This window comes from Pseudonocardia sp. GCM10023141 (assembly GCF_042653605.1).
Genome location: NZ_JBHSIR010000042.1, coordinates 1 through 94,898, shown reverse-complemented (window position 1 = coordinate 94,898; position 94,898 = coordinate 1). Strand labels below are relative to the sequence as shown.

Genomic DNA, 94,898 nt, shown 5'->3' with positions numbered 1-94,898 from the left:
CCCCGCACGAGCCAGGGTGGGGCCAGATCAGACCATCACAGTGGGGCCAGATGGGGTTGTCATTCTCACCGCGGCCACCGACGTCGCGGTGCACTCGCACAACATCGCGAACGGGACGTCCGCAGCGGCCACGGTGGGACGAGCACGTGCCGCTCCGATGCCGAACAGCGCAATCGCCATGACACGCACCTCCGGTGGACGTCAGTTCTGACGCGGTCACCAGGGTCTGGAGCAACAACCCCCACGGTAGCCCTCTTCAGCCTCCGGATGGGCCAGCAATCCCCAGTGTTCACCAGGCCGAACACTCCCGCTGAGGACGGTCCACACCCGGGGTCGGAAGCAGCCTGCCCGCTGTGCCACGGTTTGCGCCCGTGTCTGCGACGTCCTACGCTTCGGCACTCGAGCCTGTCGGGCTCGGCTGTATGCCCCAGACCCGGTGTATCGCGACACGATTCCCGGTGCCGGGGCATCCTTCCTGGTCATACGCAGTGTGTTCGTGCTGGCAGCCCACTTCAGCCGGGTCCAGCGTGGTGATGAGCGTGCACCTGTCCGGGACTACCGGAGAGGTGCACGCCCATGTCCGACGACGACCGCAGTACCGACAACCGCAGCGGCACCGAACCGCACGGAACGTCTCACGCCCAGCAGGCACCCGGTGGTGCCACCAGTCGTGGACCGGACTTCGGTGCCGTCGGCGTGCCACAGGTGCCCATCCCGCCCTATGACGAGCTGCGCGGCAAGTCGAGTGAGAACACCGCGGGCATGGCCTACGACGCCTCGAATGCACCCAAACCCGGCCCGAGACCACCGGTGGCGGAGGTGGAACGCAATGGCCTGTCGGGAGCTGAGATGAATCCCGAGCCGGCGCTGGGAGTGGGGAAGAGCACCAGCAAGAGCGCCGAGAACCTCGCTCCCGATCGTCCCGACACCGCAACCAAGGGCGCCGGTCGACCGGTCGGCAAGGTCGCCGGGGACGACCGGGACACTGAGCGCGGTCCAGCCGGTCCGCAGTAGCCAGCCCGACACGATCCCGCGGGTCCCGAGGTTGAACCTCCGCCGCGGCCATGTTCCGGGCCCGTGACCGCAGTCCGTCGGTCACGGGCCCGATGCCGGAGATTCCGACCCGGCACCCGACCTGGACGTCGAACGCCGATATGAGCGCCCGCCGTCGCTCAACGACACCACCCGCGCCGGCTCCACCGAAGCACCGCGGAAGAGCTCAACACGACCCGCCCGCGGTCCGAGACGTTCGCTCAGCGCCGCAGCTCCTGACCTCGCGCGAGGCCAGCACGGAGCTTCGCCTGCATCTGCCCCGCGGCAGCCCGCCGTCCAGCTGCCCTGTCATCTCACGGGCTGGGCGCGACGGAGCCGGATCTGCGGGCGCTGCGTCGGGCGGTCCAGCGTCGTCGGATCCGGCGTCGTCGAGTGTGGCTTCGTCGGGTTGGCTGATGTGCAGATCGGCCCGTCGGACGACGTGATCGCCGGCGCCGAGCAGCGAGCGCATCGCGGAGTTCGGCACCGCCAGCAGCACGACCGACCCACCCGGGTGTGAGCTTGACCCCTCAAACACCTTCACAGGTACGGGATGGTTCAACGCACTCGCCACGCCGAATCACTCCCGCGGGTCGGCTACTCCCTGACCGAGTTGGGTCGTTTCCGCCAGCTCCGCCGACGTCCTTGCCGAAGCCGAACGCGCCGCAGTCCTTCCGCCGTAGATCAAGGTTGTCCCAGCCGTGGCCGTGCAAGGCCTGGCCCTCGCCGCCTTGCTCCCCGACACCGTCGACGTAACCGACGAATATCAACCCCCGGAACGGTCGACCCCCGCGCACAACTGCTCGCCACGTATCGGGCCCTGTCCCCTAGCGCGACTCGGGCGCGGGCCTGCGCTCCGCCATCTCCAGGTCCGCGCCGAGGTGGTGGCGGGAGAGCAGCAGCGTCGCGCCCGCCCCGACCACCAGCAGCAGCGCGGCCAGCAAGAACGGCATCGCGTAGCTGCCGGTCCAGTCAACCAGGTAGCCCGTGGCGAGCGGCGCGAGCAGGCCGAGGGTGTTGCCGCCAACCGCAATCAGTGCGAACAGCCGGCCGACCGAGCGGCGGTCGGTGAGCAGCGTGTTGGCCAGCGCCCAGTTCAGCGCAATCGCCGACAGCGCGAAGGACAGCACCCACGCGACGATGATGATGATCAGCGCCGTCGAGCCGACCAGCGGCAGGAGGGCCAGCGGCAGCCCGAGCAGGACGGTGACCACGAGGCCCCGCCGCCGGGTCCGCAGCTCCGCCGCTGCGCCCTGGCGGCGCACCCAGCGGTCGGCGATCGCGACGGTGGCGAGGCTGAGCACGGTCGCCAGGCCGTAGGCACCGCCGGCCGCCCAGCCGGTGCTCAGATCCTTCAGGCCACGCACGTTGGCGAGGTAGACAGGTAGAAATGTCAGGAACAGGTACTGGCAGTACACCGCGCAGCCGTGGGTCACCAGCAGGCCCCACGTCGTCGAGCGGCGCAGGAACGAGCGGATCGTGATCGCCGCGCCCCTGCTGTCGGCCTCGGCGGTCTCCCGCGAAGCCAGGATGAACGCGCGTTCCGCGGGCCGCAGCCACCGCGCCTTCTCCGGGCGGGCGTAGACACCGAACCAGACGACGGCGAACACGATCCCGACAACGCCGAGCACCACGAACGACCCGCGCCACCCGAGCGACTGGATCAGGTAAGCGGCAACGACCGACCCGATCGCGGGGCCGACGAGCGATCCCGCGTTGAAGATGCCGCCGAAAAGGCCGCGCTCCTGGGCCGGGGACCACTCGCGCACGATGACGTTGCCCGCGGGGTTGATCGGGGACTCTCCGATGCCGAGCAGCAGCCGGGCCAGGATCAGCCCGACGACGCCCGTCACCAGGCCCGTCACCCCGACCCCGATCGACCAGATCACCATGAACGCCGGCAGCAGGACCTTCGACCCGACTCGGTCGGCCAGGATGCCCACCGGCAGCAGCATCAGCAGGTAGCTCCAGTTGAACGCCGACGACAGTAGCCCGTAGTCGCCGGTGCTCAGGTGGAAGTCCTGGATGATGTGCACGCCGGCGATCGAGAAGCTCACGCGGTCGATGTAGCCGAGCGTGAGCACGAGCATCAGCCCGACGGCGATCACGTACCGCCGCCGGTCTCTGACGCCCGCACCGGCCAGCGAGGGTCCTGTCATGGTCTCCCACCTCTTCGTCGAGATGCCCGCGCGGACGGCACGTCACGCCGGGTCGTGCGGGGTCGTGCGTGCTCAGGCCCCGGGGAGCCCGTCGAAGTCGGTCACCGCGGAGCCGAAGGCGACGACCGCGGCCCCGGCGCCGAGGAACTCCGCGGCGGTCGCGGGGGTGATCCCGCCGGTTGCGACGAAGGAGACCCCGGGGAACGGGCCGCCGCGCTGCGCCCGGATCCAGCCCGCGCCCAGCTGGGTGGCCGGGAACGCCTTGAGCCAGCGCAGGCCGTGGCGCAGCGCCGTGCCGATCTCGGTGGCCGTGGCGACACCGGGCAGGTGCGCGAGCCCCTCCCGCTCGGCGGCGACGGCGACGGCCGGGTCGAGCCCCGGGGCGACGGTGAACGTCGCGCCGGCCGCGGCCGCCGCCTGCACCTGCTCGGGCGTCAGGACGGTGCCCGCGCCGACCTCCCGGCCCCGCCCGCGCCCGTCGCGGACGGCCTCGCGCAGCGCCACGACCGCCTCCGGGGTCTGGATCGGGACCTCGACGACGTCGATCCCGGCGTCCCACGCCCGGTGGCAACCGGCCAGGGTGTCGGCCACGGACAGGCCCCGGAACAGCGCCATGTAGGGCCGGCCGGCGAAGACGGTGTCGAAAAGGGCGCCGGACCGGGAGGTCCGGGGGGACGGGGTTCGCACGTCGGCGTCGGTCATCTCAGTCTCCGTCGAGGGCGAGCCGGTGCGGCTCCACCCGGGTCGTCCAGCGTTCGGGCGGGATGCCCAGCAGGGCCCCCAACTCGTCCTCGGTGGGCACCGTGCCCTGGTCCCCCGCGCTGCGCAGCGCGGTCCCGGCCAGGTGGTGGCCGAGCCGCAGCTTCTCCCGCTCGTCGAGCCCGCGCAGCAGGCCGGAGAGCCAACCGGCGGCGAAGGCGTCGCCGGCGCCGACCGGTTCGACGACGTCGACCGGAGGCGAAGGCACCGCTGCCCGCCCGCCCGGGTGGAAGCAGACGGCCTCCCGGTCGGCGTCCTTGACCACCAGCCAGGTGGGACCGGTGACCAGCTCCGCCACCGCGTCCGCGGTGGCGGTGTCCCACAGGCGGTGGGCCTCGTCGAGGCCGACGAACACGACGTCGGCGGCGCGGGCGTAACCCAGCAGGACCGGGCCGGCGTCACCGGCCCACAGCGCCGGGCGGTGGTTGACGTCGAAGCTGAGCAGCGCGCCGGTGGGCCGGGCGACCAGGGCATCGGTCAGCTCGCGGCAGGCCGGGGACAGCGCCGGGGTGATCCCGGTGGTGTGCAGCACCGCTGGCGCCGGGTCGGTGACCGCGCGGAGGAACGGGACGTCCATCGTGGACGCGGCGGAGCCCGCGCGGTAGTAGGTCACGGCGGTACCGGCGGGCCCCGGGTCCTTGAACATGACGCCGGTCGGGGCGACCCCGACCCGCTCGACCGCGCTCGTGTCCACACCGGACGCACGCACGCCGTCGAGCACGATCGTGCCGAGCGCGTCCGTGCCGAGCCGGCTCACCCACCGCACCCGATGGCCCAGCCGGGCCAGGTACGTCGCCACGTTCGACTCGGCCCCGGCGGTGCCGAGGAGGCACTCGGCGCCTCCGCGCAGGGCCCGCCCGTCGCGGGGGGCGACGAGCAGCATCGTCTCGCCGAGACAGCACACCTCGACCGGACCGGCGCTCATCGGGCCAGCCACCCACCGTCGACGGGCAGGACGACGCCGGTGACGTACGCCGCCGCCGGGGAGCAGAGGAACCGGACCGCGCCGCCGACGTCGGCCGGACGCCCCCAGCGACCGGCCGGGATCCGTTCCAGGATCTGCCGGTGCCGGGTCGGGTCCGCCAGCAGTGCCTCGTTCAGCTCGGTGTCCAGGTAGCCGGGGGCCACGGCGTTGACGGTGACTCCGCGGCCCGCCCACTCGTTCGACAGCGCCTTGGTCAGCTGCGCGACCGCGCCCTTGCTCGCCGCATAGGCCGGCACCATGACCCCGCCCTGGAAGCTGAGCAGGGAGGCGACGGTGACGATTCGGCCCGCGCCGGCCCGCAGCATCGGCGCGCCGAGGAGCTGGCAGAGCCGGAAGACCGCCCGCAGGTTGACCGCCAGCACCTCGTCGAACCGGTCCGCGGGGAAGGTCTCGGCCGGGGCGCGGTACTGGGTGCCGGCGTTGTTGACCAGGATCTCGACCGCTCCCCCGGCCAGTACCGCCGACGCCGACGCCTCCACCTCCGCGGCATCGGCGAGGTCGGTGCGGTGATGCTCCAGCCGCCGGCCCAGGTCCGCGGCGAGCGCGACCAGGTCCTCGGCCGGTCCGGAGCGCTGCAGCACGGCGACGTCGGCACCGGCCCGCAGCAGCTCCCCGGCGACGGCGTGGCCGATCCCCCGGCTCGCGCCGGTCACGACGGCGCGCCGGCCGGCGAGGGAGAACGGATCGGCGCTCACGGGGTCACCACCACCTTCAGCGCGTCGGTCCCGGAGCGGGCCGCGTCGACCGCCGCGGCCGCGCGCCGAAGCGGCAGGACGGTGGTCGGGAGGCGGTCGAGCGGCAACGCCCCGGTGACGACCAGCCCGACCGCCCGCCGGAAGTCCTCGCTCGTGTACACGCGCACCCCGACCAGGCGCTGCTCGGCGAAGGTGAGCCGCTGCAGGTCGACCGCCGCCGGCTGCTTGTGCACCCCGACGACGACCAGGGTGGCGTGCACCCGGCCCACCGCGGCGAGCATGGCGGCGGCAGCGGGGTGCCCGGCCGCCTCGAACACGACGGCGGCCCCCTCCCCGCCGGTCGCCGCCGCGATCCGCACGGCGAAGGCGTCCGGATCGGTCTCGACCGCGAAACCGAGGTCCGCCACGACCGCGGCGCGGGCCGCGTTCGGCTCGTGGACCAGCACCGACCCGGCGCCCTCGTGCCGGGCGACGAGTGCGGTGAGCACCCCGATCGGCCCGCCGCCGAACACCGCGACGACGTCCCCGGGCGCCGGCGGCGCGGCCGCCACCGCGTGCACGGCGACGGCCAGCGGCTCCACCCACGCGGCCGTCGCGGGGGCGACGGTGTCCGCGACCGGGTGGAGCCGGTCTTCGGGGACGGCGACGAGCTCGGCGAGCGCGCCGGGCGCGTCGATGCCCAGGAGCCCGAGGTGCGCGCAGACGTGGGCCGCGCCGTGCCGACAGGCCCAGCACGCCCCGCATGTCAGCAGCGGTTCGACCACCACCGGCGTGCCCGCGGCGAACCGCCCGCCGGGGTGTGCGACGGCACCGGAGAACTCGTGACCCAGCACCAGCGGCGGCGCCGCGCGCGGATGCCACCCGCCCACGATCGCGAGGTCGGTGCCGCACAGCCCGACGTGGGACACCCGCACCAGGGTCCAGCCCTCGGCGACCTCGGGCACCGGCACGGTGGTGCACCGGAGGCCGGCGCCGTCCCAGACGGCGGCGCGCATCCGGGCGCTCATGCCGTCACCGCTCCAGGGTTCAGCAGGTCGTGTGGGGTGGCGCCGCGCAGGACGTCCACCACGTTCTGCAGCGCGCGCCGCTTGAGCCGGACGAACGACTCCTCGGAGTACCAGGCCGTGTGCGGGGTCAGCACCACCCGGTCGAACCGGGTCAGGGGATGGTCCGCGGACACCGGCTCGTCGTCGAGCACGTCGAGCCCCGCTCCCCCGAGCCGGCCGGCCTCCAGGGCCGCCACCAGCGCCGCGGTGTCGACGACCCCACCCCGGCTGGTGTTGACCAGGACCGCACCCGGCCGCATGTCGCCCAGCAGCCCCGCACCGACCAGACCGCGGGTGGCCGGGGTCAGCGGCACGTGCAGCGACACGACGTCCGAGCGGTCGGCCAGCTCGGCGAGGGGCACCCGCTCGATCCCCGCGCCGGCGGCCGGCGCGACGTCGTGGCCGAGCACCCGGAAGCCGAGGGCGGCCGCCTTGCGCGCGGCCGCGCGGCCGATCGCGCCCAGCCCGACGACGCCGAAGGTCAGCGAGGCGAGCTCGTGCACCGGGCGGACCAGGGCGTGCGACCCGCGCCGCAGCCCGCGGTCGAGCTGGGGGAGCCCGCGCACCAACGCCAGTGCGAGCGCGACGGCGTGCTCGGCCACCGCCTCGGTGCCGTAGTCGGTGACGTTGCAGACGGCGACCCCGCGCGCCGTAGCCGCGTCGACGTCCACGGTGTCGTACCCGACCCCGTAGCGCCCCACGGCCCGTACCCCGGGCAGCCGGTCGAGCACGTCGGCGGTGATCGGCGCGTACTGCATCAGGATCGCGTCGGCGCCGTGGGCGTTGCGGACCAGTTCGTCCGCGTCCGCGGAGGGCCGCACCGACAGCTCCACCCCGAGCTCGGCCGCGAGTCCCCGCTCGGGGACGAAGGAGTCGTGGTCGCAGTCGACGACGGTGATCCTCATCGGTCGCAGCCCGGTCGGAGGAACGCGAGCGCGGACGGGCTGGCCGACGCGAGCGACGAGACGGGCGTCAGGTCGCCGGTGGCGGCGTCGACGGCGAAGGTGACGATGTTGTCGCCCTGCTCGTTCGCGACCAGCAGGTGCTCGGCGTCGGGCGACAAGGTCATGAAGCGTGGCACCGCGCCGCCCGAGGGCGTCCAGCCGGTCACCGACATGGCCAGACCGTCGTCGCCGAGCGCGATCCGGGTGATCGAGTCGTCCCCCCGGTTGGACACGTACGCGACGCGGCCCGACCGCTCCACCACGATCTCCGCGGCGGTGCTCGGCGCGAAGGCGGTGTCGGGCAGGGCGGGCACCACGTGCCGCGGGGTCAGGGTGCCCCGCTCGGCGTCCCAGGCCAGCGAGGTCAGCGTCGAGTCGATCTCGCCGACGACGTACGCGCAGGGCAGGTGGGGGTGGAAGGTGACGTGCCGGGGACCCGAGCCGGCCCGGACCCGGGCCGCGGAGTGCACCGTCAGCGCACCGGTCGCGTCGTCGGGCCGCAGGACGAACACCAGGTCCAGTCCCTTGTCCGGGACCACGAGCCAGCGGCCCGACGGGTCGAACCGCGCGTCGTGCGGGTGGGATCCGGCCTGCTCGGTGCGGTGCGGGCCGGGTTCGCCCGGCAACTCGAGCACCGACTCCGCCGCCGAGAGGGTGCCGTCCCCGGCCACCGGGACGGTGCTGACCGAACCGCTCCCGTAGTTGGCGACGTGCAGGAACCGGCCGCCCGGGTGCTGCGCCACCGCGACGCCGTTGACCCCGCCCGACGGGACGCAGCTCAGCTCGCGGATGCGGCCGGAGCCCCGGTCGACGCTGTAGGAGGTGACGACGGTGCCGTCGCCATGGACCGCGTGCACGACGTCGCGGTGCACGTCGGCCAACACGTACGACGGGTTCTCCACGGTGAGGATCGACGACAGCGGCTCCGCGCCCGCCCCGGTGTGGGGCAGAACGCTGATCCCCTTGCCCCGAGCTTCGCGGGCGGCGCTGGTGAAGCTGCCGACCACGGCGAGCTCGGCACGGTCCGGGGTCCGGTCACGACTGGTCATCACGTCTTCCTGTCTCCTCGGGACGGGCGGAGCAGATCTAGAGCGCCTGGCGGGTGGCCTGGCGGCCGACGAGCCGCCAGCGCCCGTCCTCCAGCGCCCAGACCAGCGCCTCGTTGATCCGGATGGTGAGGGGGGTGCCTCCGGGCGGCAGCAGCGGCAGGTCGACCACGCCGATGGTCACCGCGCCGCTGCCGGCGATGTGCGTGCGGCCGCCCACCACCCGGGTCCGGCCGTACCGGTGCTGCCCGGAAGCCACCTTCCCCAGGTACTCGGCCTTGGTCTCCACCGCTCCGGTCGAGGCCACCCAGCGGTCGAGCCGGTCGGAGAGCAGCGCGTCCAGCTCCACGACGTCCGACGCCGCCTGGGCCGCGCGGAACCGCTCCTCCGTGGCCGCGACCGCCCCTGCCGGGTCGGGCAGCTCACCGGGCGGGACCGGTGCCGTCGTCGGGGTCCGCGTGGCGGCCGTGACCGGCGCGGCCGCCCCGGTCCGCGCGGTCGTCGCCTGGCGCAGCAGCAGCCGCCATCCGGCTGCTTCCCGCACCCAGACCAGCGTCTGCTCGAGGTGGAGCAGGGTGTCGCGGACGGAGTCGACCATCTCGACAGCCCCCGAGGTGTGCGCGAGGCCGCCGTGGACGGTGGTGCCGCCGTTCACCCGCACCACGGTCCCGTGCCGGAACAGGCCGCTCTCCTGGCCGATGAGGTTCTCGCGCTTGGTCTCCGCGACCGCCGAGGAGTGGACGTAGGTGGCGTCGTCGGACAGCACCCGTCCGAGCAGCGCGACGTCGGAGGTGCGCAGACCCTCGTAGAGCCGCTGCTCCTGCGCGTCGATCGCGGCGAGGTCCCTGTCGAGATCGGTGTCGGCTGTGCGGATCACGGTCTCTCCCGTCGGCTGCTCGTCACGCCACCGACGGCCGGGTCGGATCCACGGGCCGTCGGTGGCGGGTTCTGCGGGGGCGGACCGGCCGCCCCTGGCGAGGTCGATGCTGCCTCCCGCGAGCGGGATGGACAACAGCGGACGACCGCCCTTCATCATCTGGAATCCAGATGATGGTCGGCAGCCGTCGGTGTACCGTCGCCGTCGTGCAGACGGTGTGGGTCGAGGCGTTCCTGGCTGTGGTGGACCAGCGGGGGTTCGCCGCGGCGGCCGCGCGGCTCTACCGCTCCCAGGGGAGGGTCAGCGCGTACATCGCGGCGCTCGAGACCGAGCTGGGGGTGCGGCTGTTCGACCGCAACCAGCGGCCGGCGCAGCTCACCTCCGAGGGATCCGCCTTCCTGCCCTACGCGCGGGAGATGATGGGCGTGCTGGAGAGCGGGCGGCTCTCCGCGCTCGCCGTGCAGGGCCTGGCGAAGGGCGACGTGGCGGTGGCGGCCTACCCCAGCGCCAGCGCCGCGTTCATCCCGCTGGTCCTGCGGACCTTCTCCCACGAGTACCCCAACGTGACGGTCCGGCTGATCGACCGGCAGAACCGCGGGCTGGACCGGGTGCTCGACCAGGGCGAGGCGCACCTCGCCATCCGGCCGAGCATGCCGCCGCTGATCTCCCGGTCCCCGTCGAGCTACCAGCAGCTGTGGCGCGAGGACATCTGCGCCGTCCTGGAGGTCGGCCACCCTCTCGCCGAGAAGGACGAGATCACGATGGCGGACCTCGCCGACGAGCCGCTGGTCTTCGGCGGCCGCTCGGCCGAGGACGCCGAGGTGGCCCGGCTGATGGCCACCGCCCGGGTCACGCCGACCATCAAGTTCCTGTCCAACCAACCGCAGTCCGTCGTCGCCCTGACCCGGCACGGGCTCGCCACCGGGATCATCAACGTGCTGGCTCTGCAGAGCATCCGGCTCGACGGGGTGGCCGTCCGGCCGCTGGTCGGGGTCAGCCGTGAGGTCGGCGTCTTCTGGACGCCGGCGGCCGAGAGCTCGGCCGCCGCGGTCGCGCTGCTGCGCACGATCGTGGCCACCGAGCCCCCGGCACCGTCGACGGACCTGCGCGACGCCGCCGCACGCCAGTTCCCCGAGCTCTTCGCGTGACGGTCAGGTGACGGGCATCGTCGGCTCGCGTTCCGACCCGGCCACCAGGGTCGACGCCGCTCGCCCGCGGGCCACGATCAGGACGGCGAGCACCCCGAGCACCCCACAGGCCGCGATCAGCAGCAGACCCGGGTTGTAGCTGCCCGTGCTGTCCTTGAGCCAGCCGACGGCGAACGGCCCGACGAACCCGGCGAGGTTGCCGACCGAGTTGATGCCGGCGAAGGCGCTGGCGACCGCCGTCCCGGAGAGGAACATCGCCGGCAGGGTCCAGAACACCGGCTGCATCGAGTAGAGCCCTAGCATGATCGCGGTGATGCCGACCATCTTCGACGTCGAGTCGGGCAGGAACACCAGGGCGACGATGCCCAGCGTCGACAGACCGAGCGGGATCGCGGTGTGCATCCGGCGTTCGCCCTTGCGGTCCGAACGCCGCCCCCACCAGACCATGCCGACGGCCGCGACCAGATAGGGCAGTGCTGTGAGCAGGGTCACGACGAGGGTGCTGCCGACGCCGAAGCCCTGGATGATCTGCGGCAGGAAGATGCCGATGCCGGTGTTGATGGCGCAGATCGCGATGTCCACGACCACCAGCGCCAGGATCTTGCGGTTGGCCAGCGCCCTGAGCCAGTGCACCTCGCGGCCCTCGGTGGCCTGCGCCGCCTCCCGCTCGAGCGTCGAGGTCAGCCACGTCCGCTCGTCGTCGGCCAGCCAGCGGGCGTCACCGGGCCGGTCGGTGAGGAAGAACCAGGTGACGACACCGAGCACGACCGCCGGCAGCGCCTCGATCACGAACAGCCACTGCCACCCGGCCAGGCCCCACAGATCGATCTTCAGGACCAGCCCGGAGATCGGTGCGCCGATCACCACCGACAGCGGCACCGACACCATGAACAGGCTGACGATCCGACTGCGGTAGGCCGCGGGGAACCACAGCGTCAGGTAGAACAGCACGCCCGGGAAGAACCCCGCCTCGGCCACACCCAGCAGTGCCCGCACGACGTAGAACGAGATCTCCCCGCTGACCAGCGCCATGCACCCGGAGACGATGCCCCATGTGACCATGATGCGGGCGATCCACCTGCGGGCGCCGACCTTCGCCATCACGAGGTTGGAGGGCACCTCGAACACGAAGTAGGTCAGGAAGAACACCCCGGCGCCGAACCCGAAGGCGGTGGCGCTCAGCCCGATCGCGGGGTTCATCTGCAGTGCGGCGAAGCTGAGGTTGGTGCGGTCGATGTAGGCGATGAAGTAGGCCGCGATGAGGTACGGCACCAGCCTGCGCGTCAGCTTGCGCATCGTGCGCTTCTCGAGCGTGGCCTGATCGTCCTCGCCGTTCCCGGTGACCACTCGCCCTTGAGTAGTTGACATGGATGGTTACTCCCTCTTCGCTCTCGACACGAGAGCGGCCTCGGGCTGGATGCCGTCGGCGGCACCGACGGGGGACGGGATCGCGTAGAACCGCTGGGCGGTGTCGTGCAGGACCGCCGCCCGCTCGGCGGCGGTGAGGTCGGCGACGCAGAGCTTGTAGCTGTTCCACAGCTGCCGGTAGCCCACGAAGTAGCGAGTCATCGGGAAGTTGCTTTCGAACATGCAGCGGTCGGGGCCGAACAGCTCCAGGCAGGTCTCGACGATCGGGCGCGCCGCCGCAGCCAGGTCGGTCTCGTCGAACGCGCGGTCCTCGAACCCGAATCCGAAGGCGGGCATGAAGAACCCGCCGAGCTTGACGTGCACCTGCGGCAGCGCGGCGAGGCGTCCGAGCGCGCGTCGCCAGTCCGCGAACGCGGCCTCCCGACAGTCGGCGTAGGGGCCGGCGCCCAGCAGCCCGCCTGCGTGGTTGATCGCCACGGGCACGTCCGGCCGGCCGGCCGCGAGCGCGTGCAGCTCGTCGAGCTGCGGGTGGTAGAGCCACGCGTCGAAGGTCAGACCGTGCGCCGCGAGCCGGGCGTAGCCGTCACGGAACCGCGGATCGACGAGCGTGCCGGGCGGTGCGAGCTGCTTGGCGGCCGGGTCGTTCGCGGTGACGTGGCGGATCCCGACGACACGGCCGTTGCCCGCGGCGACGACCGCCTCCAGTGCGCGGTCGACCGCCGGGCCCCGCAGCAGGTCGGCATGGGCGACGATGGACGCCGCCACCCGCGCCGGCCCGTACTCCCCGCTGCGGCACAGGGCCGCGACGCCGTTGGCGAACTCGACCTCGCCCGCCGACTGCTCGGCCTCGGGCCGGCTCCGGTCGTAGAAGGAGCCGCACTCCACGTACACCGTCGACTCCACCCGGTGCCCCGAGTAGAGGTCGGCGAGCAGCTCGTCGAGCAGGTAGGCGCCCGAACCGCCGTGATGGCCGGCCCGGCCGTCCCAGAGATGGTGGTGGGGGTCGACGATCGGGGCGTCGGGATCGACGACGTCGGGTTCGGTCATCTGCGCTCCTCCCTGCCCCTACAGCGGCTGACGGGTGGCCTGGCGGGCGGTGAGGACCAGGCCCCGTTCGCCACGCCGCCACACCAGGACCTGGTGGAACCGCATGCTGAAGGGCCGTGCACCCGGCGGTCGGACCACCATGTCGACCAGGCCGGTGCTCACCGCGCCACCCTCGCCGAGCAGCGTCGCGCGCTGCACCGTCCAGATCCCGCCGTGGGCGTAGGCGCCGTCGGTGACCGCGGCGAGGTAGGCGTCCTTCCCGTCGAGGCGGCCGGTGGTGTGGGAGAACCACAGGTCCTCGGCGAAGAGGTCGCCGAGCGCGGCCACGTCCGACGCGGTCTGCGCGGCGTGGAACGCGTCCTCGCCGGCCCGGACCTCGTCGTCGGTTACGGGCGCGCCCGTGGTGTCGGACCGTCGGTCCTGCGGGTCGGGTCCGCCGTCCTGCGCCAGGGTCTGCTGGCGGTGGGCCAGCCGCCAGGCGTCACCACCGTCGCGGGTCCAGACCAGGGTCTGGTCGAACCGCAGGGTGCCCCGCCGCGCACTGGACCCGTCGACCACCTCCACCCGACCGGTGGTCACCGCGAGTGCGCCGAACACCTCGGTCCGTCCGCCGAGCCGACGGATGCCGGCCGGCCGGTGCACGCCCGTCGCGCAGCCGGTCAGGTACTCGGCCCGGGTCTCGGCGAAGCCGAGGAAGTGCACGTTCGTGAACCCCGGGGCCAGGATCTCGCCCGGCCGGTCGGGGTCCGGGCCGCACAGTGCCGTGTCGAGGTCGTGCTCGGCCCGCTCGACCGTCCCGGTCGAGGGGCCCGACTGCGTTGTCACCATCTGCTCACCGTTCTCGCGTGGGTCGTACCGGTCAGACGACCGGGATGCGCGTCGCCTGGCGCAGCAGCAGCCGCCAGTCACCGTCCTCGCGGACCCAGACCAGCGTCTGGCGCAGCCGGATCGTGAAGGGCTCGTCGTGGGCGGTGTCGAGCATGTCGATCAGGCCGCGGGTGATCGCGACCTCGCCGAGGAGCCGTGTCGAGCCGCTGACGGCGCGGGTGCGACCGTGCTGGTGGACGCCGTGGGCCTGGCCCAGGACGTTCTCCGTCTTCGTCTCGGCGATGCCCGTGGAGTGGATGTAGGTGCAGTCCTCGGCGAACAGGTCCTCGAACGCCGTGACGTCACTGGTCGCGAGCGCGTCGTAGAGTGCCTCCTCGCGCTCGGCGACCCGGCGCAGGTCCAGCTCCTCCCCGGTCACCGCCGCCCGGCTCACCGCCGCACGACCTTCTTGCGCGCGACCTGCTCCTCGATGTCGGCCAGGGAGCCCCCGGCAGCGATGACGGTGCCGATGACCTGCTCGATCCCGGCGATGTCCTCGATCTGGTAGAGGACGTCGTCGGCGCGGTCGGCCGGGATGACGACGACGCCGTCGTTGTCCGCGACGACGATGTCGCCGGGCCGGACCTGGGCGCCGCCGCAGGTGATCGGCACGTCGAACTCGCGCGGCTCGACCTCGGTCGGCGGCCGCACGCCCGCACCGCGGGAGAAGACGGCGAGGCCGCGCTCCCCCAGCTCCCGGATGCCGTCGCGGTCGCGGGTGCGTGAGTCCGTGACGATCCCGGCGAGCCCCTGCCGCTGCGCGAAGCTCGCCATGTTGTCGCCCAGCAGGTTGTCGTGCGTGCCGCCGGTGCCCATGACGAGGACCTCGCCCGGGCCGACCCGCGACATCACCGCGTACATGCTCTCGCCGAGCCGGCCGTCGCCGCGGATCGGGCCCCAGGCAAGGGTCCGGGCGCGCGCCGCGATCCGAGTGCCGGGCGCGGTGGGCAGCACGTCGTCCATCCAGCCGGTCAGGCCGAGCCGGAGGAACGCATCCGTCACCAGACTCGTGGGGATGTCCTCGAACCGCGCGACCGTCGGGTCGTCGTGTCGTACCAGGACGTTCTCTGACATCTACTACCTCGGGTGTTCTCGCGGGTCGCGGGTCGCTGGGCCGGGGCGCCTGCCGGAGGATCCGGTGCGGTCCCGGCGGCGCGCCGCCTCGTCACTCGCCTCCGACCCGCTTCGGTCCACCGCCTCGGGTCGGTCGGCTCCGTCATCGTCGCGACGGCACGACGGCGGCGTCAATCGCGCAACGTCGCAGGTGAACATCCACAATTCGAATGTCTCGACGCACGGGCGCGGGCGGCAGGCGCGCAGAATGGCCTGATTCCAAAAGGGCCAAGAGGAGCGCTCGTGGCGAAGGCGTGGCTGATCACCGGCAGCTCGAGCGGGCTGAGGCGGGAGAACTCCCGGACGGCGCCGGCGCGCGGCGACCGGGCGGTAATGACTGCCCGAGACGCGGGGACGCTCGCCGAGCTGACCCGCGACCATCCGGAGAATGCGCTCGGGTCAGCCCTCGCCGTGACCGACGCGGACCATACCTCCGCCGTGGCCACGGCGGCGCGGAACCGCTTCGGCAAGATCGACGTGCTGGTCAGCAGTGCAGGGCCGGATCGGGCTGCTACGCGGCGAGCGAACAGACCGCACTGGCGGGTGTTGTGGCTACTCCCCCGTCCCCATCGTCCTGGCCGTATTGCACCCTGGTGGTGGCGGGGGCAAGGGTTGGCGCAGCCATCGCGGTCCGACGCCGTAGACGCCCTTGCGGCCGACACCACGACGTGGACACTCACCGGCCCGAGGGGCTCGCATCTCAGACCTGGGCTCAAAGCTGTGGGGCAGCGACGAGCCGCCGTCTCAGCTGTTGGTCAGGGTGCGGTCGAGGAGGGGGAGCAGGCGGTCCCAGTGGCGCTGCAGCGCGGAGGGGTCGAAGGCGTCGGTGTCGGACATGGTGAAGCCGTGAATGGTGCCGGGGAAGATCTCGGAGGTGTAGCCGACACCCGCGGCGGCCAGGGCCTGGTTGGGCTCGCCGAGGGCCTCAGGCGTCATGTCGCATTCGGCGTGGCCGAAATGGACCTGGGCCGCGAGCTTGGAGAAGCTGTCGGGCCCGTCGGCGCCCACGGGACCGTGGAGTCCGGCGACGGCAGCCAGCTGGCCGGGCTGGGCCGCGGCGGTGCACATCGCCAAGAGACGCGTCGGCGTCGCTCAGGACACGTTCGGCGGTACGCGCCTCGATCAAGGGCATCAGCTGGGCGAAGATCGCGGGCCGGACCCGCGAATTGCCCGAGTCGGCACCGGCTGGGTCATCACGTTCGTAGCCGAGCTCGTGGGTCATCTCGGCCTGCAAGGCGCGCTCGATGACGGCCTTGGTCATCCGCCCGTCCCATAGAACCCGGGTACCTGGCTGCACCACGCCATGCTGATCACCCACGTTCAGACCCGTGTCCTGCAGCCCGGCCTGGCCCAGCTCACCGACCCCACACCGCCAGAACCCACCGCGCTACGCGCGGCCGCCCGCAACTACCAGCGCGCCCTCGACCAACTCACCCAGAGGCCGGACTTGCCGCATGAACCCGAACTTGACCCGATCACACCGACTTCGTCGGCCCAAGTCTTCTAGCGCGAGAGTTCGACGGCACCTTCGGCACCGAGACCATCGAGCGGTTCCTGCACTCCTCCTACGACGAGTTCGCAGGCCGCGCCGTCGTACTCAACTTCCTCCCGCTGCTGGCCGAGAAGTTCGCCCGCCAACGCCTCCGCGCCCTGGCCAAGGTCGAGGGCAAAGCCCTGGTCGGGACCCCGGTAGTGGTGTTTCTGTGCACCCACAACGCCGGGCGCTCCCAGATGGCGCTCGGGTTCTTCACCCACCTCGCCGGGGACCGCGCCGTGGCCTGGTCCGGCGGATCCGAACCCCGCGAGACCATCAACGCCGCGGCCGTGGCCGCGATGGCCGAACGCGGGATCGACATCGCCGCCGAATACCCCAAACCCTGGACCGACGAAGTCGTCCGCGCCGCCGACGTGGTGATCACCATGGGCTGCGGTGACTCCTGCCCCGTATTCCCCGGCAAACGCTACGAGGAATGGGTCCTCGACGACCCCGACGGCCTCACCGTCGACGGTGTACGCCCTTCCGCGACGAGATCGAACGACGGATCCGCGCCCTGCTCGACGAACTCCTCCCCCACATCGCGGATGACATCCCGTCGCCGAGCTCCCGGCACGGGTACACGTCTCCGAACGCACCTTCACCCAGCGGTTCGTCGCCGAAACGGGAACGCCACCCCACCGATGACCGATTGCGCAGCGCCGCGGCCTGGAGCTGAACGCCACGCGCCCACCGTCCGGAGAGGGCGGCGGGCACGTCTGGATCCGCGCCGACTACGGGGCGCCGACGGCGACCGCACCGGAGAGGCACGGGTCCAGCGGGGTCTCCATCGCGTGTACTCGCGGCAGTACCTCGGCCGCGAAGAGCCGCATCGAGCGCTCCGCCACGTCGACCGGCATGGTGCCGTACTTGAAACTGAACACGATCTCGTCCGCCCCGGTCTTCTGCTGAATCTGGCGGATCTTCTCGACAACCTGGTCCGGCGTTCCCCACACCTGCGGCCGTGCTTCCTTCTCGACGATCTCCTTGTCTGTTGGCTCCTTGCTGGAGGGCATCGCGTACTGCTCGTAGCCCTTCGCGTTCCCCATCGTCGCCGAGCCGAAGATCTCGTAGTGCCTGTAGGAGTTGCGAATCCCTTCCGGGATGTAACGGGAGGCGACGTCCCACGCCTCCGCCTCCGTGTCGAAGCACGCCACCTTGACGGTCACGGTGGGCTGCACGGGCCCCCAGCCCCGCTCCGCGCGCTGACGATTGAACTCCGACACGTCCTTCTGGTAGGAGTCGAAGCTCTTCTGGCCGGTCATGAAGATGCCCGACCCGGTGGCCGCCGCGATCGGCAGCGTGTCCGCGCTGTTGAACGCGATGCGGATCCGGTCCAGGATCCTCTCCGGGTTACGGAACCGCGGCCGAATGCTCGTCTCGTCGAACTGGAAGAACTCGCCCTGGTAGGAGAAGTACTCCTGGGTGAGCGCCAGCTTGAGCACGTCGAGCGACTCCAGGAAGCGGCCCCGGGCCTCGCCCATCGGGATGCCCAGCGGTCCGAACTCCCGGCGCGACGCGCCTCGCCCGATGCCGAGGGTTAGCTGGCGACCCTGCAGCATGTTGTCCAGGACGCTGATCTGGTGTGCCACGAGCAGCGGGTCGTACCAGGGCAGAACGACGACCATGGTGCCGACGTCGATCCGGCTGGTCTTGCCGGCGAACCGGGTGAGGTTCTGCAGTGCCCCGCCCGTCATGCCGTACGGGGTGAAGTAATGGTCGATCGCCCAGTATGAGTCGAAGCCCAGCGGCTCGACCAAGTCGCCGAGGTGAAGCTCCTCGTCGTAGACCTGCTGGTCGGTCACCGCCTGCGGCGACCGGTCCTTAGCCAGGTACCGGCCCCAGTCGGTTGTGTTCTGCCAGTTGAAGAAGACTCCGGCTTTCAAGCTTGGTCCCTGCCTCTCGTCTCGGACTCCGGACTCTCCGGGAGTCCCAGCACCGCCGTGATCACCGCTTCCCGCACCAGGGTTCGGACTGTCACGACCTCGAACGAAAATAGCAATATTGAGCGACGATCGTCAACGAAATGCTATGTTCGATGGAACCGACCCGTCCTCGCCCTCCAGCACTCGTCCGCGCCCGAGGTTGCTCCTCACGGACGCCGCGAGCCACACCCGCTCGACCCGGCCGAGGCACGGCTTGGTCCCGAAGCCACCCCCTACAACACCCCCGGCACGATGCCGGCGAGCGCCTTGCCATCGCCATCGAGGCGGTCGAGCAGGTCACTGCTCGCAGGAGGGCCGGACGTACGTGTCGCTGGCGATCAAGTTCTTCACCGCCTTGGCCCCGAGCCGGTAACCGGGGACCCGAACGGCCCGCTGCGACAAGCCAGCCCCACCTCTTCCGAGGAGACACCAACGCCTGGACGACGGAGGCATCGAAGCCGGGCTCGACCATCAGAGTCACCATCGCCGACACCGGCGCCCACTGACCCATCGGCCGCGCGACCAGCCCGAGGAACTCCGTGAACAAGCCATCGGGGCGGACGATCCACGTCCTCGTCTCGGGCAGTAGATGACGGCTTCGTGGTCATGCCGCCCATTTCCGACGGGTCCGACGCGAACGGGCCTGCGGCCAGCACCTTCGCGCCCTACCCAGCAGTCCCGTAACGCCGTTCTACATAGCAAATCAATTGCGATCGTCGACACTGTGATATGTTCTGGTCAAGATAGTTGTCCGCGCCCGGGACCACCATGGCCCGGGCCTCCGAGGAGGCATCGCGATGACCAGTGCGCTCGTCCTGTACGGACTCCAGATCGAAGCCGAACCCGGGGCCGCGCTGTCCTCGGCCCCGGCGGTGGCCGTTGAGGTCGCGCGGACGCTCGCGGGCGGTTCGACCGCACAGGTTTCGGTGGCAACGCCGGGCTTCCGTGACCTGCGCTCCGCCGTGGCCGCTGCAGACCTGGTCCTAGTGGTGACGACTGGCAGCGGGCCGCTGCCGCGCTCGCTCGCGGACCGGTGCGCCAGCGGCCTGCTTGTCGGGAAGGTGACCTTCTCCCTCATGGTCGGCGCATGGACGGATGGCGCCGGGTCGGCCTCCGCCGCAGCCAACGCGCTGTCGCGTGCCGGTGCGACGTGCCTGGCACCCACCCTGCAGCTAGATCCCCGCACCGACTACCGGCACACAATCGCGACCTACTGCCGCTACTGGGCCCCGGCGGTGCCGGCCCTCCTAACCCTGGCCGCCGAGTCGCTTCCCAATCGAGCGGCCAGCTGACTTCAACACGACAAATCGAGCCTCGAACCGTCGACTCCCCCGCACCGTTCAACCGGGGCTAGCGTGCCGCATGACCAGGCGCGTCCGCAACGACGTCGTTCTTGCAGGCACTGGCGCCGCGACTACTGCGGAGCCTCAGAGTCCCGACACTCTCGGAAGTACCGTGTATCAGATACGCTATCTGATATAGACAACCTCGGACGAGAGTCTTATCGTTCGCGTCCATGGAACTGGTGAAGGAATCGCAACTTCGCGACATCATCGAGCAGGTCACGCCCCTGGTGGAGAGCAACCCGGCACCCGCCGTCAGACAGCCACCTACCGATCCACGCGAGCGGGACGCGTGGTTCGCCGAGGTTGCAAAGCTGCGGACGACGCAGCAGGCCCGGACGGCGGAGATGATCCGGGCCGCAACGGCCGGGGCGCCGGCCGTCGACGGGGTCGACGCGACCGAGGTCCGCATCCCGGTAGCGGGAACCTGCGGCTGGGCCGGCTGCGCCGAGTGTACCGCCGGGTCCATCAGCGCGACCGTGTACCGGCCGGTCGGCGCGAGCGACATGCCGGTCTACCTGCACTTCCACGGTGGCGGGTTCTGGATCGGCGGCGGCGAAGTGCTGCAGGTCACCGGCGCGGTGCACGCCACCCGCGCCCGGGAACTCGGCGTCGTAGTCGTCGACGTCGACTATCGGATGGCACCGGAACACAAGTTCCCCATCCCCGTGGAGGACTGCTACACGGCGGTGGCCTGGGCCGTGTCCCACGCGGCTGACCTCGGCGTCGATCCCAGCCGGATCGCAGTGGGCGGCGGCAGCGCCGGCGCCACCCTGGTGGCGGCGGTCGCGCTGATGAGCCGAGACCGGGGTGGGCCAATACTCGCCGGGCAGGTACTCAACATCCCGGCCATTGACAGCGGCTGCAGCACCGAGTCGATGCGCCTGTTCGGCGAGGGCTACGTCATGACCCGCCGGCATGCCTTCGAAATGTGGGAGATGTACCTGACCACACCAGCCGACGCGCACGACCCGTACGCCTCGCCCGTCCACGCGTCCACCCTCCGTGGACTACCCCCGACCCTCGTCGTCCTCGGCGACTACGACGTCCTCCGGGACGAAGGCAACGCCTACGCCCGTCGCCTGGTCGACGAGGGAGTCACAGTGACGATGCGCCGCTTCCCCCAGGCCCACGGTGCGGCACTGCCCGAGGTCGGTCCGGCGACCGAACGCCTCATCGACGCGTTCCTCCGCACGTACCTGCTCCCGTAGACAGGTCATTCCGGGCGCCGTGGACGCCCTCTCCGACGGGGTCAGGTGGGGGCAGGTCGGCGCGCCCGAGACTTCGGGTGAATCACGCACCGAGCGCAGTTCTGGGCCGGATCGGAAGCGGTGCCGAAGCAAAGACGATGGCTTCCCGAAAGGCTCGTGAGATGACGCAATTTGACGCCATGAAGGTCACAGCAGGTCAGCGCCGGTGGCAACGGCTCGTCGCCACCGATGAACGCACAGAACCTCTCCCGATCAACATCACTCCGCCGCGGCGGACTCATCCCGTCGGCGTCTAACACCACGTGGATTGCCCAACTCGACCAATCAAGTATGAAACACTCATTGTCCCTAAGCGGTGATCTCCGGCGGCATGGGCACCGCGTCGTCGGTGCGCACAGCCGGCCGCAAGAGGAGAACACACACGATGGAGAGCAAGGCAACTGGGGCGATCGCGAGGAACGCCTCGCCGAATGCCGTCCCATAGGCACTGCTGTAGAGCTCACGAACCGGTGTACTCAGCGTCTCGAGGATCGGGATCCGGCCCGGCTCAGGCAACGGACCGGTTTCCTGGCCTGGGCCAGACAACCCGTCAGCGACCACCGTCGCAGTCCTCGCCGACAAGACAGCGCCCATAACACACACGCCGACCGCTCCACCGAACGACCGTGCGAAGTTCGCCATCGAAGTCCCCGCACCCAGGTCGCTCAACTCGACGTTGTTCTGCACCGCGACGACCAGATTCTGCGTCGTCAGACCAAGGCCCAGCCCCAGCACGCCGAGGTAGACCCCCACCGCTACCAAATGGGTATGGACGTCCACCGTCCCGAGGAGCCCCGACCCCAGCGCGACGGCTCCCGTGCCCGACACGAGCCACACCCGCCAGTACCGCCCGTTGATCTTCCTTCCCGACACGACGCTCGCCAGAGCCAGCGAGCCGACGGTCGTCATCGTCATCAAACCCGCGGCCTGGGGGCTCATACCGCGGGCGAGCTGGAAGTACTGGGCCGGATAGAGCGTCGCCGCGAAGGCGACAGTTGCCAGAAGGCCCGAGGCGAGCGTGGACATGAGGACGTTGCGGTTCCGGAAGAGGCGAAGGGGAAGGACCGGTTCCGGGTGTCGGAGCTCGACGACCACCGCGACGACACCGACCACGAGGCCCCCGCCAAGCATCCCGACCGTGCTCACGGAGAGCCATGCAAACTGCTGCCCGACCAGGCTCGTCCAGACGAGGAGAAGACCAACCGAGGTGACGACCAGTGCTGATCCGGCGAGGTCGATGCGGACCGGACTGCGGCCCCGCGGCAGGCGAAGGGTCAATTGCAGGAGGACCATCGCGACAACCGCGATCGGCAGGCTGGCGAAGAAGCATCCACGCCATCCGAGGGGCGAGTCCACGATCACACCCCCGATGAGGGGGCCAGCGAGGGTAGCGACTGCGTAGACAGCCCCGAGATACCCGGAGAACCTCGCGCGTTCCTTCGGCGTCCCGACCCAGCCCACGATCACCAGACTGAGCGCCGACAGACCACCCGCCCCGATGCCCTGGACGGCTCGGGCTACCAGCAGGACAGTCATGGAGTGCGAGAACGCCCCCACCAACGACCCGGCGCAGTACAGCAGCATCGCCACCTGGACGAGCAGGAGCTTGTCGAACAGATCGGCGAGCTTCCCCCAGATCGGTGTCGTGGCCGTCAGGGCGAGGAGGGTAGCGACGACGACCCAGGAGTAGCCCGTCTGGCTCCCTCCAAGGTCGCCGATGATGCGCGGGAGCGCATTGGCCACGATCGTGCTCGACAACATCGAGACGAACAGTGCGAGCATGAGACCCGTCAAGGCCACCCTCAGGCGGCCCGCGGACATGCGGTGAAGCGGGCCATCCATCGTCAGTTCGGTGGAACCGGATCCGACGGCCATCTTCACCCCGGGTTCCTCGTATGGGCGGCATTGGCAGTCGTCACATCTGACATTTCATGTGCAATCTGCTTGCGCGCTGATCAAGTCATGAGCCACTGCAATTCCTCACCGACGGACTCAACGCAGTGCACGCATCGGCGCACGAGTTGGTGTACGAGTTGGTGTACGTCGGGGCGAACGGTCGGAGTGGCTGAACCGAGCGGCGTACCTCAAAAGGAATCCATAGTAATACCGACCCTGCCGCAGTATACGATATCTAGCGTACTACTGCGCGTCAACCTCAACCTGACTCGGCCTGTGGAACCGCCGTCATGGCATCGACCGCACGGCTACTCCGCGTCACGTGCCCGAGCGACAGCGTGGGCCTTCAGCGCTACTGCCCACCCCAGCGGTTGCGGTAGATCACCTCGGCGGTGGGCTTGCGGGTGAGCGGACCGTACCGGCCCTCCGGGAAGCCGACCGGCACCGTCGCTCCGATGCCGACGCTGGCAGGGATGCCGAAGTGCTCCCGCACCGCAGGCTCGTTCTCCAGGTGGTTCGTCGTCATTGCGGCCCCGAGCCCGAGTCCCCGGGCGGCCAGCAGCAGGTTCTGGGTGGCCGCGTACACCGTGGACCACATGAACCTCGGGTCGGGCCGCTCCTTATTGGGGAAGGCGTTCTCCACCGTGGTCAGCACGAACGCCGGGATCCGGTCGAACTCCAGGATGAACCGTCGGTACATCCGCGCGTTGCGCGCGGCCTGGGAGTCGTCGTCCGGGTGGACCGTGGCGAGGCGCGGTCCCACCGCCTCGGCCAGCATGTCCCGGAACCAGCGCCGGTCCTCGGGATCGGTGACGACGATGAACCGCCACAGCTGGGTATTCCCCGCACTCGGCGCACGAGTGGCGTAGTGCACAAGCTTCTCCAACAGCTCGTCCGGCACCGGATCGGGCTTGAACCGGCGCAACGAGCGGCAGGTCTCCATCGCCTCGAAGAGATCGACGCTCGGACCTCCGAGTTGATCGCTCACAGGAAGCTCCCGGTCCCCTCGGCGAGCTGCAACTTCAGGACCGCCCGGGTCACGTCGGCGACCTCGCGATCAAGGCCTTCGGCGAGCCTGCGGGCCCGCTCGACCAGCGGGACGTTACCGTCGGACAGCTCGCCCTTGCGCAGATGGAGGGTGTCCTCGAGCCCGGCCCGGCAGTTGCCGCCCAGCGCTAGGCCGATCGAGGTCAGCTCCAGGTTGGCACGCCCGATGGCGATCACCTGCCACACCGCGTCGGCCGGCAGCCGGCGAACCATCATCATCAGGTTGTCCGGCGTCGCGGCCATCCCGCCGCGCACCCCCAGCACGATGCTGAACTGCAGTGGTTCGGCAAGCAGCCCCTCGTCGCGCAGACGCAGGCAGGCGTCCAGATGACCGGTGTCGTAGATCTCCAGCTCCGGCTTCACGCCCAGCTCCTGCATCCGCGCCGCCAGCCGGCGGACCCCGGCCGGCGGGTTGAGGAACTCCCCAGCCCCGAAGCTCATGCTGCATGGGTTCAGGGTCGCCATCGCCGGGCGCAGCTCAACCAGCTTCTCGCGCTCCTCGAACGGCACGGACAGCCCCACACCGGTGGAGAGCTGCACGAGGATGGGACAGCGCTCGGCGATCAGGTCGATCGTGCGGCGCGCGATGTCGAGATCGGCCGTGGGGCGGTCCCGCTCGTCGCGCAGGTGCAGGTGAGCCACGGCCGCCCCGGCCTGGTACGCGGCCGCGACCTGGTCGGCGATCTCCACGGGCTGGGTCGGCAAAGCCGGGTTGTCCGCCTTGGTGGCGATCGGCCCGGTCGGCGCAACAGTGATGATCACACTCACGTAGGGGCTCCTGTCGACGAGCGGGTCGACCACCTAGGCAGCCGAACATATCTCGCGTACCATATATTAAAATCCCCGCTGCCGCGACCACCTCGCCCCGCGGCCGGGCCCCGTCTGTTGTCCCCCGAGCAGGGAGCCGCCTCCGTGGTCGATCCAGTCACCGTGTCCGTCGTCACCCATCGCTTCGAAGCGATCGTCGAGGAGATGGGCGAGGCGATGCTGCGCACTGCCTACTCGCAGATCCTCAACTCCAGCCGGGACTTCTCCACCGCGATCCTGGACCGGGACGCCCGGCTGATCGCCCAGGCTGAGCACGTGCCGATCCACGTCGGCTCTCTGCCGTGGGCGGTGCGTGCGGTCATCGATCAGTTCGGCGACCGCATCCGTCCCGGCGACGTCTTCCTGCTCAACGACCCGTACCACGGCGGGAACCACTTGCCCGACCTCACCGCCTTCGTGCCGATCTTCCACGGCGGCACACTGCTGTTCTGGGCGATCAACCGCGCACACCAGAGCGACATCGGCGGCTCGACGCACGGTGCCTACAACCCCGCGGCCACCGAGATCTGGCAGGAGGGCATCCGGATCACCCCGCTCAAGCTGCACGACGCCGGCGAGATCCGCGACGACGTCATCACCATGATCGCCACCAACGTCCGCCACCAGGACGAGTTCCTCGGCGACCTGCGCGCAATGGTCGGCTCCGCCCACATCGGGGAGCGTCGCGTGCTGGCGCTGCTCGACGAGTACGGCGCCGACGTCGTCCGGGAGTCGATCGAGACGATCCTCGACAGCGCCGAACATGAGACCCGCGCGTGCATCGCAACCTGGCTCGACGGCACATACACCGGCGAATCGGTGCTCGACGACGACGGCCACGGCGCCGAGGACATCCACGTCCGGGCCACCGTCACCGTCGCAGGCGACTCGCTCACGGTGGACCTGACCGACTCGCATCCGCAAGTGACCGGCTTCGTCAACTCGTCCTACCCGAACATGATGTCGGCGGTCTACATGGCGCTGACGTTCCTCGTCGACCCCCGTACTCCCAAGAACTCCGGCACGTTCCGGGCGGTCGAGGTGATCGCCAAGGAGGGCACGGTGGTGTGGGCGAAGGCGCCGGCGCCGGTCACCCTCGCCACGAACCACTGCGCCCAGGAGATCGCCGAGTCGGTCATCAAGGCAATGTCACAAGCCTGCCCGGACCGAGTCATCGCAGGCTGGGGCAAGCGCTTCCGGATCGCGATCAAGGGCGTGGACCCCCGCACCGACCGGCAGTTCATCTGGCACCTGTTCCACGCCCGACCGGGCGCCGGGGCCTCCCCCATCGGCGACGGCTGGGAGACCGCGGGCGAGGGCCAGGCCATGGGCAGCTCCAAGTTCGGCTCAATCGAGGTCGCCGAGACACGCTTCCCGCTGTTCTTCGAACAGCACGAGTTCCGGCCGGACTCCTTCGGGGACGGCGAGTTTCGTGGCGGCGCAGGCTCGGTGCTGAGGCTGGTCATGGAGACCGCCGAGCCAGCCGTGGCCAACACCGCCGGCGAGGGCGTGCGGCACCCCTCGTACGGGATGCTCGGCGGCTGCGACGGGCTGCCCCACCGCTACCGACTGCTCAGCAAGGGCACCGAACGGTTTCTCAAGACGAAGGAGATCGACGTGCCGGTGTTGCCCGGCGACGTGTTCCTCGTCGAGTCCGCAGGGGGCGGCGGGTTCGGGCCACCGGAACAGCGGTCCCCCGAGGCCCGCACTGACGACCTCCGCAACGGCTTCGTGTCCGCCCTCACCACCGATACCTCTCGGGAGAGCTGAGCATGTTTCGCATCGGGATCGACATCGGCGGCACCTTCACCGACGTCGCCGCGGTCGACGAGAACGGGCGCGTGGTCATCGCCAAGTCGTCGTCAACCCCCACCGATCCGTCGGAAGGGCTGCTTGAAGGGCTGCGCGTCCTCGCGGGTGAGCTGGGGCTGGACCGCACCGAACTGCTCGCACGCACCGAACGGATCGTGCACGGGACCACGGTGGCCACCAACGCGCTGCTGGAGGGCAAGGGCGCCAAGGTCGCACTGCTCACCACGGACGGGCACCGCGATGTGATCGAGATGCGCGAAGGCATGAAGGAGGACCGCTACAACGTGCGCATGGCCCCGCCGGTCCCGCTGGTCCCCCGGCACCGACGGATCGGGGTCAAGGAGCGCATCAGGGCTGATGGCACCGTGGCCACCGCGCTGACAGCCGAGTCGCTGAAGGAGGCCGTCGAGCAGGTGGCCGCTCTGGGCGTCGAGGCCGTCGCCGTCTGCTACCTGCACTCCTACCGCAGCGCCGAGCACGAGGCGGTCACCGGCGAGGCACTGGCCGCCGCCCTCCCCGACACCTACGTCTCGCTGTCGTCGGAGGTGCTGCCCCAGATCAAGGAGTACGAGCGGGTCTGGACGACCGTCGTCAACGCCTACGTCGGGCCCGTCCTGTCCTCCTACCTGTCCCGGCTCAGCGCCAAGCTGCGCGACGCCGGGTACAGCGGCGAGGTCATGATCATGCACTCGCACGGCGGCGTGGCCACGATCGCAGAGTCCAGCAGGCTCGCTGCCGGTGCGGTGCTCTCCGGTCCGGCGGGCGGCATCGCGGCGGCGACGCACATCGCGCGGCTGATCGGCGAGGGCGACCTGATCACCTTCGACATGGGCGGCACGAGCACCGACATCGCGCTGCTGCAGGGTGGCGAGGCGCAGCTCACCGGTGAGAAGCAGGTGGGGATCGCGAAGGTATCGCTGCCGACGCTGGACATCCATACACTCGGCGCGGGCGGGGGATCGATGGCCCACGTCGCCGGCGCGATCCTGCACGTCGGGCCGGAGAGCGCGGGTGCAGCCCCCGGCCCGGCCTGCTACGGCCGCGGCGGCACCACCGCCACCGTGACCGACGCGAACGTCGTCCTCGGCCGTCTCGGTGCTGAGCGCTTCCTCGGCGGGCGGATGGCGCTCGACGCGACCGCCGCCGCCGCCGCGCTCGAGCGGCTGGGCGCAGAGCTCAGCCTCAGTGCGGTCAGCGCCGCCGAAGGCGTGACCAAGGTGGTCAACACGACAATGGCGGAGGGCATTCGGATCGTGTCCGTGCGGCGCGGGGTCGATCCCCGCCGCTTCGCGCTCGTCTCCTTCGGCGGGGCGGCGGGTCTGCACGTCACCGAGGTGGCCCGGCTGCTCGAGATCCGGCGGGTCGTCGTTCCGAACGTCGCCTCGGTTCTCTCCGCCTGGGGGATGCTGGCCTCAGACCTCCGGCACGAACTGGTGCGCTCGCACGTGGGCGAGGCGTCGACGATGTCGGCAGCGGGCCTGCGCGATGTCCTGCGGCGGATGGAGGACGAGGGACGCGGCCGGCTGGAGGGCTTCCCGGGCACGGTCGAGGTGCGGCGCGCGCTCGACATGCGCTACGGCGAGCAGATCTTCGAGATCACCGTGCCCGTCGACGGCGTCGACCTCCACGCAGACGACCTGGTCGAGCAGGTGGTGGCCCGCTTCCACGAGCGGCACGAGGAGCTCTACTCCTACCACGCAGCGGGCCAGGAGGTCGTCATCGTCAACGCGCGGACGACGGTGATCGGCAAGCTGCCCGAGCTGCAGGCGGCCCCGCTGCAGCCCTCGACCGTCGAGGTTGCCGAGCCGCGCAGCCGACAGGTGCACCTGGACGGCTGGGTCGACGTTCCCGTCCACGCGCTGGACGTGTTGCCGCCGGGCAGCCGCATCCCGGGCCCGGCGCTGTTCGAGTCGCCGACCACCACTGTGTTGATCCGCTCCGGAGAGGCGGCGACGGTGACGCCGCACGGCTGGCTGGACATCGACGTCCCGCTCCGCGCCGGGGTGGAGCGGTGAGCGCCGGGATCGAGGCGGCGCTCCGGGCGGCCGAGGAGCGCTACGCCGAGGCAAACCCGCGCAGCGCGGAGCGGATCAGCACTGCGGCCGGGTCGATGCCCGGCGGGAATACGCGCACGGGGCTGCATTACAGTCCGTTCCCGGTCACCTTCGTCGGCGGGCAGGGCCAGCACCTGACCGACCTCGACGGACATGTCTACACAGACCTGCTCGGGGAGTACTCCGCAGGCCTCTACGGGCACTCCCACCCGGCGATCATCGGGGCGGCCCGCAAGGCCCTCGACGAGGGAATGGCGTTCGGCGGCCCCAACACGTATGACGTCGAGTTCGCCGACCTGCTCAGCGCCCGTTTCCCCTCCGTGGACCTGCTGCGCTTCACCAACTCGGGCACCGAGGCGAACCTGATGGCGATCGCGACCGCGCGAGAGGTCACCGGACGCGGGAGCGTACTGGTGTTCCAAGGCGGCTACCACGGCAGCGTGCTCAGCTTCCGTGGAGCCGCTCCCCTGAATGTGCCATACCCCCTTGTCGTCGGATCCTTCAACGACGTCGCCGGCACGGTCGCGCTGCTGGAGCAACACGGCGCGGACCTCGCCGCAGTGGTGGTCGAGCCGGTGATCGGCGGTGGTGGTGTCATCCCCGGCACCCCGGAGTTCCTGCACGCCCTGCGGGACACGACCAGCCGGCTGGGGATCCTGCTGGTGTTCGACGAGGTGATGACCTCGCGCTTGGGCCCGTCCGGGATACAGGGCCGGACCGGCATCACACCGGAGCTGACCACCTTCGGCAAGTACCTCGGGGGCGGGTTCACCTTCGGCGCGTTCGGCGGTGCCCGGGGGATCATGGAGCGGTACGACCCGGGCCACCCCACGACGCTCGGACACCCCGGGACGTTCAACAACAACACCATCACCATGGCCGCCGGGGCAGCGGGCCTGCGCGAGGTCTTCACGCCCGAGGAGGCGGTCGCCCTCAACGAGCGCGGGGACGGGCTGCGCGACGCGCTCAACGACGTCTTCGCCGACGTCGGGGTGGCGATGCAGGCGACCGGTCTGGGTTCGCTGGTAGGAATCCACTTCCAGCGCGGCCCTATCGAGCGCCCCGAGCAGGTGCGACCGGCCGACGACGAGCGGGCGCTGCTGCATCTGGAGCTCATCGCGCGGGGGTACTACATCGCGCGCCGCGGCTACCTCGCGCTCTCCATCGCCCTCACCCCCGCGGACCTTCGGGGGTTCGTCGCCGCGGTACGGGACGTGGTGGCCGAGCACGCAGCGCTGCTGCGTGACTGACGCCGATGGCCCCTCCTGACCGGGAGGGGCCATCGTGGCTCTCACTCAGACCCGCGCGGCTGCGTCCCAGTCGAAAGTGAGGTCCTTGTCGAAGCCCAGCTGGAAGAGCTTGATGGCGTTGCCTCGAATTATCTTGTAGGTCGTCTCCGCATCGACGCCGTCGAACTGTTCGGCAAGGTGCTCGTAGGTCTTCGGGAACGGCCCGTCGGCGTGCGGGAAGTCGACCTCGAAGGTGAGGTTGTCGATCCCGATCTTGCGGGCGTTCTCGATGGCGTGGCGGTCGGCGAAGATGCAGCCGTAGACGTTGCGCCGGATGTAGGCCGACGGCAGCTCCGGCATCGGCTCCTCGCCGTGGCCCCACGTGTGGTGCAGGTAGGCGTGGTCCATCCGCTCCATCGCGTAGGGCAACCAGCCCGCCTGGCCCTCGGAGTAGGCGAGCTTCAGGTTCGGGAACCGCACCAGGACACCGGAGAACACGAAGTCCGCGATGGACACGTAGGAGTTCGTGAACTGCACCGTGGTGGTGACGACGTCGGGGGCGCCGGGCGGCAGCGGCATCATCTTCGACGACGAGCCAATGTGCATGCACACGACTGTGCCGGTCTCCTCGCAGGCGGCGAAGAAGGGGTCCCAGTTCTTGTCATGGATGCTGGGGTAACCGAGGTGGCCGACGATCTCGCTGAATGCCACGGCGCGCACACCGCGGGCGGCGTTGCGGCGCACCTCGGCGGCGGCGAGCGCCGGGTCCCACAGCGGGACGACCGGCAACGGGATGAGCCGGCCTCCGGAGTCGCCCGCCCACTCCTCGACCATGAAGTCGTTGTAGGCCCGCACGCAGGCGAGCCCGAAGTCGCGGTCGTCCGTGGTCTGCTCGCTCAGCGCCTGGCCACAGAAGCGCGGGAAGGTCGGGAACGCCAACGAGGCGTCGACGTGCTGGCTCTGCATCACCTTGACCCGAGCCTGGGGGTCGTAGCAGGCGGGGTCCATCTCGTCGTAGGTCACGGTCTCGTTGCCCCGCATCTCCGCCGTCGTCTCGACGTCTTTCAGCACGAGGATGGGGCGACGCAGTACATAGGCGGAGTCACCGAAGAACCAGACGTCGCCCGGGGCCCCGTCCGGGTCCTCGACCAGGCCGTTGAACAGCGTCGACGCCTTGCTGATCAGGCGCCGCTCCACACGCGGGGCGCGGTCCTGATACTTCTGCGGCAACCAGCGCCGGAAGAGATCGGGGGGTTCGATGATGTGGTCGTCCACACTGATGATGCGGGGCAGTAGGGAGTCCGTCATGGCTTCCTCTCACATTTGATATCTCGTATATTCTAACCCTCCATTGAGCATCCTGGAACACCTTGCTCGACCTCGTCCACACCGCGATCTCCTCACGATGCGTCGATTTCCCAGGCAGACAGGCTCTCCGACGCCAAGAAAGGCGGTGACATCCGATATACTGAGTGCTCGATCATCGAGCCGTCGAGGTGCGTCCATGCCGTCTTCCGCCCAGCAGGTGCCCCCGGCACCCGCCGTCCTGGAGCCGCTGCCCGCCCGCTCCGACACCCTCACCAGCCTGGTGTTCATCGCCATCCGAGACCGGATCGTCGACGCCTCCCTGCCACCGGGCAGCCGCGTCGGCGAAGCGATGCTGGCCGCACAGTTACAGGTCAGCAAGACGCCGGTCCGAGAGGCGCTGCTCAGGCTGCGACACATCGGGCTTGTCGAACCGGGGCGAACCGGGCTCCGCGTGGTCGCCCCTTCGGCCGCCACCATCCGGGCAGCCTTCGAGCTGCGGTCGGTACTGGAGAGCGCCTCGGGCCGGTACGCCGCGAGCCGCCGGACGGACCGGGAGGCGAGCCGGATCCGCCGCCTCGCCGACGAGTCGCTTGACGCCGCCCTGGCCGGCAGTGTCGCCGAGTTCCTCGAGCTCGACCGAGCTTTCCATCTGGCGATCGCCGGAGCCGCCGGCAATCCCGCACTCTGCCGGGCCGTGGGGGACTCCGTGGTCCTGACCCTGGCCCTGCGCCAGCGCGACGTCCGGGTGGACCGAGACCTCGTCCCGGACGGCCGGGAGCACGTCGAGATCGCCACCCACGTCGTTCGCGGCGCCGCGAACGCCGCCGCCGGGAAGCTGGAGGACCATCTCTGCCGGATCGGACAGCTGGTGCTGGCCGCCTTCCCTGGCCGACCCGAAACCGGTCCGTGAGCACCGTCAGGATGAAACGGGCCCAAGATCGATGTCGAGCATCTCCAGCATGATGCGGTGGATGTGATCGGCGATCCGGGTCGCGGCCAGCTCCGGACTCCCCGCCCGGATGACCTCGGCGATGCCGATGTGCTCGCGGGCGTCCGGCACGAAGTCGCGCCGCGCGGTGACGTCCCGGCGCCGCAGGGCCCGGGTCAGGATGATCGAGTTCTCGACCGCCTCCCGCAGAACACCGTTGCGCGCGGCGTCGGCGATCGCAAGATGAAACTCCTGGTCACAGCGCAGGAAGTTCGCGTCGTCGTGCCCCTCCGCCGCTTCCTGGGACCGGCTGGCGAGCTCGAGGATCCGCTCTTGCTGTTCCGGGGTGGAGCGGTTCGCCGCGTGGCGGCCTGCCATCGCCTCGATCCCCGCCCGGAACTCGAAGGCGTCCCGGATGCCCGCGATCGACGGCTGGATCACCTGCAGTCCCCGTCCGCCGGGCTCGACAAGGCCGATGTGCCGCAGCCTGAGCAGCGCCTCCCGGACCGGGGTCTTGCTGACCTGCAGCTGAGCCGCGAGCGATGCCTCGCTCACGGAGCTGCCGGGCGGGAGCGATGAGTCGACGATCTTGTCCCGAATGGCTGCGAAGACGAGCGCCGTCAGGTTGTCCGGCCGCGTCACGGGGGGCGCGAAGCGCGGCGCCTCCGGGTTCGCCTCGGCGTACGACATTCCGGAAGGGTACGGGGTCGGCCGCATCAACCGGGCGGCCCGCCGCCGGGGACCTCCTCCCTCTCGCCTAATCTCCATATCTGGCGTATCATATATCAATGAGCCGGAATGGCGAGGAGACCACGTGAGCACCACGGCGGAGAGCGGCGACCCGACGGCACCGTCCGGCTTCCTCGGGGGAGTCCGGGTCCTCGAGATCGGTGACGAGCTGGGCGAGTACTGCGGCAAGGTGCTCGCCGGGCTCGGGGCGGACGTCGTCCGCGTAGAACCGCCGGGCGGTGAGATCACCCGGACCTACGGGCCGTTCCACCACGACGAGCCCCACCCCGACCGCAGCCTGTACTTCTGGCACCACAACCTCGGGAAGCGCTCGGTCGTGCTCGACCTCGACGGCGCGGCCGGCCAGGAGACCTTCCGCCGGCTCGCGTCCACGGCCGACGTCCTGCTGGACAGCCGCCCGCGCACGTACCTCACCGACCACGGTCTGGATCCCGCGCAGCTGCGCCTGGTCAACCCCGGCTTGGTGCATGCCCGGATCAGCCCCTTCGGCGACACCGGCCCCTGGGCGGACCGCACGGCCAACGATCTGGTCCACCTCGCGCTGGGCGGGGTCATGATGAACTGCGGCTACGACCCCGAGCCCTCAGGCTTCTACGAGACTCCGCCGATCGCCCCGCAGATGTGGCAGTCCTATTACATCGCGGGCGAGATGACCGCGATCTCGGTCATCACCGCGCTCATCCACCGGCTGGGGACGGGGCAGGGCCAGGCCCTGTCCACCAGCGTGCACCAGGCGGTCAGCCAGAACACCGAGACGGACCTGCCGGACTGGGTCTTCCTCGGGCAGACCCACCGCCGGCTGACCTGCCGGCACTCCACCACCTCGGCCCGCTCCCCCGCGCTCTCGATCACCAAGGACGGCCGCTACCTGCTCCCCTACCGCACCTACGTGCGCTCCCAGGGCGACGAGTGGGACTCGACCGTGGCGCTGCTGCAGCGCTACGGGTGCGAGGGCGACCTGCTCGACGAGCGCTACCAGGGCAGCGGCCGGGAGACGGCGGACGCCCGGATGAAGCTCGCCGCCCAGGTCGACACCATGGTGGGCAGCCTGCTCTACGAGCGCGACGTGTGGCGGGACGCCCAGGAGCTGGGTCTGCCGTGGACGCCGATCCGCAAGCCCGAGGAGAACGCGCTCGACGACCACTGGCACATCCGCGGGGCCTTCACCGAGGTGTTCCATCCCGAGCTCGGCCAGACGTTCCTCTACTCCGGTGGCAAGTGGGTCACCGAGGGGATGGCGTGGCGCAGCGGCCCGCGCCCGCCGCTCGTCGGCGAGCACACCGCCGAGGTGCTGGAGGAGTGGACCGCGCCGCCGCCCCGCCGCGGGCCGGTGCACATCTGCGACCGGCGCCGTGGCGCGGCGGTGGCCGGGCCCAGCGGGAAGCCGTTCGCGCTGGCCGGGCTGCGCGTGGTCGACCTCAGCTGGATGCTCGCGAGCGCCGGCGCCGGGCGGTTCCTCGCCGCGATGGGCGCCGACGTCATCAAGGTCGAGCACATCAGCCGGCCGGACCGGATGCGCTTCAGCCCGCTCGGGGCCGTCCCGGCGGGCGGCCGCGCCGAGCGTGACGCGGCCACCGGTCCCCTGCCGACCCCGGAGTTCAGTGGGATCGAGGCGAACCCGAACCGCGGCGGCTCCTTCATGGAGATCAACGCCGGCAAGCTCGGCATCTCGCTGAACCTCAAGCACCCCCGCGGCCGGGAGCTGCTCGAGGACCTCATCCGCGATGCGGACATGGTCGTCGAGGGCTTCTCCCCGGGCACGATGGTCCGCATGGGCCTCGGGTACGAGCGGCTCAAGAAGCTCAACCCGTCGATCATCTACGTGCAGCAGAGCGGGCTGGGCGAGCTCGGCACCTACGGCCGCGCGCGGACCTTCGGCCCGAGCGCGCAGGCGATCTCGGGCATCAGCGAGATGTCCGGGCTGCCCGAACCCTACCCGCCCGCCGGGATCGGCTACTCGTACCTCGACTGGTTCGGCGCCTACAACATGGCGACGGCGATGCTGGCCGCGCTCCACCGCCGCGACGTGACCGGCGAGGGCTGCCACATCGACGCCTCACAAGGTGAGACCGGCCTCTACCTCACTGGCACCGCCGTCCTCGACTGGTCGGTGAACGGGCGGCAGTGGTCGCGCTACGGCAACCGGTCGCCGTACAAGCCCGCCGCCCCCCACGGCGCCTACCGGGTCACCGGGGACGACCGCTGGATCGCCCTCGGCACCCACACCGAGCAGCAGTGGGAGGCACTGGTCGACGTACTGGGCCACCCCTCGTGGGCGGCCGACGCCCGATTCGCGACCCTCGCGGACCGGCTCGCCCACCAGGACGACCTCGACTCGCAGCTCGGCACGACAACATCCACCTGGGACGGAGACGCGCTGATGATCGCGCTGCAGGACCGCGGCGTGCCCGCGGGGGTCTGCCAGACCGCGCAGGACCGAGTGGAGCACGATCCGCAGCTGGCGCACCTGGGCTGGCTGGTCGAGCTCGAGCAGAGCGAGATCGGCCGGTGGCCGGTCAAGGAGCTCCCGACCACCTTCTCGGAGACCCCGGCCTACATCGGCGGACGCTACGACCGGTCGGGGCCGAGCTACGGGGAGGACACCGAGCAGGTGCTCGGCTCGGTCCTCGGCCTCACCTCGTCCGAGATCGACAAGCTCCGGGAGATCGGGGCCCTCTGACCGTGCTGTTCGACCTGGGTGCCCCCGGTCCGGCCAGCACGCCTGGGTCGCCGGCAGGTCGACGAGAACGCGGGGACTCCCATTTCATACTCGGAGACGATCGAGGATCACAGAATGACCATGCGCAGCACGACGCAGTCCGCCCGGCAGCTCTCGGCGACCGCGTGAGCACCGCGGAGTCCTACGTCGTCGTCGGGGCCAGCGCCGCCGGGGTCTCGGCCGCGTTCGCGATCCGCGGTGCCGGCGCGACCGGCCCGGTGACGATCGTCGACGCCGACCCGAACCTGCCCTACGAGCGCCCCCCGCTCTCCAAGTCCGTGCTCGGTGGCGCGTCGCCCCTGCGCCCCATCCGCCCGGCGGCCGACTACGCGAACACCGGCATCGAGCTGCTGCTCGGGAGCCCGGTCGCCGCGGTCAACCCCGGGCCGGGAACCGTCGGGCTGGCCGACGGGTCGACGCTGAAGGCCGATCGCGTGGTGCTGACGACGGGCGTGCGCGCCCGCCGGCTGACCGTGCCCGGCGCCGACCTGGGGAACATCCTCGTGCTGCGGGACGCGGCCGACGCGGCGGCGCTCGCGACCCGGCTGGCGGCGGGCGGCCCGCTGGTCGTCGTGGGGGGCGGCTTCATCGGGCTCGAGCTCGCCGCCGTGGCCCTCGAGCAGGGCATCCGGCCCACGGTCGTCGAGCTCGCACCGCTGCCGCTGCTCGGGGTCCTCGGCGAACCCATCGCCGAGCTCGTCCGCCGGCGCCATCACGAACGGGGCGTGGAGCTGGTCCTGGGCACCACGGTGGAGCGTTTCGTCGGCCGGGGCGCTGTGGAGGAGGTCGTCCTCGCCGACGGGCGGCGGCGGCCGGCCGCCACGGTCGTCGTCGGCGTCGGGGTGGAGCCGCGCGACGAGCTGGCGGTGGCGGCCGGGCTGGGGACCGACCGCGCCGGGATCGTCGTCGACCGCCACGGCACGACGAGCGACCCGCGGGTCTGGGCGGCGGGCGACGTCGCGAGCCAGCCCCATCCCGCCCTTCCCGAACGCGGCCGGATCGAGCACTGGGACGCCGCCCTGCGCCACGGCGAGGCCGTGGGGGCCAGCGCGGCGGGCGTCCCGACGACCTGGTCGGACCCGCCGTACGCCTGGTCCGACCAGTTCGGGACGACCTACCAGATGCTGGGCCGGCGGCACCCGGGCGACACCATCGTCCTGCGGGAGGACTCCGGCCCGGAGCGCCTCCTCGCGTTCTGGCTGCGCGAGGGACGGCTCGTGGCCGCGCTGGGGCTCGACGCGGGCCGGGAGATCGGCGCGCTGCGCAGGCTCATCGGGTCCGCCCCCGCGGTACCGGCCCACCTCCTGGCCGATCCCGCCACCGACCTGCGCCGGGTCGCCAAGGAGTGGCGGGCCGCCGGCTGAGCGGCGCCGCCGCGGCGCGGTCAGCCGTGGGTCAGGAAGTCGTCGACGAGCCGGTTGAACTCGGCCGGGTGCTCGAGCTGCGCCCAGTGGCCGCACCGGTTGAGCAGGACCAGCCGGGAGTCCGGGACCATGGCGAGCGCGCGCAGGCTCAGCTCGTAGTGCACCGTGCGGTCGTCCCGGCCGTGAACGAGCACGACCAACTGGTCCGTGGCGAAGGCCGGGTCGAAGCACATCACGGTGACGAGCCGGCGGAAGTTGTCCTCGGTCGGGTCCTCGTCGGCGTCCACGAGGGCACGGAAGCCCTCGGAGATCCCGGCCGGGCTCAGCACGCTCACCCCCCAGCCCCCGGAGCCCATCGTCACGACGTGCGAGACCCGCTCGGGGTGCAGCCCCGCCATCGCGAGCGCGATCCCGCCGCCCATCGAGTTGCCGACGATCGCCGCGCGCTCGATGTCGAGCGCGTCCATCAGCTGGAGGACGGCCGCGTTCTGGTCACGCCCGGTCTCCACGGACTGCGGGCTCGACTCCCCCCACCCGGGGCATGGTCACCGCGATGCACCGGTAACGCGCCGAGAGTGCGGCGACGTTGGGCGCGAAGTTCGACCAGCCGGAGGCACCCGGCCCCGAGCCGTGGATGAGCAGGACCGGATGGCCCTCCCCGGCCTCGTTGACCTGGATCCGGTAGTCCGGCGTCTCGACGATGCGGTGGGTTCCCTCGAACGTCAGCGGTGGCGTCATGACAGGCCTCTCGGGTGGGCTGCGGAGAACCGCATGACATCACCGCGGCGGGCAGGCGGCCCCACCCGCCGTTCCGCGGTGCGGGACCGGTCCGGACGCTCAGCAGCCCCCGAGCAGCTCCCGCCGCAGGGCCCCGGCGAACCAGGCCCGGAAGCGGGCGGTGTCCCAGCCTCGGGTCGCGACGAGCCTGCGGTACGTCCCGGGGTCACCGAGCACCCAGACGACGTCCCCGGCCTCGTCCGGCGACAGCCCGGCCCGGAGCGTGGTGTGCTCCAGGACCCCCGCGACGATGCCCCGCGCGCCCGCGAGCCGCGCCGCGTCGAGCTCGTCGAGCAGCCCGGTGAGCTCGCCGTCCGTACCGGCCGCGGCCCGCAGGGACTCGTAGACCGGCGCGAGCCGCGGGTACATCTCGGCGAGGACATCGGCGTAGGCGTCGAGCACACCCGCCCCGGACCGCGCCGCGGCCATCTGGGCGAACCACGTGTCGGATGCCTGCGACGTCTGCTCGTCCCCGCCCGCGACGGCGACCGCGTATGCCGCCCGCATCAGGGCCGGCTTCCCCCCGACGACGGCGAAGACGGTGGCCCGGCCCACGCCCGCCTCCGCGGCGATCGCGTCCACCGAGGTCGCCCCGTAGCCGCGCTCCACGAAGAGCCGGGTCGCGGCGTCGATCACGGCCAGCCGGCGCTCCCGGGCCTGCCGCTCCCGCGTGTCCGAGCGGTACCGGCGCTTGACCGGCCCCTCGCCGCTCAATAGATTCCCCCTCGAACATTAATCGGACTCACAGTCTCGCGAAATCGAGGGCTCATGACCACGCACCTTACGACCGTCGACCGCGACGTGTTCCTCCGCCGGTTGCGCGACCGCGTCGACCGGCCCGACTACATCGACCGCACCGCCGAGGCGGACCGGCTCGGCCGGCTGTCGATCGACAACGTCCGGGACCTGCAGGAGCTCGGCATCACCGGCATGGTCGTGGACCCGGCGCACAGCGAGGGCGGGGCCGACCTCGAGCTCGCCGCGCGGGTGACCGAGACCCTGGGCTATCGGGACGCGTCGAGCGCGGTTGCCCTGAACATGCACTGGGCCGGGGCCAGGACCCTCGGGCGCCTCCCCTCCTTCCCGCGCCGCGACGAGGCGCTCGACGCGATCCGCCGCCACGAAGCGGTGATCTGCGGGGCGTTCTCGGTGCCGGCCGGCTCGCTCGACGCCCGCACCGCCCGGCTGCAGTGCCGGGCCGAGGGCGGCGACTTCGTCTTCTCCGGGCGGGCCGGCTTCGGCTCGATGAGCGACGCCGCCACGTACGCCATGCTCGGCGCAATCCTGATCGGGGAGGACGCGACCGCACCGCACTTCGTCATGACGATCGGGCGCTTCGGCGAGCCGGGCCTGGTCAACCACCACAACTGGAGCGCCATGGGCATGCGCGCCACCGGCAGCAACGACATCGAGTGCGTCGACTTCAGGGTGCCGCGCTCCGACTGCCTGCTGATCCCGCTCGAGTCGCTGAAGGCCCAGCGGCAGACCGACTCGGCATTCGTCGCCTTCGGGATCGCCGGCATCTGGCTGGGGCTGGCGCAGGCGGCATTCGACTTCACCACCGACCACGTCCAGCACCGCTACGGCTACATGGCCGAGGGGACCTTCAACCCGGCCCCGAGCAGGTTCCACGCCGACGAGGCCTGGGCGCACACCGCGATCGGCAACATGGACCACTGGCTCGGCACCGGACGGGCCGTGCTCTACGACATGATCCGCCGGATGGACCAGTACACCGACGAGCACCGGCTGACCCGCGATCTGGTCCGCACCCTGTTCCACCTGCGCCGGATGGTCGAGGAGGTGTCCATGGGCGCCATGAAGACCTGCGGAGCGCACGGCTACGTCACCGACCGCCCGCTGGAGCGCATCTTCCGGGACATGCTCGGCGGTGTCGTCATGGCCTGGAAGACCGACCAGCTGCAGCAGACGCTCGGCATGGGGGCACTCGGCCGGCCGATCCGCTTCACCGGCCCGGCCGGCAACTGACCGGTGACACGAGCTTGCATCTCCACCGATTGACGATCGTCAGGAATCTATTAGGTTTCACTGCGTGGACATCGGCTTGTACTTCCCCCTCCAGCTGCCCAGGCCCTGGGGTCCCGGGGCCGAGCGCACGCTCGTCCACGAGGCGCTCGAGCAGGTGGAGCTCGCCGACCGGCTCGGCTTCACCCACGCGTGGGTGCCGGAGCAGCACTTCCTGGAGGAGTACTCGCACTCGTCGGCGCCGGAGGTGTTCCTCGCCGCGGCCGCAGCGCGGACGCGCGGGATCCGGCTCGGTCACGGGGTCGTGCTACTGCCCCCCGCGTACAACGCACCGACCCGGGTCGCGGAGCGGATCGCGATGCTCGACCTCGTCTCCGACGGCCGGGTCGAGTTCGGCTTCGGCGACTCGAAGTCGCGGATCGAGCTGGAGGGCTTCGGCATCGAGGCCGACGAGCGACAGGCCATGACAGCGGAGGCCGCCGAGCAGGTGGCGGCGATGCTCGCCCTCGAGCCCTACCCCGGCCATCGCGGGCGCTGGTTCTCCGCATCGGCACGCAACGTGGTGCCCAAGCCCGTCCAGCGGCCCCATCCTCCACTGTGGATGGCCTGCTCGTCGGACGAGGCGGTCCGCACCGCCGCCCGCCACGGCGTCGGCGCGCTCGCGCACGGGTTCCGCGACCCGGACGAGGCCCGCCGGGTGGTCGGGCTCTACCGCCGGACCTTCGCCGAGGAGTGCCGGCCCATCGGGTTCGCCGTCAATCCCCGCGTCGCCACGCTGGAACCGTTCTACTGCCATCCGGACCCGGACGTGGCCTGGCGGCGCGGGAGCGAGGCGATGGAGTCCCTGACCTTCGCCGTGCGCCACTACTACACGTTCGGCCGGCACCATCCGGGCCGGACGGACCTGTCGGCGCGGCGGGAGCGCACGCAGGCGGAGATGCGCGCAGAGGCCGGCGCGGAGTCCGGCGCCGAATCCGCAGGAGTGCACGGCGGACACAGCGTCGGTACCCCGGACCGGGTGGCCGCGCACCTGGCGGAGCTGCGCGACACCGGGGTGGACCAGGTCATCCTCGCCCACCAGGCCGGGCGGACGCCGCACGCCCAGATCTGCGCGTCGCTGGAGCTCTTCGCCGACCAGGTGCTCCCCCGGCTCGGTGCCGGGCCGGAGCCGGCCGGGGTCCCGGCCCACGTGACCGAGGCGCTGGCCCGGCGGGCCGCTGCCGCGCCCGCGGCGGTGGAGCCCGTCGACGCCTACGGTCGGGACCGGCCGCCGGTCGACCCCTCGGCCTTCCCACCGGAGGTGCGGGCGCAGTTCGTCCAGCTGAACCGGGTGGCGGAGCTGGGCCGGGCCTTCGACGCCCCGGATCTGCCCTGACGGCGCCCGCTGAGACGGGCTACCCCGCGAAGGTCGGTGCGGCCTCGCGGAGCTGTCCGCTCGCGCCGTCGTAGACGAGGGCGTCGACCGGGTCGAAGCTCACCTCGACCGCGTCGCCGGCCCCGTACGGCCATCGGCGCGCGGGCGCCGTCGCGGTCAGCATGACGCCCTCCCCGATGTCGACGAGCCAGTCGCTGAGGTCCCCGGCGAACAGGGCGTCCCGCACCACGCCCGGGATCGTGGGCCGGCCCGCCGGAGCACCGCCCGGGGCGGTCAGCTCCAGGTCGGCCGCCCGCAGCATCACGTCGAGGGGGCCCTCGCCCAGGTGCGCCGCGCCGGGGAGCTCGATCAGCCGCTCGGCCTCGCCGAGCACCCACGTGTCGCCCGAGCGCCGCAGCCGGACCCGGTTCGCCACGCCGAGGAACTCCGCGACGTAGCGGCTCGCCGGACTGCGGAACAGCTCCTCCGGCGGCATCAGCTGCTCGATCCGTCCGCTGCGCAGCACGGCCACGCGCGTACCGAGCTGCATGGCCTCGGTCTGGTCGTGGGTCACGTACACGCCGGTGAACCCGAGAGTGCGGTGCAGGTCCCTGATCTCCTGGCGGAGCTGGCCGCGGAGCCGGTAGTCCAGGTTGGACAGCGGCTCGTCGAACAGGATCAGCCGGGGCCGGGCCACGACCGCGCGGGCGAGCGCGACGCGCTGCTGCTGGCCACCGCTCAGGGCGGCCGGGAGCCGGTCGGCGAGCATGTCGCACTCGACCAGTGCCAGGGCCTCCCGGGCGGCCGCGGACCGCTCCGTCTTCCCGACGCCGCGGGCCCGCAGCGGGTACGCCACGTTCTGCAGGACCGTCAGGTGCGGCCACAGCGCGTAGTTCTGGAACACCATGCCGATGTCGCGACGATGGGTCGGTACCTCCCGCCTGCCGCCGGACACCTGCTCCCCGCCGATGTCGATCCGGCCGCCGTCGGGCCGCTCCAGGCCCGTCAGGCAGCGCAGCAGGGTCGTCTTGCCGCAGCCGCTCGGGCCGAGCAGGACCACGAGCTCGCCCTCCGAGATCACGAGCGACAGGTCGTCGACGGCATGCACGTCGGCTCCGAAGGTCTTCGTCAGCCCCTCGATCTTGACCTCTGACACGAGATCCTCCCTTTCAGACGCGATCGAGCGCGCGGGAGCCGCCGACGAGCAGCGCCGCGACGATTCCGACTGTCGTGATGGCCACCATCAGCAGGGCGATCACGGCCACCTGCGGAGCCGTGCCGAAGTTCGTGGCGTCGTAGAGCAGCGAGCCGATCACCCGCCGGCCGGGCGAGGTCACCATCACCGAGACCGCGAACTCGTGGATCACCAGGATCACCACGAGCGAGGCGGCCACCCCGATCCCGCTGCGGGCCATCGGGAGCCCCACCCGCCACGTCGTGGCCAGCGGGCCGGCCCCCGACGCCCGGGACGCCTCGCCGTACTCGGGCCCCGTCGCCATCAGCGACGTGAGCTGGGGCCGGATCGCGTGCGGGATCATCAGCGTCACGTAGGCGACCACCACCATCGCGGTGGTCCCGTAGAGCCGCAGTGGCGGGGTCGAGTACGTCAGCAGCAGGGCGAAGCCCATCAGGACCGCGGGCAGGGCCAACGACAGGCCGCTGACGAAGTCGATCAAGCGCCGGACCGCGGCCGGGACGCGCGTCCGGGTCAGCAGCGCCAGCGCGCAGAGGTAGCCGAGCGGCACGGCGATGAGCACCGTGATCCCGACGGCCTGCGCGGTGGTCCCGACGGCCTGGCCCGTCGCCGGGTCGGCCAGCGTGGCCGCCCACCCGTCGAGCGAGAACGTCGACGGCTCGATGCGGCCGGACCAGTAGGGCGACAACGAGACCGCGATGAGCGTGAACAGCGGCAGCACGACCGCCAGGAGCAGGTACACGCCCACCGGTACGACCGCCCACCAGCTGGTCCGCAGCCCGACGATCCGGGCCCGCCCGGAGGTGGCAGCGTACCGCCGCTCGTCGCCTAGGACGCGCCGCTGCACCCCGATGGCGAGCACCCCCACCACCAGCAGCGGGAGCGCGAGCGCGGCGCCGAGGGAGTAGTCGACCGGGTACTCCGCCGACACCCGGTACATCACCGTGCTCAGCACGTCGATGTTCTTCGGCGCCCCCAACAGCAGCGGCGCCGTGAACTGGCCCAGCGCCAGCAGGAACGTGATGCCCGTCGCGAAGACGATGGGCGGGCGCAGCAGCGGCAGGGTGACCGTCCATAGGACCGTCCACGGGCCCGCGCCCGACGCGGCGGCCGCCGCCTCCAGCTCGGCACCGCGCTGCTGGAGGCTCGCGTGGACGAACAGGAAGACGAACGAGGTCATGCTCAGCCCGGACACCAGGACGATGCCGGTCATCGTGAACACGTCGAGCGGTCCGGTCCCCCCCGATCCGATGCCGAGGCTCCGCAGCGTGGTGTTGATCAACCCGGTCCGCGGCGACACGAGATAGGACCAGGCGGCGACCTTCGCCACCGGGGGCAGCATCAGGGGCACGATCGGGAGCAGGCCCATGATCCCCCGCAGGGCGCGCGGGAGCCGGAGGGTGAGCAGCGCCAGGGCCGTGCCCGCCGGGACCGCGAAGGCCACCGACCCGACCGCGACGATCAGCGTATTGGCGAAAGTGCTCCCGATGTTCGGCAGGGCGAACATGCGCCCGAAGGCCTCGGCGCCGCCCTCGAAGGCACGCCCCTCCAGGCGGACCAGCGGGCCCACCACGAGCAGCGCGAGGAGCAGCGCCAGCACGACCCAGGGCCAGCTCCTGAACAGGCGGGCGCCCGACGGCGGACGTCGGGTACCCGGGTCAGACCGTTCCCGCTGCCGCTCCGCCGGCCGTTCCTCGATCACGGCCACTGCCGGTCACCGCCCCGTGACCAGGGTCGGCAGCATCTGGGTCCGGTAGAAGCTGTCCTGCTCCGGGGTCAGGATTCCGTCGGTGACGTGCACTTCCGGGGTGATCTGCTTGGCGCCGCTCCCGGCGCTGCCGAGCACGTCCGGGCTCAGCGGGGTGAGGATCCCGCCCTTCGACAGGACCGCCTGACCGGCCGGGGACAGCATCCAGTTCGCGAGCACCTGCGCGGCGTTCGGGTGCGTCTTCCCCACGATGCCGATGTAACCGCCGATGCCGATCGCCGGCTCGATCGGCAGGAACTCGACGGGAGCGCCCTTCGCCTTGAGCGCGTCGACCGACGCGCGCGTGGCGTAGAACCCGACCGCGATCTCGCCGGAGGCGACGTCGGTGGCCAACGGGGTGGTCCCGCTGCGGTAGAGCCGCGGGTTCAGCGCGGCCAGCTGCGTCAGACCGGGCTGCCCACCCATCTGCTCCGCCGCGTAGTACCACCACTGCTCAGCGGCGGGCGAGCCCTCACCGGGGACGACGCCGAGGTTGTCCTTCAGCGCGGGCTGGAGGAGGTCCTTGTAGCTCGCGATGGGCTGCGCACCCAGCTCCTTGAGGCGGTTCGTGTTCACCGCGACACCGAGCGGGTTGGCCGCGATCAAGGCGTACTGCTTGTCCCCGTAGATGTCCGGGGATCCGTTCAGGTACTTCGGGATGGCGGGTCCCGCGATCGGGGCGAGGCGGCCGCGGTTCGCCTGCCACCAGGCGCGCGAGGAGTGCGTCGCGACGTCGGCACCCGTCCCGCCGCCCGCCTCGGCGTCGAGCTTCGCGGTCAGCGCGCCCGACGCAAAGTGGTCGACCTCAAGCTTTATCCCCGGGTACGAGGCGTTGAACGCCGCGGGGAGCGTAGCCGCGTCCTGGTCGTTCGAGGAGTAGAGGACGACCGTCCCCTCGGCGTTGGCCTTGTTGACGATTTGCTGCCAGGCGGCGTCACCGCCCAGGTTCGGATCGATGCCGGTGGATGCGGCGGGGGCCGCGGCCGGGCTGGAGCTGCAAGCCGTCAGGACGAGGGAGAGGAATACCGCGAGGAGCAGCGCTCCCCGAGCGCCGAACCGGGGCCGAGCCGAGCGCAACCTGCTCACGACACACCTCTTTCGAGTGGGGGCACCGCGCCGGAACCGGCCGCGGCGATCGAACCTCTGTCAGTCCCGACCGAGCAGGACGACGTCTCCCAGCGCGGCGACGAGCGCGGTCCGCGCGTCCTGCACCTGGTTGGCGGCACTGGTCCCGCGCAGCTGCCGGACTGCCTGGACCACCCGCTGATGGCGCTGCGACTCCCCGGTGTGCGAGTGGGACATCGTGCCGCCGTCGGTCACGATCGGGTACCGACCGCCGACCTCGATCGCGCCGTTCGCGACGAAGTCCGGGCCCTCCCCGAGCTCGCAGTACCGGAACGCCTCGAAGTACCGGACGATCTCCCACGAGAAGTTGTCGTAGAGCTCGAAGACGTCCACATCGGACCGCTCGAGGCCGGCCCGGGCGAACGCGCGGTCCGCCGCGGCCCGCCCGAGCATCGCGGTGCGGTCGTAGGTGGGCGGATGGGTGTAGGAGGGTCCCCAGCTCTCGGAACCACCACCGAGCACCCGGATCGCGGGGACGTCGAGGTCGCGGGCCCGCTCGGCCGTGGTCAGGACCAGGGCCGAACCTCCCTCGGCCGTGGTCGCGCAGTCCAGCAGGTGGTACGGCTCGGCGATCATGCGCGAGGCCAGGATGTCGTCGGCCGTGAACGGGCCGCGGCCGTGGTAGACGGCCTCTGGGTTGCGCGAACCGTTGTTGCGGATGACCGCAGCGATGTAGGCGATCTTGCGGGGGTCGACCGAGAAGCGCGTCATGTACTCCTGGGCGGCGAGCGCGAACTCGGCCGGGGTCATGAGCCCCCAGCACTCGATGAACTCGTTCGTCGGCCGGGTCCAGGGCGCCACTGTCGACCGGTCGGTGTGCAGGCCGGCCTCACCGGCCGCCAGCACCACGGTGTCGCAGACCCCGGCCTGGATCGCTGTCGCCGCCTCGAGCACCCCCGCCGCCCCCGGCGCGGCCTTGCCCACCCAGAAGTACGGGATGCCGAGCAGGTAGCCGTAGCTGCGGGTGCCGTTCCAGTCGAGGCCGGGCAGGATGTTCAGCCCGTCGACCTCCGAGAGCGGCAGGCTGGCATCGGCCAGCGCGCCCCGGATCGCGGCCAGCGTGACGCTGTCCGACGTCTCGCCCTCGAGGACCCGTGCCTGACGGGTGTTGAAGGCGCCGACGATCACGGCGTCACGCGGGGACGAGGTACGAGTGGACACGGCAGACCTCACGAGACGGGCGCGAAACAGGGCAGCGTCACGGTGGGCGTCACCGGGACGAAGCGGACCTCCACCGGCATCCCCGGCGTGACCGCGGCGACGTCGACCTCCACGAGGTTCGTGAACATCTCGTGACCTTCGCCGAGCCGGACGATGCCGACGACATACGGAGTCTCGAACGCGGGGGTCTGGGCACGCCAGACGACCGTGTGCGTGACGACGACGCCGCGCCCGCTCGACTCCACCCACTGGAGATCGGTCCCGAGACAGGTCGAGCAGAACGGCCTAGGCAGGAAGAGATGCGCGCCGCACGAGGTGCAGCGCTGCACCAGCAGCCGGCCCTCACGGCAGGCCGCCCAGAAGGGTTCGGTGAGCTTGGTGGGGTGAGGTACGGGACGAGCCACGTCCGCTGGCGTCACCGACGTACCATATCCCAGATACTAACGCTCACCAAACGAGTCGCCATGGCTAAGCGCAGAGAGCGTTGGTCAGCTCCAGCGATGACCGTCGGGCAGCGCGAGCACGAGGATCCGGGTTTCCCCCTTGATCCGGGTCTGGTGGCCCTGCCCGTGCCCGTCCTCGATCAGGCACACATCTCCGGGGCCGAAGACCCGTGCCCCGCCAGTGCCACCGACCTCCAGCTCGAACCCGCCCGCGAAGACCAGGACCAGGTTGGGCCGGTCCTCCGTGTGCCAGTCCCCGGACAGGCCCGGGGAGAAGCAGGTGAAGGTGAACCGGTCGACCTGCTCCGACCCGGCCGGGAAGAAGGTGTCGAACGGGTCGAAATGCGCCTTGTCGTCGCGGACCCGGATCCGGTCGACCCGGGGCGCGTCCCCCGGCCCCCGGCCGCCGTCCTCCACTGCGGGCGGCACGGAACCGGTCGGCAGCCATCCGTCCTCGACGTCGATCTCGACGGCGCGAGCCTCGCCCGCCCAGGTGAGCTTGTGGTCGCCACTCGCCGCGTCGTCGACGAACAGCACGTCCCCGGGAACCAGCATGGCGTTCGATTCCCCCGCCACGACCGCCAGCGACCCAGCGACGATGACCACCAGCCGCCGCGTCGCGCCGTCGCGGCCCAACGTCGTCTCACCGTCGCGACGGCGGATCGGCCGGACCACCCGGACCTGGCCGGCGAGCGAAGGGTCGGGGGTCCGGGCCCGGTCGGCGTCGGTCATGGTGGCGCCGACGTGTACGAACGGCAGGGGAAGGGACTCGAGGCGGGAACCTCCCGCGCCGTCGGTGACCATCCAGAACGATCTCATCTCGTCTCCCTCGACTATGCCCGTGTGGTGCGAACGTGTCGCGTCGGGCCAGGTTGCCCGATCGTCCGTCCCACTCCTGCTCCCGCCGTTCCGGCAGACAGGACGCACCCGGCAAGGCCGAGGATTCGCGGCCGGAGCTCAGGGACTGTCGGCGTCCCAGCGACCGCGGGCGAAGTCGATGGCGCGGTCGCGGATCAGGTCCACGAGTTCCTCGAACAGCCGGCCGGCGTCCCGGCCCGCCCACTCGGCCCCGAGCAGGTTCGTCGGCAGCCCGGGATCCCGTAGCGGCAGCCGTCGCCACCGGTTGAAGGCCAGCACGTAGTCCTGGAACGCCTCGACGTCGTACCCGCGGTCGTCGGGGCCGCGTTCGGCCCAGAGCGCCACCACCGGCCGGTAGACCTCGAGGAACTCCAGGTAGGCGGCGTTGAGCTCGGCGAGGTCCCAGCCCCGCTTGATGACCTCGGCAGGATCGCCCCCCGGGGCGAGCTGGGCGTGGAACACGTCGACGAACCGGCTCAGGTCGTGATCGCGCAGCACCGCGTTCATCGCCCCCTCCATACGGGCCGGGGCGAGCAGGGTCCCGGGCCCGATCGCACCGAAGCCGAGGCTGCCCAGCCGGGACCGGAGGAGATGGCGCCGGGTCCGGGCGGACTCCGGCACAGAGAACGTGACCAGCACCCAGCCGTCCTCGAGCCGGGCCTCCGCCCGCGGATGCCAGACGATCTTGTCGCTCTCGGTGAGGCCGGCGAGAGCCTGCTCGCTCAGCCGGTACCCGCGCAGCCGGCCACGCTTCTCGGGCTCGAGCCATCCGCGCCGCTTCTGGCGGGAGACCATCGCACGGACGAGTGCCTCATCGATCCCGAGCTCGGCCATCAGCTCCACCATCGCCGACACCGGTGCCCAGCCGCCGGCGGGCCGCAGGACCAGCGAGAGGAACTCGGCGAACAGGGTGCTCGGGTGCGCGGCCGTCCATCGTGCGCCGGACTCGGGGGTGTACTGGGTGGTCATACGCTCATCCCGACGGAGGTGCAGCACGACGCCGACTGCGAAGGATCACGGCGCCGGGCGATCGTGACAGGCACAGTAGCAAGCGCGTCGGCGCGACTTCATCCGTTGCCGAATGACTAGGGCCGCCCTGGCGGCCCGCGAGACGATCGAGGCCGGCGCACCGCGCCGGGCCTCGACCGCCGTCGGAGGACCTACAGCGACGCGCCGCCGTCGGTCCCGATGACCTCGCCGACGATCGCGCTGGCCGCGGGTGAGGTGAGGAACGCCACCACGTTCGCCGTCTCCTCGTGGAGCAGGTACCGCCCAAGCTGGTTGCGGATCATCGAGTAGAACCACATGTCGTTGAACGCCGGGATCTTCGCCTTCGTGCGCACCATCGACCCCGGGTTGACCCCGTTCACGTTGACGCCGTGGTGGATCACCTCGCCGGCGAGGAACTTCGTGAACGACGCGAGCCAGCTCTTGCCGGTGCCGTAGAGCAGGTTCCGCGGCGCGGTCGGCATGTTCGCGGACCCGCTGCCGATGTTGATGATGTGCCCGCCGCCGCCGGGGATCATGTAGTCGAGCGCCGCCCGGCTCGCGTACATCGGGCCGGCGATCGTCCCGCGCAGGTTCCGGTCGAGGTCCGCCCTGGTGGCCGTGGCGAAGTCCACCACGGCGGTGTCGACGGCGCTGTTGACAAGCACGTCGATCCCGCCGAGCAGGTCGTTGGCCTCCGCCATCCAGCGCTGGATGTCGTCGTAGTCCATCGCGTCGCCGTAGAGACCGAAGGCCCGGGTGCCCCATTTCTCCGACACCTTGGCGGCCACCCCGTGCGGGTCCGGTCCGGTGTACTGCGCCATGCTGCCGGTGGCGTCGGAGGACTCGACCTTGATGTCGACGAGGGCGACGTCGGCGCCGAGGCCGGCGAACCGGTTCGCACAGGCCTGCCCGAGCCCGGCACCGCCACCACCGGTGATGACCACCTTGCGGCCGGACAGGTCGAGCAGGTCCGTCAGTCGCACCTCGATCGAGTCGAACGGCATCCGCTGCTCGTCCCACAGGAGATCGAGGCTGTCCCCCGCCTCGACGGCGCGGTTGTAGAGCGAGTTGAAGTAGTCATTGCCCATGCTGCGTCCAGCCTCTCCCTGTGCCCGGGACACAGACCCGGGCAGCAAAGCACGGAGTCAAACACCCGGCCCCGAGCCGGATCCACGAAGTCGTTCCGGCTCGCAGAACCTCCGCCGACCGCGCCGGGCGTTCTGTTCTGCGAGACGGGGCACTGGCCGTACCGAGGTGCCGAACCTGACAGGCTGCGCAGGTCCCCGGGGCGTCGTGCGTCGTGTCCTGCACCCACCAGGAAGGGCGGATGCTCCCATGAAGATCGGCGCGCAGCTCGCGGTCACCACCCACACGATCGACGCCGTCACCCTGGCGCGGTAGCTCGAGGCCAGGGGGTTCGAGTCGTACTGGGCTCCCGAGCACACCGTGGTGCCCAAGCACCCGGGTGTCGCCTTCCCCGTGGCCGGGGGCGAGATCCCTGACGTCTACCACCAGATGCCGACCCGTTCGTCGTCCTCAGCATGATGGCCGCGGTCACGAGCACGCTCCGGGTGGCCACCGGGGTCTGCCTGGTCCCGGAGCATCCACCGCTGACTCTCGCCAAGGCCGTGTCCACCCTGGACGCGTTCAGCGGCGGCCGCTTCCTCTTCGGTCTCGGCACCGGATGGCTCCGCGAGGTCACGGAGCTGCACAACCCGGCCGCCGCCGCCAAGCCCTGGGACTACACCATCGAGGCCGTCGCGGCGATGAAGAAGCTGTGGACCGAGGAGTCCGCAGAGTTCGACGGCGAGCTGGCCTCCTTCCCGGAGATGGTCTGCGACCCGCGGCCCGTGCAGCGCCCGCATCCCCCGGTGATCGTGGGAGCACAGCCCACACCGGTAGCCGCCAAGCGGATCGCCGCCTGGGCCGACGGCTGGCTCGCCACCGGCGTGACCCCGGCCCAGGTCGCCGAGTTCCGTGCCGCCCTCGCAGTCGAGTGCGAACGGATCGGGCGGGACCCCGCCGAGCTGTCCGTCACGGTCGGCGTGCGCGACCCCGGCAAGGACAATCGCGAGGCGTACGCCGCCGCCGGCGCCGAGCGGCCTCCTGCGGCAGGACAGGGGGCCGATCTCAAGATACGATGCGTCGTATATCGATGACGCCAGCGGTGCGCGGCGTCCGCTCCAGCTTCCCCACCAGGAGATGAACGTCATGGCGGAGTACATCCCGATGACCATGGGCGGCACCGACGTCTCGACGTCCGGCGCGTTCGACGTGGTCGACCCGGCCACGGGCCTCCCGTTCGGCACGGCACCGGAGTGCACGCCGGACCAGCTCGACCAGGCCATGCACAGCGCCCAGGACGCCTACCGCACGTGGCGCAAGGACGAGTCCCGGCGCCGCGAGATCATGCTCGCCGGCGCCGACTCCGTGCTGGCGGCGACGGACAGCATCGCCCCGCTGCTGACCCAGGAGCAGGGCAAGCCGCTCGCCGAGGCGCAGATGGAGGTCCGGGCCGTCGCCCTGTGGCTCCGCTACTTCGCGAACCTCGAGGTGGCCGACGAGATCATCCAGGACGACGAGAAGGTGTTCATCCGCGTCGAGCGGCGCCCGCTCGGGGTCGTCGCGGCGATCACCCCGTGGAACTTCCCGCTGAGCCTGGCCGCGTGGAAGATCGCGCCGGCCCTGCGCGCCGGCAACACCATGGTGCTCAAGCCCTCGCCGTACACCCCCCTGGCCACGCTGCGGCTCGGTCAGGTGCTGGCACCGGTCCTGCCGCCGGGCGTCCTGAACGTCGTCAGCGGGTCCGACCCCCTCGGCGCGAGCATGACCGCGCACCCGGTCCCCCGCAAGATCTCGTTCACCGGCTCGGTGGGCACCGGCAAGCACGTCGCGGCCGCCGCGGCACCGGACCTCAAGCGGATCACCCTCGAGCTCGGCGGCAACGACCCGGCGATCCTGCTGGACGACATCGACCTGCAGGCCGTGGCCGAGAAGCTCTTCTGGTCGGCGTTCCGCAACAACGGACAGGTGTGCTCGGCCGTCAAGCGGGTGTACGCGCCGGAGAGCAAGTACGACGAGGTGGTCGAGGCCCTCGCGGCCGTCGCCCGCACCGCCCGGGTCGGCGCCGGGAACGACCCGGCCAGCCAGCTCGGACCGCTGAACAACCGCCCCCAGCGCGACCGGGTCGCCGGGCTGGTCAGCGACGCGGTGGGCCGGGGCGCGGAGGCCGTCACCGGCGGCGCCGCGATCGACGGACCCGGCTTCTTCTACCAGCCGACCATCCTGCGCGGGGCCACCGACGGGATGGCCGTCGTCGACGAGGAGCAGTTCGGTCCGGTGCTCCCGGTCCTGTCCTACCGCTCCGTGGAGGACGCCGTCGAGCGGGCGAACGGGACCAACTTCGGGCTGTCCGGCTCGGTGTGGGGCGCGGACGCCGACCGGGCCGAGGCCGTCGCCGACGAGCTCGACTGCGGCACCGCCTGGGTCAACACGCACCTCGCGCTCCGCCCGGATCAGCCCTTCGGTGGCGTCAAGTGGAGCGGGATCGGCGTGGAGAACGGGCACTGGGGTCTGAGCTCCTTCACCGAGACGAAGGTGCTGCACCGGAGCCGGCGGTGACCGCGGCTCCCGTCTCGCCCGCGGCCCTCCGCCACCTCGCGGAGGAGCCGCTGTCGGCGGACCAGCAGACCAGGCTGCACCGCGCGGTCTGGGCCGAACGGGCCCGCGTGCTCGGGCTGCCGATCGACGTCTCGCCGTGCCCGTACGACGATGCCGAGCTGGCCGGATTCCACGCGCAGGGCCGGGCGGTGGCGTACCTGCCCCACGAGCTCAGCTCGCACCTGACCCGGGACCGGTTCCAGACGCTGTTCCCGGACCTGGACTCCTACGCGGTGCCCCCGGCGAACGGTTACGTCAACACCGTCGAGGTGTGGGGGTGGTTCGACTACGAGACCTCTCCGGAGGCGCCGTGGCCGGACCTCGACGAGGCGCAGACCCTGGCGGCGATCGCCGGCGCCGGGCGCACGATGCTCACCCTCGACCAGTACATCGTGGCCAGCCAGGACCGGTTCCTGCTGTTCGGCCGCCACCTGGACGGCAACTGGACGCGGCTCGCCACCGCATACGACGGTCGTCTCGTCGTGGCGCGCTTCGACAGCGCGGAACTCGAGGAGGGGCGCGAGGACGAGGCGCCGTCCCCTGGGGCGCTCATGGTCGGCTACGACCTGACGGCCAGCGACAACGGCGTGATGCTCGGGGTCCGCACCCGCTCGGCCACGCCCCCGCTGCGCTCCCAGTGGGAGGCGCTCTGGGCCCGGACCACGGCGGCGTACGTCGACGCGGGCTACCCTGCCGGGTTGGGTCTGGAGCCCGCAGAGTACCTCGCCGGCCTGCCCCGGGTCCCGGAGCAGCCCCCGGCCTATGCGGACAGGTTCGCTGTGCCCCTGGTCGTCGACCCCCGAATCCGCTGGCAGGAGCAGGCACGGCTGCTCGGGGTCCGGCTCTCGGCCCAGTCGCAGCATTTCTCCTTCGAGGCCACCGATCCGGCCGCCTGTCCCAACGTCCCCTACGTCGGCTGGTTCACCGACTGGAACGCCCGCTTCCCCGAGCCGATCAGCTCGATCGACGCGCGTGCCCAGCTCGCCGCTGACGAGTGCGGCGCCATGCCGATCGAGCTCCTGGCAATGAACGCCGCCCTGCCGGACCTGGTCCGGTCCACGCGCTACTTCGAGGCCATCGGCTTCGTGATGACCCAGCCGACGACGGACCACATCACCAACCGGGAGGCGGGCCGCTGCCTGTGTCTGTACCGCTGGCGCGGCGGGCCGGAGCTCGGCGCCAACCAGCACCCGATCGCCTACCCGATGTTCCGGCCCCTGGCCCGTGGCCGGGACGTCACCACCATCAAGCCACCGACCGAAGGATGACCGTGCCGACCCATTTCTTCCAACAGGTGCTCCAGAACCACATCGACTCCGGCAACGGGTCGCAGACCGTGTGGTGGGACGAGACGCGCATCCCGCTCGACAGCATCGAGAAGCGGGTCACCGACCTACTGGACCTGCGGGGCCGGCGCGCGGTCGTCACCGGCGGAGCGGGGATCAACCTCGGCCAGGCCTGTGTGAACCGGCTGGCCGGCCTGGGCGCGGACGTCGCCGTCGTCGACCTGAGCGCCGAGCAGGTGCGCGAGCGGGGCTTCTCCCGGCACCCGTCGGCGCCCGACGCCGAGGGCGTCGCCTCCGCCGCCGCCGAGAAGTGGGGCACGAAGGTCGTCCCCATCCACGGCGACGTGATGGACTGGGACGGCGTGCAGGCCGTCATGGCGCAGGCCGCGGAAGCACTGGGCGGCATCGACATCCTGGTCAACAACGCGGCGGACGTCGTCATCGGCGACTTCGTGACCTTCAGCCACGAAGACATCGACCGCTCGGTGCGGGGCACTCTCACCGGTCCGATGTACTGCTCCCGCGCCGCGCTCGACTACATGCTGCCCCAGGGCAGCGGCCGGATCATCAACGTCGGGTCGGAGGCGGGCAGCACGGCCATCCCCGGGCTGACCGTGTACGGCGCGCTCAAGGCCGGCCTCGGCCAGTTCACCCGGTTCCTGGGCAAGGAGCTCGGCCCTCAGGGAATCGCTGTCCTCGGGGTGAACGCGGGCTCGATGTGGGGACCGGGCCGGCCGCTGACCGAGGACAGCCCGGGGACGCTCTACCCACGCGGCCGCACAGCCATCCAGCGCTACGAGCTGCCCGAGGAGGTCGCCAACATGGTCGCCTTCCTCGCCAGCGACGCCGCCAGCGCCATGAACGGTGCCATGATCGACATGGGCGGCGGGATGGCGGTCTGACCGACTGCTCTCACGACCCGGCCGGCCCTGTCCGGATCGCCGGCAACGCGCCGCTGGCCGTGCGGAACAGCAAGCGGATCGTCGCGGGGCTCGGCCGGCCGGCACCGGCGGAGCTTTACGAGGAGCAGGAACCGCTCCTGCGCGAGGTCTACGATTCGGCCGATGCGAAGGAGGGCGTCCTCGCCTTCACGCAGAAGCGGGCCCCGCAGTGGCAGGGGCGCTGACCCCTCCCGCTGCGCAGACCCGCTCAGCGCGCGCTGCCGCGCCGCTCAGCTCGTCCCGGCGTCGGAGAACACGACGCCGCGGTACTCGCCGTCCGCCCGCCAGGCCTCGATCAGCCGGTCGAAGGCCACGATTCCCGGGCCGTACTGGCCGTTGCGCCGGGCGATGATGTTCGGCTGGCCCTCGTTGTTCATCCACCCGGGTGTGCACGAGCGCTGGAACTCGAGGCCGGCCTGGGACGACTCGACGACGACGTCCACCCACGCGTCCTCCGCCTGCTTCTCGGCCTCGATCGTCCGGCTGCCGCGGCGCTGCGCCTCCGCGATCAGGTCCGAGATGTGCCGGCTCTGCACGTCCAGGATGTGGGCGAAGTTCGAGCTGCCGCCGACCTGGTTGACGGCCACGATGAAGAAGTCGTCGAGCACCCCGTTGTTGACGCTGCGCAGCCGGTAGAGCGCCGTCCACCCGTCGTTCACCAGGTCGGTCTCGGCAGCGCCGCCGGCGACGAAGGTGCCGAAGTTCCATCCGGTCCCGCTGGCAGCCCGGCGGCAGGGACGCGGCCCATTCGGGATCGGTCTGCCGGTTGTTGCGCACGGTGACGGCCACCGGCCTCGACGATACGCAGGTCCTCGACCCCGGCCATGCGCAGCCGCGACCCGACCAGTAGGCCGCCGAAGCCACCACCCAGGATGGCGACCTCGACCGGGTCGGTGACCGGCTCGCGTTCCACGCGGGGCGTGTCATCCGCCCTGTCACCGTTCCCGTTGTCGCACCAGCGTGATCTCTGCGGTCAGTCCGCGGCGACGGCGACCCCTGCGCCCACGGCGGCTGCTGCGCCCGCGGCGCTCATCACGGGGTTCCGCAGCGTGCCGATGCCCTCGACCTCGACCTCGACCACGTCGCCTGCCCGGATCGGTTCGATCTCGGGCGGGGTGCCGAAGCAGACCAGGTCGCCTGGGCGCAGCGTCATGAACCCGCTCACCCAGCTGATCACCTCGTCGGTCGACCAGTTCATCCGCGACGTGACCGTGTCGGTGACGACCTTGCCGTTGATCAGGGCCCGCAGGGCCGTGTCGTCCGGGTCGAGCTCGGTCTCGACGACCGGGCCCAGCACGCCGAAGGTGTCGTAGGACTTCCCCGGGAGGAACGGGGAGTTGGTCGTCATGCCGAGGTCGGTCGCCGTCACGTCGTTGACGCATGTCCAGCCGACGACGTGGGCGCGGGCCTCCGCCGGGGTGACGCCGCGGCAGGTCCGGCCGATCACCGCGGCGATCTCGGGCTCGTAGACCACGGTCGGGCAGCCGTCCGGCAGGACGATCGCGTCACCATCGCTGATGAGGGAGCTGTTCGGCTTGATGAAGAAGCTCGGGCCGTCGCGGCCGTCGCGGCCCTTCCAGTTGCCGAGCAGGCAGACCACGGTGCTGGTCGGCGTGACCGGCCTGACGATGGTGAGCCCCTCGGCCGGGCCGAGGGCGCGGCCCTCCCGCCGGAGGTCGGAGAGGTCGAGCAGCTCGACGGAGGACTCCGGGTCGAGACGGGCCCAGACTTCGTCAGCCGGGCCCTCCCCACCGCGGCCGAGCAGAACACGCCCGATCCTCACGCCTTCGGCCCACCGGCGACGTAGAGCACCTGTCCGGAGACGAACGAGGCCTCCTCGCTGACGAAGAACGAGACCGCCGCGGCGATGTCCTCGGGCTGGCCCACCCGGCCGACCGGGATCTCGGCCGCGCGCATGACGGTGTACTCGTCGTACGGCATCCCGATCCGGACCGCGGTGTCGCGGGTCATCTCGGTGACGATGAACCCGGGTGCCACGGAGTTGGCGGTGATCCCGAACTTCCCGAGCTCCATCGCGAGGGTCTTGGTGAACCCCTGCAGCCCGGACTTCGCCGCAGCGTAGTTGGACTGGCCCTTCTTGCCGAGCGCGGACGTGCTGGACAGGTTGACGATCCGGCCCCAGCCCGCGTCGACCATGTACTTCTGGGTGGCCCGCGACATCAGGTAGGCGCCGCGCAGGTGGACGTTGATGACGGCGTCCCACTCGTCGGGCTGGAGCTTGAAGAGCATGTTGTCGCGGACGATGCCGGCGTTGTTGACCAGCACCGTGGGCTCGCCGAGCTCGGCGGCCACGAGGTCGACCGCGGCCGCCACGTCCTCCACGACCGAGACGTCCGCGCCGACGGCCAGCGCCTTGCCGCCGGCGGCCTCGATCTCCTCGACGGCCGGGCCGCACGCCTTCTCGTCGAGGTCGAGGACGGCGACGGCGCAGCCGTCCGCCGCGAGCCGGTTCGCGACCCCGCGACCGATCCCCCGGGCACCTCCGGTCACGATCGCGACCGGTCTCCTGTCATTGCCGAACACTGCAGCTCGTCCTTTCCCAGCCATGGCGCCGGCGCCGGTTCGCGCCGACGGTGTGGATCACGCGTCCGAGCCGTCCTTCCCGGACGCCTCGGCCAGCCACGCCCGGATGTCCTCGCCCGCGTTGTCCAGCGTGGGCGGGCGGTGGCGGTACTGCGGCGGCGTCAGGGAGTAGGTGGCGGGGTTGCGGACCATCGGCACCCCTTCGACGTCGACCACGGGTTCGAGGCCGAGCCGGGTCGCCAGCTCCACCCCGCCGCGCACGTCGTTGATCGGCCCGCAGGGCAGACCCGCTTCGGTGAGCAGCGCGGCCCACTCGTCGGCGCCGCGGGTGGCCAGCACCTTCTCCAGCTCGGGACGCAGCTCCTCGCGGTGCTGGTTGCGCAGGCCCACCGTGGCGTAGCGCGCGTCCGCCGCGAGGTCCGGCCGGCCCAGCGCCGTGCAGAGCGTCCGGAACTGGCGGTCGTTGCCCGACACGACGATCAGCTCCCGGTCGGCCGTCGGGAACGGGCCGTACGGGAACAGGCTGGGGTGCTCGTTCCCCATCCGTTGCGGCACGACGTGCCCCGCCACGTACGCCGAGGACTGGTTGATCATCGACGAGAGCGCGCTCGTCAGCAGGTCGAGCTCGACGAACTGGCCCTGGCCGGTCCGGACGCGGTGGTTGAGCGCGGCGAGCACCGCGATCGTCGCGTGCAGCCCGGTCATCACGTCGATGGCGGAGATGCCGGCCCGCAGCGGCGGTCCGTCGGCCTCGCCCGTCATCGCCATCATCCCCGACACCGCCTGGATCAGCAGGTCGTAGCCGGGCAGCGATGCACCCTCGCGGCTGCCGAAGCCGCTGATGGCGCAGTAGACGATGCCCGGGTTGGCCGCGGACACGTCGCCGTACCCCAGCCCGTACTGCTCGATGCCGCCGGGCTTGAAGTTGTGGACGAACACGTCCGCCCGGTGCGCGAGGCCTCGCGCCACGGCGAGGTCGGCCTCGTCCGCCAGTTCGAGGGCGATCGACCTCTTGTTGCGGTTCACGGCCATGTAGTACGTCGACTCGTCGCCCCGCACCGGCGGCTTGAAGGTCCTCGTGTCGTCGCCCGCCCTGCTCTCGACCTTGATCACGTCGGCGCCGAGGTCGCCGAGCAGCATGGTGCACAGGGGGCCGGCGACGATGCGGGAGAAGTCCGCGACGACCACTCCGGACAGCGGCCCGGGCCCCGGCACCTCAGTCATTCTTGATCGGCTCGAAGATCAGGCCCTCCCACGACCCCTCGGCGCGCCAGGCGCTGATGAGGTGGTCGAAGGCGACGATCCCGGGCCCGTAGGCCCCGTTGCGCCGGGCGGCGAGAGAGCTGGCCTGGCCCTCGTTGTTGTAGTAGCCGGGTGTGCACGACGCGAGGAACTCAAGGTTCGCGCGCGAGGAGTCGACGACGGTCTGGGCCCACGCCTCCTCGGCCTCGACGATCACATCGACGACCCGGGCGTCCCGGCGGTCGGTCTCGCGGATGACCTGGCTGATGTGCCGGCTCTGGACGTCGAGCACGTGGGCGAAGTTCGAGCTCACGCCCACCTGGTTGAGGGCGACGATGAAGAAGTTCGGGAAGCCGTTGGTCTGCATCCCGTAGAGGGTCGAGATCCCGCCCTTGAACTTCTCGCTCAGCTTCAGCCCGTCGCGGCCCACCACGTCGTAGCCGAGCCGGGTCGCGAACGGCGCCCCCACCTGGAACCCGCTGGCGAAGACGAGGCAGTCGACGTCGTACTCCTTGCCGCCCACCACGATCCCGGTCGGGGTGACGCGCTCGATGCCTTGACCGTCCGTGTCGAGCAGCGTCACGTTCGGCCGGTTGAACGTGTCGAGGTACTCGTCGTTGAAGCAGGGCCGCTTGCAGAGCGCGCGGAACCAGGGCTTCAGCCCCTCCGCCGTCTCGGGATCGCGCACGGTGGAAGCCACCCGCGCCCGGATCTCCTCCATCTTCGTGAAGTCGTCGATTTCGTCGAGGACGCCGCCGCTGAGCGTACGGAGCCGGTAGATGGCGGTCCAGCCGTCGTTGACCAGGTCCGTCTCGGCGTCCCCACCGGCGACGAAGGTCGAGAAGTTGTCCATCCTTTCCCGCTGCCACCCGTGCGGGAGCGAGAGGGCCCAGTCCGGGTCCGTCGGCCGGTTCCGGCGGGCGTTGACCGCCGACGGGGTGCGCTGGACGACGTAGAGGTGGCCCGCGCTCGCGCCGAGGTGGGGCACCGCCTGGATCGCGGTCGCACCGGTCCCGACGATCGCGACCTTCTTGTCGGCCAGCCCCTCGAGGTTCCCGGTGCTGTCGCCCCCGGTGTAGTCGTAGTCCCACCGGGTCGTGTGGAACGTGTGGCCCTCGAAGGTCTCGATCCCGGGCACGCCGGGGAGTTTGGGCTTCACCATCGCGCCCGCGGTCATGGCGACGTACCGGGCGGTGAACCGGTCGCCACGGTCGGTTTCGATCGTCCAGAGCCCGTCCTCCTCGCTCCAGCTGATGCCGGAGACACGCGTCTGGAGGAGGGCGTTGTCGTAGAGGCGAAACTGGCGGGCGATCCGGTGGCAGTGCTCGAGGATCTCGGGGCCCTTGACGTACTTGGCGGTCGGCATGTAGCCGGTCTCCTCCAACAGCGGGAGGTAGATGTAGGCCTCGGTGTCGCACGCCGCGCCGGGGTAGCGGTTCCAGTACCAGGTGCCGCCGAAGTCGCCGCCCTGCTCGACGAGCCGGACGTCGGAGTACCCCAGCTCGCGCAGCCGCGCGCCGATGAGCATCCCCCCGAACCCGCCACCGATGATGGCGACCTCGACGTGGTCGAACACGGGCTCGCGTCCGGTCCTCGGCGTGTAGGGGTCCTCGAAGAAATGCGCGAGTTCGCCCTCGAACGCCTGGTACTGCCGGGAGCCGTCCTTACGCAGCCGCTTGTCGCGCTCGATCCGATACTTCTCGCGCAGCGCGTCGGGATCGAACCCGAGCGCGGACGTGTCCACCTGACCTGTCACTGTCACCTGACGTCTCCTGGAAGGGCTGTGGCGCGGGCCGCGTTGCGGCGGACCGCGGAGATGATCTGGGGCCAGGCTCCGGGCACGATGCCGTGGCCCATGCCGTCGATGACGTCGAGCCAGGCGTCCGGCACGGCGTCCGCCGTCGCCCGGCCGCCGCTGATGTCGACCAGGCGGTCGTCGTTCCCGTGGATCACGACCGTGGGCACCCGGAGGTTGCGCAGCGCGGGCGTCCGGTCCGCGGCGGCGACAGCGGCCGCTTGTTGGCGGCGTTGGCCGGCCGGGTCGAACGCGCGGTCGTAGGCCGCGGTCGCTCGGGTCCGCGCCGCATGTTCGTCGAACGGGAAGCCGCTCCCGGCGAGCGCGTGTGACCGTTTCACCGCCGCCTCGACGACGCCCTCACGGGTCGCCGGAGCGGGCCGGCGGATCAGCGCGATGGTGTCCGGGTCCGCCTGGCCGACCGCCCGGTCACCGGTGCTGGACATGATCGAGCACAGCGACAGCACGCGCTCCGGCCACCGGATCGCCACCAGCTGCGCGATCATGCCGCCCATCGACGCGCCGACGAGGTGGGCACGGCCCAGCCCGAGGGCGTCGAGGAGGCCAACGGCGTCCGCGGCCATGTCGTCGAGGGTGTAGGGCAGGGTGCTCAGGTCGCCACCGCGGATCGCCGCCATGTCGGGGGTCCCGTCCATCCGCTGCGACAACCCGACGTCACGGTTGTCGAAACGGATCACGAAGAAGCCCGAGTCGACGAGCTCGTCGTAGAAGCGCCGGTCCCAGCCGTCCAGCTGCGTGCCCTGGCCCATGATCAAAAGCAGCGGCGGGTCGGTCGGGTCGCCGACCGTCGCGCAGCACAGGCCGATGCCGTTCGCCTGGACCGTCCGGGGCAGCTCGGCTCGCACGTCACCGCGGGCGGATCTCACCCGGGCCTCCTCGTCCTCGCGTTCGGGCTGTCAGAAGAAGTTGCTGAGGTTCTGCGACAGCAGAATCGTCTGGTCGAGGTAGATGTCCCGGCGGGCGATCCGCAAGCCGTCGTCCGTACGGCGCAGGACGTCCTCCCGGCGGCCGATCCACTCGTCGATCTCCGATTTCAGCCGGGTTCGGTACAGGTGGAAGCACGTCTCGACCGTCAGCTCGGTGGCTGGGTCCCGCTCCGGGTCCTCGACGATGCGGACGTTCGTCACGAGGTGGCGGGTCCGGGATGGTGGGTCCTCCGCCCAGGCCGTACCGGTGGCGAGCTTCTGGACCCGTCCGACGAGCGTGGCCTTGTCGTCGTCGAAGAACGCCATCTCGCCGCGCTGCGTGAACTCCTTGGCGAGGTTGCGGCGAGGGACCGTCCGGCGGATCGGCATGAAATAGACCGTGTCCTCGGTGAAGAGCTCGACCCACTCCTCGAACCGCTGATGATCCAGCAGGGCGGCCTCGTAGGTGTAGAACTGCTCGACCTCGTACTGCAGGTACATGGCGGCGAGTTGCTCCGGCGCGACCGCCGCGGCCAGGTGCGTGGTTCCCATCGCTGGTCCGTCCCTCTAGATGCTGTCGCCGGGCGTGGTGGAGTCGCGCAGCTCGTCCCAGCTGGTGCCCTTGATCCACTCGAGCCACGACAGGTAGGTCCACAGCTGCGCGTGCTCGTTGACGGCCGCCTCGATGCGGGCCACCCCGTCCTCGTGGATGATCTTCCCGCGGCCCAGCCCCATCTTGAGCTGCTGCGGGATGCTCCTTCGGGCACCGGCCCCGGTCTGCAAAGTGCTCTGCGACCAGTTCTCTCCGTCCTCCTGCTCGAGGAAGCCGGCGGGGCCGAACGAGTGGATCTGCCGGTCGAGCTGGGCCCGCTGCTCCTCGGGCGTCTGGTTGCGGTCCTTGAAGCTGAACCACCAGACCTCCGTGACGCCCGCGCTCCGCGGGACCCGGAGGCTGATCTGGGCATCCATCGTGAACCAGGCGGTCGGGAAGACCTGCGGGTGGCCGGCGAAGCGGGACCCGACCGAGCCGAGCGCCGCGTAAGGGCCGGGGTTGCGGCGCCAGGTCACGACCTCGTGCATCTCCGGCGGGAGGGTCCGGAGCATCGACTCGACGCTCGGACCGGAGATCGCGTGCCCGTACTCGCCCAGCGCGACCAGGGTATCCAGGTCGGTGGGCAGCCGCTGGACGCCGAGGGAGTTCCCCTCGTCGGTGCGGGCGCCTCCGGAGTCGGTCGCCGCGGCACTGGGGATCATCCCGACCGCCTGGGCCGAGATGTGGGTGATCTGCGGGTGGTAATAGTCGAACGAGTTGTCGACGGCGAACTTCCAGTTGCAGTTCAGCGTGAACTTCTGGATGCCCGGACGGGCCTCGATGTCGCCGCGCTCGGCCAGCAGGTCGACGCCGATCCGGCCGGTGCGGCCGAGGAAGTCCAGCAGCGGCGGCGCCTTGGGGTCCATCGTCGCGAAGACGAAACCCTTGTAGCTGTCGAGCTGGGCCACCTGGCGCAGCGGGTACTTCGACTTGTCCAGCTCATCGTGGTAGAAGTCCTTCAAACCCGGGACGCCGACGAGCTCGCCGTCCAGGCCGAACGTCCAACCATGGTACGTGCACATGAAGTTCCGCACGTTGCCCTCGTCGGCCCTGCACACGGCGTTGCCGCGGTGAGTGCAGGTGTTGAGCAGAGCCTTGATGCTCCGGTCCTTCTGCCGGACCACGAGGACGTTGTCGCGGCCCATGGGGGCCTCGAAGAAGTCCCCGCGCTTGGGGATCTGCGTCTCATGACACAGGAACAGCCAGGCACGCCCGAAGATGTGCGTCATCTCCAGCTCGAAGATCTCCTCGTCACTGAAGATCCGGCGGTCCAGCTCACCGGTCGCCACGTTGACGAGCGACTCGAGGTGGCCGGTGGTCCCGGGCGCAGCAATGGCCATGTCTGTTCTCCAGTCGGTGCTTGTGGCGAGTCACGCCGGGTCGAAGGTGTGACCCCAGTACGCCGAAGCGTCATAGGTCACGACCGACCACGTCTCGTCGTCGATGAGCAGTCCGTCGGTGCCGTACTCGATGCCGAAGCCGGACGGCGACTGCACGTAGAACGACAGCATCTTGTCGTTCGTGTGGCGGCCCAGCGAGGCGAGCTGCCGGATCTTGCGCTGGTGCACCCGGTCCAGGGCGCGGCCGACGACATCGAGGTCGTCGACCTCCACCATGAAGTGGTTGATCCCGGTCGGCCCGTCCTTGTACACGGGGGCCACCGCGAGGGAGTGGTGCCGGGGATTGGTGTGCAGGAAGGTGAGGAGCATTCCCGGGACGGGGATGATGTGGTCGCTCACCTTGAAACCGAGTACACGCCGGTAGAACTCGGTCGTCTCCTCGACGTTGTCGCAGACCACCACCACGTGTCCCAGCCCGGTGTCGGCGCCGTCCGGAGCGGTGGTGACGAAGCGCGCCCCGGTGGGCGAGACGAAAGGCTCCTGCAGCATGGTCGCGCCGTAGTGGAACTCGAGCGTGTACCCGGCCGGGTCGGTGCAGCGCAGGAGCCGGCGGACGCCGCGCATCTCGGCGAGCCCTGCATCGTCATTGTAGGCAACCCCGGCGGCGGTCAGTGCGGCCGCCACCTCGTCCAGGGCATCGGGGCCGGACACCTGCCATCCGATGTAGTCGAGCTCGTCGTCTCCGACACGCGCGGTGATCCGATGGGCGCGCTCGTCCATCCGGAGGACCACGGCTTCCTCGCCATCGATCGCGGCGCGGGTCGCGGTCATACCCAGGATCTCGGTCGCGAAGACCTCCCAGTCCTCGAGGCTCTTCACCCGGAATCCCAGATAGCCGAGTGCTTCGACTCTCGTCATGCGTTGATCCGTCCCATCTCGGTGCTGCCCATCTGGTGCTGGTGGCCTGGTCGATCGATCGTGCGGGGCTCGGCGCGCCGGGACAACGAAGCCGTTCCGAATGCCGGACCGGGGCCGGACGTGGGTCAGGCGACCAGCGTGTTGAGGTGGCCCGAGAGCTGCTCGGCCGCCCTGAGCATCACGGCCCGGTACCGCAGGATGGAACGACCACCAGCCCCGGCCGACAACGACAACGCAGCGACCGGCCGGTCGGCCCGCCCCCCGAACACGGGCACCGCGATGCAGGAGACTCCGAGAAAGGCCTCCTCGAAATCAGTGGCATACCCCTGCTGACGGACCCGGATCAGCGCCCGCCCCAACAAGTCCGGCGTCGCGATCGTGAACGCGGTGAACCGGAAATAGCGGGCCGGCACCATCCCACCGATCCCAGACCCGGAGAACGCCAACATCGCCTTCCCCAAGGCCGTCGCATGCTGAGGCCGACGCATGCCCACAGCCGTGTCGATCCGCACCGACTCCGGCCCGAAGAGCTTCTCGACATACAAGACGCTCGAACCAACCGGCACCGCCAGGTGCACCGCCTCCCGAGTCTGCGCATACAACTCGGTCAACACCGGCATCGCACGATCGCGCAAACCGTTCGCCCGTGCGACCGCGACCTGGTTCCCCAGCTCGAACGCCCGCGTCGACAACGCGTACTTGTCGCCCACACGGCACACGTAACCGCTCTCGATCAGCACCACCAGAAGACGATGCGCGGTCGACTTCGGAACGCTGACGACCTTCGCCAGCTCCGAGACACCCATCGCCGCACGAGGACCCCCGAGCGCGTCCAGCAGCGCCAAAGCCTTGCCCGCCGACGTGTCCAGACCGCTCCCGGCCCCCGTGCGCCTGGTCTGCTGGAGCTCCACCAGACCCTCCTCTCACGACTGCCGTCCCTGTGTGTTCCGCTCTAGGGAACACCGAGCATGTGACATATGGTATCTCAGGTGTCAGATTGGTCAACGCCAGAGCAACGGAAGGTGTGAGGAGCACGTGACCTGGACGAGGGCATGCCGTACGTCCGACGTCGAGGAGGGCGAGGGCTACCAGCTCAAGCGAGAGCGCCCGGTCGCCCTCTTCACCGTCGATGACGAGTACTTCGCGATCGACGACACCTGCACCCACGACGAGGCGTCGCTGGCCGACGGCTACGTGGACGGTGACGTCGTCGAGTGCGGATGGCACTTCGCGAAGTTCTGTATCAGGACCGGAGCGGCGCTCAGCCTCCCGGCCACCTGTCCGGTGGCCACCTACGCCGTCAAGGTCGAAGGCGACGACCTGTTCGTCGACCTCCCCGACTGACGCGCCCACCGACCCCCGAGGAGCAGTACAGATGACGTCCCGGATCGACTCAGCCTACGCACTGACAGCCGAGAGCACGAAGCGGATCGTCCGCACCCCGGACTACGAGATCCAGGTGAACGAGGCCGGCGAGGGGCACCCGCTCCTGTTGATCCACGGCACCGGCCCGGGTGCCACGGGCTGGTCGAACTTCGCCCCGAACATCGAGCCCCTGTCGCAGCAGTTCCGCGTGGTGGCGGTCACCATGCCGGGCTGGGGCGAGTCGAGCGCGCAGGACGTCGCGTCCGGGTTCGACCAGGGCGAGGCCGTCAAGCAGCTGATGGACGCGCTCGACATCGAGCGGGCCGCGATCGTGGGCAACTCGATGGGCGGCGGCGTCGGCATCGTCGTGAACGCTCGCTGGCCGGAGCGGGTGTCTCACCTGGTCACGATGGGATCCGGGGTCTGGGCCGTCAACGTGTTGTCACCGTCCGGGATGAGCGAGGGTTTCAAGGTCCTCTACGAGACCTACCTGGACCCGTCGCCGGCGAACTTCAAGCGGCTGGTCCAGGTGATGTGCTTCGACCCCGCATTCGCCACCGACGAGCTCGCCGAACAGCGGTCCAAGGACGCGCTCGCGCACCCCGAGCACCTGCACGACTGGGTCGAGCGCATGAAGGTCGGGCTGGGGAACGAGGCCTTCGCCGCCGCGGCGGCGGCACTGCCGACCTCGAACGTGCCGGCGCTCATCATCCACGGCCGGGATGACCGGACCGTCCACTGGGAGCTCAGCCTCCGCGCCCTGTCGATGATCCAGGACTCCCGGATGGTCATGCTGAACCGGTGCGGCCACTGGGCGCAGCTCGAGCACGCCGCGGAGTTCAACCAGCTCGTGACCGACTTCGTCACCCACCACTGATCAACACCGGCAACAGACAGAAGGACGGCATCACGTGAGCGGACTCCAGGACCGGGTCGTCCTCGTCACCGGCGGTGGCTCCGGTGTCGGGCGGGCGATTGTCGACCGCTTCCTAGACGAGGGCGCGCGGCTCGTGGTCCTCGAACGGGACCCCGAGAAGGCGGCCTCGCTGGCCTCGCGCGGCAGCAGCGAGCTGGTCACCGTGACCGGCGACGTCACCAGGTACGCGGACAACGAGAAGGCCGTGGCCACGGCCGTGGAGGAGTTCGGCCGGCTCGACGTGTTCATCGGCAACGTCGGCCTGTGGGACTTCAACCGCACCCTGGTCGACCTCTCCCCGACCGAGCTCGAGGCCGGATTCCACGACCTCTTCACCGTGAACGTACTGGCCTACCTGCTGGGCGCGCGGGCGGCCGCTGCCGCGCTCCGGGAGTCGCGCGGCACGATCATCCTCACGCTCTCGAACGCGTCCTTCTACCCGCAGGGCGGCGGCGTCCTCTACACCGCGACGAAGCACGCCGGGCTCGGCGTCGTGCGGCAGCTGGCCTACGAGCTGGCGCCCGAGATCCGGGTGAACGGGGTGGCCCCGGGCGGGATGGCCACCAACCTGAGCGGGCCGAAGTCACTGGGGCTCGAAGAGCGCCGGATCACCGACATCCCGATCCAGGAGTACCTCGAGAAGTACTCGGCCCTCGAGCGGGCGATCGAGCCGGCCGACTACGTCGGCGCCTACGCCATGCTGGGGTCGAGCCGGGACGCGCTCACCGTCACCGGCACCGTCTTCGACATCAGCTCGGTGGGTACGCCGCACCGCTCCGCGCCGTGACCACCGAGCCGCCCGCGTCCCCGGTCCGCTCCGCTGAACGCGGTTCTCGACCGGAGCGCCGGACACCCGCGACGATCGCCCCATGACAGTCAACGGCGACGGGGCGAGGTACTCGCCGTTCGATCTGACGGGCAAGGTCGCGCTGGTCACGGGCGGCAACGGCGGCATCGGTCTCGGCATGGCCGAGGGTCTCGCCCGTGCCGGAGCCGCGGTCGCCATCTGGGGCCGGGACGCCGCGAAGCTCGACAAGGCCGCCGCACTGCTGTCCGAGTGCGGGGCCCGGGTGCACGCCGCCGCCGTCGACGTCAGCGACGCCGATGCCGTCGCGTCCGCGGTCGAGGGCACGGTCTCGACCCTTGGCCGGATCGACTCGGTGTTCGCGAACGCGGGCGTGGGCGGCCGCACCAAGTTCCTGGATCTCGACGCCGCCGAGCTGCACCGGGTGATGGCGATCGACCTCGAGGGCGCGCTCTGGACCCTGCGCGAGGTGGCGCGGCACATGGTCGAGCGGGCGAAGGCCGGCGACCCCGGAGGCTCGCTGGTGACCACCTCGAGCGTGTCCGCCGTCCGCGGGGCACCCACGCTGCAGTCCTACTCCGCGGCGAAGGGCGCGCTCATCTCGGTCACCAAGGGGCTCGCCGTCGAGTTCGGTCGGTACGGCATCCGGGCGAACACCGTCATCCCCGGCTGGATCCGCACCGAGATGACCGCGGGCAGCTTCGACCGCCCCGAGGTGCAGGACGCGATCCTCAAGCGCGTGCCGATGCGGCGCTGGGGATCGCGTGCGGACTTCGCCGGCATCGCGGTGTACCTCGCCTCCGACGCATCGACCTACCACACCGGCGACACCCTGGTCGTCGACGGTGGCTACACGATCGCCTGAGAGGGCGCCACGGACATGGATCGGATGAGTGAACAGATGAGTGAGCAGGCGGCCGACAGGCCCGTCCTCGTTGTCGGCGCGACCGGGAAGCAGGGCGGGGCCACCACGCGAGCGCTCCTCGCGGCCGGAACACCGGTGCGGGCCCTGGTGCGGGACCCCGACTCCGAGCGCGCCAAGGCGCTCGTCGAGCTCGGGGCGAGCCTGGCGGTCGGTGACCTCTACGACGCGGAGTCCCTCGTGGCGCCGTGCACAGGGGTGCGGGCGATCTTCTCGGCCCTCACGCCGGACATGATGAACCCGGCGGCCGACGCCGAGCGGGTCCACGCGCGCAACCTGGTCCCGGCGGCCGTCAAGGCCGGGGTGCCCCACTTCGTCCAGACGTCGGTGTCCGGCGCCGGCCGCCACACCTCGGCTCCCGGATGGGACGAGGCTCGCTGGCACCGCTCGTACCACGAGGCCGTGGCACCGATCAGCGAGTACTGGGAGAGCAAGGAAGACGTCAACGACCTGGTCCGGAACGCGGGCTTCCCCGCCTGGACCATCCTCTACCCCTCCACGTTCATGGAGATGTTCAACCGACCGTCGGTCTACTTCGAGGGCCGCACCGGCAACCGGCTGATGGCCGCCGTCAACCCCGACAGCATCTACGCGCTCATCGCCGTCGAGGACATCGGCCGCGCGGCCGCGGCCGCGATCGCCGACCCCGAGCGGTTCAACGGCGTCGAGCTGGAGCTCGCGGGTGACGTGCTCACCTTCGAGGAGATCGCCGGGGCGCTGTCGCGGGCCTGGGACGAGGAGATCCTGCCCCCCGAGCTGCCGATGTCGCCCGAGCAGGCGCTAGCCAAGGGCATGGTCCCGCCCATCGCGCAGGCGAGCGAGTGGAACCGGGACGTCCCGGCGACGGCCCGGCGCGAGCACCTCGAGAAGTACGGCATCACCCCGCTCGACCTCGAGACATGGGCGAGGAAGTCGCGCAAGGCATGAGCCCGAACGAGCAGGTCGAGAGCCTGACCCACGCGCTCCTCGAGAAGTACCCCCCGGCCACGACCGACCGGGCGGAGTTCCTCGCCGCCCAGTACGACGCCGGGCTGACGTGGGTGCACCACCCCGTCGGCCAGGGCGGGCTGGGGGCCGACCGCGCCTCACAGCGCACGGTCTTCGCGCTGCTGACCGCGGTCGGGGCGCCGAACCTGCAGGTGGAGAGCCGGCTGGCCTACTCGATGGGCGCGCCCACCGTGGTCGCGTGGGGTACGCCCGAGCAGCAGGAGCGCTACCTGCGGGCCATCGCGACGGGCGAGCGGTGGTGCCAGCTGTTCTCCGAGCCGGGCGCCGGCTCCGACCTGGCCGCCATCGACGCGCGGGCCGTCCGCGACGGCGACGGCTGGCGGGTCACCGGGCAGAAGGTCTGGACGTCGATGGCCACGACCTCCCAGCGGGGGATGCTGCTGGCCCGGACCGATCCGAGCCTGCCCAAGCACCGCGGCCTGACCTACTTCGCGCTCGACCTGGCGACCCCCGGCGTCGAGATCCGGCCGCTGCGCCAGATGACCGGCGAGGCGGAGTTCTTCGAGGTCTACCTGACCGACGTGGTCGTCCCCGACGCCGACCGGCTGGGCCCCGTCGACGGGGGCTGGAAGGTCGCCATGTCGACGCTCATGAACGAGCGCGACATGTTCGGCACGAAGGCGACCGAGGCGGGCCCCGTCGACGTCGCGCTCGACCTGTACGGCGAGCTGTACCGCCGTGATCAGCAGAGCGCGAGCGCCTTCCGGCCGCGGATGGTGCAGCTCTGGCTGCGCGGCCACGTGCTGAAGGTCTACGCCGCCGGTGCCGCCCGGCGGGCGACCGGGGGACCCGGTCCGGAGAGCTCGGTGAGCAAGGTCGGGTTCGCCGAGCTGAACAAGGCCGGCTACGAGCTGTGCCTCGACCTGCTCGGCGACGACGCGCTCCTGTACGACACCTACGAGCCCGACGCGCTCACCGGCCGCCCCGGCGGGAGCGCACCCGTGGACGCGCGTCGGCTCTTCCTGCGCTCCCGGGCCAACTCCATCGAAGGTGGGACGACGGAGATCATGCGCAACATCCTCGCCGAGCGGGTCCTCGGCCTGCCGGCCGAGCCGAGTGTCGACAAGGACCTTCCCTACTCCGAGCTCCGGCGTGGCTAGCCCGGCCACGACCACAGCGACCGTGGTCGAGTCCGAGGACCTCCGCGACCTCCGCTCGACGGTGGCGCGGATGGTGGCCCGCACCGCTCCGGAGCCGGTCGTGCGCGAGCACCTCGACTCCGCGGACGGGTTCGACCGGGCGGCCTGGACGCGGCTGGCCACCGAGATCGGTGTCCAGGGGCTGGCCGTCCCGGAGGAGTACGGCGGGGCGGGCTGCGGGATCCGCGAGCTGGTGGTCGCCGCCGAGGAGCTCGGCTACGGGCTGTTCCCCGGGCCGTTCCTGTCCACCGTGCTCCTGAGCGCCACGCTCGTCGCCCGTTCGCGGGACGCCGGGGCGATGCAGGCCCTGCTCCCGGGGATCGCCGACGGGTCACTCGTGTGCACGCTGGCCCTGCCTCGACACGCCGCGGGCTGGGATGCCGACGCCACCCCGGTGACGGCCGCCCGGACCGGGGACAGCTGGACCCTGACGGGCACGCTCCCCAATGTCCTCGACGGCCAGGTCGCCCGCGTCCTCCTGGTGCCGGCCCGGCACGACGACGTGGTCTCGGTGTTCCAGGTGGATGCCGGCGCGGCGAACGCGGTGAACCTCCGGGTCGAGCCGGTGCTCGCCATGGACCAGACGCGGCGGTTCGCCCACGTCGGGTTCGCCGGGGCGCCGGCCACCCTGGTCGGCGAGCCGGGAACCGCCGGAGCGCTCCTCGCCGCCGCCGGGGCGGTCGCCGCCGTCGGGCTGGCCGCCGACCAGGTGGGCGGGGCGCGCCGGATGCTCGAGGTCACCGCCGAGTACGCGCGCACCCGGTACCAGTTCGGCCGCCCGATCGGCTCCTTTCAGGCGGTGAAGCACGCTCTCGCGAACATGCTCATCGACACCGAGCTCGCCCGGGCGGCGCTCGACGACGCGGTTCGTGCAGTGGACGACGAGGCCCCGGACCGGGACCTCGCGGTGAGTGCCGCGAAGGTCGTGTGCTCGGATGCCTACTACGCCGTCGCCGCGGCCGCCATCCAGCTGCACGGCGGGATCGGCGTCACCTGGGAGCACAGCGCGCACCTCTACTTCAAGCGCGCGACGGCGGACCGGATCCTCCTGGGCACCCCGGCCCACCACTCGAACCGGCTGGCCGGCGCGCTCGGTCTGTGAGCTGCATTCGGGGCATGTGAGCTGCCTGGCCTGGCGCCGGTGGCTCGGGACCGGCACTCGCCCAGGCCGCTGGGATTACCCGCCCGGCGCGGCTGGGATCTCCAGTCCGCGCCGGGCGAGCTCCCTCGCGAACCGGCCGGTCAGGATGGCCGCGCTTGGGGACGTGCCTGGTCCCTCCGTGCCGGCGGGGTCGGGGTGGCCGCTGCAGTCGAGATGAATCGTCCCGAACCGCTCGTGGAGCTCGTCGTAGATGCCGTTGAGCTCCTGCATCCGGGATCGCAGACGCGCGGAGTGGGTGCTGGTCAGCGGGCCCGGCCGCCGGGCGTCGAGCCGGGTCGTGAGCACCACGGCGCCCCGCTGGGAGAGCACCTGGACGCAGTGCACGAGGTGTGCCCGCGCCTCGGCCCGGTCCCACTCCCGGCGCCGCACGTCGACCAGCCCGGAGGCCAGAGCCACCAGGTGCGGACGGTGGGCGACGGCGGCGCGCAGCTGCACCCGCCGGACGTCGTAGGTCGAGGCCCTGGCGCTCCGGACGTCCCACCATGACAGGTCGTGCGCGGTGCCGATGGCTCCGGCCAGCTGCTGTGGCCAGTCCGTCAACCAGGACCCGTTCGCCCGCCAGGTCGCGCCGTCGCCCATGACCGCCAGCCGGACGTAGCAACGGTCCGCACCGGTCGTGGACGTGCGCTTGGGCGCCGCAATGGCCAGTTCCGGCGGCTGCCATCCGATCTCGGCCATGGTCGAGCTCCTGATGTCATGGTGGGAGTCATATCCTTCGCGCCGCCAGCTTCATCGGTCCGGACGCCCACCGACATTCGCGTATCCACCTACATGCCTACCTATGCCCCGGCTATCCTCCTGACGATGGGTCGGTTCGCTCACCGCGCCGACGGCGCCTCGTTGCCCGTCGAGGTCACGAGCTTCGTGGGCCGCAGGAATGAGTTGAGCGAGGCCAGGAAGCTGCTCTCGTCGTCGCGGCTCGTCACGCTCACTGGTCCCGGCGGAGTGGGCAAGACACGGCTGTCCATGCGCGTCGCAGACCAGGCCCGTCGTGCGTTTCCCGACGGGGTGGTGCTCGTCGAGCTGGCCGAGGTGCGCAGCGCCGAGCTCGTTCCGCACGCGGTCGCCCTGGCCCTCGGCTTCCGCGACGATCCCTCCGGCTGGACGGCCGAGACCCTGGCCGAGCGGCTCGCGCCGAAGCACCTGCTGCTGGTCCTGGACAACTGCGAGCACCTCGTCGTGACGTGTGCCCTGCTGATCCGGCGGATCCTCGCCCGTGCACCCGACGTCCACGTCCTGACCACCAGCCGCGAGCCGATGAAGATCGCCGGCGAGCACACCTACGCCGTGCCGCCGCTACCGGTTCCGGCCTGGGACGACAGCTCCCGGACGGCCGATCTCGAGCACCACGACAGCGTGCGCCTGTTCCTCGACCGTGCCGAGGCGCGGGTGCCGGGGTTCGTCCTGACCGAGGACAACGCGCCGCACGTGGCTCAGATCTGTCAGCGTCTCGACGGGATCCCCCTGGCGATCGAGCTCGCCGCCGACCGGGTGCGCGCCCTGCCTGTCGAGCAGATCAACGCGCGGCTCGGCTCCCGGCTCCGGCTCCTGACGACGGGCGATCGCAGTGCCTCCGCGCGCCACCGGACCCTGCTCGCCTCGATCGCGTGGAGCTACGACCTCTGCACCGAGCCCGAGCAGCTCCTGTGGGCGCGCCTGTCGGTGTTCCCGAGCAGCTTCGTCATTTCCGCCGTCGAATCGGTCTGCACCGGCAGTGACGACGCTGACCTGGCCCCCGACGACGTCGTCGACCTGCTGACCGAGCTGGTCGAGAAGTCCATCCTGGTGCGGGAGGAGGATCCCGGCCCCGAGGCGAGGTACCGGATGCTCGGCGCCATCCGCGAGTTCGGCCACGAGCGGCTCGCCGAGTGCGGCGGCGTCTCCTGCGCGCGGGAGCGGCTCGTCGACTGGTGCTCACGGCTCGCGACCGAGTACCGGGAGGGCTGGTTCGGGCCCGGTCAGCGGGAGTGGTCCCGCCGGCTGCGCCGGGAGCACCAGAACGTCGCGTCCGCGCTGCGCTTCGCGCTGGACGGCGGGAAGCCCGCGCAGGCGATGAGCATCGCCTCCGACCTGAACCTGTACTGGGTGACAGCCGGACTGATGTCGGAGGGTCGGCACTGGCTCAGGCGAGGCGTCGAGGAGTCCGCCCCGGGCACACCGGCTCGCACCACGGCCCTGCGCTGGCTCGCGTACTTCTCCTTCTACCTTGGTGACAGCGCCGACGTGGCTCGGCTCATCGCCGACGCGTGGGCCGAGCTCGGACCCGAGCCGGCCCCCGCCGACGTGGCCTACCTGCGTTTCGTCGAGGGCATGGCTCAGCTCACCAGTAGCGATGCCCACGGGGCTCAGGCCCCACTCGACGAAGCATTGCACCTGTTCACGCTGACCGACGAGGTCGTCGGACGGGCGCATGTTCTCCTGGGATACGGGGTCACGCAGTGGCTGTGTGGCGAGCTCACCTCGGCACAGCAGCTGCTCCGGGAGTGCCTGCGCATCACCGGCCAGTACGTCGAGAGCACCTTGCACTCGAGTGCACTCATGAACCTGGGCCTGGTCCTGCGAGACGCCGGCGAGCCCACGGTAGCCGAGGCCATGGTGCTCGAAGCCCTGCAGCTCAAGGCACATGACGAAGAAGACATCGGTCAGGCGATGTGTCTAGACGCACTCGCATGGTTCAGTGTCGCCGACGATCCGCGGCGCGCTGCAACCCTCTCCGGGTGCGCCGAGACCGCGTGGCGGCGCAGCGGCGCCTCCATCGAGAGCGTGGGAGCCCTGCGAACATTCCGAGATGCCTCGCTCGAGCATCTGCGCGACGTGCTCCCTGAGCACGCCCTCGACTCGCTCACGGCATCGGGTGCCCGCCTGTCGTCAACTCAGGCACTGGACTACGCCATGGGTGTTCCGGACCGCGGCGGCGCGAACCAGGATCAGATCGCGGTGTTCCGGCCCCTGACCGCGCGGGAGTGGCAGGTCGCGCAACGGGTCGCAGAGGGACTCGGAAACCGGCAGATCGCAGGCCGCCTCGCCATCTCGCCCCGTACCGTCGACGCCCACGTGGCACACATCCTGGACAAGCTGGCATTCGGCAGCCGGACCCAGGTGGCTACTTGGGTGACCGAACGCCTCCGGGAGCCGCGTTACTGACGGACGAGGAGCATGCCCCTGACATATGCTGTATCGAACAGTGCACGTACTCGCCGGAGGTAGCCTTTCATGATCGAGCGACCGGATAATCTGACCGATCTGGTCTCCGCTGCGATCCGACGGCGACTCGTTGATGCCAGCCTGCCACCGGGCAGCTCGGTCAGCGAGGCAATGCTGTCCAAGGACCTACAAGTCAGCAAGACGCCGGTCCGCGAGGCCCTGCTGGAACTGCGCCATCTCGGCCTGGTCGAGCCGACGGGACGAGGGCTGCGCGTCGTCGTGCCGACCAGCAGGTCCATCCGTGACGCGTTCGAGGTGCGCGCGGGCCTCGAGGCAGCCGCGGCCAGACACGCGGCCGAACGGGCAACCCGCGAGCAGAAGACCGAACTGGTGGGGCTCGCACTTGCATCCGGCGAGGTCGCAGGCGACTTCGAGGCGTTCCGCGAAGCGGACACAGCCTTCCACCTGGCCATCGCCGCAGCCGCCGACAACGCGATGCTGCACAAGGCAGTGGAGGACGCGGTGGTCCTCACCCAGGTTCTGCGTCAGCGCGACATCCACCTCAACCGTGACCTCGGCCCGGACGCCAAAGAGCACGTCAGGATCGCGCGGGCCATCAAGTCGGGCGACGGCACCGCTGCCGCCGACCGCCTCTCCGGGCACCTCCTCCGGATCATGGAACAGCTCCTCGATGCCTTCGCGCAGGCAGAGAATGTGGTCGAGCCCCGACCTGCGGGACTTCGCTCCCTGGTCTGAGCGCGTATCAGCGAAAACCCTCGGCGCGCGCCGGACCATCCCGCCACTCCAGCGCCGCCTTCAGCCCGCCCTCACGGAGCCGCAGGGCAAAGTCCCTGGCCCCGGGCCGCAACGCCCCACTCAGTGAGTGCATTGTCCACGCCTGGTTGAAGTGCGTCCGCATTCCCATGATCTCATAGGCCTGGTTGAGGGACTCCTTGTTGGCGGCGAGCAGGGACGGCGCGATGTGGCTCATCGCGCGCAGCTCGCGCATGGTCTGCTCCTCGAGCTCGTCGGCGGGGAACGACTTCGCGACCCACCCCATGGCGGCCGCCTCGGCACCGGTCACGCTGTTGCCGGTGAGCTGCAGGTACTTCGCCTGTGCCATGGTCATCTTCCAGGGGAAGTACGGGATGTCGGGCGAGGTCATGCCGCGCATCGGAGGGTAGCCGATCTGGGCGTCGTCGGCGACGAAGGCGATGTCGCACAGCGACATCAGCTCAGTACCGCCGGCCAGGCAGTGGCCGTGCACCATCGCGACGACGGGCTTGAGCAGCTCCCAGACGTTCATCCAGTCTCGCAGGCAGCTACGGGCCCACTGGTCGGTCCAGCCGTCGAACTCCTCGGCATCGATCCACCGTTCCGGACGGGTCCCGTCGTCCCAGTAGGACTTCGCCTCCGGGGCCCCGGGCGCCGCCTCGGGCCGCGGTGCGGTCGAGAGGGCATAGCCGCCAGAGAATGACGGCCCGTTGGCCCGGATCAGGATGACGGTGACGTTGTCATCGCGCTCGGCTGTGCGGAGCGCGTCGATGATCTCGCGACGCAGCCGGAAGGTGAGGGCGTTCCGTCGCGCCGGTTGGTTCAAGGTCACGGTGGCGATCCGGGCCTCGACGGAGTAGAGGATCTCCTGGTATCCCGTCGGGGGATCGCCGGCCTGAGACATGGTGGTCATGACTGCCGCTCCTCGGGTGCTGGGACTTGTCGGAGCCGGGCTCGGAGCTCCGACTTGAGCACCTTCCCGGTCGGGTTGCGCGGAAGGGGGTCGGTCAGGACGACGATGGCCGACGGGACCTTGTACGCCGCGGCGCGCTCGGCCACGTGGCGTCGAAGCTCCGCTGCGGTGACCACCGCCCCCAGGCGTACCTGCACGGCCGCAGCCACCTCCTCGCCGAGCAGCTCGTGCGCTACGCCGAAGACCCCGGTGTCGACCACGTCCGGGTGGGTCGCGAGCAGCCCCTCGACCTCCGCGCAGTAGACGTTCTCGCCACCGCGCAGGACCACGTCCTTGATCCGGTCGACGATCCGGAGGAAACCTTCGTCGTCGACGGTCACCAGGTCACCGGTCGGGAACCAGCCTTCGGTGTTGAAGAAGGGCTCGTCCGGCCGGTTCCAGTAGCCCCGGCCCAGCGTGGCGCTCCGCATCCATGCCTCCCCGACCTCGCCCGGGCCGGCGTCGGTCCCGTCGGCGGCGACCACCCGCACCTGGGAGACGGGGAAGGGCCGCCCGACCGCGTCGGTCCGGTCGAAGAAGTCCGACGACGCGATACCGACCATGGCCCCTGTGGTCTCGGTCAGCCCGTACCCGGTGCTGGCCATGACGCTCCGGTCGAACTGCCGGCCGATCCGCTCGATCTGGTTGCCGGGGGTGGGTGCGCCGCCGGTCCCGATCTGGCGCAGGGTGGGCAGCGTCGTACCGGCCGCCTCCGCCTCGTCGAGCAGCCCCCGCACCATCGTCGGCACGCCCGCGAAGCCGTCGAGGCCGAGCGTGTCGATGAGCTCGACCGCGCGGCGGGCGTCCCAGCGGCGCATGAACACCAGGTGCTGCCCGCGCAGGGCGGCGATGAGGAGCTTGGGCAGGTTGGAGATGTGGAACAGCGGGCCGCCGACGAGGGCCTGCGACGGGGTGCGGGCCGGCCGGACCGGCTCCGAACGGGCCCGGTTCACGGCCGCGTGGAGCGCACCCTGGTAGAGGATGTTCGTCATCGCCGTGGCATGCGCACGATGCGTGGACACGACGCCCTTGGGCCGCCCCGTGGTGCCCGAGGTGTACATGATCGTGGCGTCGTCGTCGGGCGAGATCGCCGCCGCGATTGCCTCGAGGTCGGCGGGGCCGCCGGCCACGAGCTCGTGCCACGCCAGGTCGCCCCACTGCGGCCCCGCTTCGGCCTCGACCACCGTGCGGAGCGCCGGCAGAGCAGTGCGCTGCTGATTGACGAGCCGCGCACGCTCCCCGTCGGCGAACAGCACGGTGGCGCCGGAATCGCCCAGCACATGGGCCAGCTCCGCGCCGGTCCACCAGGAGTTGAGCGGCACGGCGACCGCCCCGAGGCTCATTGCCGCGGCGAACGAGAGTGCCCACTCCGGGTAGTTGCGCATCGCGATCGCTACCCGGTCACCTGGGCGAACCCCGTGGTCGGCGATCAGGCTCCTGGCCACCCGACCCACCGCGTCGGCGTACTCCGACCAGCTCACAGTGCGGTCCTCGTAGGACAGCGCCGGGGCGTCACCCCACGACGCTGCCCGTCCGAACACCTCGGCGAGCGAGGAAGGAGCATTCCGGTAGACGGTCACCGGCTCTCCGCGCACCTGCTCCACGGAGGTCTCGAAGTCGGCGCCTGGCGCCACCAACGCCGCCTCGATCGCCGCCCGCGAGAACGCCTCGCCGGCGGCATCGCCGCTGCCGTTCCATTCCAACTTCCTTACACCAGACCTTCCGAAAGGGCGGCATCGATGCCGGCCTTGTCGCCGAGGTAGCTCGCCTCCAGCAGCTCCGCGTCCCGCCGGAGCTCCTCCGCCGTACCCTCGGCGACGACCGAGCCGTGGGCCATCACGTATCCGCGGTCGGCGACCGACAGGGCGGCGAGGATGTGCTGCTCGACGAGGAGCACACCCAGCCCCTGCTCGTCGGCGATGTTGCGCACGATCGGGAGCAGCCGCTCGACGATGATCGGTGCCAGGCCGAGGCTCATCTCGTCCAGGAGGATCACGTCGGGGTCCGAGAGCAGCGCGCCGGCGAGGGCCAGCATCTGCTGCTCGCCACCGGAGAGCAGACCGGCCCGGCGCCCCATCAGGTCCGCGAGCACCGGGAAGTGGACGAGGACGTCCTCGACTGCCACCCGCGACTTGCGGTGCCGGCGCAGACGCAGGTTCTCCGCCACCGTGAGCCGGTAGAACAGCCCGCGGCCCTCCGGAACGATGGCGAGCCCGCGCCGCGCCACGACGTGTGCGGCGGCGGGCGCCGGCCTACCACCCACGTCGACCGCGCCACCCAGCTTCGGCAGGGCGCCGGCGATCGTCAGCAGCGTGGTCGTCTTGCCGGCTCCGTTTGCTCCCAGTAGGCACACGACCTCCCCGGCGGAGACGGTCAGGTCCAGGTCACGGACGACGGCAAGCTTCCCGTAACCACAGGTGAGGCCACGGGTCTCGATGAGCGCGGTCACGATACGACCTCATCGAGCTCGCCGTGTGCATCGGCGGCGACGTCCAGGGTCTCGAGCGTCTGGCTGCCCAAGTACGACGCGCGCACGCGGGGGTCGTTGCGGACCTCGTCGGGGGTCCCCGTGGCGATCTGCTTGCCGAACTCGATCACGTAGACGCGGTCGCAGACGCGCATCACCAGGTGCATGTCGTGGTCGATGAGCAGACAGCCGACGCCGGTTCCGGCGATCCGGCGCAGTTGGTCACCGAAGGCGACGCTCTCGGTGCTGTCCAGCCCGGCGGCCGGCTCGTCGAGCAGCAGGACCTGCGGCTCCATCGCCAGTGCTCGGGCGAGGCCGACCGCCTTCTGCCGAGGCAGCGGCAGCTCGGTGGGCTTGCGCTGCGCGACGTCGGTCAGCGACATGAGCGCCAGCGCCCGTTCAGTTGCGGCGGACGGCGGTGTGCTCGGCCGCACGATGTCCCGCAGCATCCCGAACGCCTCGTTGCCCGTCTCGTTGGCGACCCGCACGTTGTCGCCGACCGACAGGTCGTCGAAGAGCTCCCCGGCCTGCCAGGTCCTGACCAGGCCGCGTCTCGCCCGCTCGTAGGCCGGCCGGCCGTCGAGGCGGACACCCGCCAGGGTCACCTCGCCGGAGCTGCGGGTGAACCCGGTGAGCGCGTCCACGAAACTCGTCTTGCCCGCGCCGTTCGGACCGATGAGCCCGACGATCTCGCCGGCGCGGACCTCGATGTCGACGTTCGACACGGCCTCGAGGCCTCCGTATCGCACGGTGGTACCGCGGCTGGACAGGACCACCTCGCCGATCTGCCGGGAGGGCGCCTCAACGGCGATGGTCTCCGGCTCCACCACCTCCGGTACGGAGGGCGCCGCAGGCCTGCGCGTCGCGAATCTGGCACGCAGCTTCTCGAAGTCCGACCGGCCCTTCCCGGCGATCCCGATCGGGTTGAACAGGACCGTGAGGATCAGCGAGACGCCCATGATGAGGGAGTAGTAACTACCGAGGTCGAGAACCTGGGACGCGAACACGTAGATGATGCCGAGGCTCGCGGAGAGCCCGGCGAGAAGCGCACCGCTCATGCTGGTGATTCCCTGCAGATAGGCGACCGCGAGGAACGACAGCCCGATGAACACCCCGAAGGACTCGGCGGAGAGCTGGCCACGGCTCTCACCGATGAGCCCGCCGGCGATGCCCGCCAGGAAGGACGCTGCCGCGAACGCCGCCAGCTTGACGCGCGCGACGTTGATCCCGATGGCCGCGGCGGCGCGCTCGTTCGACCGGATCGCCAGCATCGTCCGGCCGGTGCCGGCCCGGATCAGGTTACCCACGCAGACGAACGCGATCATCACGACGACGAGGACCATGATGCCGAAGGGCAGCCTCGCGATCTCCCCACCACCGCGCACCGAGAGGTCCAGGCCGAACAGGTTCGGCTCGGGGATGAGGTTTGCCGTGGCTGAGACGATCTTGGGATTGTTGAAGACGAAGTCCTGGAGCGTGAGTGCCGCCGCCAGCGTCACCACGGCGAGCTGGGCACCGCGGATGCGCAGGGCGGGAATGCCGACGAGGACACCTGCCAGGGCAGCCACGACCCCCGCGATGAGCAGGGAGAAGGGAAACGGAACGCCGTCCAGCTTGGAGAGGACGAGACCGGCGACCCCAGCGAAGGCGGCCTGCGCCAGCGAGATCTGCCCGAGCATGCCGGTCAGCAGCACCAGGGACAGGGCGATCAGCGATACGGCGAGGCTGGTGATGACGCCGAACCGGTAGGTGCCGGAGGTGAGGAGAAGGGCGGCGAGACCGACGACCGTCCACAGCGCGATGGTGCGCGGCTTGTTCCGCGGGATCAGCACCGCCGGGAGCGACGACCGCACGTCGTCACCGCGGCTGGGGATCGCGCGGCCCAGCACGAAGAGCGCCACGACGATCACCAGGAAGGGCACCACGTTGGTGAGCCCCTGCTTCGCCCACTCCGGCCACCAGTCCTTGGTCTGGGAGAGGTACTGCAGCTCGGACTGGACCACGCCGAGCGCCAGGGCGCCGATCAGGCCGACCCGCAGCGAGGACAGCCTGGCCAGCAGGGCACCCGCGAGTGCGGGAACCACCAGGAGCGGCATGGTCTGGGGCGACAGGGCGCCGGTTGCCGGTCCCGCCAGTACCAAGATCAGGGCAGTGAACATGGAGGCCACTGTCCAGGTGACCAGACCGGTCACCGAGGGCGACAGCCGGGCGAACCCGGCCGCGCGCTCGTTCTCCGCGGAGGCTTGGATGGCCAGCCCCATCCGGGACCTCGTGAACCACACCGCGAGCGCTACCGACAGCACGATGGCGATGCCGATCAGCCAGAGCCGATCCTCGGCGACCTTGACACCGGCCAGCGACACCGATCCCTGCGGGAGCGTCACCGACCGGAGCAGCGGATCGGTGCCGTACTTGAGTCCGACGACGGCCTGGAGCGTGAGGAGGATACCGACGCCGGCGACCACCTTCGCCAGAGGTGGTGCCTTCCGGAGCGGCCTCGAGATCGCCAGCTCGATCAACGCACCGAGCACTCCGGCGACCAGCACCGCGATCGCCACGGCCGCCCACGTGGGTGGCGTGCCGACGTCGAAGGCAGGAAGCCACGGTATCGGCAGTGTCAGCTGCCCGCGGGTCAGCGCCTCGTAGACGTACATGGGCACGGCCGCTATCGCCGCAGCGGCGAAGTTGATCATGCCGGTACCCTGGTACGTCAGCACGATCCCGAGCGTCAGGGCGGCGTACACCGCTCCGACCCCCAGGCCGAGCACGAGGAAGAGGAAGATCTCGCTCACGATGTGCCTCTCGGGCTCTCGCTCGAAGTTGAACAGGTCCCGCTAGGGCCGGACGGATGAGATGTCGACCGGCTGGTCGGGCAGCGGGGCAAGCTTCTTGTCCGCGCCCGGAGTGGCGTAGACGTTGCCGGTGCCACATGCGGTCGTGCCGGGCCAGGTCGGCTTCGCGCAGTCCCACCCGTTGGTCCGGAAGGGCTCACGCGCGCCCTTCCAGGTGGCCATACCAGTGTGAACGACTTCGGCGGTCAACTGGTCCGTCTTGGCACCACCGATGTCGCGAAGCGCCTGAGCGGCCATGAGCGCGGTGTAGAAGCCGGTCTGGCGCTGGGTCACGCTGCCGCCCGCCGGTAGGCCGGCGGTGTACTCGGTGAAGGCGTCGAGGTCGGGCTGCACAGCGGCCGGGATGCTGGCGAACTCGGGGAGGTAGTAAGAGGCGCTGAACAGCACCTTGTCCAGCAGGCTCGAGCTGAGCTTGGGAACGATCTCGATGTTCGACCCGGCGGAGAGGTAGCCGCCGAAGCCCGCGGATCGGAACGCCGGCACTGCCGCGAGTGCGTCGGCGGCGACGTAGGTGCTGAGGGCATCAGGCCCCCAGGCGAGGACCGTTGCGGCCTGGACCGACCAGTCGGACTGGGCGGGGACGTAGAAGACCTTCGTCGTGAGGCCCAGCTTGGTCCCGGCGGGGGCGATGATCGTGTCGTAGCTCTGGTGGCTCGTCGGAGCGTCCACCATGACGACGGCGATCTTCGAGGCCCCAAGCTTCTTGAGCTGGATGAGGTTGGCGGCGTAGCCCTCCTCCGCCGACCCCTGCATGAAGAAGGCGTCACCCACCGCCGCGTTCATACCGGGCGTCAGCGGGAATGCCCCGATCTCGGCGAGCTTTGCCGACCTCAGCACCGGGAGCATTGCGTCGGCGCCGAAGTCGGCGCCCTGGGCGGACAGCACCGCCTTCTGCTCGACGAACTGGTTCGCGCAGTTCACCGACGACTCGGGCGTCGCATCGGTCTTGCAGTCGATCGACTTGAGCGGATGGCCGTTGATGCCGCCCAGCTGCTCGTTGACGTACTTCACCCCGGCATCGAATCCGTTACGGAGCTCGGGGAGCGAGACGGAGCCGCCCTCGAGGTTGTGGAAGCCGATCGTGACCGGGGTCTTCGCGTTGTCCGCAGGATTGCCGGACGTCGCGACGGCGGAGGATCCTGCGCCTGAACTCGCATTGGACGCGCCGCCCGAGCCACCGCTTCCGCAGGCAGTACCCATGGCGAGCACTGCGGCGAGACCAACTCCCGCCGCGAACTTCGATGTTCTCACTGCGTCGCCTCTCGGTTAAGCAGACGGCCACGCCGTCTGTCCTGTCCCCACCGAACATGCGATTCACGTCACGGAGTCGCTGGGGCACCGTACGGTACATCAGATAGCGTATGTCGCAATAGCTATCGCGCTGCCTTGAGTTACGGGCGGGTTTCGCCGTTCCCGGTGGTCAGGGCGCCGGCACGCGGACCGCATCGATGGAGGACGCGTCGGCCCGCCGGCGGATGCCCTCGTCGCTGCCACCGCGCCCGGCACGAACCGGGGTCGTGCAGAGCTCCCGACCCAGCGGCGGACGAGCGGCGCTCGGCCGGGGAGCCGGATCACACCGGTGAACCCTCCGCCTCGATCTCACGCCGATATTCGCGCTCTCACCGGGGTGCGTCCAGATGGCGCCGGCCGCGCCGGCGGCGATCCCCCTCGGCAGCCCAAGTCCCCATCGTCGCCAGCCTGTCAGGTACCCGTCGTCCCACCGGTCGGTCGAGAGAGGTCAGCCGCCAGGCGGGGACTCGACACGGAAGCAGACCGCGGTCTCGGTGAGCAGTCACGACCCGTCGAGGCCCGTGCGATGGCGCGCGCCGCGCCGTCGGGCTCGACGAGGATGCTCGTCCCGTCACCGTCGGGCGAGCGCGGCAGATTGGCACCGTCGGCACCCCACCGACCAGAGGTACCTACGACCGGTCGCGTCCACAGGCATGTCGTTCAGCCCGCCCACAGCGAGATCGGTTGGGATCGGCGTGCGCCACCCGGTCCCCCGCAGCGAGTCGCAGGAGCCGGGCTGGGGCAGGTCGGCGATCAGCTCCCTGCCGTCCGACAGGGAGCAAGGTCTGGAGGTCAGCTCCCGTCGTCGATGGTTTCCGCGTCCCCCGCCTCGTCCACCCTGCATTCCGCGTAACTCGGATGGTCTAGAGGTCGTGATCTAGGTCTTGACCTGGGGCAACAACGCGTCGAGACGCCCCGGAGGGGCGTGTCTCTAGGCGATGGTGTTGCCGCTGGTCAGCGGCTTGTGGGAGCGAGCTCGACAATCTGCTTGGGTGGGGTGATGTCGAGCTTGGCGAACAGGTCTCGCTGGGGCTTGGACAGCTCGGTGCGTTGGCGAAACAGCCCAGTGGGGCCGGTGAAGGTCCCGGCGTGGAGCCGGTCGAGGTGACGACACACAGTGGTCCAGGTGTCACCGGTGCTGGTCTCGGCGATGCGGATGAACAGCAGCGCGAGCCAGCACAGCACGACGTGGGCGCGGATGCGTTCTTCGAGGCGGTGATAGACCGGGCGCAGGTCGAGGATCTGCTTCATGTCGCGCCAGCCGCGTTCGACTTCGAGGAGTTGCTTGTAGCCCAGCGCAATGTCAGCGGCCGGCAGGTGCGGGGCCGAGCAGCGCAGCAGGTGTTTCCCGTCGAGGTTCGCTTCGGCCTTGCAGCGGGCCTTGTCGATGCGCAGCAGCCCGCCAGGGGTGACCCGCAGGTAGCGGTTCAGGCCGGGCTTGGTCGAGATCCGGCCGCGCAGCTCACCGCGCTTCATGATCGGCAGGGTGTCTGACCCGGCGATCAGCTCCTCGAGCTGGGCGAGGAGCTGAGCACGCATGTGGGCGTCATGGGTGGCGGCGTCGGGGTTGTGGCAGATGGCCTCCGGCATCGACGATGACGCGGACCGGTCCGACCGGCGGCGCCGCGGGTGACAGGCCTGGGGGCCTGGTCGGCCCTGGTGGCAATCGCAGTCACACCCGCGACCGGCAACCGACCACAGCAGCGTTCCGCTTCGCTGAACCGTCGCCGAACAGCCACCGAGAACACGCGATCTGTTCTGGTAGGCGAGACGACATCCTGGCCGACCCGCGCCCAGACGCCCGAGGATGGACGCACCTTGCCGTCAAAGCCGCTCGGGTGTGAGGACTGGTGCTGCTCATGAAGATCGGCGCACAGATCGCCGTCACCGCGCACACGATCGACGCCGTCAGCTTGGCTCGCGAGCTCGAGGAGCGTGGGTTCGAGTCCTACTGGGCTCCGGAGCACACCGTGGTGCCGCGGAAGCCGACCGTGGCGTTCCCGATGACGGGGGGAGAGATCCCGGACGTCTACCACGAGATGGCCGACCCGTTCGTCGTCCTGAGCATGATGGCGGCTGTGACGAGCCGGCTCCGGGTCGCCACCGGGGTGTGCCTGGTCCCGGAGCGCACTCCGCTCACGCTGGCCAAGACCGTGTCGACGCTGGACGCATTCAGCGGCGGCCGGTTCATCTTCGGGCTGGGCACGGGCTGGCTGACCGAGGTCACTGAGCTGCACAACCCGGCCGCTGCCGCCAAGCCCTGGGGCTACACGATCGAGTCCGTCGCGGCGCTCAAGGCGCTGTGGTCGAACGAGTCCGCCAGGTACGACGGCACGATGGTCTCGTTCCCCGAGATGGTCTGCGACCCGCGCCCCGTCCAGCGGCCGCACCCGCCGGTGATCGTCGGCGCCCAGCCGACGTCGGTGGCGATGCGGCGCGTCGCCACGTGGGCGGACGGCTGGCTGGCGACCGGCGTGACCCCGGAGCAGGTAGCCAAGGCGCGTGCGACCCTCGACGAGGAGTGCCGGCGCGTGGGCCGTGAGCCTGCCGAGGTGTCGATCACGGTCGGGGTCCGGGACCCGAGCGAGGACATCCGCGAGGCGTACGAGCAGGCCGGCGCTCAACGGCTGATGGTTCTGCTCTACAACCACCCCGGGACCAGGATCCCCTTGGTGGACTGGGCCGCCGTGGGTTCGGCCACCCTGTCCGCGCGACCCCCGACCCCCGACGAGACGCTGCGCGCGCTCGACGCCGTCACTGCGATGGCCGGCCTGTGAGCGGGGAACACCGGCTGGTGCCGCTCCTCGACGGGCTGCGGTTCGCCGAAAGCCCGCGCTGGCGTGGGGACCGCCTGTGGTTCTCCGACATCTTCGCGAACCGGGTCATGACGGTCGACGAGGCGGGCCACACCGAGATCGTGGTCGAGCTGACCGACGGCGGGCGCCCGAGCGGGCTGGGCTTCCTCCCCGACGGCCGCCTCCTCATCGCCAACCTGACGGAGCCGACCCTCCTCCGGCTCGAGCCGTCGGGAGAGCTCGTCGTCCACAGCGACCTCACGCACCTGGCGGTCGGTGGCCTCAACGACATGGTGGTGGACGACCTCGGGCGCGCGTATGTCGGATCGATGGGCACCCACAACAACAGCGAGCCCCGGCCCCTGGACGGCGACGGGGTGATCATCCTGGTCGAGCCGGACGGCGCGGCTCGCCTGGTCGCCGACCAGCTGGACGCGCCGAACGGGCCCGCCCTGATCGCGGGCGGCACGACCTACGTCGTCGCCGAGTTCCCGGCCAACCGGCTGACCGCTTACGACCGGTCCGCGGACGGACTGCTGAGCTCGCGGCGTGTGTGGGCCGACCTCGCTCCCGAGAGCGCGGACGGGATCTGGGCCGACTCGGAGGGCGCGATCTGGACCGCGTCCCCGTGGACCCGCGAATGCCGCCGCGTGACGGAGGGCGGAAAGGTCACCGACGCGATCGATGTCGGGGAGAAGATGCCGCTGGCCTGCGCTCTGGGCGGCGCCGACGGCCGGACCCTCTTCGTCCTGAGCCTCATCGGTGACACTCAGGCAGTCCTCGACCGCACGTGTGCATCGGTCATCGAGACCGTCCGCGTCCACGTGCCCGTCTGAGCCGGCCGCCCAGGCACCGTCGGGGATGCCGGGACGGCGGACCGACCACCCACCTCAGGGTCAGCCGGCCCTCCGACGACGGTGGGCCGGCCGGGGCACTCGTCATGCCACCATCATGGTGCTGACATGACCGGACAGTTGCTCAGCAGCCTTCAGCATCACTGACTTGTACCGCAGAACAGCACGCCCACCAGCCCCCGTCGCCAACGACAACGCCGCCACCGGCCTACCCGTCCGCCGATCACACACCGGCACCGCAATACACGACACCCCGAGGAACGCCTCCTCGAAGTCCGTCGCATACCCGTCCTGCCGCACCCGCTCCACCACACGCCCCAACAAATCCGGCGTCCTAATCGTGAACGCCGTAAACCGATAGAACCGGGCCGGTACACCCCCACCCGGCCCCAGCTCCGAAAACGCCAAAATCGCCTTCCCCAACGCCGTCGCATACAATGGACGACGCATCCCTACCGCCGTGTCCACCCGCACCGAATCGGGCCCGAACAACTTCTCCACATACAACACGCTCGAACCCTCAGGCACCCCGAGGTGCACCGCCTCACGAGTCTGCGCATACAACTCGCTCAATACTGGAATGGCCCGATCACGCAGACCATCCACCCGCGCCACCGCCACCTGGTTTCCCAACTCGAACGCCCGCGTCGACAACGCGTACTTGTCCCCCGCCCGCCGCACATAGCCGCTCTTGGTCAACACCACCAACAGACGGTGCGCGGTCGACTTCGGGACGCTCACCACCTTCGCCAGCTCGGAGACACCCATCACCGGGCGCGGACCCCCCAGCGCACCCAGCAACGCCAACGCCTTACCCGCCGACGTCTCCAAGCTGCTGCCGGCTCGGCCCTTCCTGGCCTGCTTCGCGTCCACGCTCACGCTTTCGGTCATTCTTTCAGAGGGACGATGTCGACCGGCAGGGCGGACATGATCGGCATGCGGAGCACCTGCTGTGCGGGGCCGCGGGTGCTGATCAGGTTATTGACGTTCGCCCCGACGCCCGGGGCGAACGGGTCCTCGTCTTCCAGGCCGCCCCAGCCGTGCGTCATGGCGACGACGCCCGGACGGAGGCTGTCGTCGGCCCGCGTCACCGCCCTGACCGTGCCGTGATCGGACGTGGCCACCACCCGGTCACCCGAGACCAGGCCCAGCTCCGCCAGATCGTCGGGATTGACGTAGAGGGGATTGGTCCCGCCCTTGTTCAGCTCGGGAATGTTCTTCCCCGTACCGTTGAATGTCTCCTTGGAGCGGCGCACCACCAGCCGATAGCGGCGCCGGGCCGAGTCCTCGAGGACTCGCCTGAGCTCGCCCATCTCTTCGGGGAACTCGGGCGGGAAGAGATCGAGGTGGTCCTGGTCGGTATCGAGTGGTCCGAGGACGGTGACCGTTCTCGGTGGTGCCGCATAGCCGCGGGGATGTTCCTTGAGCAGCTCGAGCAGCTGGTCGTCGTCGGCGATCATCTCGAGTACGGCGTCGATCGACGGCGGCTCGCCACTCAGCGCGCCGGGACGCCCACGAGGAATCGCGGCGAACGCGCCCACTCCCTCGCTCGGACCTTCGCCGAGTCGCATGTCGAGTCGCTGGGCGCCACCGAGGCGCCAGAAGAACTCCCACTCGTCGACCGTGTCGCCCGGCGCGGGGACGACCGGGGGCGAGTACTGCCCGAACGCGCCGTTCAGGATGTTGAAGTCGGCGCGCTCGTACATCATCGTGGGTGAGATGACGTAGTCCGCCAGGCGAGCCGTCTCGGTCATGAACGGGTCGATCGTGACCAGCAGGTCGAGGGCCTTCATCGCCTCCACCTGGCGGCGCGTGTCCGGTATCGCGTTGACCGGGTTCCCTCCGATCGAGAAGAGCGCCCGCACGCGGTCCGGGCCGGGCGCCAGGACCTCCTCGGCCAGCAGTGTCGCCGGCAGCTCGCCGAAATGGCTGTGCGGGCTGGGCAGCAGGCCGTAGCCGAGGCGGCTCTGCCACCCCGACTCCCATTTGCGGTAGGGGCCGATCACCCGGGCGCGCGGCTCGGCGGCCTGCCCGGTCAGCGTCGCCGCCCGGATCTCGTCGCCCTCGTCCGCGAAGCGGCCGCAGACGATGTTGATCGCGTTGAGCAGGTGTTCACAGGGGTTCCCACCCGGCCCCATGTCGGTTCCCGTGTGCCCGTTGGCCATACCGCACCGGCCGCTGCCGAACATTCTCGCCGCGGCGTGGAGGTCCTCTTCGGGGACACCGCAGATCTCTGCCGCGACGGCGGGCGTGGTGTCCCGGACATAGCGACGAAGGGCCTCCACGTTCCGCGCGTACCGTCCCCAGAACTGGGGGCGGTCGAGTTCCTCGGCGAAGATGACGTTCAGGAACGCGGACAGCAGCACGGCGTCGGTGCCCGGCCGGACCTGGAGATGGATGTCGGCGCTCCTGGCGAGCTCCGTCCTCCTGGGGTCGACGACGATGAGCTTCAGCCCACGTTTCCGCTGGTCGCGAAGGTTGACGGTCGGGTTGGTGTTGCTCCACCCGAGGCTCTGGAGCGAGACCAGCTGGTTCCCGCCGACCTCCATCCACACATCGGCGTCCTCGAGACGGTGGACACCGCCGACGTAGGCCCCGGTCCGTCCGTACGTCACGGTCTTGGAGGCCTGGTCGATGGTGATCGGTGAGAAGGTCTTGTGAGACCCGATTGCCTCCCACCACGCCTTGGCGATGGGCAGGGTCGCCGTGGCCCGCCACGCGTAGGTGCCCCAGTAGCTGCCGATCGACTCCGGGCCGGATTCGGCCAGGATGGCGGTCAGGCGCTCACCGATGTCGTCGACGGCGGCCTGCAGGCTGATCGTCTCGAACTCGCCGTCGGCGCGCTTTCGGAGGTGGCGCAGGATTCGATCCTGGTGATTGTGGGCCGAAGGAGCATTGCGCCCCTTGACGCAGCTGTAGCCGGCTGAAGAGGTGTTCGCGGTGTCGGCGCGGACGCGGACGACCTTGTCGTCCGCGACATCGACCAGCATGCCACAGAGCGCGGGACAGAGCCGGCAGTAGGAGATGTGAGTGGTGGTCATGTCGATGCGCCCCGGTTCGGAAGAACACTGCTCTGACTCGCCTCGCTACGGTCACGGCGTCCGGTCCTCGCCCGCAGGCCGGAAGCTGACACCTCGGCCCACTACCCGGGTCAGGCGCTCTGCGGCTGCACCTCGGCGCCGTCGTGGCGGGCGGGCGCCTTGACCGTCCTGGACGCTACGAACAGCGTGCCGAGCGCGAGCAGAGCAGCGGCGCCCACCCAGATGGCCGGGCTGAGCGCGGAGCCCGTCCCCACCACCAGCGCCCCGGCGATCAGCGGCGTGGTGCCACCGGCGATGCACACACCGACGTTCTGCCCGAGGTTCGATCCCGAGAATCGCACATCCGTAGGGAACAGGTCGGCGATGTAGGTGTACGCGGGTGCGGTCAAGAATGCGATCATCATGAGATACACCGCAATTCCGATGAACAGAACAACGATGTCGGTCGCCGTCCCGAGCAGCCAGAAAATGGGGACCGACAGCACCAGGAACGCCCCGAAAGTGACCACCATGACTCTCACGGCCCCGTAGCGGTCCGACAGCCGCCCAGTGAGCGGAGAGCCCACAGCAGCAAGCAAGGTCGCAAATCCGAAGCAGAAGATGATGGGAGTCGTCGGCAATTGTCGTGTCGCGGCCAGGTAGGTGGTCATCCAGCCGGCGATCCCGGAGACGGCGTTGACCCCGAGAGCCAACCCGCATGCCAGCAGCACCTGACCGCGGTGGAAGCGGAAGAGGTCGCGAATAGGGGTCTTCGTGGTTTCCTTGCGCTTCACGAGATCGAGGAACTCGGGGGAGTCCTCGATCCGGCGGCGGACCAGGAAGGCGAACAGGCTCAGTGGGATCGCCACGAGGAACGGGATCCGCCAGCCGTAGTCGAGCATCGTCGCCTTGGACACAGTCAGGCTGGTCAGCCCGCCTATCAGCGCACCCGTTGCTCCTCCCAGCGTAGAGCCGAGCGGCGTCAGTGATGCCAGGAAGCCGCGGCGGGAGGGAGGCGCAGATTCCAGGACGTAGGCGACGGACCCGAGGACCTCCGCCCCGGCGGAGAAGCCTTGGGCGAGCCGCAGGACCACAAGCAGGATCGATGCCGAGATTCCCGCGGAGGCGTATGTGGGTAGGACGCCGATGAGGCTGGTCGCTATACCCATGAGTAGGACGGAGGCCAGTAGCGCCGACCGCCGACCGCGGCGATCACCCAGCCGGCCGATGACCAACCCTCCGATCGGACGGGCGGCGTAGCCCAGTCCGAATACCGCCAAGCTGATCAGGACAGATGACGCCGGGTTATCCGACGGGAAGAACAGTGGCGCAAGGTAGACGGTCAGGACGCCGAACAAGCCGTAGTCGTAGTATTCAACAAACGTTCCGACGGATCCGGCGACGGCGGCGCGACGCGCCACCGGCGGGATCGGCTCCTTGGACCGCCGCACGATGGTGGTGGCGGGTATGGATGTGCTCATTCTCGGGCCTCCTGAGGCGTGGCTCGATCAGGCCTGCGCCGTGGGCGTCAGTGTCGAACTCCGAGCCGGTGTATTGCCTTGCGCCCGGCGCCGCGAATGGTGTTGTTTGCCGGACTCGATGCGTCGGAGGCCGAGCCGGGTTGGGCTCTTCCGCCGGGTTGGGACGATCACGCCGGGTGAGCGCGAGCGTTGCGAGCGGGTGGCCATGATGTGAGCAGTAGCATGACGACTCGCGATGCGCTCGTCAACAGTCTGCTATGCTAGCGCCCGCAGGATCCGGTCGGCCCTCGATCTCAGCCGGCACCCGGGCACCATGCACTGCCCGGGTAAAGACTTCGCCGCTCTTGCCGGCCTATCCGACGTCCGAGCGATCCTCGCCGTCGACATGGGGTCGACTCGGTGGCACCTCGCTGTTCACCTGGCGCGCGGACCGCCCTCGCAGCTCAACGACGAGATCATGGCGGCCGACGACGACGTCGCCCACCGAGGACGCCGAGAAGAGGGCGGGATAGCCACGATGGAGCTCAAACCATCTTTCTGCCGGGTCTGCCAGAACTTCTGCCCGGTCGACGTCCATGTCGCCGACGGGGCCGTACAGCGCATCACGGGTGCGACGGGCAACGAGATCTACCGCGGCTACACGTGCATCAAGGGCCGCTCCCACGTCGGGCACTACAACCACCCCGAACGGGTTCTCCATTCCTTGAAGAAACTGCCCGACGGCCGGTCCGTCGAGATCCCGACGGTCGACGCCATCGACGAGATCGCCACCAAGCTCCGTGCCGTCATCGATCGCCTCGGCCCGCGCGCTTTCGCGCTCTTCGTGGGCACCTACGTCCCGTTCGAGAGCCCGATCAACCTGAGCATGGTCATGTCCTTCATCCGGGCGATCGGCACGCCGATGCTGTTCACGACCTCGACGATCGACCAGCCGGGCAAGCCCATCGCCAGGTCGTTCCACGGCGTGTGGATGGCCCCCAGCCAGGCGTTCAGCGACCCCGACGTGGCATTCGTCGTGGGGAGCAACCCGCTCGTGAGCCTCGTGGGCCCGGCGGGCTTCCCCATGTCGTTCATCAGGAAGCTCGAGGAGCGCAACGGTCACCTCGTCGTGATCGACCCGCGCCGGACCGAGACGGCCCGACGGGCGTCCATCCACCTCCAGGTGAAGCCCGGTGAGGACGCGGCCGTCCTGGCCGGGATGATCCGCGTCATCATGGACGAAGGTCTGGCCGACCACGAGTTCGTCGCGGAGAACGTCGACGGCTACGAGCGGCTGCGGGCGGCTGTCGCCCCCTTCACCCCCGACCACGTGGCTCGACGGGCCGGGATCGTCGCCGCCGATCTCGTCGCCGCGGCTCGGCTGATCGGCAGCGCTCGGCGTGGGTACACGGCATCCGGCACCGGGGCGAACATGTCCGGGAACGGGCCCCTCGTCGAGTACCTCGTCCTCTGCCTGACCTCGATCTCCGGCCACTGGACGCGCGCCGGCGAGCGCCTGCCGAGCCCGAGCGTCCTGACCAGCGCCGTCGCGGCACCGCGGGCGCAGGCCCGCCCACCGTTCCCGGACCTCGGGGACGGTGAGAAGCTGCGCGTGCGCGGGCTCACCGCGTCGCGGGCTGGGATGCCGACGAGCGCGCTGGCCGACGAGATCCTCACACCGGGTGAGGGCCAGGTCCGGGCGATGATCAGCACGGGCGCCAACCCCGCCAAATGCATCCCGGACCAGCTCAAGGTCGTCGACGCTCTCCGGTCCCTGGAGCTGCTGGTCCAGGTCGACGTCGAGATGTCACAGACGGCCAGGCTCGCGGACTACGTCATCGCCGCCCGGCTCCCGTACGAGATGCCCGGCACGAACGGCTTCATGCACCGGATGGCGGAGTACTCGGTCGGCGCCGGCCTGCCCGAGCCGTTCGGCCAGTACACCGACGCGGTGATCGAGCCGCCGCCCGGGGCCGACGTGATCGAGCAGTGGCGGTTCTTCTACCTCCTCGCCCAGCGCCTCGGTCTCGAGCTCGCGTTCGACGGCCTGATCCCCGACGGCTCCGAACCGACGCCCCTCGACATGAGCGGCGAGGGCGACCCGCACGCCCTGATGGAGATCGTCCACACCGGATCCCGCATCCCTCTCTCCGAGGTCCGCAAGCATCCCCAGGGGGCGGTCTTCGCCGAGCCGGCCGTCTTCGTGGAGCCCAAGGAGCCCGGATGGCCGGGGCGGCTGGACGTCGGGAACGAGACGATGCTGGGCGACCTCGCCGCGACGCTAACGAGCGAGCAGGAGGACGAGGCCCTCCCGCTCCGCCTGCTCGCGCGCAGGATGGCGCACGTCATGAACTCCCCCACGCTAGCGGCGCCACCGAACAAGCCGACGTACAACCCGGCGAGCTTTCATCCCGACGATCTCGCGGCCCTGGGCCTTGAGGCGGGCACGCTCGTCGAGATCCGGTCACAGCGGGCCGCCGTCGTGGCGGTCGCCGACTCGGACCCGACAATGCGACCGGGCACGGTCTCGATGACCCATTCCTTCGGTGACCTGCCCGGCCAGGACGACGACGTCCGGCGCCACGGGACGAGTGTCGGGCGCCTGATCGCTGACGACGTGGCGTTCGACCCGTACTCGGGTCAGCCCAGAATGAGCAACATCCCGATCCGCGTGACGGCGCTCGGTGGGGAAGCGAACGTCGACTCCTCCCGATGACGCAGCCGCTGCAGGCGCAGCACATCATGATGACCGTCCCCAAGAGACTGGGGGCGGACGCGCGTATCACCCGCGTGCGGGCCGAGTTCGAGAACGACCACGTGCACTTGGCCCTCGTGGTCGACTGCGAGGGACGCCTGCTCACCGCCATTGAACGCGCTGACCTGACTCCCGGGTTGGACGGCACTTTCCCGGCCTCCGGGTGCGGCAGCCTGGAGGGCCGCACGGTCTCCTCGACGACTCCCTTGGCGGCGATCACCCGCCTGCTCGGCAGCACCGGTCGCCGCCTAGCCGTCGTCGACGACCACGGACATCTGGTCGGGCTCGTGTGTCTCAAGCGCAGTCGCCGTGGCTACTGCGACGACGACGGAGTGCGAGCCCGCGCGCAGGAGCGGGGCTGGACCGTTCCCGGCCCCTCCCCCGGGAACCGGTTCCCCTGACTCCGGAGGATTGACACGCAGCCGTCATGAACACTCTCGAGGGCAACGCCGAGATCACCGTGCAGAATCTCCCGAAGTGAGCCGCCTCGGGGCTGACGTCACCACCATCGACTCATCCAGACCTCAAGGACCCTGGCACTGGACGCATCGCACGTTGCCGACGAGCTGCGGCCGGGCGAGATCATTTCTGCTGCTGCGGTCCTGTGCCGTGCGAGGTCGGGCAATGCGGTCACGACGCCTCGTCGTGGCGCAGGGTGGGGACGACTGTCTGCGTGTGGTCAGCGGCTCCAGGTCGGTCGCCTCGGCCTCCATCACAGTGCCCAGCAGGATACGGTGATCGCCGCCGGGCACGATCTCGGTGAGCGCGCACGCCACCGGCGCCGACCCGTCTTCCAACCTCGCGGCCCCGTTGGTGGCCGTCCAATGGTCGCCGGCGAACTTGTCAGTGCCCTTGCGCGCGAGCCGCATCGCCAGCCCGGCTTGACTGGTAGGCAGGACGTTACCTCGAACGCAACAGGTGCCTTCGGCTGACTAGCCCCCGCCATTCACGAACTGACCGGATTGGATCTTGTAGTCGCGTCGTCGCTCGGGATGGTGCAGTTCCGATATGGACGTGCCGGCGTGCTCGGTGGCTCGGCGATATCGGACGAGGTCGGCGATCGCCAGGACCGACAGGTGATGGGCGGCGGCAAAGTCTGTCAGTGCCTGCCCGCGCATCACCTCGCCGTCGTCATCGACCAGCTCGCTGATCACGCCGGCCCCTCTCCGGCCGGCCAGCCGAAGTAGATCGGTGGTGGCTTCGGTGTGTCCGGCTCGTACTAGGGCGTGTCCTGTAAGGGTTCTGACCTGGTATCGGTGATCATGCTCGCGTGGTAGGGCGTGGCG

82 protein-coding genes and 4 pseudogenes are annotated in these 94,898 nt (G+C 70.6%); 33 read left to right on the top strand and 53 right to left on the bottom strand.

The window, feature by feature from the left end; all coding sequences use genetic code 11:
• Positions 1-576: 576 nt before the first annotated feature.
• Positions 577-1,014 (top strand): hypothetical protein, encoded by a 438-nt coding sequence (locus ACFPFQ_RS25085; protein ID WP_379622922.1) that lies wholly within the window; start codon positions 577-579, stop codon positions 1,012-1,014.
• 845 nt (positions 1,015-1,859) lie between these two features.
• Here ACFPFQ_RS25085 and ACFPFQ_RS25080 read toward each other — a convergent pair.
• From ACFPFQ_RS25080 to ACFPFQ_RS25045, 8 genes are all read right to left on the bottom strand, one after another.
• Positions 1,860-3,191: an MFS transporter gene (locus tag ACFPFQ_RS25080; protein WP_379622920.1), complete on the bottom strand. Its 1,332-nt coding sequence runs from the start codon at positions 3,189-3,191 to the stop codon at positions 1,860-1,862.
• 72 nt (positions 3,192-3,263) lie between these two features.
• Positions 3,264-3,893, bottom strand: a complete 630-nt coding sequence (locus tag ACFPFQ_RS25075) for a bifunctional 4-hydroxy-2-oxoglutarate aldolase/2-dehydro-3-deoxy-phosphogluconate aldolase (protein WP_379622918.1) — start codon at positions 3,891-3,893, stop codon at positions 3,264-3,266.
• Between the two features lies 1 nt (position 3,894).
• Positions 3,895-4,875 carry a sugar kinase gene (locus ACFPFQ_RS25070; RefSeq protein WP_379622916.1) on the bottom strand — a complete coding sequence of 327 codons (981 nt, stop codon included), beginning with the start codon at positions 4,873-4,875 and terminating at the stop codon, positions 3,895-3,897.
• Positions 4,872-5,630 carry an SDR family oxidoreductase gene (locus ACFPFQ_RS25065; RefSeq protein ID WP_379622914.1) on the bottom strand — a complete coding sequence of 253 codons (759 nt, stop codon included), beginning with the start codon at positions 5,628-5,630 and terminating at the stop codon, positions 4,872-4,874. The genes ACFPFQ_RS25070 and ACFPFQ_RS25065 overlap by 4 nt, the downstream gene beginning before the upstream one ends.
• On the bottom strand, positions 5,627-6,637 hold the full coding sequence (locus ACFPFQ_RS25060; RefSeq protein WP_379622912.1) for a zinc-dependent alcohol dehydrogenase: 1,011 nt from the start codon (positions 6,635-6,637) through the stop codon (positions 5,627-5,629). Before ACFPFQ_RS25060 ends, ACFPFQ_RS25065 begins: the two co-directional genes overlap by 4 nt.
• Positions 6,634-7,581 (bottom strand): C-terminal binding protein, encoded by a 948-nt coding sequence (locus ACFPFQ_RS25055; RefSeq protein ID WP_379622910.1) that lies wholly within the window; start codon positions 7,579-7,581, stop codon positions 6,634-6,636. The genes ACFPFQ_RS25060 and ACFPFQ_RS25055 overlap by 4 nt, the downstream gene beginning before the upstream one ends.
• Entirely contained in the window at positions 7,578-8,669 is a 1,092-nt protein-coding gene (locus tag ACFPFQ_RS25050; protein ID WP_379622908.1) for a lactonase family protein, read from the bottom strand. The genes ACFPFQ_RS25055 and ACFPFQ_RS25050 overlap by 4 nt, the downstream gene beginning before the upstream one ends.
• Before the next feature lie 37 nt (positions 8,670-8,706).
• Entirely contained in the window at positions 8,707-9,543 is an 837-nt protein-coding gene (locus tag ACFPFQ_RS25045) for a nuclear transport factor 2 family protein (RefSeq protein ID WP_379622906.1), read from the bottom strand.
• Positions 9,544-9,749: 206 nt separating this feature from the next.
• Between ACFPFQ_RS25045 and ACFPFQ_RS25040 the strand changes: the two genes are divergently transcribed.
• On the top strand, positions 9,750-10,691 hold the full coding sequence (locus tag ACFPFQ_RS25040; RefSeq protein WP_379622904.1) for a LysR family transcriptional regulator: 942 nt from the start codon (positions 9,750-9,752) through the stop codon (positions 10,689-10,691).
• 3 nt (positions 10,692-10,694) lie between these two features.
• Here the strand turns inward: ACFPFQ_RS25040 and ACFPFQ_RS25035 are convergent, their stop codons facing one another.
• Genes ACFPFQ_RS25035 through ACFPFQ_RS25015 form a run of 5 tightly spaced genes read right to left on the bottom strand, consistent with a single transcriptional unit; the run spans position 10,695 to position 15,047 of the window.
• The gene (locus ACFPFQ_RS25035; protein ID WP_379622902.1) at positions 10,695-12,038 is read right to left on the bottom strand and encodes an MFS transporter; all 1,344 of its coding nucleotides are present in this window, start codon (positions 12,036-12,038) and stop codon (positions 10,695-10,697) included.
• A gap of 27 nt (positions 12,039-12,065) precedes the next feature.
• Complete coding sequence (locus tag ACFPFQ_RS25030) at positions 12,066-13,106, bottom strand: amidohydrolase family protein (RefSeq protein WP_379622900.1); 1,041 nt, start codon at positions 13,104-13,106, stop codon at positions 12,066-12,068.
• Between the two features lie 18 nt (positions 13,107-13,124).
• Positions 13,125-13,934, bottom strand: a complete 810-nt coding sequence (locus ACFPFQ_RS25025) for a nuclear transport factor 2 family protein (protein WP_379622898.1) — start codon at positions 13,932-13,934, stop codon at positions 13,125-13,127.
• A gap of 31 nt (positions 13,935-13,965) precedes the next feature.
• Positions 13,966-14,367 carry a nuclear transport factor 2 family protein gene (locus ACFPFQ_RS25020; RefSeq protein WP_379622896.1) on the bottom strand — a complete coding sequence of 134 codons (402 nt, stop codon included), beginning with the start codon at positions 14,365-14,367 and terminating at the stop codon, positions 13,966-13,968.
• A complete protein-coding gene (locus ACFPFQ_RS25015; RefSeq protein ID WP_379622894.1) occupies positions 14,364-15,047 on the bottom strand; it encodes an RraA family protein in 684 nt (227 codons plus the stop codon). Before ACFPFQ_RS25015 ends, ACFPFQ_RS25020 begins: the two co-directional genes overlap by 4 nt.
• Positions 15,048-15,059: 12 nt before the next feature.
• Here ACFPFQ_RS25015 and ACFPFQ_RS25010 point away from each other — a divergent pair.
• Positions 15,060-15,584, top strand: a pseudogene (locus ACFPFQ_RS25010) (SDR family NAD(P)-dependent oxidoreductase); the annotation flags it as partial.
• Positions 15,585-15,830: 246 nt separating this feature from the next.
• Here ACFPFQ_RS25010 and ACFPFQ_RS25005 read toward each other — a convergent pair.
• Positions 15,831-16,154: a dienelactone hydrolase family protein gene (locus tag ACFPFQ_RS25005; RefSeq protein ID WP_379622892.1), complete on the bottom strand. Its 324-nt coding sequence runs from the start codon at positions 16,152-16,154 to the stop codon at positions 15,831-15,833.
• Between the two features lie 235 nt (positions 16,155-16,389).
• On the opposite strand from ACFPFQ_RS25005, the gene ACFPFQ_RS25000 reads away from it, so the two are divergent.
• Positions 16,390-16,593 (top strand): hypothetical protein, encoded by a 204-nt coding sequence (locus ACFPFQ_RS25000; RefSeq protein WP_379622926.1) that lies wholly within the window; start codon positions 16,390-16,392, stop codon positions 16,591-16,593.
• 35 nt (positions 16,594-16,628) lie between these two features.
• Positions 16,629-17,021, top strand: a pseudogene (locus ACFPFQ_RS24995) (three-helix bundle dimerization domain-containing protein); the annotation flags it as partial.
• Positions 17,022-17,354: 333 nt separating this feature from the next.
• Here ACFPFQ_RS24995 and ACFPFQ_RS24990 read toward each other — a convergent pair.
• Positions 17,355-18,506 (bottom strand): LLM class flavin-dependent oxidoreductase, encoded by a 1,152-nt coding sequence (locus ACFPFQ_RS24990; RefSeq protein WP_379622890.1) that lies wholly within the window; start codon positions 18,504-18,506, stop codon positions 17,355-17,357.
• An 836-nt stretch (positions 18,507-19,342) separates the two neighbouring features.
• Here ACFPFQ_RS24990 and ACFPFQ_RS24985 point away from each other — a divergent pair.
• Together ACFPFQ_RS24985 and ACFPFQ_RS24980 are read left to right on the top strand one after the other, a co-directional pair.
• The gene (locus tag ACFPFQ_RS24985) at positions 19,343-19,837 is read left to right on the top strand and encodes a hypothetical protein (RefSeq protein WP_379622888.1); all 495 of its coding nucleotides are present in this window, start codon (positions 19,343-19,345) and stop codon (positions 19,835-19,837) included.
• 224 nt (positions 19,838-20,061) lie between these two features.
• On the top strand, positions 20,062-21,099 hold the full coding sequence (locus tag ACFPFQ_RS24980) for an alpha/beta hydrolase (RefSeq protein WP_379622886.1): 1,038 nt from the start codon (positions 20,062-20,064) through the stop codon (positions 21,097-21,099).
• Between the two features lie 348 nt (positions 21,100-21,447).
• Here ACFPFQ_RS24980 and ACFPFQ_RS24975 read toward each other — a convergent pair whose 3' ends face one another.
• From ACFPFQ_RS24975 to ACFPFQ_RS24965, 3 genes are all read right to left on the bottom strand, one after another.
• Positions 21,448-23,013, bottom strand: coding sequence for an MFS transporter (locus ACFPFQ_RS24975; RefSeq protein ID WP_379622924.1), 1,566 nt, complete (start codon positions 23,011-23,013; stop codon positions 21,448-21,450).
• A 373-nt stretch (positions 23,014-23,386) separates the two neighbouring features.
• The gene (locus ACFPFQ_RS24970; RefSeq protein WP_379622884.1) at positions 23,387-24,022 is read right to left on the bottom strand and encodes a nitroreductase family protein; all 636 of its coding nucleotides are present in this window, start codon (positions 24,020-24,022) and stop codon (positions 23,387-23,389) included.
• Entirely contained in the window at positions 24,019-24,849 is an 831-nt protein-coding gene (locus tag ACFPFQ_RS24965; RefSeq protein ID WP_379622882.1) for a 3-keto-5-aminohexanoate cleavage protein, read from the bottom strand. The genes ACFPFQ_RS24970 and ACFPFQ_RS24965 overlap by 4 nt, the downstream gene beginning before the upstream one ends.
• Before the next feature lie 144 nt (positions 24,850-24,993).
• Here ACFPFQ_RS24965 and ACFPFQ_RS24960 point away from each other — a divergent pair, with 144 nt between their 5' ends.
• The 3 genes from ACFPFQ_RS24960 to ACFPFQ_RS24950 are packed head-to-tail and all read left to right on the top strand — an operon-like array spanning position 24,994 to position 30,004.
• Positions 24,994-26,658: a hydantoinase B/oxoprolinase family protein gene (locus tag ACFPFQ_RS24960; RefSeq protein ID WP_379622880.1), complete on the top strand. Its 1,665-nt coding sequence runs from the start codon at positions 24,994-24,996 to the stop codon at positions 26,656-26,658.
• A gap of 2 nt (positions 26,659-26,660) precedes the next feature.
• Positions 26,661-28,715: a hydantoinase/oxoprolinase family protein gene (locus ACFPFQ_RS24955; RefSeq protein WP_379622878.1), complete on the top strand. Its 2,055-nt coding sequence runs from the start codon at positions 26,661-26,663 to the stop codon at positions 28,713-28,715.
• Positions 28,712-30,004: an aminotransferase class III-fold pyridoxal phosphate-dependent enzyme gene (locus ACFPFQ_RS24950; RefSeq protein ID WP_379622876.1), complete on the top strand. Its 1,293-nt coding sequence runs from the start codon at positions 28,712-28,714 to the stop codon at positions 30,002-30,004. The genes ACFPFQ_RS24955 and ACFPFQ_RS24950 overlap by 4 nt, the downstream gene beginning before the upstream one ends.
• A 45-nt stretch (positions 30,005-30,049) precedes the next feature.
• On the opposite strand, the gene ACFPFQ_RS24945 is transcribed toward ACFPFQ_RS24950, so the two are convergent.
• Entirely contained in the window at positions 30,050-31,291 is a 1,242-nt protein-coding gene (locus ACFPFQ_RS24945; RefSeq protein ID WP_379622874.1) for an amidohydrolase family protein, read from the bottom strand.
• A gap of 196 nt (positions 31,292-31,487) precedes the next feature.
• On the opposite strand from ACFPFQ_RS24945, the gene ACFPFQ_RS24940 reads away from it, so the two are divergent.
• A complete protein-coding gene (locus tag ACFPFQ_RS24940; protein ID WP_379622872.1) occupies positions 31,488-32,201 on the top strand; it encodes a GntR family transcriptional regulator in 714 nt (237 codons plus the stop codon).
• Positions 32,202-32,207: 6 nt separating this feature from the next.
• Here ACFPFQ_RS24940 and ACFPFQ_RS24935 read toward each other — a convergent pair whose 3' ends face one another.
• Entirely contained in the window at positions 32,208-32,909 is a 702-nt protein-coding gene (locus ACFPFQ_RS24935) for a GntR family transcriptional regulator (RefSeq protein ID WP_379622870.1), read from the bottom strand.
• 124 nt (positions 32,910-33,033) lie between these two features.
• On the opposite strand from ACFPFQ_RS24935, the gene ACFPFQ_RS24930 reads away from it, so the two are divergent.
• Together ACFPFQ_RS24930 and ACFPFQ_RS24925 are read left to right on the top strand one after the other, a co-directional pair.
• Positions 33,034-35,649 (top strand): CaiB/BaiF CoA transferase family protein, encoded by a 2,616-nt coding sequence (locus ACFPFQ_RS24930; protein WP_379622868.1) that lies wholly within the window; start codon positions 33,034-33,036, stop codon positions 35,647-35,649.
• A 164-nt stretch (positions 35,650-35,813) separates the two neighbouring features.
• Positions 35,814-37,052 (top strand): NAD(P)/FAD-dependent oxidoreductase, encoded by a 1,239-nt coding sequence (locus ACFPFQ_RS24925; RefSeq protein WP_379622866.1) that lies wholly within the window; start codon positions 35,814-35,816, stop codon positions 37,050-37,052.
• Between the two features lie 20 nt (positions 37,053-37,072).
• On the opposite strand, the gene ACFPFQ_RS24920 is transcribed toward ACFPFQ_RS24925, so the two are convergent.
• The 3 genes from ACFPFQ_RS24920 to ACFPFQ_RS24910 form a co-directional block, all read right to left on the bottom strand.
• Positions 37,073-37,561 (bottom strand): alpha/beta fold hydrolase, encoded by a 489-nt coding sequence (locus ACFPFQ_RS24920; protein ID WP_379622864.1) that lies wholly within the window; start codon positions 37,559-37,561, stop codon positions 37,073-37,075.
• Complete coding sequence (locus tag ACFPFQ_RS24915; protein WP_379622862.1) at positions 37,545-37,790, bottom strand: alpha/beta fold hydrolase; 246 nt, start codon at positions 37,788-37,790, stop codon at positions 37,545-37,547. The genes ACFPFQ_RS24920 and ACFPFQ_RS24915 overlap by 17 nt, the downstream gene beginning before the upstream one ends.
• A gap of 99 nt (positions 37,791-37,889) precedes the next feature.
• Positions 37,890-38,543, bottom strand: coding sequence for a TetR/AcrR family transcriptional regulator (locus tag ACFPFQ_RS24910; RefSeq protein WP_379622860.1), 654 nt, complete (start codon positions 38,541-38,543; stop codon positions 37,890-37,892).
• A 54-nt stretch (positions 38,544-38,597) separates the two neighbouring features.
• Here ACFPFQ_RS24910 and ACFPFQ_RS24905 point away from each other — a divergent pair, with 54 nt between their 5' ends.
• A complete protein-coding gene (locus ACFPFQ_RS24905; RefSeq protein ID WP_379622858.1) occupies positions 38,598-39,818 on the top strand; it encodes an acyl-CoA dehydrogenase family protein in 1,221 nt (406 codons plus the stop codon).
• A gap of 64 nt (positions 39,819-39,882) precedes the next feature.
• Positions 39,883-41,190 (top strand): LLM class flavin-dependent oxidoreductase, encoded by a 1,308-nt coding sequence (locus tag ACFPFQ_RS24900; RefSeq protein ID WP_379622856.1) that lies wholly within the window; start codon positions 39,883-39,885, stop codon positions 41,188-41,190.
• 19 nt (positions 41,191-41,209) lie between these two features.
• On the opposite strand, the gene ACFPFQ_RS24895 is transcribed toward ACFPFQ_RS24900, so the two are convergent.
• The 8 genes from ACFPFQ_RS24895 to ACFPFQ_RS24860 form a co-directional block, all read right to left on the bottom strand.
• Entirely contained in the window at positions 41,210-42,325 is a 1,116-nt protein-coding gene (locus ACFPFQ_RS24895) for an ABC transporter ATP-binding protein (protein ID WP_379622854.1), read from the bottom strand.
• A 13-nt stretch (positions 42,326-42,338) separates the two neighbouring features.
• Positions 42,339-43,964, bottom strand: coding sequence for an ABC transporter permease (locus ACFPFQ_RS24890; RefSeq protein ID WP_379622852.1), 1,626 nt, complete (start codon positions 43,962-43,964; stop codon positions 42,339-42,341).
• Positions 43,965-44,078: 114 nt separating this feature from the next.
• Entirely contained in the window at positions 44,079-45,197 is a 1,119-nt protein-coding gene (locus ACFPFQ_RS24885) for an ABC transporter substrate-binding protein (protein ID WP_379622850.1), read from the bottom strand.
• 60 nt (positions 45,198-45,257) lie between these two features.
• Positions 45,258-46,397 carry a thiolase family protein gene (locus tag ACFPFQ_RS24880; RefSeq protein ID WP_379622848.1) on the bottom strand — a complete coding sequence of 380 codons (1,140 nt, stop codon included), beginning with the start codon at positions 46,395-46,397 and terminating at the stop codon, positions 45,258-45,260.
• Between the two features lie 8 nt (positions 46,398-46,405).
• A complete protein-coding gene (locus ACFPFQ_RS24875; protein ID WP_379622846.1) occupies positions 46,406-46,816 on the bottom strand; it encodes a Zn-ribbon domain-containing OB-fold protein in 411 nt (136 codons plus the stop codon).
• A 69-nt stretch (positions 46,817-46,885) separates the two neighbouring features.
• On the bottom strand, positions 46,886-47,659 hold the full coding sequence (locus ACFPFQ_RS24870; RefSeq protein WP_379622844.1) for a hypothetical protein: 774 nt from the start codon (positions 47,657-47,659) through the stop codon (positions 46,886-46,888).
• 138 nt (positions 47,660-47,797) lie between these two features.
• Positions 47,798-48,667: a PaaX family transcriptional regulator C-terminal domain-containing protein gene (locus ACFPFQ_RS24865; protein ID WP_379622842.1), complete on the bottom strand. Its 870-nt coding sequence runs from the start codon at positions 48,665-48,667 to the stop codon at positions 47,798-47,800.
• 191 nt (positions 48,668-48,858) lie between these two features.
• Positions 48,859-49,776, bottom strand: a complete 918-nt coding sequence (locus tag ACFPFQ_RS24860; RefSeq protein WP_379622840.1) for an SDR family NAD(P)-dependent oxidoreductase — start codon at positions 49,774-49,776, stop codon at positions 48,859-48,861.
• A 441-nt stretch (positions 49,777-50,217) separates the two neighbouring features.
• On the opposite strand from ACFPFQ_RS24860, the pseudogene ACFPFQ_RS24855 reads away from it, so the two are divergent.
• From ACFPFQ_RS24855 to ACFPFQ_RS24835, 5 genes and pseudogenes are all read left to right on the top strand, one after another.
• Positions 50,218-50,847: pseudogene (locus ACFPFQ_RS24855) on the top strand (LLM class flavin-dependent oxidoreductase); the annotation flags it as partial.
• A 52-nt stretch (positions 50,848-50,899) separates the two neighbouring features.
• Positions 50,900-52,309, top strand: coding sequence for an aldehyde dehydrogenase family protein (locus ACFPFQ_RS24850; protein WP_379622838.1), 1,410 nt, complete (start codon positions 50,900-50,902; stop codon positions 52,307-52,309).
• On the top strand, positions 52,306-53,616 hold the full coding sequence (locus ACFPFQ_RS24845; RefSeq protein ID WP_379622836.1) for a hypothetical protein: 1,311 nt from the start codon (positions 52,306-52,308) through the stop codon (positions 53,614-53,616). Before ACFPFQ_RS24850 ends, ACFPFQ_RS24845 begins: the two co-directional genes overlap by 4 nt.
• The gene (locus tag ACFPFQ_RS24840; RefSeq protein ID WP_379622834.1) at positions 53,613-54,536 is read left to right on the top strand and encodes an SDR family NAD(P)-dependent oxidoreductase; all 924 of its coding nucleotides are present in this window, start codon (positions 53,613-53,615) and stop codon (positions 54,534-54,536) included. Before ACFPFQ_RS24845 ends, ACFPFQ_RS24840 begins: the two co-directional genes overlap by 4 nt.
• Positions 54,537-54,595: 59 nt before the next feature.
• Positions 54,596-54,760, top strand: a complete 165-nt coding sequence (locus ACFPFQ_RS24835) for a hypothetical protein (protein ID WP_379622832.1) — start codon at positions 54,596-54,598, stop codon at positions 54,758-54,760.
• Between the two features lie 45 nt (positions 54,761-54,805).
• Here the strand turns inward: ACFPFQ_RS24835 and ACFPFQ_RS24830 are convergent, their stop codons facing one another.
• From ACFPFQ_RS24830 to ACFPFQ_RS24785, 10 genes are all read right to left on the bottom strand, one after another.
• Complete coding sequence (locus ACFPFQ_RS24830) at positions 54,806-55,234, bottom strand: hypothetical protein (protein WP_379622830.1); 429 nt, start codon at positions 55,232-55,234, stop codon at positions 54,806-54,808.
• Between the two features lie 314 nt (positions 55,235-55,548).
• Entirely contained in the window at positions 55,549-56,358 is an 810-nt protein-coding gene (locus ACFPFQ_RS24825; protein ID WP_379622828.1) for a fumarylacetoacetate hydrolase family protein, read from the bottom strand.
• Positions 56,355-57,143 (bottom strand): 3-oxoacyl-ACP reductase FabG, encoded by a 789-nt coding sequence (gene fabG, locus ACFPFQ_RS24820; protein ID WP_379622826.1) that lies wholly within the window; start codon positions 57,141-57,143, stop codon positions 56,355-56,357. The genes ACFPFQ_RS24825 and fabG overlap by 4 nt, the downstream gene beginning before the upstream one ends.
• 33 nt (positions 57,144-57,176) lie before the next feature.
• Positions 57,177-58,343, bottom strand: a complete 1,167-nt coding sequence (locus ACFPFQ_RS24815) for a CaiB/BaiF CoA transferase family protein (RefSeq protein WP_379622824.1) — start codon at positions 58,341-58,343, stop codon at positions 57,177-57,179.
• Positions 58,336-60,123, bottom strand: coding sequence for a flavin-containing monooxygenase (locus ACFPFQ_RS24810; RefSeq protein ID WP_379622822.1), 1,788 nt, complete (start codon positions 60,121-60,123; stop codon positions 58,336-58,338). Before ACFPFQ_RS24810 ends, ACFPFQ_RS24815 begins: the two co-directional genes overlap by 8 nt.
• Complete coding sequence (locus tag ACFPFQ_RS24805) at positions 60,120-61,043, bottom strand: alpha/beta fold hydrolase (protein WP_379622821.1); 924 nt, start codon at positions 61,041-61,043, stop codon at positions 60,120-60,122. Before ACFPFQ_RS24805 ends, ACFPFQ_RS24810 begins: the two co-directional genes overlap by 4 nt.
• Positions 61,044-61,073: 30 nt before the next feature.
• A complete protein-coding gene (locus ACFPFQ_RS24800; RefSeq protein WP_379622819.1) occupies positions 61,074-61,634 on the bottom strand; it encodes a 3-phenylpropionate/cinnamic acid dioxygenase subunit beta in 561 nt (186 codons plus the stop codon).
• Between the two features lie 15 nt (positions 61,635-61,649).
• On the bottom strand, positions 61,650-63,014 hold the full coding sequence (locus ACFPFQ_RS24795) for an aromatic ring-hydroxylating oxygenase subunit alpha (RefSeq protein WP_379622817.1): 1,365 nt from the start codon (positions 63,012-63,014) through the stop codon (positions 61,650-61,652).
• A 30-nt stretch (positions 63,015-63,044) separates the two neighbouring features.
• A complete protein-coding gene (locus ACFPFQ_RS24790; RefSeq protein WP_379622815.1) occupies positions 63,045-63,932 on the bottom strand; it encodes a VOC family protein in 888 nt (295 codons plus the stop codon).
• A gap of 125 nt (positions 63,933-64,057) precedes the next feature.
• Complete coding sequence (locus ACFPFQ_RS24785; RefSeq protein ID WP_379622813.1) at positions 64,058-64,843, bottom strand: IclR family transcriptional regulator; 786 nt, start codon at positions 64,841-64,843, stop codon at positions 64,058-64,060.
• Between the two features lie 124 nt (positions 64,844-64,967).
• Here ACFPFQ_RS24785 and ACFPFQ_RS24780 point away from each other — a divergent pair, with 124 nt between their 5' ends.
• From ACFPFQ_RS24780 to ACFPFQ_RS24750, 7 genes are all read left to right on the top strand, one after another.
• A complete protein-coding gene (locus tag ACFPFQ_RS24780) occupies positions 64,968-65,276 on the top strand; it encodes a bifunctional 3-phenylpropionate/cinnamic acid dioxygenase ferredoxin subunit (protein ID WP_379622812.1) in 309 nt (102 codons plus the stop codon).
• Positions 65,277-65,307: 31 nt separating this feature from the next.
• Positions 65,308-66,174 (top strand): alpha/beta fold hydrolase, encoded by an 867-nt coding sequence (locus ACFPFQ_RS24775; RefSeq protein WP_379622810.1) that lies wholly within the window; start codon positions 65,308-65,310, stop codon positions 66,172-66,174.
• 34 nt (positions 66,175-66,208) lie between these two features.
• Entirely contained in the window at positions 66,209-67,000 is a 792-nt protein-coding gene (hcaB, locus tag ACFPFQ_RS24770; RefSeq protein WP_379622808.1) for a 3-(cis-5,6-dihydroxycyclohexa-1,3-dien-1-yl)propanoate dehydrogenase, read from the top strand.
• Positions 67,001-67,082: 82 nt separating this feature from the next.
• Positions 67,083-67,883, top strand: a complete 801-nt coding sequence (locus ACFPFQ_RS24765) for an SDR family NAD(P)-dependent oxidoreductase (RefSeq protein WP_379622807.1) — start codon at positions 67,083-67,085, stop codon at positions 67,881-67,883.
• A gap of 36 nt (positions 67,884-67,919) precedes the next feature.
• On the top strand, positions 67,920-68,867 hold the full coding sequence (locus ACFPFQ_RS24760; protein WP_379622805.1) for an NmrA family NAD(P)-binding protein: 948 nt from the start codon (positions 67,920-67,922) through the stop codon (positions 68,865-68,867).
• Positions 68,864-70,048 (top strand): acyl-CoA dehydrogenase family protein, encoded by a 1,185-nt coding sequence (locus tag ACFPFQ_RS24755; protein WP_379622803.1) that lies wholly within the window; start codon positions 68,864-68,866, stop codon positions 70,046-70,048. Before ACFPFQ_RS24760 ends, ACFPFQ_RS24755 begins: the two co-directional genes overlap by 4 nt.
• A gap of 22 nt (positions 70,049-70,070) precedes the next feature.
• Positions 70,071-71,189 carry an acyl-CoA dehydrogenase family protein gene (locus ACFPFQ_RS24750; protein ID WP_379622801.1) on the top strand — a complete coding sequence of 373 codons (1,119 nt, stop codon included), beginning with the start codon at positions 70,071-70,073 and terminating at the stop codon, positions 71,187-71,189.
• A gap of 75 nt (positions 71,190-71,264) precedes the next feature.
• On the opposite strand, the gene ACFPFQ_RS24745 is transcribed toward ACFPFQ_RS24750, so the two are convergent.
• Complete coding sequence (locus ACFPFQ_RS24745; protein WP_379622799.1) at positions 71,265-71,789, bottom strand: hypothetical protein; 525 nt, start codon at positions 71,787-71,789, stop codon at positions 71,265-71,267.
• Between ACFPFQ_RS24745 and ACFPFQ_RS24740 the strand changes: the two genes are divergently transcribed.
• The gene (locus ACFPFQ_RS24740; RefSeq protein WP_379622797.1) at positions 71,742-74,393 is read left to right on the top strand and encodes an ATP-binding protein; all 2,652 of its coding nucleotides are present in this window, start codon (positions 71,742-71,744) and stop codon (positions 74,391-74,393) included. The genes ACFPFQ_RS24745 and ACFPFQ_RS24740 overlap by 48 nt on opposite strands.
• Before the next feature lie 69 nt (positions 74,394-74,462).
• Entirely contained in the window at positions 74,463-75,149 is a 687-nt protein-coding gene (locus tag ACFPFQ_RS24735) for a GntR family transcriptional regulator (RefSeq protein WP_379622795.1), read from the top strand.
• Between the two features lie 7 nt (positions 75,150-75,156).
• Here the strand turns inward: ACFPFQ_RS24735 and ACFPFQ_RS24730 are convergent, their stop codons facing one another.
• The 6 genes from ACFPFQ_RS24730 to ACFPFQ_RS24705 form a co-directional block, all read right to left on the bottom strand.
• Positions 75,157-76,080 carry an enoyl-CoA hydratase-related protein gene (locus ACFPFQ_RS24730; RefSeq protein WP_379622793.1) on the bottom strand — a complete coding sequence of 308 codons (924 nt, stop codon included), beginning with the start codon at positions 76,078-76,080 and terminating at the stop codon, positions 75,157-75,159.
• Positions 76,077-77,822 carry a class I adenylate-forming enzyme family protein gene (locus tag ACFPFQ_RS24725; protein ID WP_379622792.1) on the bottom strand — a complete coding sequence of 582 codons (1,746 nt, stop codon included), beginning with the start codon at positions 77,820-77,822 and terminating at the stop codon, positions 76,077-76,079. The genes ACFPFQ_RS24730 and ACFPFQ_RS24725 overlap by 4 nt, the downstream gene beginning before the upstream one ends.
• A 5-nt stretch (positions 77,823-77,827) precedes the next feature.
• Positions 77,828-78,568, bottom strand: coding sequence for an ABC transporter ATP-binding protein (locus ACFPFQ_RS24720; RefSeq protein ID WP_379622790.1), 741 nt, complete (start codon positions 78,566-78,568; stop codon positions 77,828-77,830).
• Positions 78,565-81,378, bottom strand: coding sequence for an ABC transporter permease subunit (locus tag ACFPFQ_RS24715; RefSeq protein ID WP_379622788.1), 2,814 nt, complete (start codon positions 81,376-81,378; stop codon positions 78,565-78,567). Before ACFPFQ_RS24715 ends, ACFPFQ_RS24720 begins: the two co-directional genes overlap by 4 nt.
• 42 nt (positions 81,379-81,420) lie before the next feature.
• Positions 81,421-82,689, bottom strand: coding sequence for an ABC transporter substrate-binding protein (locus tag ACFPFQ_RS24710; protein ID WP_379622786.1), 1,269 nt, complete (start codon positions 82,687-82,689; stop codon positions 81,421-81,423).
• A 993-nt stretch (positions 82,690-83,682) separates the two neighbouring features.
• Complete coding sequence (locus tag ACFPFQ_RS24705; RefSeq protein WP_379622784.1) at positions 83,683-84,318, bottom strand: hypothetical protein; 636 nt, start codon at positions 84,316-84,318, stop codon at positions 83,683-83,685.
• 269 nt (positions 84,319-84,587) lie between these two features.
• Here ACFPFQ_RS24705 and ACFPFQ_RS24700 point away from each other — a divergent pair, with 269 nt between their 5' ends.
• Both ACFPFQ_RS24700 and ACFPFQ_RS24695 read left to right on the top strand, forming a co-directional pair.
• Positions 84,588-85,505 carry a TIGR03619 family F420-dependent LLM class oxidoreductase gene (locus tag ACFPFQ_RS24700; RefSeq protein WP_379622782.1) on the top strand — a complete coding sequence of 306 codons (918 nt, stop codon included), beginning with the start codon at positions 84,588-84,590 and terminating at the stop codon, positions 85,503-85,505.
• Positions 85,502-86,359, top strand: a complete 858-nt coding sequence (locus ACFPFQ_RS24695) for an SMP-30/gluconolactonase/LRE family protein (RefSeq protein ID WP_379622781.1) — start codon at positions 85,502-85,504, stop codon at positions 86,357-86,359. Before ACFPFQ_RS24700 ends, ACFPFQ_RS24695 begins: the two co-directional genes overlap by 4 nt.
• 102 nt (positions 86,360-86,461) lie before the next feature.
• On the opposite strand, the gene ACFPFQ_RS24690 is transcribed toward ACFPFQ_RS24695, so the two are convergent.
• The 3 genes from ACFPFQ_RS24690 to ACFPFQ_RS24680 all read right to left on the bottom strand — a co-directional run bounded on the left by ACFPFQ_RS24690 (position 86,462) and on the right by ACFPFQ_RS24680 (position 90,878).
• Positions 86,462-87,268 carry an IclR family transcriptional regulator gene (locus ACFPFQ_RS24690; RefSeq protein WP_379622779.1) on the bottom strand — a complete coding sequence of 269 codons (807 nt, stop codon included), beginning with the start codon at positions 87,266-87,268 and terminating at the stop codon, positions 86,462-86,464.
• Entirely contained in the window at positions 87,265-89,418 is a 2,154-nt protein-coding gene (locus tag ACFPFQ_RS24685) for a molybdopterin-containing oxidoreductase family protein (RefSeq protein ID WP_379622777.1), read from the bottom strand. Before ACFPFQ_RS24685 ends, ACFPFQ_RS24690 begins: the two co-directional genes overlap by 4 nt.
• Before the next feature lie 110 nt (positions 89,419-89,528).
• Entirely contained in the window at positions 89,529-90,878 is a 1,350-nt protein-coding gene (locus ACFPFQ_RS24680) for an MFS transporter (RefSeq protein WP_379622775.1), read from the bottom strand.
• A 385-nt stretch (positions 90,879-91,263) separates the two neighbouring features.
• Here ACFPFQ_RS24680 and ACFPFQ_RS24675 point away from each other — a divergent pair, with 385 nt between their 5' ends.
• Together ACFPFQ_RS24675 and ACFPFQ_RS24670 are read left to right on the top strand one after the other, a co-directional pair.
• Positions 91,264-93,573 (top strand): molybdopterin-containing oxidoreductase family protein, encoded by a 2,310-nt coding sequence (locus ACFPFQ_RS24675; protein ID WP_379622774.1) that lies wholly within the window; start codon positions 91,264-91,266, stop codon positions 93,571-93,573.
• Entirely contained in the window at positions 93,570-94,013 is a 444-nt protein-coding gene (locus ACFPFQ_RS24670; protein ID WP_379622772.1) for a CBS domain-containing protein, read from the top strand. The genes ACFPFQ_RS24675 and ACFPFQ_RS24670 overlap by 4 nt, the downstream gene beginning before the upstream one ends.
• 123 nt (positions 94,014-94,136) lie before the next feature.
• On the opposite strand, the pseudogene ACFPFQ_RS24665 reads toward ACFPFQ_RS24670, so the two are convergent.
• Positions 94,137-94,526 (bottom strand): annotated as a pseudogene (locus tag ACFPFQ_RS24665) (flavin reductase family protein); the annotation flags it as partial.
• Between the two features lie 18 nt (positions 94,527-94,544).
• The coding region (locus ACFPFQ_RS24660; RefSeq protein ID WP_379622770.1) for a 3,4-dihydroxy-2-butanone-4-phosphate synthase at positions 94,545-94,898 on the bottom strand (354 nt) is incomplete at its 5' end.

Excerpts from the sequence above, each read along its gene's own strand:
- ACFPFQ_RS25085 (WP_379622922.1), top strand. The coding sequence starts at position 577 with ATGTCCGACGACGACCGCAGTACCGACAACCGCAGCGGCACCGAACCG.
- ACFPFQ_RS25080 (WP_379622920.1), bottom strand. The coding sequence starts at position 3,191 with ATGACAGGACCCTCGCTGGCCGGTGCGGGCGTCAGAGACCGGCGGCGG.
- ACFPFQ_RS25075 (WP_379622918.1), bottom strand. The coding sequence starts at position 3,893 with ATGACCGACGCCGACGTGCGAACCCCGTCCCCCCGGACCTCCCGGTCC.
- ACFPFQ_RS25070 (WP_379622916.1), bottom strand. The coding sequence starts at position 4,875 with ATGAGCGCCGGTCCGGTCGAGGTGTGCTGTCTCGGCGAGACGATGCTG.
- ACFPFQ_RS25060 (WP_379622912.1), bottom strand. The coding sequence starts at position 6,637 with ATGAGCGCCCGGATGCGCGCCGCCGTCTGGGACGGCGCCGGCCTCCGG.
- ACFPFQ_RS25055 (WP_379622910.1), bottom strand. The coding sequence starts at position 7,581 with ATGAGGATCACCGTCGTCGACTGCGACCACGACTCCTTCGTCCCCGAG.
- ACFPFQ_RS25050 (WP_379622908.1), bottom strand. The coding sequence starts at position 8,669 with ATGACCAGTCGTGACCGGACCCCGGACCGTGCCGAGCTCGCCGTGGTC.
- ACFPFQ_RS25030 (WP_379622900.1), bottom strand. The coding sequence starts at position 13,106 with ATGACCGAACCCGACGTCGTCGATCCCGACGCCCCGATCGTCGACCCC.
- ACFPFQ_RS25025 (WP_379622898.1), bottom strand. The coding sequence starts at position 13,934 with ATGGTGACAACGCAGTCGGGCCCCTCGACCGGGACGGTCGAGCGGGCC.
- ACFPFQ_RS25015 (WP_379622894.1), bottom strand. The coding sequence starts at position 15,047 with ATGTCAGAGAACGTCCTGGTACGACACGACGACCCGACGGTCGCGCGG.
- ACFPFQ_RS25005 (WP_379622892.1), bottom strand. The coding sequence starts at position 16,154 with ATGTGCACCGCCGCGGCCCAGCCCGGCCAGCTGGCTGCCGTCGCCGGA.
- ACFPFQ_RS25000 (WP_379622926.1), top strand. The coding sequence starts at position 16,390 with ATGCTGATCACCCACGTTCAGACCCGTGTCCTGCAGCCCGGCCTGGCC.
- ACFPFQ_RS24985 (WP_379622888.1), top strand. The coding sequence starts at position 19,343 with ATGACCAGTGCGCTCGTCCTGTACGGACTCCAGATCGAAGCCGAACCC.
- ACFPFQ_RS24980 (WP_379622886.1), top strand. The coding sequence starts at position 20,062 with ATGGAACTGGTGAAGGAATCGCAACTTCGCGACATCATCGAGCAGGTC.
- ACFPFQ_RS24975 (WP_379622924.1), bottom strand. The coding sequence starts at position 23,013 with ATGGCCGTCGGATCCGGTTCCACCGAACTGACGATGGATGGCCCGCTT.
- ACFPFQ_RS24955 (WP_379622878.1), top strand. The coding sequence starts at position 26,661 with ATGTTTCGCATCGGGATCGACATCGGCGGCACCTTCACCGACGTCGCC.
- ACFPFQ_RS24945 (WP_379622874.1), bottom strand. The coding sequence starts at position 31,291 with ATGACGGACTCCCTACTGCCCCGCATCATCAGTGTGGACGACCACATC.
- ACFPFQ_RS24940 (WP_379622872.1), top strand. The coding sequence starts at position 31,488 with ATGCCGTCTTCCGCCCAGCAGGTGCCCCCGGCACCCGCCGTCCTGGAG.
- ACFPFQ_RS24935 (WP_379622870.1), bottom strand. The coding sequence starts at position 32,909 with ATGTCGTACGCCGAGGCGAACCCGGAGGCGCCGCGCTTCGCGCCCCCC.
- ACFPFQ_RS24915 (WP_379622862.1), bottom strand. The coding sequence starts at position 37,790 with ATGACGCCACCGCTGACGTTCGAGGGAACCCACCGCATCGTCGAGACG.
- ACFPFQ_RS24905 (WP_379622858.1), top strand. The coding sequence starts at position 38,598 with ATGACCACGCACCTTACGACCGTCGACCGCGACGTGTTCCTCCGCCGG.
- ACFPFQ_RS24870 (WP_379622844.1), bottom strand. The coding sequence starts at position 47,659 with ATGAGATCGTTCTGGATGGTCACCGACGGCGCGGGAGGTTCCCGCCTC.
- ACFPFQ_RS24865 (WP_379622842.1), bottom strand. The coding sequence starts at position 48,667 with ATGACCACCCAGTACACCCCCGAGTCCGGCGCACGATGGACGGCCGCG.
- ACFPFQ_RS24860 (WP_379622840.1), bottom strand. The coding sequence starts at position 49,776 with ATGGGCAATGACTACTTCAACTCGCTCTACAACCGCGCCGTCGAGGCG.
- ACFPFQ_RS24850 (WP_379622838.1), top strand. The coding sequence starts at position 50,900 with ATGGCGGAGTACATCCCGATGACCATGGGCGGCACCGACGTCTCGACG.
- ACFPFQ_RS24840 (WP_379622834.1), top strand. The coding sequence starts at position 53,613 with ATGACCGTGCCGACCCATTTCTTCCAACAGGTGCTCCAGAACCACATC.
- fabG (WP_379622826.1), bottom strand. The coding sequence starts at position 57,143 with ATGGCTGGGAAAGGACGAGCTGCAGTGTTCGGCAATGACAGGAGACCG.
- ACFPFQ_RS24815 (WP_379622824.1), bottom strand. The coding sequence starts at position 58,343 with ATGACTGAGGTGCCGGGGCCCGGGCCGCTGTCCGGAGTGGTCGTCGCG.
- ACFPFQ_RS24800 (WP_379622819.1), bottom strand. The coding sequence starts at position 61,634 with ATGGGAACCACGCACCTGGCCGCGGCGGTCGCGCCGGAGCAACTCGCC.
- ACFPFQ_RS24795 (WP_379622817.1), bottom strand. The coding sequence starts at position 63,014 with ATGGCCATTGCTGCGCCCGGGACCACCGGCCACCTCGAGTCGCTCGTC.
- ACFPFQ_RS24790 (WP_379622815.1), bottom strand. The coding sequence starts at position 63,932 with ATGACGAGAGTCGAAGCACTCGGCTATCTGGGATTCCGGGTGAAGAGC.
- ACFPFQ_RS24775 (WP_379622810.1), top strand. The coding sequence starts at position 65,308 with ATGACGTCCCGGATCGACTCAGCCTACGCACTGACAGCCGAGAGCACG.
- ACFPFQ_RS24765 (WP_379622807.1), top strand. The coding sequence starts at position 67,083 with ATGACAGTCAACGGCGACGGGGCGAGGTACTCGCCGTTCGATCTGACG.
- ACFPFQ_RS24760 (WP_379622805.1), top strand. The coding sequence starts at position 67,920 with ATGAGTGAGCAGGCGGCCGACAGGCCCGTCCTCGTTGTCGGCGCGACC.
- ACFPFQ_RS24755 (WP_379622803.1), top strand. The coding sequence starts at position 68,864 with ATGAGCCCGAACGAGCAGGTCGAGAGCCTGACCCACGCGCTCCTCGAG.
- ACFPFQ_RS24735 (WP_379622795.1), top strand. The coding sequence starts at position 74,463 with ATGATCGAGCGACCGGATAATCTGACCGATCTGGTCTCCGCTGCGATC.
- ACFPFQ_RS24730 (WP_379622793.1), bottom strand. The coding sequence starts at position 76,080 with ATGACCACCATGTCTCAGGCCGGCGATCCCCCGACGGGATACCAGGAG.
- ACFPFQ_RS24705 (WP_379622784.1), bottom strand. The coding sequence starts at position 84,318 with ATGCCGGAGGCCATCTGCCACAACCCCGACGCCGCCACCCATGACGCC.
- ACFPFQ_RS24700 (WP_379622782.1), top strand. The coding sequence starts at position 84,588 with ATGAAGATCGGCGCACAGATCGCCGTCACCGCGCACACGATCGACGCC.
- ACFPFQ_RS24690 (WP_379622779.1), bottom strand. The coding sequence starts at position 87,268 with ATGACCGAAAGCGTGAGCGTGGACGCGAAGCAGGCCAGGAAGGGCCGA.
- ACFPFQ_RS24685 (WP_379622777.1), bottom strand. The coding sequence starts at position 89,418 with ATGACCACCACTCACATCTCCTACTGCCGGCTCTGTCCCGCGCTCTGT.
- ACFPFQ_RS24680 (WP_379622775.1), bottom strand. The coding sequence starts at position 90,878 with ATGAGCACATCCATACCCGCCACCACCATCGTGCGGCGGTCCAAGGAG.
- ACFPFQ_RS24675 (WP_379622774.1), top strand. The coding sequence starts at position 91,264 with ATGGGGTCGACTCGGTGGCACCTCGCTGTTCACCTGGCGCGCGGACCG.
- ACFPFQ_RS24670 (WP_379622772.1), top strand. The coding sequence starts at position 93,570 with ATGACGCAGCCGCTGCAGGCGCAGCACATCATGATGACCGTCCCCAAG.